The 115343-nt window shown below is 67.3% G+C and carries 107 protein-coding genes and 2 tRNA genes (2 of these 109 cut by a window edge); 54 read left to right on the plus strand and 55 right to left on the minus strand.

Features of this window, described 5'->3' with window-relative positions; translation table 11 throughout:
- The 4 genes in view from OXG79_07925 to OXG79_07940 are tightly spaced (at most 55 nt apart) and all read left to right on the plus strand, a layout consistent with a single transcriptional unit that may run on beyond the window.
- Window positions 1–900, plus strand: the 3' portion of a protein-coding gene (locus OXG79_07925) for a hypothetical protein (GenBank protein ID MCY3783697.1). It extends 912 nt beyond the left edge of the window; 900 of the gene's 1812 nt are visible here — the last part of the coding sequence; its start codon lies off the left edge, out of view; its stop codon occupies window positions 898–900.
- The gene (gene argF, locus OXG79_07930) at window positions 887–1876 is read left to right on the plus strand and encodes an ornithine carbamoyltransferase (GenBank protein ID MCY3783698.1); all 990 of its coding nucleotides are present in this window, start codon (window positions 887–889) and stop codon (window positions 1874–1876) included. Before OXG79_07925 ends, argF begins: the two co-directional genes overlap by 14 nt.
- 55 nt (window positions 1877–1931) lie before the next feature.
- Complete coding sequence (gene cdaA / locus OXG79_07935; protein ID MCY3783699.1) at window positions 1932–2762, plus strand: diadenylate cyclase CdaA; 831 nt, start codon at window positions 1932–1934, stop codon at window positions 2760–2762.
- A complete protein-coding gene (locus tag OXG79_07940; GenBank protein ID MCY3783700.1) occupies window positions 2763–4115 on the plus strand; it encodes a CdaR family protein in 1353 nt (450 codons plus the stop codon).
- Here the strand turns inward: OXG79_07940 and OXG79_07945 are convergent, their stop codons facing one another.
- Genes OXG79_07945 through OXG79_07955 form a run of 3 tightly spaced genes read right to left on the minus strand, consistent with a single transcriptional unit; the run spans window position 4116 to window position 8831 of the window.
- A complete protein-coding gene (locus OXG79_07945) occupies window positions 4116–5312 on the minus strand; it encodes a glycosyltransferase (protein MCY3783701.1) in 1197 nt (398 codons plus the stop codon).
- Window position 5313: 1 nt separating this feature from the next.
- The gene (locus tag OXG79_07950) at window positions 5314–8238 is read right to left on the minus strand and encodes a YfhO family protein (GenBank protein ID MCY3783702.1); all 2925 of its coding nucleotides are present in this window, start codon (window positions 8236–8238) and stop codon (window positions 5314–5316) included.
- Window positions 8239–8258: 20 nt separating this feature from the next.
- Window positions 8259–8831 carry a response regulator gene (locus OXG79_07955; protein ID MCY3783703.1) on the minus strand — a complete coding sequence of 191 codons (573 nt, stop codon included), beginning with the start codon at window positions 8829–8831 and terminating at the stop codon, window positions 8259–8261.
- A 178-nt stretch (window positions 8832–9009) separates the two neighbouring features.
- Between OXG79_07955 and dnaN the strand changes: the two genes are divergently transcribed.
- The 6 genes from dnaN to OXG79_07985 all read left to right on the plus strand — a co-directional run bounded on the left by dnaN (window position 9010) and on the right by OXG79_07985 (window position 17788).
- Complete coding sequence (gene dnaN / locus OXG79_07960; GenBank protein MCY3783704.1) at window positions 9010–10155, plus strand: DNA polymerase III subunit beta; 1146 nt, start codon at window positions 9010–9012, stop codon at window positions 10153–10155.
- A gap of 34 nt (window positions 10156–10189) precedes the next feature.
- Window positions 10190–11806, plus strand: a complete 1617-nt coding sequence (gene ggt / locus OXG79_07965) for a gamma-glutamyltransferase (GenBank protein ID MCY3783705.1) — start codon at window positions 10190–10192, stop codon at window positions 11804–11806.
- A gap of 30 nt (window positions 11807–11836) precedes the next feature.
- Window positions 11837–13471 (plus strand): fused MFS/spermidine synthase, encoded by a 1635-nt coding sequence (locus tag OXG79_07970; GenBank protein ID MCY3783706.1) that lies wholly within the window; start codon window positions 11837–11839, stop codon window positions 13469–13471.
- A 725-nt stretch (window positions 13472–14196) separates the two neighbouring features.
- Window positions 14197–15090: a DUF3048 domain-containing protein gene (locus OXG79_07975; protein MCY3783707.1), complete on the plus strand. Its 894-nt coding sequence runs from the start codon at window positions 14197–14199 to the stop codon at window positions 15088–15090.
- 66 nt (window positions 15091–15156) lie between these two features.
- Window positions 15157–16158 carry a C-terminal binding protein gene (locus OXG79_07980; protein MCY3783708.1) on the plus strand — a complete coding sequence of 334 codons (1002 nt, stop codon included), beginning with the start codon at window positions 15157–15159 and terminating at the stop codon, window positions 16156–16158.
- A gap of 46 nt (window positions 16159–16204) precedes the next feature.
- Window positions 16205–17788, plus strand: a complete 1584-nt coding sequence (locus OXG79_07985; GenBank protein MCY3783709.1) for a hypothetical protein — start codon at window positions 16205–16207, stop codon at window positions 17786–17788.
- A gap of 129 nt (window positions 17789–17917) precedes the next feature.
- On the opposite strand, the gene OXG79_07990 is transcribed toward OXG79_07985, so the two are convergent.
- Both OXG79_07990 and OXG79_07995 read right to left on the minus strand, forming a co-directional pair.
- A complete protein-coding gene (locus OXG79_07990; GenBank protein MCY3783710.1) occupies window positions 17918–18310 on the minus strand; it encodes a HEPN domain-containing protein in 393 nt (130 codons plus the stop codon).
- Window positions 18297–18623: a nucleotidyltransferase domain-containing protein gene (locus OXG79_07995; GenBank protein ID MCY3783711.1), complete on the minus strand. Its 327-nt coding sequence runs from the start codon at window positions 18621–18623 to the stop codon at window positions 18297–18299. Before OXG79_07995 ends, OXG79_07990 begins: the two co-directional genes overlap by 14 nt.
- Window positions 18624–18842: 219 nt before the next feature.
- On the opposite strand from OXG79_07995, the gene OXG79_08000 reads away from it, so the two are divergent.
- Complete coding sequence (locus tag OXG79_08000; protein ID MCY3783712.1) at window positions 18843–19892, plus strand: cyclase family protein; 1050 nt, start codon at window positions 18843–18845, stop codon at window positions 19890–19892.
- Here the strand turns inward: OXG79_08000 and OXG79_08005 are convergent.
- Both OXG79_08005 and OXG79_08010 read right to left on the minus strand, forming a co-directional pair.
- A complete protein-coding gene (locus tag OXG79_08005; GenBank protein MCY3783713.1) occupies window positions 19852–20364 on the minus strand; it encodes a LysM domain-containing protein in 513 nt (170 codons plus the stop codon). The two genes, OXG79_08000 and OXG79_08005, sit on opposite strands and share 41 nt — an antisense overlap.
- A gap of 76 nt (window positions 20365–20440) precedes the next feature.
- A tRNA-His gene (locus tag OXG79_08010) sits at window positions 20441–20518 on the minus strand.
- A gap of 272 nt (window positions 20519–20790) precedes the next feature.
- Between OXG79_08010 and guaB the strand changes: the two genes are divergently transcribed.
- The 7 genes from guaB (at window position 20791) to OXG79_08045 (ending at window position 29576) form a co-directional block, all read left to right on the plus strand.
- The gene (guaB, locus tag OXG79_08015) at window positions 20791–22266 is read left to right on the plus strand and encodes an IMP dehydrogenase (GenBank protein MCY3783714.1); all 1476 of its coding nucleotides are present in this window, start codon (window positions 20791–20793) and stop codon (window positions 22264–22266) included.
- 84 nt (window positions 22267–22350) lie between these two features.
- Window positions 22351–24351 carry a hydantoinase/oxoprolinase family protein gene (locus OXG79_08020; protein MCY3783715.1) on the plus strand — a complete coding sequence of 667 codons (2001 nt, stop codon included), beginning with the start codon at window positions 22351–22353 and terminating at the stop codon, window positions 24349–24351.
- 97 nt (window positions 24352–24448) lie between these two features.
- Window positions 24449–24907, plus strand: coding sequence for a transcription elongation factor GreA (greA, locus tag OXG79_08025; protein MCY3783716.1), 459 nt, complete (start codon window positions 24449–24451; stop codon window positions 24905–24907).
- On the plus strand, window positions 24907–26370 hold the full coding sequence (gene lysS, locus OXG79_08030) for a lysine--tRNA ligase (protein ID MCY3783717.1): 1464 nt from the start codon (window positions 24907–24909) through the stop codon (window positions 26368–26370). Before greA ends, lysS begins: the two co-directional genes overlap by 1 nt.
- A gap of 65 nt (window positions 26371–26435) precedes the next feature.
- The gene (gene serS / locus OXG79_08035; GenBank protein ID MCY3783718.1) at window positions 26436–27722 is read left to right on the plus strand and encodes a serine--tRNA ligase; all 1287 of its coding nucleotides are present in this window, start codon (window positions 26436–26438) and stop codon (window positions 27720–27722) included.
- Window positions 27713–28651 (plus strand): cysteine synthase family protein, encoded by a 939-nt coding sequence (locus tag OXG79_08040; protein MCY3783719.1) that lies wholly within the window; start codon window positions 27713–27715, stop codon window positions 28649–28651. Before serS ends, OXG79_08040 begins: the two co-directional genes overlap by 10 nt.
- 79 nt (window positions 28652–28730) lie before the next feature.
- Entirely contained in the window at window positions 28731–29576 is an 846-nt protein-coding gene (locus OXG79_08045; GenBank protein ID MCY3783720.1) for a hypothetical protein, read from the plus strand.
- Between the two features lie 3 nt (window positions 29577–29579).
- Here the strand turns inward: OXG79_08045 and OXG79_08050 are convergent, their stop codons facing one another.
- The 5 genes from OXG79_08050 to OXG79_08070 all read right to left on the minus strand — a co-directional run bounded on the left by OXG79_08050 (window position 29580) and on the right by OXG79_08070 (window position 38073).
- Entirely contained in the window at window positions 29580–30671 is a 1092-nt protein-coding gene (locus OXG79_08050) for an ABC transporter permease (GenBank protein MCY3783721.1), read from the minus strand.
- On the minus strand, window positions 30668–31582 hold the full coding sequence (locus tag OXG79_08055) for an ABC transporter ATP-binding protein (protein MCY3783722.1): 915 nt from the start codon (window positions 31580–31582) through the stop codon (window positions 30668–30670). The genes OXG79_08050 and OXG79_08055 overlap by 4 nt, the downstream gene beginning before the upstream one ends.
- A gap of 71 nt (window positions 31583–31653) precedes the next feature.
- Window positions 31654–33624 carry a hydantoinase/oxoprolinase family protein gene (locus OXG79_08060; GenBank protein ID MCY3783723.1) on the minus strand — a complete coding sequence of 657 codons (1971 nt, stop codon included), beginning with the start codon at window positions 33622–33624 and terminating at the stop codon, window positions 31654–31656.
- 146 nt (window positions 33625–33770) lie between these two features.
- Window positions 33771–35873 (minus strand): beta-galactosidase, encoded by a 2103-nt coding sequence (locus OXG79_08065; GenBank protein ID MCY3783724.1) that lies wholly within the window; start codon window positions 35871–35873, stop codon window positions 33771–33773.
- Between the two features lie 112 nt (window positions 35874–35985).
- Window positions 35986–38073 (minus strand): beta-galactosidase, encoded by a 2088-nt coding sequence (locus tag OXG79_08070; GenBank protein MCY3783725.1) that lies wholly within the window; start codon window positions 38071–38073, stop codon window positions 35986–35988.
- A 129-nt stretch (window positions 38074–38202) separates the two neighbouring features.
- On the opposite strand from OXG79_08070, the gene OXG79_08075 reads away from it, so the two are divergent.
- The 12 genes from OXG79_08075 to OXG79_08130 all read left to right on the plus strand — a co-directional run bounded on the left by OXG79_08075 (window position 38203) and on the right by OXG79_08130 (window position 50896).
- Window positions 38203–38862 (plus strand): redox-sensing transcriptional repressor Rex, encoded by a 660-nt coding sequence (locus OXG79_08075; protein ID MCY3783726.1) that lies wholly within the window; start codon window positions 38203–38205, stop codon window positions 38860–38862.
- Window positions 38863–39008: 146 nt separating this feature from the next.
- The gene (locus tag OXG79_08080) at window positions 39009–39296 is read left to right on the plus strand and encodes an NADH-quinone oxidoreductase subunit A (protein MCY3783727.1); all 288 of its coding nucleotides are present in this window, start codon (window positions 39009–39011) and stop codon (window positions 39294–39296) included.
- A 3-nt stretch (window positions 39297–39299) separates the two neighbouring features.
- Window positions 39300–39878, plus strand: a complete 579-nt coding sequence (locus tag OXG79_08085; GenBank protein ID MCY3783728.1) for an NADH-quinone oxidoreductase subunit C — start codon at window positions 39300–39302, stop codon at window positions 39876–39878.
- A gap of 59 nt (window positions 39879–39937) precedes the next feature.
- On the plus strand, window positions 39938–41107 hold the full coding sequence (gene nuoD / locus OXG79_08090) for an NADH dehydrogenase (quinone) subunit D (protein ID MCY3783729.1): 1170 nt from the start codon (window positions 39938–39940) through the stop codon (window positions 41105–41107).
- Entirely contained in the window at window positions 41104–43536 is a 2433-nt protein-coding gene (locus OXG79_08095) for a molybdopterin-dependent oxidoreductase (GenBank protein MCY3783730.1), read from the plus strand. The genes nuoD and OXG79_08095 overlap by 4 nt, the downstream gene beginning before the upstream one ends.
- Before the next feature lie 3 nt (window positions 43537–43539).
- Entirely contained in the window at window positions 43540–44541 is a 1002-nt protein-coding gene (gene nuoH, locus OXG79_08100; GenBank protein MCY3783731.1) for an NADH-quinone oxidoreductase subunit NuoH, read from the plus strand.
- 7 nt (window positions 44542–44548) lie between these two features.
- On the plus strand, window positions 44549–45040 hold the full coding sequence (locus OXG79_08105; GenBank protein MCY3783732.1) for an NADH-quinone oxidoreductase subunit I: 492 nt from the start codon (window positions 44549–44551) through the stop codon (window positions 45038–45040).
- Window positions 45033–45623, plus strand: coding sequence for an NADH-quinone oxidoreductase subunit J (locus OXG79_08110; GenBank protein MCY3783733.1), 591 nt, complete (start codon window positions 45033–45035; stop codon window positions 45621–45623). The genes OXG79_08105 and OXG79_08110 overlap by 8 nt, the downstream gene beginning before the upstream one ends.
- Window positions 45620–45922 carry an NADH-quinone oxidoreductase subunit NuoK gene (gene nuoK, locus OXG79_08115; GenBank protein MCY3783734.1) on the plus strand — a complete coding sequence of 101 codons (303 nt, stop codon included), beginning with the start codon at window positions 45620–45622 and terminating at the stop codon, window positions 45920–45922. Before OXG79_08110 ends, nuoK begins: the two co-directional genes overlap by 4 nt.
- 30 nt (window positions 45923–45952) lie before the next feature.
- Complete coding sequence (gene nuoL / locus OXG79_08120; protein MCY3783735.1) at window positions 45953–47884, plus strand: NADH-quinone oxidoreductase subunit L; 1932 nt, start codon at window positions 45953–45955, stop codon at window positions 47882–47884.
- Window positions 47881–49362, plus strand: a complete 1482-nt coding sequence (locus tag OXG79_08125; GenBank protein MCY3783736.1) for an NADH-quinone oxidoreductase subunit M — start codon at window positions 47881–47883, stop codon at window positions 49360–49362. Before nuoL ends, OXG79_08125 begins: the two co-directional genes overlap by 4 nt.
- A 4-nt stretch (window positions 49363–49366) precedes the next feature.
- The gene (locus OXG79_08130) at window positions 49367–50896 is read left to right on the plus strand and encodes an NADH-quinone oxidoreductase subunit N (protein ID MCY3783737.1); all 1530 of its coding nucleotides are present in this window, start codon (window positions 49367–49369) and stop codon (window positions 50894–50896) included.
- A 12-nt stretch (window positions 50897–50908) separates the two neighbouring features.
- Here the strand turns inward: OXG79_08130 and OXG79_08135 are convergent, their stop codons facing one another.
- From OXG79_08135 to fabF, 5 genes are all read right to left on the minus strand, one after another.
- Window positions 50909–52261, minus strand: a complete 1353-nt coding sequence (locus OXG79_08135; protein MCY3783738.1) for an aminotransferase class III-fold pyridoxal phosphate-dependent enzyme — start codon at window positions 52259–52261, stop codon at window positions 50909–50911.
- A gap of 148 nt (window positions 52262–52409) precedes the next feature.
- Entirely contained in the window at window positions 52410–52649 is a 240-nt protein-coding gene (gene acpP / locus OXG79_08140) for an acyl carrier protein (protein ID MCY3783739.1), read from the minus strand.
- 3 nt (window positions 52650–52652) lie between these two features.
- Window positions 52653–53270 carry a biotin transporter BioY gene (locus OXG79_08145; protein ID MCY3783740.1) on the minus strand — a complete coding sequence of 206 codons (618 nt, stop codon included), beginning with the start codon at window positions 53268–53270 and terminating at the stop codon, window positions 52653–52655.
- Window positions 53271–53273: 3 nt separating this feature from the next.
- Window positions 53274–53714: a biotin/lipoyl-binding protein gene (locus OXG79_08150; GenBank protein ID MCY3783741.1), complete on the minus strand. Its 441-nt coding sequence runs from the start codon at window positions 53712–53714 to the stop codon at window positions 53274–53276.
- Between the two features lie 16 nt (window positions 53715–53730).
- Window positions 53731–54972 (minus strand): beta-ketoacyl-ACP synthase II, encoded by a 1242-nt coding sequence (gene fabF / locus OXG79_08155; protein ID MCY3783742.1) that lies wholly within the window; start codon window positions 54970–54972, stop codon window positions 53731–53733.
- A gap of 191 nt (window positions 54973–55163) precedes the next feature.
- Here fabF and OXG79_08160 point away from each other — a divergent pair, with 191 nt between their 5' ends.
- Window positions 55164–56228 carry a ketoacyl-ACP synthase III gene (locus tag OXG79_08160; GenBank protein MCY3783743.1) on the plus strand — a complete coding sequence of 355 codons (1065 nt, stop codon included), beginning with the start codon at window positions 55164–55166 and terminating at the stop codon, window positions 56226–56228.
- Here OXG79_08160 and OXG79_08165 read toward each other — a convergent pair.
- Window positions 56225–57424 carry a PLP-dependent aminotransferase family protein gene (locus tag OXG79_08165; GenBank protein MCY3783744.1) on the minus strand — a complete coding sequence of 400 codons (1200 nt, stop codon included), beginning with the start codon at window positions 57422–57424 and terminating at the stop codon, window positions 56225–56227. The two genes, OXG79_08160 and OXG79_08165, sit on opposite strands and share 4 nt — an antisense overlap.
- A 69-nt stretch (window positions 57425–57493) precedes the next feature.
- Here OXG79_08165 and OXG79_08170 point away from each other — a divergent pair, with 69 nt between their 5' ends.
- Window positions 57494–58024 carry an HIT domain-containing protein gene (locus tag OXG79_08170; protein ID MCY3783745.1) on the plus strand — a complete coding sequence of 177 codons (531 nt, stop codon included), beginning with the start codon at window positions 57494–57496 and terminating at the stop codon, window positions 58022–58024.
- On the opposite strand, the gene lepB is transcribed toward OXG79_08170, so the two are convergent.
- Window positions 58002–58580: a signal peptidase I gene (gene lepB / locus OXG79_08175; protein MCY3783746.1), complete on the minus strand. Its 579-nt coding sequence runs from the start codon at window positions 58578–58580 to the stop codon at window positions 58002–58004. The genes OXG79_08170 and lepB overlap by 23 nt on opposite strands.
- Window positions 58581–58686: 106 nt before the next feature.
- On the opposite strand from lepB, the gene OXG79_08180 reads away from it, so the two are divergent.
- Complete coding sequence (locus OXG79_08180) at window positions 58687–59622, plus strand: RluA family pseudouridine synthase (protein MCY3783747.1); 936 nt, start codon at window positions 58687–58689, stop codon at window positions 59620–59622.
- Between the two features lie 21 nt (window positions 59623–59643).
- Here OXG79_08180 and tatC read toward each other — a convergent pair whose 3' ends face one another.
- Genes tatC through OXG79_08240 form a run of 12 tightly spaced genes read right to left on the minus strand, consistent with a single transcriptional unit; the run spans window position 59644 to window position 70413 of the window.
- The gene (gene tatC, locus OXG79_08185) at window positions 59644–60471 is read right to left on the minus strand and encodes a twin-arginine translocase subunit TatC (protein ID MCY3783748.1); all 828 of its coding nucleotides are present in this window, start codon (window positions 60469–60471) and stop codon (window positions 59644–59646) included.
- Between the two features lie 15 nt (window positions 60472–60486).
- Complete coding sequence (gene nusB / locus OXG79_08190; GenBank protein ID MCY3783749.1) at window positions 60487–60918, minus strand: transcription antitermination factor NusB; 432 nt, start codon at window positions 60916–60918, stop codon at window positions 60487–60489.
- A gap of 2 nt (window positions 60919–60920) precedes the next feature.
- Entirely contained in the window at window positions 60921–62279 is a 1359-nt protein-coding gene (locus OXG79_08195) for an acetyl-CoA carboxylase biotin carboxylase subunit (protein ID MCY3783750.1), read from the minus strand.
- Window positions 62280–62285: 6 nt separating this feature from the next.
- Window positions 62286–63050, minus strand: a complete 765-nt coding sequence (gene fabG / locus OXG79_08200) for a 3-oxoacyl-[acyl-carrier-protein] reductase (protein ID MCY3783751.1) — start codon at window positions 63048–63050, stop codon at window positions 62286–62288.
- A complete protein-coding gene (locus tag OXG79_08205) occupies window positions 63043–64035 on the minus strand; it encodes an ACP S-malonyltransferase (protein MCY3783752.1) in 993 nt (330 codons plus the stop codon). The genes fabG and OXG79_08205 overlap by 8 nt, the downstream gene beginning before the upstream one ends.
- 15 nt (window positions 64036–64050) lie before the next feature.
- Window positions 64051–64251 (minus strand): 50S ribosomal protein L32, encoded by a 201-nt coding sequence (gene rpmF, locus OXG79_08210; protein MCY3783753.1) that lies wholly within the window; start codon window positions 64249–64251, stop codon window positions 64051–64053.
- A 9-nt stretch (window positions 64252–64260) separates the two neighbouring features.
- Complete coding sequence (locus OXG79_08215) at window positions 64261–64782, minus strand: DUF177 domain-containing protein (GenBank protein MCY3783754.1); 522 nt, start codon at window positions 64780–64782, stop codon at window positions 64261–64263.
- 22 nt (window positions 64783–64804) lie between these two features.
- Window positions 64805–65248: a hypothetical protein gene (locus OXG79_08220; protein MCY3783755.1), complete on the minus strand. Its 444-nt coding sequence runs from the start codon at window positions 65246–65248 to the stop codon at window positions 64805–64807.
- A 45-nt stretch (window positions 65249–65293) separates the two neighbouring features.
- A complete protein-coding gene (gene coaD, locus OXG79_08225; GenBank protein ID MCY3783756.1) occupies window positions 65294–65785 on the minus strand; it encodes a pantetheine-phosphate adenylyltransferase in 492 nt (163 codons plus the stop codon).
- Window positions 65786–65815: 30 nt separating this feature from the next.
- Entirely contained in the window at window positions 65816–66406 is a 591-nt protein-coding gene (rsmD, locus tag OXG79_08230) for a 16S rRNA (guanine(966)-N(2))-methyltransferase RsmD (GenBank protein ID MCY3783757.1), read from the minus strand.
- Between the two features lie 35 nt (window positions 66407–66441).
- Complete coding sequence (gene recG, locus OXG79_08235; GenBank protein ID MCY3783758.1) at window positions 66442–68766, minus strand: ATP-dependent DNA helicase RecG; 2325 nt, start codon at window positions 68764–68766, stop codon at window positions 66442–66444.
- 3 nt (window positions 68767–68769) lie between these two features.
- Complete coding sequence (locus OXG79_08240) at window positions 68770–70413, minus strand: DAK2 domain-containing protein (GenBank protein ID MCY3783759.1); 1644 nt, start codon at window positions 70411–70413, stop codon at window positions 68770–68772.
- Window positions 70414–70501: 88 nt separating this feature from the next.
- Here OXG79_08240 and OXG79_08245 point away from each other — a divergent pair, with 88 nt between their 5' ends.
- The gene (locus OXG79_08245) at window positions 70502–70708 is read left to right on the plus strand and encodes a bL28 family ribosomal protein (protein ID MCY3783760.1); all 207 of its coding nucleotides are present in this window, start codon (window positions 70502–70504) and stop codon (window positions 70706–70708) included.
- On the opposite strand, the gene rpe is transcribed toward OXG79_08245, so the two are convergent.
- The 13 genes from rpe to OXG79_08310 form a co-directional block, all read right to left on the minus strand.
- On the minus strand, window positions 70705–71376 hold the full coding sequence (gene rpe, locus OXG79_08250) for a ribulose-phosphate 3-epimerase (GenBank protein ID MCY3783761.1): 672 nt from the start codon (window positions 71374–71376) through the stop codon (window positions 70705–70707). The two genes, OXG79_08245 and rpe, sit on opposite strands and share 4 nt — an antisense overlap.
- Window positions 71366–72469 (minus strand): 23S rRNA (adenine(2503)-C(2))-methyltransferase RlmN, encoded by a 1104-nt coding sequence (gene rlmN / locus OXG79_08255; protein MCY3783762.1) that lies wholly within the window; start codon window positions 72467–72469, stop codon window positions 71366–71368. Before rlmN ends, rpe begins: the two co-directional genes overlap by 11 nt.
- A 75-nt stretch (window positions 72470–72544) precedes the next feature.
- Entirely contained in the window at window positions 72545–73276 is a 732-nt protein-coding gene (locus tag OXG79_08260; protein MCY3783763.1) for a zinc metallopeptidase, read from the minus strand.
- 106 nt (window positions 73277–73382) lie between these two features.
- Window positions 73383–74084: a zinc metallopeptidase gene (locus OXG79_08265; GenBank protein MCY3783764.1), complete on the minus strand. Its 702-nt coding sequence runs from the start codon at window positions 74082–74084 to the stop codon at window positions 73383–73385.
- Window positions 74085–74121: 37 nt separating this feature from the next.
- On the minus strand, window positions 74122–75087 hold the full coding sequence (gene fmt, locus OXG79_08270) for a methionyl-tRNA formyltransferase (GenBank protein ID MCY3783765.1): 966 nt from the start codon (window positions 75085–75087) through the stop codon (window positions 74122–74124).
- Window positions 75088–75126: 39 nt separating this feature from the next.
- Complete coding sequence (gene def / locus OXG79_08275; GenBank protein MCY3783766.1) at window positions 75127–75627, minus strand: peptide deformylase; 501 nt, start codon at window positions 75625–75627, stop codon at window positions 75127–75129.
- A gap of 9 nt (window positions 75628–75636) precedes the next feature.
- A complete protein-coding gene (priA, locus tag OXG79_08280) occupies window positions 75637–78039 on the minus strand; it encodes a primosomal protein N' (protein MCY3783767.1) in 2403 nt (800 codons plus the stop codon).
- On the minus strand, window positions 78036–78692 hold the full coding sequence (locus OXG79_08285; protein MCY3783768.1) for a guanylate kinase: 657 nt from the start codon (window positions 78690–78692) through the stop codon (window positions 78036–78038). The genes priA and OXG79_08285 overlap by 4 nt, the downstream gene beginning before the upstream one ends.
- Window positions 78689–79597 (minus strand): peptide chain release factor N(5)-glutamine methyltransferase, encoded by a 909-nt coding sequence (prmC, locus tag OXG79_08290; protein MCY3783769.1) that lies wholly within the window; start codon window positions 79595–79597, stop codon window positions 78689–78691. The genes OXG79_08285 and prmC overlap by 4 nt, the downstream gene beginning before the upstream one ends.
- Window positions 79545–80612: a peptide chain release factor 1 gene (prfA, locus tag OXG79_08295; GenBank protein ID MCY3783770.1), complete on the minus strand. Its 1068-nt coding sequence runs from the start codon at window positions 80610–80612 to the stop codon at window positions 79545–79547. Before prfA ends, prmC begins: the two co-directional genes overlap by 53 nt.
- The gene (locus OXG79_08300; GenBank protein MCY3783771.1) at window positions 80605–81561 is read right to left on the minus strand and encodes a DUF1385 domain-containing protein; all 957 of its coding nucleotides are present in this window, start codon (window positions 81559–81561) and stop codon (window positions 80605–80607) included. The genes prfA and OXG79_08300 overlap by 8 nt, the downstream gene beginning before the upstream one ends.
- A 57-nt stretch (window positions 81562–81618) precedes the next feature.
- A complete protein-coding gene (gene rpmE / locus OXG79_08305) occupies window positions 81619–81831 on the minus strand; it encodes a 50S ribosomal protein L31 (GenBank protein ID MCY3783772.1) in 213 nt (70 codons plus the stop codon).
- Window positions 81832–81870: 39 nt separating this feature from the next.
- On the minus strand, window positions 81871–82908 hold the full coding sequence (locus OXG79_08310; GenBank protein ID MCY3783773.1) for an MraY family glycosyltransferase: 1038 nt from the start codon (window positions 82906–82908) through the stop codon (window positions 81871–81873).
- Between the two features lie 208 nt (window positions 82909–83116).
- Between OXG79_08310 and rpsU the strand changes: the two genes are divergently transcribed.
- The 13 genes from rpsU (at window position 83117) to OXG79_08375 (ending at window position 94537) form a co-directional block, all read left to right on the plus strand.
- A complete protein-coding gene (gene rpsU, locus OXG79_08315) occupies window positions 83117–83332 on the plus strand; it encodes a 30S ribosomal protein S21 (GenBank protein ID MCY3783774.1) in 216 nt (71 codons plus the stop codon).
- A gap of 40 nt (window positions 83333–83372) precedes the next feature.
- Window positions 83373–83825 carry a GatB/YqeY domain-containing protein gene (locus tag OXG79_08320; protein MCY3783775.1) on the plus strand — a complete coding sequence of 151 codons (453 nt, stop codon included), beginning with the start codon at window positions 83373–83375 and terminating at the stop codon, window positions 83823–83825.
- Window positions 83825–84292, plus strand: a complete 468-nt coding sequence (gene ybeY / locus OXG79_08325; GenBank protein ID MCY3783776.1) for an rRNA maturation RNase YbeY — start codon at window positions 83825–83827, stop codon at window positions 84290–84292. The genes OXG79_08320 and ybeY overlap by 1 nt, the downstream gene beginning before the upstream one ends.
- 3 nt (window positions 84293–84295) lie before the next feature.
- On the plus strand, window positions 84296–85150 hold the full coding sequence (locus tag OXG79_08330; GenBank protein MCY3783777.1) for a 4-(cytidine 5'-diphospho)-2-C-methyl-D-erythritol kinase: 855 nt from the start codon (window positions 84296–84298) through the stop codon (window positions 85148–85150).
- Between the two features lie 58 nt (window positions 85151–85208).
- A tRNA-Gln gene (locus tag OXG79_08335) sits at window positions 85209–85280 on the plus strand.
- Between the two features lie 13 nt (window positions 85281–85293).
- The gene (gene glmU, locus OXG79_08340; GenBank protein ID MCY3783778.1) at window positions 85294–86625 is read left to right on the plus strand and encodes a bifunctional UDP-N-acetylglucosamine diphosphorylase/glucosamine-1-phosphate N-acetyltransferase GlmU; all 1332 of its coding nucleotides are present in this window, start codon (window positions 85294–85296) and stop codon (window positions 86623–86625) included.
- A gap of 19 nt (window positions 86626–86644) precedes the next feature.
- The gene (locus OXG79_08345; GenBank protein MCY3783779.1) at window positions 86645–87586 is read left to right on the plus strand and encodes a ribose-phosphate pyrophosphokinase; all 942 of its coding nucleotides are present in this window, start codon (window positions 86645–86647) and stop codon (window positions 87584–87586) included.
- 107 nt (window positions 87587–87693) lie between these two features.
- Entirely contained in the window at window positions 87694–88971 is a 1278-nt protein-coding gene (locus tag OXG79_08350; protein ID MCY3783780.1) for a hemolysin family protein, read from the plus strand.
- A gap of 132 nt (window positions 88972–89103) precedes the next feature.
- On the plus strand, window positions 89104–90378 hold the full coding sequence (locus tag OXG79_08355; protein MCY3783781.1) for a hemolysin family protein: 1275 nt from the start codon (window positions 89104–89106) through the stop codon (window positions 90376–90378).
- Window positions 90375–91706 carry a hemolysin family protein gene (locus OXG79_08360; protein MCY3783782.1) on the plus strand — a complete coding sequence of 444 codons (1332 nt, stop codon included), beginning with the start codon at window positions 90375–90377 and terminating at the stop codon, window positions 91704–91706. The genes OXG79_08355 and OXG79_08360 overlap by 4 nt, the downstream gene beginning before the upstream one ends.
- A gap of 44 nt (window positions 91707–91750) precedes the next feature.
- Window positions 91751–92533 carry a DNA repair protein RecO gene (gene recO / locus OXG79_08365; GenBank protein ID MCY3783783.1) on the plus strand — a complete coding sequence of 261 codons (783 nt, stop codon included), beginning with the start codon at window positions 91751–91753 and terminating at the stop codon, window positions 92531–92533.
- A 58-nt stretch (window positions 92534–92591) separates the two neighbouring features.
- The gene (locus OXG79_08370; GenBank protein ID MCY3783784.1) at window positions 92592–93896 is read left to right on the plus strand and encodes a glycine--tRNA ligase; all 1305 of its coding nucleotides are present in this window, start codon (window positions 92592–92594) and stop codon (window positions 93894–93896) included.
- Window positions 93897–93898: 2 nt separating this feature from the next.
- Window positions 93899–94537 (plus strand): CDP-alcohol phosphatidyltransferase family protein, encoded by a 639-nt coding sequence (locus OXG79_08375; protein MCY3783785.1) that lies wholly within the window; start codon window positions 93899–93901, stop codon window positions 94535–94537.
- Window positions 94538–94614: 77 nt separating this feature from the next.
- On the opposite strand, the gene OXG79_08380 is transcribed toward OXG79_08375, so the two are convergent.
- Window positions 94615–95451 (minus strand): hypothetical protein, encoded by an 837-nt coding sequence (locus tag OXG79_08380; protein ID MCY3783786.1) that lies wholly within the window; start codon window positions 95449–95451, stop codon window positions 94615–94617.
- Window positions 95452–95513: 62 nt separating this feature from the next.
- Between OXG79_08380 and OXG79_08385 the strand changes: the two genes are divergently transcribed.
- Window positions 95514–96629: a Gfo/Idh/MocA family oxidoreductase gene (locus OXG79_08385; GenBank protein MCY3783787.1), complete on the plus strand. Its 1116-nt coding sequence runs from the start codon at window positions 95514–95516 to the stop codon at window positions 96627–96629.
- Window positions 96630–96653: 24 nt separating this feature from the next.
- On the opposite strand, the gene OXG79_08390 is transcribed toward OXG79_08385, so the two are convergent.
- The 4 genes from OXG79_08390 to OXG79_08405 all read right to left on the minus strand — a co-directional run bounded on the left by OXG79_08390 (window position 96654) and on the right by OXG79_08405 (window position 100886).
- Window positions 96654–97673 (minus strand): histone deacetylase family protein, encoded by a 1020-nt coding sequence (locus OXG79_08390; GenBank protein ID MCY3783788.1) that lies wholly within the window; start codon window positions 97671–97673, stop codon window positions 96654–96656.
- A gap of 3 nt (window positions 97674–97676) precedes the next feature.
- The gene (locus tag OXG79_08395; GenBank protein ID MCY3783789.1) at window positions 97677–98624 is read right to left on the minus strand and encodes a Gfo/Idh/MocA family oxidoreductase; all 948 of its coding nucleotides are present in this window, start codon (window positions 98622–98624) and stop codon (window positions 97677–97679) included.
- Between the two features lie 118 nt (window positions 98625–98742).
- Window positions 98743–100044: an ArsB/NhaD family transporter gene (locus tag OXG79_08400; GenBank protein ID MCY3783790.1), complete on the minus strand. Its 1302-nt coding sequence runs from the start codon at window positions 100042–100044 to the stop codon at window positions 98743–98745.
- Window positions 100045–100163: 119 nt separating this feature from the next.
- Complete coding sequence (locus OXG79_08405) at window positions 100164–100886, minus strand: hypothetical protein (protein ID MCY3783791.1); 723 nt, start codon at window positions 100884–100886, stop codon at window positions 100164–100166.
- A gap of 77 nt (window positions 100887–100963) precedes the next feature.
- On the opposite strand from OXG79_08405, the gene OXG79_08410 reads away from it, so the two are divergent.
- On the plus strand, window positions 100964–102166 hold the full coding sequence (locus OXG79_08410; protein MCY3783792.1) for an alpha-L-fucosidase: 1203 nt from the start codon (window positions 100964–100966) through the stop codon (window positions 102164–102166).
- A gap of 944 nt (window positions 102167–103110) precedes the next feature.
- Complete coding sequence (locus tag OXG79_08415) at window positions 103111–103443, plus strand: hypothetical protein (GenBank protein MCY3783793.1); 333 nt, start codon at window positions 103111–103113, stop codon at window positions 103441–103443.
- A 23-nt stretch (window positions 103444–103466) separates the two neighbouring features.
- On the opposite strand, the gene OXG79_08420 is transcribed toward OXG79_08415, so the two are convergent.
- The 4 genes from OXG79_08420 to OXG79_08435 all read right to left on the minus strand — a co-directional run bounded on the left by OXG79_08420 (window position 103467) and on the right by OXG79_08435 (window position 105793).
- On the minus strand, window positions 103467–103910 hold the full coding sequence (locus OXG79_08420) for a type II toxin-antitoxin system VapC family toxin (GenBank protein MCY3783794.1): 444 nt from the start codon (window positions 103908–103910) through the stop codon (window positions 103467–103469).
- A complete protein-coding gene (locus OXG79_08425) occupies window positions 103907–104209 on the minus strand; it encodes a hypothetical protein (GenBank protein MCY3783795.1) in 303 nt (100 codons plus the stop codon). Before OXG79_08425 ends, OXG79_08420 begins: the two co-directional genes overlap by 4 nt.
- Before the next feature lie 184 nt (window positions 104210–104393).
- Window positions 104394–105140, minus strand: a complete 747-nt coding sequence (locus OXG79_08430) for a metallophosphoesterase (protein MCY3783796.1) — start codon at window positions 105138–105140, stop codon at window positions 104394–104396.
- Between the two features lie 26 nt (window positions 105141–105166).
- Complete coding sequence (locus tag OXG79_08435) at window positions 105167–105793, minus strand: DUF3105 domain-containing protein (GenBank protein ID MCY3783797.1); 627 nt, start codon at window positions 105791–105793, stop codon at window positions 105167–105169.
- Between the two features lie 292 nt (window positions 105794–106085).
- Here OXG79_08435 and gndA point away from each other — a divergent pair, with 292 nt between their 5' ends.
- The gene (gene gndA / locus OXG79_08440; GenBank protein MCY3783798.1) at window positions 106086–107537 is read left to right on the plus strand and encodes an NADP-dependent phosphogluconate dehydrogenase; all 1452 of its coding nucleotides are present in this window, start codon (window positions 106086–106088) and stop codon (window positions 107535–107537) included.
- Between the two features lie 587 nt (window positions 107538–108124).
- On the opposite strand, the gene OXG79_08445 is transcribed toward gndA, so the two are convergent.
- Entirely contained in the window at window positions 108125–109027 is a 903-nt protein-coding gene (locus tag OXG79_08445; protein ID MCY3783799.1) for an acetamidase/formamidase family protein, read from the minus strand.
- Complete coding sequence (gene uvrC / locus OXG79_08450; GenBank protein MCY3783800.1) at window positions 109024–110973, minus strand: excinuclease ABC subunit UvrC; 1950 nt, start codon at window positions 110971–110973, stop codon at window positions 109024–109026. Before uvrC ends, OXG79_08445 begins: the two co-directional genes overlap by 4 nt.
- A 184-nt stretch (window positions 110974–111157) precedes the next feature.
- Between uvrC and OXG79_08455 the strand changes: the two genes are divergently transcribed.
- The 3 genes from OXG79_08455 to OXG79_08465 all read left to right on the plus strand — a co-directional run.
- Window positions 111158–112342, plus strand: a complete 1185-nt coding sequence (locus OXG79_08455) for an AI-2E family transporter (GenBank protein ID MCY3783801.1) — start codon at window positions 111158–111160, stop codon at window positions 112340–112342.
- Between the two features lie 86 nt (window positions 112343–112428).
- Entirely contained in the window at window positions 112429–114111 is a 1683-nt protein-coding gene (locus OXG79_08460; protein ID MCY3783802.1) for an ABC transporter ATP-binding protein, read from the plus strand.
- Between the two features lie 10 nt (window positions 114112–114121).
- Window positions 114122–115343, plus strand: partial view of an ABC transporter ATP-binding protein gene (locus OXG79_08465; GenBank protein ID MCY3783803.1) — the 5' portion only. It continues 617 nt past the right edge of the window; 1222 of the gene's 1839 nt are visible here — the first part of the coding sequence; it begins with the start codon at window positions 114122–114124; the stop codon falls past the right edge of the window.

Genomic DNA, 115343 nt, shown 5'->3' on the forward strand with positions numbered 1-115343 from the left:
GACACGCCCGCGCGACTGGCGGAGCCGGAAATGCGCATCGGCCTGCTCGACATCAGCGATGACAACCCCGGAGTCACTGCCGCCACCGTCACCTCCACCAACGGTCTACGCATCTTCGACGAGGGTGGCGATGAGATGGCGAGTCTCGCCGGCGGTGAGTCAGTGGTGATTCATCGCGACATCGCCGGCGAGCAGCACGTCTTGCAGCTCCCGGACAATGAGCGCGAAACCACCGTCGGTCGCGTCAAGATCTTTCCGCTCGAGGGGTCGATGCTGCGTCTGATGGAGGCGGCCCCATGGACGACCTACCGGGGCTCGTTTGAGTTCATCTGGCTGCCGCGCTATTCCGCCGCCTGGCTGGTCAACATTTTGCCGCTGGACGACTACCTGTCGGGCATTGCCGAGCAAGGCGATCACATTCCCTGGGAGGCCCTGCGGGCTTCCGCCATCGCCTTTCGCAGCTACGCCATGGCGACTCGATCGGAACGCCGGGCCAGCAACCTGGTGTTCGATGCGGCCGGCTCCACGCGTCACACGCCGACCATGTACACGCGGCATCAGGTCTATCACGGCATGGCGCGCGAGTTTTCGGGAACTCGCCTGCGCCAGGCGGTAGCCGATACTCGCGGGCAGGTGATGACCTACGACAGCGAGACGATCATGGCTGTTTACTTTTCACGCGCGGACGGGCATACCCGGAGTTGGCACGAGACGTGGGGTGGCGCCTTCAAGCCTTGGGCCGTCGGCGTGCCCGATCCCTACAGCGTCGGGCAGACGCTCTTGGGACACGGAATCGGCCTGCCGTTGCGCAGCGCGAACGCCATGGCCGAGACTGGCGCCAATGGCGAGCAGATCCTGGCCAGCTACTACTCCGACGTGGACTTCGGTGCCATCTACTAGCGGCGCGCCCGCCGTTCGCGGGCTCCAGGGACGCGACCTGCTTTCCCTGGCGGACCTCGGCAGTGGCGACGTCGCGACCATTCTGGACGCGGCCGCGCGGCTGAAACTCGCCCAAGCCAACGGCGTCCCCCACACGCTGCTCCCCGGCCGAACGCTTGGGATGCTCTTCGAGAAAGCCTCCCTGCGCACCCGCACTACGTTCGTCGTGGGCATGGTTCATCTCGGGGGACAGGCCGTTGACCTGATGGCCGAGCACACGCAGATGGGCGTGAGGGAGTCTGCGCCCGACATCGCGCGAAACCTGGAGCGCTGGGTTGACGGCGTCATGGCGCGGGTCTACGACCAGCACGTGCTCGAAGAGCTGGCCGAACATGCGCGCGTACCCGTGATCAATGGTCTCAGCGACCGCTTTCATCCATGTCAGGTGCTGGCCGACTTGCTGACGCTCCGCGAGCACGTGGGCTCGCTTTCCGGCCGCACCCTGGCGTATGTGGGCGATGGCTTCAATGTGTGTCATTCCCTGCTTCTGGGCGGCGCATTGACCGGGCTGCACGTGCGCGTCGGGACGCCCCGCGGCTATGAGCCCGACCCGGCCATCGTCGAGCAGGCGCGCGGGCTGGCTCGGGCTTCGGGCGCCAGCATCGAAGTCGTCTCAAGCGCCGAGGCGGCCGTGCGGGACGCCGACGCGGTCTATACCGACTCGTGGGTGAGCATGGGCCTGGAGGACGAACGCGCCGAGCGCCTCGCGGCGTTCGGACCGTTTCAAGTGAATGCCGACCTGATGGCCGCCGCGCAGCCGCACGCCGTGTTCATGCACTGCCTGCCGGCCCATCGCGGGCAGGAAGTCACCGACGACGTGATGGACGGTCCACAGTCCGTCGTCTTTGATCAAGCCGAGAATCGACTGCACGCACAGAAGGCGTTGCTCGTGCTGCTCATTGGCGGCGAGGCCGCCCTGGAAGCTCTGCCGCAATAGCCGGGCCTGATTCCGCGCTACACTTGGGCCAGGCGCCACGGTGGCAAAGCGAGCAGTGGAACAGCTCGAGTACCTCGTCAAAGAGTTCAGTTGGGGCGCTGCCGCGCAGATCATCCTCGTCGCGCTCCTCTTTCACGGCGTTCTGACGCTGATTCGCGGCACGCAGGCAGACATCCTGGTTCGCGGCGCCTTGGTAGTCCTGGTGGCGATTCTGGTGATTGGGCGCGTGCTGCAATTGCCGTTGATCAACTGGATCGTGGAAAACGGCCTGATCCTGCTGTCGTTCGCGGTGGTGGTGGTGTTCCAACCGGAAATCCGCCGGTTGCTTGAGCGCGTGGGTCGCACCGGCACGTTGGTGGCGCGACCGTTCGGGACCACGTCTCCCGAAGATACCGAGGTGATGATCGGGGAGGTCGTCACAGCGGTCACGGCACTCTCGGGACGGATATGGGGATCAATCATCGTGATCCAGCGAACGGGCGGGCTCGAGGAGTACGCCGCCACCGGCACTCGCCTCGAAGCTCAGCTTTCGCAAGATCTGTTGCTGACCGCGTTCCATCCGGGCTCGGAGCTGCATGACGGCGCGCTGCTCGTGCGCGGACGCATGGTGACGGCGGCGCACGTCATGCTGCCGCTGAGCGACGCGCTGGGCCCGCAAGACCACGTGGGAACGCGCCATCGCGCGGGCTTGGGCATCACCGAGGTGTCGGACGCGATCGCGGTGATGACCTCGGAAGAAAGCGGCGGCATCTCATTTGCCTCTGATGGCCGGCTCGAGCGGCACCTGACGCCGGACCAACTGCGACGCCGCCTGGAAACGGCCTTCCGCGTGCAGACCCGCGGGGCGGCGCTGCAAAACCTGCCGGCCTGGATTTCACGCCGCTAGGTGCGACGCCTCAGTCCTCAGGCGCTCTGGACAGCCCGCGCCCTGCGATTCGCGCGCCACAGCCTCGGGGTCCGGTTCCTTGTGGCGCTCGCGCTGTCGGCGCTGGTGTGGGTCGGACTCACCATCGAGGAAAACCCCGAGGCGACCGAGCCGTTCCCCGGCCGCTTGATTGTGGAGCCGGTCGGCCTCGATACGCGCAGCCTTGTCCTCGTGGAGGAAATCGCGCCGGTGCGCGTGAGCGTAATGGGACCAAAGGTCAATCTCGCCAGCCTCACCGCCGATCACTTCGTGGCCAGAGTCGATCTCGGCGGGCTTGGCGCCGGACGGCATCAGGTCGACGTGGACGTGGTGGTGTCGGATTCGCAGGTTGAAATCGTGCTCATCACGCCGGCAAACATTGCGGTTGAGCTCGATCCCGTCGTCGAGCGCAACCTGCGAGTCAATGCCCGAATCGAGAGCGACGTTGCCACGGGATATCGGGCGGATCTGTCTGGAATCACCGCCGAACCCGCCGACGCCACCGTCAGCGGCGCCTCGTCGGTCGTTGACCAAGTCGCCCGCGTTCAGGCCGCGCTCAGCCTGGAAGACGCCACGCGCGATGTCCGGGTCGAGGGCATCTTGATCCCCGTGGATCGGCAGGGAATGGAGGTGGAGGACGTGCGCGTCGATCCACCCACCGTGCTGGTGAACGTGCCCGTCAACCGGATTACCAGCCGCAAGCGCGTGCCGGTGGTTCCGCGAATCGAAGGGACGGTGGCGCCATCATTCTTCATTGCGCGGATTGGCGTCGTCCCGACCAGCGTCGAGATCGAAGGCGAGCCCGGGGCGCTCGAACGCGTGGACGCCGTGGAAACATTGCCCATCGACATTGCGGATGCCCGCGGCGACATCGAGCGCGACGTTGGGTTCGAGGCGCCCGAGGGCATCACGATTCGCAGCGATCAGCCATTCGCGCAAGTTGCGGTGGTCGTCGAACCGCTCGACGAAACCACCACCATTCAGGTGGCGGTGGTCCTGACGAATCTCGGCACCGGCCTCCAGGCGATCGCCGACCAACCGTTCCTGCAGATTGTGATGTCGGGTCCCGCCGAGGTACTACAAGGCTTGCGCGGCGGCGACATCCTGGCGGAGGTCGATTTGAGCAATCGCGCGCCGGGCCTCCACCAGATCCGACCGGTGATCACGAATCCCGCGCCGGATACCCTGCGCATGGTGCGGCACACGCCGGCGGTCGTGGACGTGCGCATCTCACCGCTCGATGCCCCAAGCGCCGCACCGGCGACGACCGCCATACCCGGTCCGGGCGGCGCCGTGCCGGCAGCCACGCCAACCCCGACCGGATCGGCCAGCTAGCTAACCGCGAGCCCTCGCCAGGTCCGCCAGCACGCCCTCGTACAACGCACTGAGCGGGGCAGTGAGCCGCTTCCATGCAAGCTCGCCCATCGCATAGGTGCGAGCTTGCTCCGCCACCCGGCCCCGATTGGGATCTTGCAACGCGCTCACAGCCGCGGCCGTGAGAGCCTCCATCGACGCGTCACGCGCCAGATATCCGGTTTCGCCGTCGCGCACGTAGGTCGTGGCTTCCCCGACCGGTGAGGCCACGATCGGCACACCGGCCACCATCAAGTCCATGTATCGCACCGAGCACTTCGAGCGGTTGGCCACGGTGTCCGCCATCGGCATGAGCGCGACATCACAGTCCGCGAAGAACGCTCCAAGCTGCGCGAAGTCGATCCATCCGCAAGGCCGGACGCGGTCGGACAAGCTCTGCGCTTCGAGGACTGGCAGCAGGTGCGGCAGCGGCGAGTGAGGCCCGGCGCCCACAATGGACAATGTGAGATTGGGCACACGTGTCAGCGTGCCGACCACGAGCCGCACCCAATCGTCGGGGGACGCGTCGTAGAAGCGCGTATAGATCACCGCGTGGGGGCGCGGCGGGGTCGACGACGGTTGCGGAGTCTCGCCCCACGCCCGATAGGTGGCGGCCTCATAGCCGTTCACGATGCGCTTGACCGGTTCAGCGCCGCGCCGCCACGCCAGTTCCGCGCTGGCGGCGGTGCGCGCGTCGCAGGCCCCGAGGCCCCAGGTCTCCTGCCGCTCGAATATCTCGCGCTGCCACCAGGAGTAGGGCTCGTTGACGCTCCACCCGGCCTTGCCTTCCCAATCGTCACAGTCCAGCACCAGCCCCGGCCGGTCGCGCTTGCGCCAGAGCAAGGCTTGCACCAGCCCCGACACCGCCTTGGGCTTGAACAGGTGGACGATGTCCGGTCGCCACTGCGCGAGCCGGTGCACGGCGCTTCTGGCCAGCGCCACCTGCGTCCACGGAGCCCCGACCAGCGGCAGGGCCGCGCCGCGCGGTCGGGGGAGTGCGTGGACCTCGACGCCGGCATCGCTCCACCGCCGCCCGTAGCTGGCCGGATCATCGTAGGGAGGAACCACCACCCGCACCTGGTGCCCGCGCGCAGCCATGGCGCGCGCCATCGGCATCACGCGGCGCGCGGTCGTGTTCTTCGGCGCGAACCCAAAGGGCGCGACGTAGACCAGGTTCACGCTAGGCCGCGCGTCGCCAGGCCAGCAGCGCCAGCACCCCCAGCACCCAGAGAGCACCGGCGACGCCGCTGACGATGGCGCCGACGCGCAGCGGGTGCGATGAGAACTCAAACGTGACCGTATGCCGCCCGGCGGAGGGAATCAGCACAGCCCGTTGCGCCAGATTCGCCTGCCAGATCGTGGTGCGTCCGCCGTCGATATATGCCTCCCAACCCGGGTACAACGTGTCGTTGAGCACCAGCATGCGCGGGCCCTCGGAGACGACCTCGATGGTGACGCGCTCCGGGGTGTCCTCGATCATCACGGCCGTCGCCGGGGCGTCGAACCTGATCCAGGCGTCGCGCGTTCCAAACTCACGCCTGAGGCGCGCCACGTCGTCGGGAAGGACGAGACCCACCGGCTCACGGCGTTGCATGATTCCCATGTCCTCCAGGGCACGGCGAATCGGGTTAGAAAGCTCAGGGTCACGTGTCGACGTGGTCAGCCACGCCTCCTCGGTTGGGACAAACCCCGGGTACGACAGCGCCCGGCTGGCGCTGGCAACGGTTCCCGCCAATCCCACGCGCACCGGCATCCAAATGCGCTGGGCCTCCCGCGCGCGCCGCGTGATGGTCACGTCTCCGGCCAGCTCCACGAGCATTCCGCGTCCGGGGCGCAGGAGCACGCCCACCGACGACCCGTCGTCCAGCAGCAGCGAGAGTCCGCGGACGTCGAGCACTCCGCCGAGCGGCTCAATGGTGATGTCCGTGACGTGCATGGAGGTTTCCAATCGCGCGCTCGACAGCACCGTGTGCGGCGGCAAGCCGTCCCGCGACGGCGTAGGCGACGCATTCGCCAGTCCGACAAACGTCGGGTCGCCGGCGTCGCGCTGCAGCGGCCACTCGACCTCACCGCCGCCCGCGTCGGTCAGCACGATGCGGCCGGCCTCGGGGCCGGTGTCGCCAGGAGCCCCAGACGCGAGAATGGCGACGCCCGTCACGCCGGCAACATCGAGGGCGTCGATGTGGAGCGGCTCCCTGAGTCTCGCGACCAGCCGCAGATCGAACGCGGCGACATCGGTCTCGAAGGCGTCGAAGCGATCGTCTATCACCACGTCAACACTCAGCATGTCCAAGGCGTGATTCGACGGCACGGTCTTGAGCTGATTCAGCAACAGCGCGTCGGGATGGGCCGCCGAGCCGGGAATCACCGTCTCGCGCAGCGCCACGTGGGTGGAGAGCGGCAAGAGGCCGCCGTCGTAGCCGTCGGGCGTGTCCAGCCCGTAGGCCATGGTGAGATTCGGATTCAAGATGTCCCGGTTCTTCCAGGCCACCTTGAACTCTCGCCACGGCACCTCGCCGAGCTGATCGAACCACGCGCTGGCAAGCGCCGCACGGTCGGGATCGTTGATCTCGTAGGAGGGATCGGCCATCGAGAGGACCCTTCCCGAACCGGCAATCTCGTTCAAGCGCGGCAGTGACTGGCCCTTTGCTTCGTAGGCGTCAATGGGAATCGCTTCCCTGATGGCCGCGGGGCCGGCCGCTGCGGCAAGCTCCGCGACGACGATGAGGGGCGCCACCCAGGCGACTGCGGGGCGGGGCGCCAGCATGGCGAGCGTCACGAAGACGACCGCGACCGCGGCGACGAGCCCCCACGTCCAGGCAAGACCGTCGCGCAGGGGCGGCTCGGCGATAGCAACTCCGAGCGACAACCCGCCCAATCCCGCGAGCACCGCGAGCCAGGCGCCGAGCCGCCGGAGGCGCTCGCGCCGCGGCCGGTCCGATGCCGCCATCAGCGCGTCGGCGCCGTAGGCCGCCAGCAACGCCAGCGCGAATACGGCGACGAGGAGCCAGCGCGCCGGCACGCGGAAGAGCGCGACACCAGGCACCACCCGATGCGCCAACCCGAACAACGGCGTTGCCGGTCCCAAGGCCAGCAGGATCGCCACCAACGCCGCCAGGACTAGAAAGACAACGCGCGGCTCGCGCCAGCGATGCACCGCGCCAAGCGCCGCCAGCACAACGCCCACGACGCCGACGTAGGCCACGAACTCCGTGCTCGACGGCAGATGCAGAAACGTTGGGAGCAGGCCGGGCAGCGCCTCTCCAGTCGGCAGCGAAAAGGAGACCGCCTCGTGAAACATCAGCCCGCCGGAACGGATGCCCTCACGCGAAAGATCGAGGGCCGGCACGATCTGGGCCGCGGCAAGCCCGGCGCCGCCCACGACGCCGATGAGCCACATTGACAGCCCGATCAGCGCCCCATGCGCTCGCTGCCGCGAGGACGCATTCCCCACACGCCGGAACCCGGCCACGAGCGCCCAGGCCAAACCCAGCATCAAGCCCATATAGGCCGTCTGCGGGTGACCGGCCAGCATCATCAACGCCACGATCAGCGGCGCCACCGCCCACCAGCGCTTGCCCCCCGCCACGCCCAGTTCGATGGCCAGAATCAGCAACGGAATCCATGCAGCCACGCTGACCTGGTTGATGTGCTCCATCTGCCCGGCGAAGAACCCGCTGAACGCGAAGGCCGCGGCTCCGGTCGCAGCGGCTGGCCACCCGAGGCGCAGGCCCACGCGAATAAGGGCCAACATCCCGACGGCTCCCAGCGCCACGTGCAGCATCAACGCCGTCGAGAGAGCACGCGCCGGATCCAGCAGATACAGGGGCCAGTTGGGCGGATAGAGCACCGCCGACTGCGTGTTCGCCAGGAACGGCACGCCCATGAATACGTGCGGATTCCAGAGCGGAAGGCGGCCCTCGCCAAGCGACGCCGCGGCGTAGGCCCAGTAGGGATAGAAATAGGTCTGCGTGTCGTATCCCGAGAGCACCAGGCCCTCGAAGATCAGCCGGCTGTAGATGGTGAGCAGGCCGGCTAATGCCAGACCCGCAGCCGCGATGACGCCCAGGCGCGATCCACGCGGCCGCGCGTCAATCGTCGTCACCGTGCGCGCGCCGCTGCTTGCTAGATCTCTTCCGACAAGATGATGGCTTCGGCGACCTCGCGCATCGGCTTGCGACGGTCCATGCTGAGCTTTTGGATGCGTCTAAACGCCTCGGGCTCATCCAAGCCGAGTTTCGTCATCAGCAGACCTTTGGCGCGCTCGACCGCCTTGCGCGTTTCGAGCTGATCCTTGAGATCGGCCACCTCGTCGCTGATGGCCAGGAACTCGCGGTAGCGCGACATGGCCACTTCCAGCGCCGCCTCGAGCTCGTTGTCGCGCAACGGCTTGAGGACGTAGTTGATGGCGCCGGCTTCGAGCGCCTGGCTGATGAGGTGTCGGTCCGAGTACGAGGTGACCAGCACGACCGGGGCGATGCGCTCGTCGGTGAGGCGGCGCGCGGCCTCGATGCCGTCCATCTCCGGCATGCGGATATCCATGACGACGACGTCGGGCCGCAGCTCGCGCGCCATTTTGACCGCGCTCTCGCCGTCACCGGCCTCACCGACGACCTGATAGCCGGACGCCTGCAGGCGCTCGGTGAGGTCCATCCGGATGATGGTCTCGTCTTCTGCCACGATTACACGCAAGGACACGCCACTATCACCTTCAGCGCGGAGGCCGGGTGGATCGCCCGGCGCAGAGTCAGCCTAGCAGCATCCAGATTCGCGTTGACGCCCTCACCCCACAACCCCTAGTATCCGCTGGCCATGCACACCCTATGGATGGCGTGTGCGGTGATGAAAATCCGCAAATGATTGGGAGGACATGCGGATGCGTGTGACCTGCCTGCAAGAGAACCTGAGCCGCGGCCTGGCGCTCGTGAGCCGCGCCGTCGCCACCCGGAGCACGCTGCCCGTGTTGAGCAACGTGCTATTGCAGTCCGAAGACGGCGGGCTGCGGCTTTCGGGCATGAACCAGCAGCTCGCGATGTCGGTGTGGCTGGGCGCGAGCGTCGAAGACGAGGGCGCCATCACCGTGCCCGCCCGGCTGTTGAGCGATTTCGTCGCCCAGCTTCCCGAGGGGCCGGTGACCGTGGCCACCGACGATGAAACCGACAGCCTCAGCGTCGCGTCCGGTCGGTACCAGGCCAAGATCAAGGGGCTGAGCGCCGAAGATTTTCCGCCCATCCCGACGACGGGCGACGAGCGCGAGGTCGACCTGGCCACCGACCTCCTGGCCGACGTGATCGGTCAGGTGGTGACCGCGGCCGCAACCGACGACAGCCGACCGGTGCTGGCCGGCGTGTCGATCACCATCGGCCCGGACCACATCGAGCTGGCCGCCGCCGACGGCTATCGACTGGCCGTGCGCCGCGAGGACGTGGAAACTGGCCTGGCCGAGCCGGTGCAGATCGTCGTGCCGCGTCCAGCCATGGTCGAGCTGCAGCGAATGCTGGCCGACGATCCGGGCACCGTGACCATCGGGCTCAGCGAAACGCAGTCGCAGGTCTTGTTCCGCACGAGCACAGTTACCTTCATCGCCACGCTCATCGACGGGCAGTTTCCGAATTACCCGCAGCTGATCCCAGGCGAAGTCGACACGCGCGTCGTGGTCGACACGCAAGCCTTTGCGCAGGCCACCCGCATCGCTTCCCTCTTCGCAAGCTCCGGGGCAAATGTCATCAAGCTGCACGTGCAGCCAGGCGCCGAAGGAGAATCCGGCCGCATGGTGCTGACGTCGAACTCGGCCGAGCTTGGCGAAAACTCCGGCGAGCTCGACGCCGAGGTCAGCGGCGACGGCGGGCTCATTGCCTTCAATCCCCGCTTCTTGTCCGAGTGCCTGGGCTCGATCGCCACCGAGCGCATCTCGGTGGGCACCTCCGGCGCCACCAGCCCCGGACGATTTCGTCCCGTGGACGGCGACCAGGAGGTCGAGACCCACAGCCACGTGATCATGCCCATGCACACGGTGAGCTAGGCATCGCGGGCGACCGTCGCCGTCAGGTCGCGGCATGACCGCTGCCGCCGGCTTGGGCAGCCGGGCGTTTGTGAGCACCGGCCGAGGACCGGTGGTGGCGGCGCACACGATGGTGTCGACCGGCCACCCTCTGGCAACGGCCACGGGGATTCGCCTGCTCCTGGACGGCGGCAACGCGTTCGATGCCGCGATTGGGGCCGCCGCCGTCATCGCGGTGGTCGAGCCCAGCTCCAACCAAATCGGCGGCGACGTGTTTGCGCTCTGTCGTCCGGCGGCCACGGGCATCGTCGAAGCCGTCAACGCCAGCGGGCCGGCGCCGACAGCCGCTGATCCATCGGGCTACGCCGAGGGCATTCCCACCCACGGGCTGCGGTCCGCCACGCTGCCGGGCGCCGTCGCCGCCTGGGAGGTGATCAACCGGCGGTATGGGCAGGCGCCGCTGGAGCGCCTGCTGGCGCCCGCCATCGTGTATGCCAGCGGCGGGTTTCCCGTCGACATGGCGCTGGCCGGCGCGATCAGCCAGTCGCTCGAGGCGCTCAAGCAATTCCCCGCCACGGCCGCGGTGCTTTGCCCCAGCGGTCGCGCACCGCGACCCGGCGAGACTCTGGTGCAGCCGGACCTGGCGCGGACTCTCCGCGAGATCGCGGCCAATGGATCCGCCGGGTTCTACCAGGGGCTGTTTGCCGAGCGCTTGCTGCAAGCATCCGAAGCATCCGGGGGAGATTGGTCCGTCGAAGACCTGGCCGCCATGCCGGTTGAAGTCCTCCCGCCGCTGCGCACGGTCTATCGCGGCTATGCGGTGCTCGAGCAGCCGCTGCCGTCGCAGGGCTATCTCGTGCTCGCCGACCTCAACATCGCCGAGGGATTTGACGTGGCGGCGCTGCGATTCGGCACGGCGAACAGCCTCCACATCATGGTCGAGGCGCACAAACTGGCCTTCGCCGACCGCTTGGCGCACCTCGGCGACCCCGCGCACGTGGACGTCCCCGTCGACATGCTCGTGTCCAAGGAGTTCGCCGCCCGGCGGCGGATGATGCTGAACCCAGCGCGGGCATCAGTGCGTCCGGCGTCGAATGACCCGAGCGGTGTGGGACAGGACACCACGGCCGTGTCCGTCGTGGACGAGGACGGCAACGCCATCACACTGATTCAGAGCGTCTTTCAACAATTGGGCTCGGCGTTCATCGTTCCGGGGACCGGCGTGCTGCTCAACAATCGAATGAATGGGTTTTCGCTCGACCCGGCGAGTCCCAACTGCCTCGCCGGAGGCAAACGGCCCATCCATACGCTCAACACCTACATGGTCCAGCGCGAAGGTGCGTTGATGATGCTGGGCGGGTCGCCGGGCGGCCATTTCCAGACCCAGGCAAACTTCCAAGTCTTGACCAACGTCATCGACCACGGGATGCACTGGCAGGCCGCGATGGACGCCCCACGCTGGTATCACGACGCCGACACGGACACGTTGACGCTTGAGTCTCGGTTCGAGTTGGACGTCGCCAGCGCCCTGGAGCGGCGTGGTCACGGCGTCGCCTGGGCGCCCGCGTTCACCCCGCGTGCCCGCAGCCAAGGCATCATGCTCGACCCGGCGAGCGGGGCCCGGTTTGGCGCAACCGACCCACGATGGCACGGACAAGTTCTAGGGTATTGACCCGGCTGGCGATATGCTGACGTTCGCCCCATGGGCCAATCTGCCGCGGAGACCTGGAGAACGCTGATCGACGCCCCAACGTCCGCCGGCGACCACATGCCGCCCGCACCAAGCGACTCGCCGTCCAACTCGTCGCGCATCGCGCTGGTGCTGGTGACCACGTTCTTTTCCGGCATGTCGATCCTGGCCGTCGAGATCACGGCCTCTCGCCTGCTGGCGCCGTTCTTCGGCACCAGCACCATCATTTGGGCCGTCGTCATCGGGCTGACGCTGCTGTATCTCTCCATCGGCTACTGGATCGGCGGCATGGTGGCGGATCGCCGGCCGCGTGAGTCGACCCTGTTCCACATCATCGCCATCGCGGCATTTGGCGTGGGGCTGATTCCTTTTGTCGCCGGCCCGGTGCTCGAAATCTCGTCCGAGGCCATCGCGAGTTTGAGCGGGGGGCTGTTTTTTGGCTCCCTGGTCGGCGTGCTGCTGCTGTTTTCGGTGCCGCTGACCATGCTGGGCATGGTGTCCCCATTTGCGATTCGCCTGGTCACCCGAGACGTGCAGCACGCTGGCCGCCGGGCCGGGCAGGTCTACGCGCTCAGCACCATCGGCAGCATCGTCGGGGCTTTTCTGCCCGTGCTCACCCTTGTGCCGACCTTTGGCACACGCCTGACCTTCTTGATCTTCGCTTGGGTGCTGCTCGGCCTGGCGCTACTCGGCGCGCGAAGCAACGTGCGCCGGGTCATCTACGCCGCCTTTGCCGTCATCATCATCATCCTGTGGCTCGTCATCCGGCCCGGCGCCGTCCGGCCCGTGGACGGCTTGGTGTGGGAGGGCGACTCCGCCATTCAGTTCATCCAGGTCATCGACGATCCGGGGCGGGGGCTGCGCCTGGTGCTCAATGAGGGCATTGGCACTCACTCCATCTACCACCCCGAGCATCTGCTCACCGGCGGGCCGTGGGACTACTTCCTGCTGGCGCCACTGATTGGCGGACAAGCGATGGCCGACGTGGACTCCCTCCTGGTCGTCGGCCTTGGCGCGGGCACGGTCTCCAAGCAGTACACCGCCGTGTACGGCGACGACGTGAAAATCGACGGCGTCGAGCTCGATCCCAAGGTCATCGAGCTCGGCCAGCGCTACTTCGACATGAACGAACCGAATCTGAAAACCATCGCCGCCGATGGCCGCACCTTCCTCCAGCATTCAGACGACCGCTACGACGTCATCGCCGTGGATGCCTACCGCCAGCCCTACATCCCGTTTCACCTAGTGACCCGCGAATTCTTCCAGGAGGCCCGCGACCGCCTGCGGCCAAACGGCGTACTGGCGCTCAATGCCGGGCGCACCGGCCAGGACTTTCGCCTGGTCGAAGTCCTGTCATCCACGATGCGGGCCGTCTTTCCCTACATCTACGTGATCGACCTTCCGACGGGCTACAACAACAGCCTGATCTACGGCGCCTTGCGCCCGATTTCCGACGAAGAGCTCCATGCCGCCGCGCTGGCGACCGACAATCCCGTCATGGAAGTGATCGCGAAGCGCCCGTGGCGGCTGCGACCCGTACCGGAGTCCACGGAGGTCTACACCGACGACTGGGCGCCCGTTGAACGCCTGATCGACGACATCATCGTGCGCGAGGCGCTTGGCGGCGCGCGGGGGCGAGCGCGATAGGGCAACTCGGAGTGATTTCTTGGCGACGGCACGATTCCGGCGTCGTCCGTCACTTCTGACGGCCGGATTGCCTTGACTTCGGCGCACGGGCCGGCACGGACGGCTCCCCAGCCGTGAGCGAAGGCACGCCGTGCAACCCTGTGCAGGGAGGGTTTGAGCAAACTCGAATGTCCCGCACCCAGCGACGGAGTTCACGACGCGCCGTGCTGCGCGCCTCGGTTGGTGTAGCGGCGGCGGCCCTTGCCGCGGCGTGCGGCGAAGGCGTTCCAGACTCGCAAACCACCCCCACGCCAATTGCCCCAGCCCCGGCGGAGCCGACGGCGCCGTCTGCCACCCAGGTGTCAACCCCGGCCTCACCAGAAGCTGCGACTCCGCCGGCGTCCCTCACGTCAGCCACGGACACGCCGGCGCCAACGGTGGCACGGACGACGGTGGGAGCCGCGCCGCCCACGGCCCAGGCGCAACCGGTGACAGCGGCTCCGGCAGCGATTCGCACGGCTGTGCCAACGGGCGCCACCGCGCCCGCGGCAGCTCGATCACCGACATCGCCCACAGCCTCCCCCGCGACGGCACCGCCGGTCACGGCGGCTCCCCGGCCTACGGCCGTCGCCGTCGGGCGGCCAACCGCCGCTCCGACGCCAACGCCGCGCACAACCCCAACGCCTGTTGCGACGCCAGCCCCCGAGGCAACGCCGACGCCCACACCGTCTCCGCACCGTTCGCCGTTGACCGGCCTGCCAATCTCGGCGGAGGCGCTCGACCGTCGCGTGGTCGCGGTCAAGATCGACAACGCCCCGGGGGCCCGTCCCCAGAGCGGTCTGAGCCAGGCGGACATCGTCTACGAGCACGAAACCGAAGGCTCCGTGACCCGCTACACGGCGTTTTTCCTGGATAGCGAGGTCGACCTTGTCGGACCGATTCGCAGTTCGCGATTCGTGGATCGCGACCTCGTCCAGCAATTCGACGCGCTGTTCGCCCACGTCGGCGCCAGCCAGCCGGTGATGCAAGACCTGCGTGCTTCGGCCGCGGCCGACATGGACCAGTTCTACTTCGCCGGGGACCGCCCCTACACGCGTCTCACGAGCCGCCCGTCGCCGTTCAACGTGTACGCGAGCCTGGCTAGCCTGCGCGACTTCGGCGCCCGCCGCTATTCAACCCGACGCTGGATTGAAGGTCTGGAGTTCACGGAGGATCCTCAAGGTCTCGGCGCCGTGCGGTCCATCACCATTCCGCCGGGCCCGCAAACCTATTTTCAAGTGCACTACAGCTATGACCCGGCCATCGGACAGTGGCGACGCTCGCTGGCCGGTGCTCCGGACATCGACGCGGCAAACGATGCCCCCATCACCGTCGCCAACGTGGTGATTCAGCACGTCGATATCCGGGTCACGGCCTTTATCGAGGACTCGCTCGGCAATCTCTCGCTGGCGATCCCCACCACCGGCTCGGGCCCGGTGACCGTGTTTCGCGATGGCTTGCGAATCCAGGGCACGTGGGAACGGCCCAATGCCAAGGCCGTCACGCGTTTCAAGACCGCGCGCGGCACCCCGTTGGAGCTGCGGCCCGGCCATACCTGGGTCCACCTGCTCGACGTCGACCAGCCCGTCGACAGCGGCTGATCTCAACCGCGGCGTTCTTCGCCGGTGGCGTACGCTAGCGGCGCCCATCGCAGGCCGGAGCCCGTCATGACCACCGAGCGCGTTGTCCTACTTCCCGAGCCGCAGCACCAGATGCTCTTGCAGCATCGCCAAGTCGTCGAGGAGGCAGGCGGAACCATTCGGCACGCCGACCTGCACGATGCCGCGGTTCGCCGCGCCGCCCTGCCGGAGGCGACCGTCGTCGTGGTGCAGGGACACGAAATGGTTGACGAGGACTTCGCCGCCGGCGCGAGCTTGCACGCCGTGTGCTGCTGGTCGGACGGCGTGGACACGGTGGACTTGGAAGCGGCCACACGGCACGGCGTGCCGGTTGGCAACGTTCCCGACCTCTGCATCGACGAAGTGGCCGACCACGCGCTGATGCTGCTGCTGGCCTGCTACCGCCGGCTCGGCTTTGCCTACCGGCAGATCCACGAGCGCCTGCCGCTCTCGCGCTACGACATCTGCGACGCTGCGGAGCCGTGGCCCCGGCTGCGCGGGCTCACCCTGGGCCTGCTTGCATTCGGCAACATCGCGCAGGCCATGGCCCTGCGGTGCCAGGTGCTGGGCATGTCGGTCATCGCGCACGATCCCTACATCGACCCCAGCGTCATGCACGACATGAATGTCGAGCCCGTCGAATTCGACGACCTGCTGCGCCGTTCCGACTATCTCTCGATCCACGCACCGCTCAATCCGAACACTCACCACCTGTTCGACGCTGACGCCCTGTCGAAGATGAAGTCGAGCGCGTTTCTGATCAACACCGCGCGGGGGCCGATCGTGGACGAGGCGGCGCTTGTGGCCGCGCTCCGAGCGGGAACAATTGCCGGCGCCGGGCTGGACGTGTTCGAGGTCGAGCCCGCGACCCACGACAACCCGCTGCTCTCGATGCCCAACGTCGTCACCACGCCGCATCACGCCGGCGAGTCCGATGAGATGCACGCCTTCGGTCCCGAGGCGGCCATGAACGACGTGGCCCACGTGTTGCGGGGCAATCCGCCGCGATCCGTTCAGAACCGGGCCGTGCTTGGCGAAGGCGGCGGCTAGCTTCGCGCCATGTGTGGCGCGCGCGTCGGGCGCAAGGCATAGCCCCATGTCCGTACGGGTCACCGGCTGGGGCGGCATCGGCGAGATCGGCGGCAACAAGCTGCTGCTGGAGGACGACGACTGGCAGGTGCTGCTCGACTTTGGCAAGTCGTTCGGCGCCCACGCGCGCTACTTCGAGGAGTTCCTCACCCCGCGCACCACGACCGGCGCGTTCGACTTCCTGCGAACAGGGTTGCTTCCGCCGCTCGAGGGCTTGTATCGGCCGGATCTCGAGCTGCTGCCGGAGGTCAGGACCTTCTGGACCCGCGCAAGGAAACAGGCCGGCTACCGGAATGACGTGCGACCGCGCGCGGTGCTGCTGTCGCACGCGCACCAGGACCATCACGGGCACCTGTCGTTTCTGAATACCGACATACCCATCGTCAGCAGTTCGACCACCGCGCTGATCGTCAAAGGGATGCAGGACTGCGGCCAGCCCGGCCTGGAAAACGAAACCGTCATCGTCCGACCCCGAATCCCCGACGGCACGGTGCTCAAGACCGAGCAGGCGTCCGGCGACCAGCGATCCTGGTCCCTGGTCGATGGGGACGCCTGGACTGACGCGGCCGAAAGCTTCTGGATGACGCCCCACTTCAACAAGCAGACGGCAGGTTGGACGCTGCGCGGCACGGCGCCGTTCAGCGGAGCAATCGACGGTCATCGCGTCCGCGCCTTTCCGGTGGACCATTCGATACCCGGCGGGAATGGATTCGCCATTGAGACGTCGGTCGGCTGGATCGCGTATTCGGGTGACATTCGCATGCACGGTCACGGCGGCGATCTCACCCGGCAGTTCGCCCGCGAACTGCGAGATCTCGACCTGGCGCTGCTGATCTGTGAGGGAACCCAAGCCTCGTCCGAAGGTCCCGCGGCCACCGAAGAAGGGGTTCGACAAAGCGTGCATGAGGCTGTCGGCAAAGCTGAAGGGCTGGTGGTGGGCGATTTCAGCCCGCGCAACTTCGAGCGGCTCGACACGTTTCTCGATGCGGCGCGACACGCCGGACGGCAGCTCGTGGTGCTGGAGAAGGACGCGTTTCTGCTGCACGCGCTCGCCACCGCCGATCCCACAACGCCGCTGCCTGATCCCGCGCGGGGCCCCCTGGTCTATCGCGAGCGGCGCGAGAGTCGCAGGGCCTGGGGGCAGCTGGTGGCCGAGACCTACGGCAACGCCATGGTCGATCCAGACGAAATCGCCCGCTCGCCCGGCGAGTTCGTCTTGGCGTTGAGCTTCTACGACGTGCTGCGGCTGCTAGACGTCGATGCCGGCGGCGGCACCTGGATCTACTCCACCAGCGAGCCGTACAACGAGGAGCAGGTCATGGACATCAACCGGCTGCGGCAGTGGGTGGACCTGTTGCAGATGGAGATGCTGGGCCGACTCGGCGACGATCCCAGCCAGGAGCGCTTTCACGCCTCGGGGCATGCCTCGGGACCCGACCTGCTCGAGTTCATCGAAATCGCCCAGCCGCGCCGCTTGATGCCGATCCACCTGGAATCGGCGGGCTTGGACTTCTACCGCAAGCACGTGCCGGCCCTGGGAATCGAGCTTGCCGAACCGGTGTGGGGGCAGGCGGTTGAGGTTCCGCCCTAGCGACTTCGGCGCCCGAAACAGGCGAGGCGTCGAAGCCTGCCCCGCCGACACTGCCCGCACGCGTCACCGAGCGCGAGACGATTGCAGGCTGGCCCGAGGTCAGGTCCGGAAACCCGCACTCCGTACAGATTAGAGGCAGGCCTCGGCCCAGCGAACTACCGCTTCTGCAATTCCCAGCGCTTCCACATACTCCTGATCAGAAACAGGCTGGGCGATGCTGGGATACCGGGTAGCCGTTGCGAATGGGTTCAGCTTCTCGGCTTGCCGGATCGCTTCCGGCACATCTTCGCCGGCATCCTCGAGCAAGGTCAGCAAGAGACTGATGTCATGCACGTAGGGAAAATCGACGCCCCGCGCGAGTAACAGGGCTTTTACTGCTTTCTCCGCCGCCTGCTGGGCATCGAAGCACAGATCTTCGAGGTAGATGCCCGATGCACTATTCGCGGCTTTGGAGAGATTGCTTCGGGCGCGGTTCAGCCATTCCCGAGGATCGTCGGGCGGGTAACGCCTACGCGGCTTCATAGACCACGGTGCCCTCCCGTAGGGCAGGCTTGATTATCAGCGCATGGCTGTCCTTGTAGCGCTCGACATGCGCCGGCGCGACGACTGTCGCATCAACGGCAACCCGAACTCCGCGCAGGTTTCGGTAGATGCGCGCAGCGAGGTCGCGCTCGTCATCGGCATCCTTGACCACCAGCAAATCCACATCGCTGTTGCGCCCCATCTCACCGCGGGCCGCCGAACCAAACAGAATGACCTTCTCAGGCCGAGCAACCTCGACCACACGCCGCACGATGTCGTCGAGGGTGTCGTGGTCAAGCCTCTGATTGTTCATGCGAATCTCGCTAAGGCTCAGGCCGACACAACTCCGCAAACATCATACGGGCGGCAGACCGGTTGAGTGCTTGGGCCCGAGTCGCCGCATGTCGCCCTCGTTGATCGGCCACCTATCGCTGGGGTGATCGCGGTCCGAGCCGAAGCGAAACGTATTGACGCGGCCAAGACCACCGGCGACCATCAAGCACGCTAGTCGCCCTTCTCAGGCTTGGCATCGATGGCTCGCAGGATCGTCGACCTCACCCAGCCACTGGCTCCCGACGGAGCCGCTGGGTCATTCAGCGTCCGCGAATACGAGCGGCCGCGCAGCGGCCACGGCGTGTTTCATCGGGTTGACATGGAAACCACGGTCGGCACGCACGTCGTCACGTCGCGGCGCTATCTGGCGTCGGGCTATTCGCTGTCCGAGGCCCCGATTGACCGATTCTTCGGCGAGGGCGTGGTGGTGCGGCTGGCGGCGTCGAACGGCGCGACCGAGATCACCCAGATGGACTTGGACGAAGCGGCGGGAGATCGCCTGCGCCGCGACGACATTGCCGTCCTGGCGCTGCCGCCCGAGGCCTCGGGCGGCGCCCGGCTCTCGGTGTTTGCCTCGCAATGGCTCTGGGACAAGGGCGTCAAAATGCTGGTGCTCGATGAGCGCATTGCCATCGGCTCGTCCCCGTCGTGGAACGAAGAGCGCACCGTGCTCACGTCGCTATTCGCCAATGAGATTCCGGTCGTGCGCGGCGCCACGAACACCGATCAGCTCAGCGACGAACGCTTCGCGGTGATGGCGCTGCCCATGCGTATTGAGGGCGTCGAAGCCTGGCCGGTTCGCGTGGTTGCCCTCGATCCGGGCGAGCCGCCGAGCGATGAGCCTCCTCCGGCTCAAGCCGTCACTGACGAAGCGGCCACAGCCGCACCCGACGCCGAGGCTTCCGAAGCGGACACGCAGGATGTATCCGGAACGGCGGCGGCAGCTGCACCCGACGCCGAAGTCTCCGAAGGCGATGGGCCGGCCGTAGAGCCGCCAGCCGCCGCGGCGGAGCCGACGGCCGCAGCAACAGGCGACGCCGAGCCAGAGCAGGATGCGCCGACTGCCGAGAAGCGAACGGCCGAAGCCCCCGACGCCGAGCCCGCGACGACGGAGGCGTCGGCCTCGGATGCCGAAGGCGATGCCGCCGGCGCCGACGATGCCGAAGAAGCGGCGCCCGAAGTGGCCGATGCCAAGGCCGCCGACGACGTCAGCGACGCGGAATCAGAATCGTCTCGCCAATCTGGATAGTCCACGGCTCGTCGATCCCGTTGACCGCGGCAATCTCTTCGAACGAAAACCCGAAGCGACTGGCGATGCCGGCCAGCGTGTCGCCGGGCTCGACGATGTACCCGATATAGCGGGCGGGTCGCTCGGTACGCACCGGCACGACCGTGGGCGTCGGCACCGTGGTCACCCTCAGTTCGGGCAGCGGCAGGTTGATGTTGGCGGCGGGCGGAGTCACCACCGAGAGTCTGGGGCCGGACACGGTCGGCGTGCGCGCCGGCGCCGCAGCGGTTGGCCGTAGAACGTCCGGCATCTCACCGCGAGCGCGAAGCACGTTGTCGGCCACGACGATGAACACCACCGCTGCCACCACCAGGATCGCCGCGACGACAATGACCAGCGTGCCTGCCGCGCTTGGGCCCGGTTCTTCGGCCGGAGACGGCGCGACCGGCCGCCTGCCGTCGCCTACGTCACGATCCGTGTTGGACAGAGACACCTCGGCGGAATCTACCAGCGGGAGGCAGGCGGCGGGCTGAAGCGAGTTCCCGGCGGCATACAGCGGCCGGACAGCCTGGGGTGAGCGAGGGGACTTGAACCCCCAGCCTTCTGGGCCACAACCAGACGCTCTAACCTAATTGAGCTACGCCCACCATGCGATGTCGAATTCTATAACGACCTTCCGGTCCCGAATCCGTTGGGCGCGGCATCGGTGCGATGTACAATGCCTCAATGTTGAGTGGTCTTGTGCCGCGTTGGGATCGAGCGCACGTTTGCCCGTGCGCCTGACGCGGCTGAATGTCGCTGGTACCGCACCCCGATCGGCCGTCGATCGGGGTGCTTTGCGTTCCGGGGAGGCTCCGGACAGGGAGGTTACGGCGTGAGCGTTGAGTCAGATCCGCTGCGGACCGAAGAGCTGCACTCGGTGGGCAACCGGACGATCGTCGAAGGCTTGACCTTTGACGACGTTCTCCTGGTCCCGGGACGATCCGAGGTCCTTCCCACCGATGTGTCGACGCGCACGCGCATCACCCCGCGAATCACGCTCAATGTTCCCTTGGTTTCGGCGGCGATGGACACCGTCACCGAAGCCCGCATGGCCATCACGCTGGCGCGGGCCGGCGGGATTGGCGTGATCCACCGCAACCTGGGACTCGAGGATCAGGCGCTCGAAGTCGACAAGGTCAAGCGCTCGCAGTCCGGAATGATCGTCGACCCCATCACCCTGCCTCCAACGGCCACTGTGGGCGAGGCCAATGAGGTCATGGCGCGATACCGCATTTCGGGCGTGCCGATCACCGACTCCCGCGGGCAGCTGGTCGGCATCCTCACCAACCGCGACCTGCGCTTTTGCCGCGATGACGCGATGCAGGTCGCCGATTTGATGACGACGGAGCGCCTGGTCACCGCACCGGTTGGAACCACGCTCGAGCAGGCCGAGGAGCTGCTGCATCTGCACCGCATCGAGAAGCTCCCGGTTGTGGACGACAGCGGCCAACTGCGCGGCCTCATCACGGTCAAGGACATCGCCAAGCGCGAGGAGTTTCCCGGCGCCGTTTATGACGCGTCAGGACGATTGGTTGTGGCCGGCGCCATTGGCACCCACAACGAAGGGCTGCCACGCGCCCGCGAGCTGGTTTCGGCAGGAGCCGACGCCGTGGTGGTGGACTCCGCCCACGGCCACCACAGCGCGGTTATCGACACGGTTCGCCGCGTCAAGGAGTCGCTCGACGTGGACGTGATCGCCGGCAACGTGGCAACCGCGGCGGGCGCCAGCGCGCTGATCCAAGCGGGCGCCGACTGCGTCAAGGTCGGCATCGGCCCCGCGGCCATCTGCACCACGCGCGTGGTGGCCGGCGTGGGCGTGCCTCAACTCACCGCCATTTCCGACTGCCTCGGTCCGTGCAGCGAGCACGGCGTGCCGCTCATCGCCGATGGCGGCGTGCGCTATTCGGGTGACATCGCCAAGGCGATCGGCGCCGGCGCGGCCGCGGTCATGATCGGCAACATGTTCGCCGGCACGGACAACAGCCCGGGCGAGATCGTCTACCGACAGGGCGAGCGATTCAAGGAATACCGCGGCATGGGCTCGATCGGCGCCATGATGGAGCGCGCGGGCGCTTCACGCGACCGCTACGGTCAGCACCAGGTGCAGGATGCCGCCAAGCTGGTGGCCGAGGGCGTGGAAGCCCAGACGCCCTATCGCGGTCCCACGGTGAACATGATCAGTCAGCTTGTCGGCGGCCTCCGGTCGGCGATGGGATATGTCGGCGCGGCCGACATCCGCGAGCTCCAGACGAAGGGCCGATTCGTTCGTGCTTCCCGTGCCAGCGTCGATGAGGGGCACCCGCACGATGTCGTGCTCATCAAAGAGGCGCCCAACTACCACGCGCCGCGCTAGCCGGCGCGCTCGCGCACCGGAACGACACCTGAAGTACACCGCGCGGGCACGAGGCCGCCGCATGCGCCGCTCCGTCACGCGTCGATGAGCCTGATCCTGGGAGTGGACACGGGCGGCACGTTCACCGACGCCGTCCTGCTCGACGCGGACTCCGGGACGGTCACAGCCGCGCACAAGGCGCTCACCACCCACGAGAATCTGGCCGTCGGCATCGAGGCCGCGCTAGATGGGTTGCCCGCCGATGTCTGGCCGCACGTGCATCGAGCGGCCCTGTCCACCACGCTGGCGACCAATGCCGCCCTGGAGGGGTTGGGAAGCCGCGTCGGCTGCATCCTCATCGGATACGACCCCGGCGTCATGCGGCACTACCGCCTGGACCGCCACGTTCGCGCCTCCGCGGTTGCGCACGTGGGAGGACGCCACGACATCTTCGGCGAGGAGGTGACGCCGCTCGACGAGAATGGGCTGTGCGACGCGGTGAAGCGCCTGGCGCCCGAGGTCGACGCGCTGGCCGTTTCGAGCTACCTCGCGCCGCGCAATCCGGATCATGAGCGGCGCGCGGTGCGTTTGGTCAGCGAGCTCACCAGCCTGCCGGTGGTGGCCGGCGGCGCCCTGAGTTCGCAGATCAACTCCATTCGCCGCGCCACGACGGCCACGCTCAACGCCAAGTTGCTGGCCGTGACCAGCGAGCTGCTCGACACGCTGGAGCATGCAGTCCGGCGGCGCGGCGTGAGCCCGGCGCCAATGGTCGTCCGCGGCGACGCGACGCTGATGGCGCTGGACCTGGCCCGCGAACGGCCCATTGACACCCTGTTCTCGGGACCCGCGGCCAGCGCCGTCGGAGGCGCCAGGCTGGCCGGCATCGACCAGGCGGTCGTGGTCGACATGGGCGGCACGTCCACCGACGTTGGAATTCTCGACGGCGGACGCCCGAACCTGAGCAAGCGGGGCGCATCTCTCGCCGGCTGGCGGACGGCCGTGCGCGCGGCCGCCGTGCGCTCGGCAGCGATCGGCGGTGACAGCCGCGTACGAGCGGACCCACTCGACCTCGTCATCGGACCCGAGCGCGTCGTGCCGCTGTCGCGCGCCGCCCGCGAGTCGCCCGAGATCCGCGACCGCCTGGCCGAGCTTGACGCGCAACGCCTCTCGCATCGGCTGGTCCCGGTATGGGAGTTCTTCGCCCTGGGCCGACCTCGCGCCGACGAAGTGGTATCGACCGGCGAGCAGCGCGTGCTGGAGGCGCTCGAACACGGTCCAATCGACGTGCTCACGCTTGCCAGGCAGGCCGGCGTCGCCGACGCCCGCCTGGTCCCCATCGACGGCCTGGTTGCGCGCCGGCTGGTCACCCGGATCGGGCTCACCCCCACCGACCTGCTGCACGTGCGCGGCGACTACACCGAGTTCGATGTCGACGCAGCGGCCCTCGCCAACCGCATTGCCGCACGCGAGAGCCGCACCGAGTACGACGCGTTTGTGGCGCGCGTCCACGAGGCCGTGATTCGCGCGCTGTGTGTCGCCACCCTGCGCCGCGCCATTGCCGCGGGGCGGCCCGATCTCGCCGAATCGGACGAGAAGCTCGGCGCCTACTTGCTCGATGCGAGCGCGTCGCCGTCCAGCCGCGTCGGGCCGCTGGACGTTGGTTTGGGTCTCACGCTGCCGCTGATTGCCCTCGGCGCCGCGGGGGCGGCATGGTTGCCCCAGGTGGCGAGCCGTCTCCGCACCGAGGTCATCGTTCCCGATCACGCGGCCGTCGCGAGCGCGGTTGGCGCCGCGTCCACCCGCATCGTGCAGGAAATCGAGGTGCTGCTGCGACCGCAATATCTGCGCCGCGGTGGAGTCATCGACTACGCCGTCCACAGCCCTGCGGGTCGCGCGATGTTCGCCTCCGAGTCCCAGGCCCGCGAGCATGCGCTTGCCGTCGGCCCCCGCCTCGCCGCGGAGGCCGCCGCCGAGGCCGGCGCGTCCTGCCCCACCATCGACGTCGATGAACACACCTGGAGCCTCGACCAGGACGACCCCGAAGCGCCGGCCCAACTCATGGAAACCCGCTTCCGTTTTACGGCCACGGAGGCCGGCACCGCCTAGCCAACCTCGATCGGCCCGCTCGCCTATAATCGACACCGTCACCGCGCAGCGCACCATGCCAGCCCGGCTGCGGCTTTGGGGGAGGCGAACGAAGCCTATGGCGACCAAGTTCTTGACCGAGGAAGGGCGTCTGCGCCTCGAGGCCGAGCTTCACGAGCTGAAGACGGTGAAACGCCCGGAGATCATCCGGCGCATCCACGAGGCCAAAGAGTTCGGCGAGCTGAGCGAGGGCAACGAGCCGGACGAGGTCAAGAACGACCAAGCGTTCACCGAAGGCCGCATCATGATGCTCGAGCGGCTGCTGCGCGACGCCATCATCGTCAGCGAGCATTCGTCCGACACCGTCAGCATCGGCGCCACCGTCAGCGTCCGCGACGACGGCGAGAGCCAGCGTGAGTTCACCATTGTCGGGACCGAGGAAATCGACCTCGCCACCGGCAAGATTTCGAACGAATCGCCGCTGGGCCTGGCGCTCGTGGGGCGCAAGGTCGGCGAGCATGTGACCGTGGAGACGCCCGCAGGCACGCGCGCCTACGAGATCACAGGAATCACCTGATCGCGGAGCCAGCGCCGGGCGACCGTCTCTACGAGGCGCGGCTCGCCAAGCTGAACCGCATGGCCGCCGCGGGCGATCCCGTGTTTCCCTCCCGCGTGCCCCGCTCGCACCGGGCGGCAGACGCGCGCTCGCTGGTCGACGATCCGAACGGCCCCGAGGTCGACGTCGCCGGACGCGTGATGTCACTGCGGCGGATGGGCAAGACGAGCTTCGCGGCAGTGCGCGACGGCTCGGGTGAGATCCAACTCTTTCTGAACGCCAGCGAGCTTGGCGCGGATGCCTATCGGCACGTCCTGGACGTGATCGACGTGGGCGACATCGTGTCGGCGGGCGGGCCGGTGTTTCGCACGCGTGCCGGCGAGCCGTCGGTGCGCGTGCAGCGCCTGACGGTGGCCGTGAAAGCCCTCCGGCCCCTGCCTGAGAAGTGGCGCGGCCTGCAGGACCCGGAAGCGCGGTACCGCCAGCGCTATCTCGACGTCATCGCCAATCAAGACGTGCGCGAGCGCTTCGAGGCGCGGACCAGGATCGTCAGCACAATCCGCCGCGTGCTCGACGCGCAGGGGTACATGGAGGTGGAAACCCCCTCGCTGCAGCCCCTCTACGGCGGCGGCAGCGCCGTGCCCTTCACCACCCACTACGAGGCCCTGGGACGCGACTTCTACCTGCGCATCGCCGACGAGCTGTATCTCAAGCGCCTGCTGGTCGCCGGCTACGAACGCGTGTATGAGATCTGCAAGGACTATCGCAACGAGGGCATTGACCGTACCCACTGCCCCGAGTTCACCATGCTCGAGGCCTATCAGGCCTTCGCCGACCTCGGCGACATGCTCCGGCTCACCGAGGCGCTGGTGGTGGAGGCGGCACGGGCAGTCGCGGGGGACACACGCGTCGCCTACGGCGAGACGACGCTCGACTTCACGCCGCCATGGCGGCAGGTGACCTACCGCGACGCGATGCTCGAGGCCGTGGGAATCGACCTCGACGACGAGCAGTTGAGCGATGAGCAAATCCGCGAGGCGGCGGTCGGCCGCGGCGTGGCACTCGAGGCCGGCGCGGCACGCGCCCGCATGCTCGATGAAATCACCAAGACCTGCGTGGAGCCCGCGTTCGTGCAACCGACCTTTCTCACCCGCTACCCGGCCGAGACGACGCCCCTGGCCAAGCGCGCCCCAGACGACCCGCGTTATGTCGAGCGGTTCGAGCCATTCGTGCTGGGCATGGAGTTGGGCAATGGCTATACCGAGCTGAACGATCCCATCGATCAGCGCCGCCGCCTGAGCGAGCAGGCGGACGACGATGCTGAGGCGCATCCGGTTGACGAGGATTTCATTCGCGCGCTGGAGCACGGCATGCCGCCGGCGGGCGGCCTGGGTCTCGGCATCGACCGGTTGACGATGGTGCTCACGGACGCGCCCAACATCCGCGACGTCATCCTGTTCCCCCAACTGCGAACGCCTGCGTAGAATCGGGGACAGAAGAACTCGGCCCGCGGTGCGTCGGCCGTTGCGATTCGATACGTTGCCCCCACATGCTTCCCCTGCGATTCATTCGTGAGAACGCGGACTTGGTGCGCGCCGGGCTGAGCGCCCGGGGCGACGACGCGCCACTGGATGGACTGCTGGAGCTGGACCGGAAACGGCGCGCGCTGCTGGTTGACGTGGAAGGCTGGCGAGCCGAGCGCAAACGCGTCTCCCGAGCCATCGGCACCGCGTCGGATGCTTCCGAGCGTGAGGCGCTGATTGCCCAAACGCGGGCGTTGTCGAAGGACCTCGATGCGTCCGAGCCGAAGTTGGGACAGATCGAAAGTGACCTCGATCGCCTCCTAGGGGAATTCCCCGCGTTGCCGCATGCGTCCGCTCCGGCCGGGCAAGACGCCAACGACAACCCCGTGGTCGCAGAGCACGGCACTCCGCCCGCCTTCGACTTCGAGCCGCGTCCGCACTGGGAGATCGGCGAGACGCTGGGCGTGCTCGACTTTCCGCGGGCGGCAAAGATCGCCGGATCGGGCTTCTGGCTATTTCGGGCCGGCGGGGCGCGCCTGCAGCGCGCCCTGGTCGCCTGGGCCATTGACTTTCAGGTACGCGAGCATGGCTACCTCGAAGTTTTGCCTCCGGCACTTGTCACAAGCCGGGGCATGGCCGACTCGGGCAAGCTGCCGAAGTTCGCCGACGATTCCTATGGGTTGCCCGCCGACGACCTTTGGCTCAATCCGACGGCCGAGGTGCCGCTCACGGCCATGCACCGCGACGAAGTCTTGGACGGCGGCACACTGCCACTCCGCTACGTGGCCTACACGCCGGCGTTTCGCCGCGAGGCGGGCGCCGCGGGCATCGACACGCGGGGCCTCCAACGCTTGCATCAGTTTGACAAGGTCGAGCTGTACGCCTTTTCCCTGGCCGAGCAGTCGTACGAAGAGTTGGAGACGATGCGCCGGCACGCCGAGGCGGCCATCGAGGCGCTGGGACTGCCCTATCGCACGCTGGAACTGTGCACCGGCGATCTTGGATTCACCTCCGCCAAGACCTACGACCTGGAGGCCTGGGCGCCGGGCGTGAACGCCTGGCTGGAGGTCTCGTCGATTTCGAATTGCGAGGCGTTTCAGGCACGTCGCGCCGGCATCCGGACCCGGAAGCCCGGTGGCAGCCACACGGAATTCGTGCATACGCTCAATGGGTCCGGGCTTGGTATGGCCCGTACGATGGTGGCCATTCTGGAGAACTACCAGCAGGCGGACGGCACAGTCCGCGTGCCGGAGGTTCTCCAGCCGTATCTCGGCGGCCAGAAAGTGCTTGAGGTGGAGCCCGGATGGCAGTAGACCCGGTGATCGACCGGCATCCCACTCTGCAGCTCATTGGCCGCACGCCGCTGGTTGAAACCCGCCTCTTCCGGGATCGCTATCCGAGAGCAAGGGTCTTTGCCAAGGTGGAGGCCTTCAATCCGGGCGGGTCGATCAAGGATCGCCCCGTCGCGCGCATGCTGGCCGACGCGCAGGCGCGCGGCGACCTTCGCCCCGGTCAAACCATCCTCGACTCGTCGTCGGGCAACGCGGGCATCGCCTACGCGATGATCGGCGGGCTCCTGGGGCACGACGTCGAGATCGTGATGCCCGACAACGCCAGCCGGGAGCGCGTGCAGCGCATCACGGCGCATGGCGCGCGCATTCGCTTCACCGACGCCATCCTGGGCTACGACGAGGCCATGCGTGAGGTCCAGCGCCGCCATGAAGCGGCCCCCGAGCGCTACTACTTCGCCGACCAGTACAGCAACGAATCGAACTGGCAGGCGCATTACGACGGCACGGCGAGCGAGATCCTGGCCCAGGCCCCGCCCGACATCACGCATTTCGTCGCGGGCGTCGGCACCGGCGGCACGATCACCGGCGTCGCGCGCCGATTCGACGAGGTATCCCCCGACGTGCGGATCGTGTGCGCCACTCCACCGGAGTTTCCGGGTATCGAGGGCTTGAAACCCATGGGGCCCGACCACCTCGTACCGGCAATCCTCGACGCCACGCTGATCGACACCTGGGTCGATATCGACGTGGACAAGGCTCGCGAGTTTTCCGTGCAACTGGCGGCCGAGGGACTCTTCGTCGGGCAATCGGCCGGCGCCTACATGTATGCGGTCGAAACCGTGCTCGCGGACGACCCGGACGCCGTGGTGGTGACGTTGTTTCCCGATGCCGGCGATCGCTACTTCAGCACCGGACTCTGGGACGTGGCGCCGACGCTCGCGAGCCCGTGATCCCGACCGTCGACATAGCGGCAGCGCCATCACGAATGCGACCCGCTCTTATCCGAACTCATCCCAGTGGAGAGCCGGCGTGAAGCCTTTGCGCCTGGGATTCAATCCGCGCATTGCGCCCGAGAGCCGGCGCCGCTTCCATCAACGCTTGCGGCACGTCGTCGAGGTCGCGGTGCACCTGGAGTTCGACGTCGTCGAGCTTGGGCTTTCGACCCACATGCACGATTTGGGCTTGACGACCATCTTCGACCCGCAGGCCATCGAGATCCTCGACGACGCTCCGCTTCGGTTCCATCTCAACCTGTTCGCCGACGCCGCGATGTCGGAGCGCTCGGCCATCACCGACGTGACCAGCTACTCGCGCAGCGTGGCGCTGCGGCAAATCGTGCAGATCGTCGAGTTTTTCGAGCACCGGCACGCCATGGAGATGTACGTGGTGCACCCGGGTCGCCGGGTCACCCACGAGGCCGCGCACCTGGACGCGCTGCGGGAAAGCATGCGCACGCTGCACAACCTGTTCCCGGGACTCCCGATCGCCATCGCGAACGCGAGCGGCGAGGCAGTGCTGGGGCGCATCGACAGCGTGCTCAACGCGCTCGACAGCGCGCGCCACTTTCGCTTCGCCCTGCATACGGGATTCGCGTTCCATTCCGTGGATGCGAACCACCTGGCGTTCGAGGCCCGCATGGACTACCTGCGCCGCTTCGTGGATCAAATCGCGGAGATTCGCTGGCACAACACCGCGCCGGGCACGCGTCCCAGCGTGCCGTTGCACCGCACGCTCGAGGACGGGCTGGATCTCGCCATGCTGATGCGCACCGTGGGTCGCAATCCGGGCACGCTGCACATGATCGAAACGGTCGGCCTGGACCCGCCGGCCCTGGTGCGCGAGGTGCGGACGCTGCACCGCGCCCTTAACGCGTAGGCGCTACTCCCAGCGAAACAGGCGCACCGCCAGCGCCACGAACACGACCAGGTAGGCCGCCATGGCCGCCACGGAGATTCCCATGGGAATGCTGGTCGCGCCGCCGATCATCAACTGGCGCGTGGCCTCGGCCAGATGCGTCAGCGGGAGCACGTTGATCACCGGCCGCAGCCAATCCGGCATGAACTCCAGTGGGAAGAAGACGCCTGAGATGAACATCATCGGAAACGTCACAACCTGCGCCACCGGAAAGAATCCCTGCTCGGTCTTGGTGAACGAACCGAGGAAGAACCCAATGGCGAGGAAGGCGAGGCCTCCAAGCACCACCACGCCCGCCAGCGCAGCCAGCGACCCGGGGTCGCTGTTGAGCCGAATGTCGAACACCAAGCGCCCGACGATGATGAGAATGGCGGACTGCGCCAGCACCAGGACCATGCGCAGGATCAAATCGGCGCTCACAAGCGTGAGCCGGGACACGGGCGTCGCTTGCAGCCGGCGCAGCACGCGCCGCTCGCGCAGCGACACAATATTCACCGCGCCGAACACGCCCGCGTTCATCACGCTGAAAGCCACGATGCCGGGCACGATGAAGTCGATGGTCGACAGCCGCTCGCTCCGAAGGGTCTGAAACGCCGGGCGCACGACCGGCTGGCTCCGCGTGAGCGTGCGATCCACCACCTCGAACGCTTGCAGAATCACCGGCACCACGACCTGCTGGCTGCTCTGCCGCGTCTCGTCATAGTGGATGTCAACCGACATTGGGGAACCGGCGTCAATCGACGCGCCCCATCCACTCGGGATCGCGATCACCGCGCGGCGATCACCGTCCTCCAAGCTGGCAATTTCGTCGGTCAAGCTGCCCCGCGACAAGTCGAACGCGTCCATCGCCCTCAGCGTGTCGACGAGCACGCCGGCCTGCGGCGATTGATCCCCATTGACCAGGCCGATTTCGTATCGCGTGGCGGTGTCGCGGCCGAATACCAGGCCGAAGATCAAGACGAAGAGCAGCGGAAACGCGAACGTCCAGAAGAGGGCGGCCCGATCCCGCGCGAACTCGCGCGTGTTAGCCAGCGTGAGCTGAGCGAGGGCTCTCAATCTCGCAACGTCCGTCCGGTGAGCTTGAGGAACACGTCTTCAAGCGTGGCCCGGCGCAGCCGCAGGTTCTGAATCGGCTCGCCACGCTCCCGACCAAGGTGCAGCAGCGCCGCCATCGACGCCGGCACGTCGTCGCTGAACATGCTCACGCGGTCGCCCTGGATGGACGCGTTCACCACCGCGGGGAGCGACTCGATGTCGGCTTCGGTCAGACCGTCGCGCTGGCTGAACTCGATCGCGTCCTCGGCGAAATGCGTCCGCACGAGAGCTTCGGGCGTTTCCATGGCGATGATGCGGCCGTGGTCCATCACGGCCACGCGATCGCAGAGGCGCTCGGCCTCCTCCATGTAGTGCGTGGTCAGCAGCACCGTGCGGCCTTCGGCCTTGAACTGCTCGATGGTTTCCCACAGGCTCCGCCGGGCCTGTGGGTCCATGCCGGTGGTCGGCTCGTCGAGAAAGATGATCGGCGGGTCGTTGACCATCGCGAGCGCTACCGATAGCCGCTGCTGTTGTCCGCCGGACAGGTCCTTGACGAACGCGCGGCGCCGCTCCTCCAGGCCCAGGAGCGCCAGAAGATGGTCGGCTACGCCCGCCCGTCCGTAGAACGAGGCGAAGAGCTCGATCACCTCGGCCACGCGCAACCGCGGGTAGAGCGACACCTGCTGCAGTTGGACGCCAATCTTGCGCTTGAGGTCGCCGGCATCGCGTCCCGGGTCCAGACCCAGCACCTGCACCGCTCCGGAATCGCGCGGGCGCAGCCCTTCCATGATCTCGACCGTCGTGGTCTTGCCCGCGCCGTTCGGCCCGAGCATGCCGAAGACCTCACCGATCTCGACCGTGAATGAGACGCCGTCGACGGCCTTGACGTCGTCGTAGGCCTTGCGGAGATCTTGGACTTCGATGACGGGCATACCGGAAGTCAACGATATGGGCGCCGCTTGCCCACCAAAGTGACCGATCTCACCAAGCGCCACGTGGCGGGCTACGGCAAACGCCGCAGGATCATCGCCCCCTGTGGGTCCACGGTCGCGCGCCAGCGGGGCGCCACCCAGGTGGTCGCGTCGGACTGGGTGACCACGGCCGGACCTTCAAGCTCGAAGCCGACGCCCAGGTCGTGGCGCGACAGCAGCGGCACATCGCGCACCGCGCCGTCGGCCAGGGTGGCTTGCGTCGTCCCAGTCTTCGGGGCACCGGTTGCCGAGGGCGCCGACGGCGCAATCGACGGCTGCGGCACCGAGGCGACGAGCCGCGCCACCACAATCTCGACCGGCGCGTCCGGCCGGCTGTGGGCATAGCGCTGCTGATGTCGCTTGTGGAACTGGCGCACGGCCTCAGGCACTCCGCCATCCCCCAGCGGCACGCTTAACTCGAAGGACTGCCCCACATACCGAACATCGAGCAGCCGCTGCAGCCGCGGCTCGCGTGCCGGGGCTAGGTCGTCGCGCGCCGTCTGCTCGAGCGGGTCGAAGAGTTCTCGTAACCGATCCGGGGTCAGCGCGTGCGCCTCGTCGAGCACGGTGGCGGTGTACTCGCGCGTGTGGGCGCCGGTGAGGGCGCCGAGCGCGGACAGCACGCCGGGATGCGGCGGCACGAGCACCTGCTCGATCTCGAGCCGTTCCGCCAGCTCGCAGCAGTGCATCGGACCCGCCCCGCCAAACGGAAGCAAGGTGAAGTCGCGTGGGTCGAAGCCGCGCTCCAGCGTGATCACGCGCAGCGCGCGATCCATGTGGGCATTCGCCACCGCGATGACCGCGAGGGCCGCCCGGCGCAGCGCGGCATCGGAATGCTCGTCGTTGGCAACGAGCCGTCCGACCGCGCGGCGGGCCTGCGCGGCGTCGAGGTGAACGCGATCTCCAAGGGCCGCATCCGGGGCAAGCCGGCCCAGGACCAGGTTCGCGTCGGTCACGGTGGGCTCCACGCCGCCCCGGCCATAGGCGGCGGGGCCCGGCATGGCGCCCGAACTCCGAGGACCGACCCGCAGGGCGCCGGCCTCGTCGAGCTGGGCAATCGAGCCGCCGCCGGCGCCGACCGTGTGAATGTCCGTCATGGGAATGGCCACGGGCAGGCCGGCGACTTCGGCATGGGTCGTGCGCAGCGGCTCTCCGGGGCAGACGGCCACGTCGGTCGACGTGCCGCCCATATCGAGCGTGGCGATGTTGCTGATGCCGGAGGCGCGCGCGACGTGCTGCGCGCCCACGACGCCGGCGGCGGGACCGCTGAGCACCGTGCGCACCGGCGCCTCAGCCGCCTCCACCGAGCGCAGCACGCCACCGTTGGACTGGACCACCCACAGGGGGCCGGGCATGGCCGGTTCGAGCCGGCGCAGGTAGCTGGCAACGACCGGCGCCACGTAGGCGTCGACCACCGTCGTGCTGGTGCGCTCGAATTCGCGGTATTCCGGCAGAACGTCGGACGAGAGGGAGACGGCCTCCACGCCCGCCCGGCGCAGCGCCTCACGCACCGCGCGCTCATGGTCGGGCTGCAGAAAGCTGAAGAGCAGGCAAACGGCGGCGGATGCCGGATTCAACCGCCGCACGCGGGCCTCCAACCGGTCGAGTGATGCCTGGTCGATTGGGGTGACGACGCTGCCGTCCGCGCCCACGCGCTCGGTCACCTCGAGCCGGCGGTCCCGCGGAATCAGTGGCGCTGGCCGCTCGGGCTCCAGCTCATAGAGCGCCGGACGATTCTGGCGACCGATCTCGAGCACGTCGCGAAAGCCCTCCGTCGTCACCAACACGGAACGGGCGCCGCGGCGCTCGAGCAAGGCGTTGGTAGCCACGGTCGACCCGTGCACGATGGCGTCGGCCGACCCGATGCCGCCGACGTGCAGGCCGTCCACCACCGCCTGCTCGGGTGCGCTCGGCGTACTGGGGACCTTGAATACGCGCATCGCGCCGTCGGCGATGACGACGAAATCGGTAAACGTGCCGCCCACGTCCACGCCAACCCGCACGCGTCTCCTCCGCAAGTTCTTGGCGCCCTCGGCCACGCAGCTCGATGGTCAGGCTGTCGCCCGGTGCGCATTGTGACCCATGCCGAGGCGTGCCGGAGCAGGGGTATCCCGTCGGCACTAGGTCGTCGGCCGAATCCCGGTCTTGATCACACCGCCGGGCAGTGGACGACGGCAACCTCCCACTGGTCAATGGTGAGCCCGATGGCGTTGTCCTCAACGGCGAGATCGGCCTCGCGGAGAAGGTCGCGTGCCGCGGTGATCGGCCAGCGCGGGCGCAATTGCACCTGCGCCGTGGCCCGCTCCAGGTTGAAGACGAATACCAGCCAACCGCCCTGCCGCGAACGCCGCACCACCGGCACCACCGGGTCGCCCTCGATCACCACGGGCGCCTCGATGCCGGTCTCATCCAGCAGGCCCTGCACCACTTCCGGCTGCCCGATGTCGCCGAAGCCCGCCGAGAGGGTCAATCCGTACCACGTGAAGCGGCCGTCGACTGTCCGCACCCCGACGCTGGCTCCATCGAGGGTGGCGATGGTGCGGGTATCCCCCACCGGCTCCAACACGGCATAGCCGCAGGGGCTGGTGACCTCATGCGCGCCCTGAGGGCTGCTCAGCAGGTTGCGCTTCTCCTCGATGTCGTAGTCGGTCACCGCCGAGAAATCGGCCACCCGCACGCCCAGCCGCTCTGCCAGGCCATCTGGCGGGCCGTAGCTGGACTGCCCGTCGCCCTGGTAGATCCCGAAGCTGCCTTCCGCCACCAGCCGGGTGTCCGGGCAGTGCTCCAGCGTGCGCTCGATGCGCTCGCGCACCTCGTCCGTCATCAGCGTCACGTTGGGCAGGAACAGCAGCCGATAGCCCGACCAGTCCATGCTCGGGGTGACCACGTCGGCCGGGACGCCGTGCGTCCATAGCGTGCGGTACACGCCCCGCACGTCGGCCAGGTAGCGCTCGTCCTCGTTGTTGTAGCCGAACAGCTCCTGCGATTCGGGGTGATAGACGATCCCGACCGCGGCGCGCGGACACTCCAGCGGCAGGTGATCGCTCAGGCCGCCGATTTGCCCAATGGCCCGCGTCACGGCAGTGAATCGCGGCGTGGGCTCCCCGTCCAGCGCCACCAGGTTGTAGCCCGGCGACTCGAAGCTCAGGTATTCCGGCCGGTGCTGCCAGAACATGGCCCCCGAGGCGCCGTGCGCCAGGGTCATCCAGACCAGGGTGGTCAGCTCGCGCGGGTCGGATTGCTTCTTCCACGTCACCCCGCCTCGCGACATGCCCGAGTAGATCTCCTCGTTCCACCAGCGCCCCCGCTTCCCCGCGCTGCGCGACCAGTCGAACCCGAACGCGCGATCCGCGAGCTGGTACGGATCTCTGGAGGTCAGCAGGTTGTTCGAGGGCATGGACATGCCCCAGCTGTCCGCAATGGCCGCGCAACTCTCGTCCCACGGCCGCGGAAACCAAGCGCCGTGGGAGCGGGTTTCGTGGACCGGATCAAGCCGCTTGGTTTCGTCAATCATCCATTGCAGGTGACCGGCCAGGTTCTCGTAGTGGAATCGCCGGTACAGCAGCATCTCCACCACGTTGTCATTCGACCGCGGCGGCTCCACGTCCTCCCAGCGGCGGTAGCGGCGCAACAGGCGCTTGTTCAGCTCTTCCAACGTGAAGCGCTCCCGCAGCCAGGCCTCGTACCGCGCCAGCGTGTGCGGGCAGTAGCAGGGATATCCGTCGCTGTCGCGGCAGAATGCCGACGTGAGGTTGATCCCGTCCCAGATCCCCCAGATCAGCAGGCTCGGCCGCTCCCGGTAGCGCGTCACCACATGGCGCAGCAGCGCGCCCGCGTATTCACGCCAGACCGGGTGGTCGTAGCAGTGCATCTGGGAGCCTTGCGGCGTGGCCGCGCCCGCGGTCGGCGACACCCGTTCCCCGCGGTAGGTGACCACCCGCATGTCGGGATGTTCGCGTGTCAGCCACTCGGGGCAGGCACCGTGCGTAGCCAGAATGATGTCGAGCCAAATCTGGATATCGTGTTCGGCCGCCAGATCGAACAGCCGGTCAATGTCCTCCAGCTCATACTGGCCCGGTCGCGGCTCCATGTGGTTCCAATAGGTGAAGCTGCGGACGATGCGGAAGCCCGCGGCGTTCAAACGCGCGAAGTCGTCGTCCCAGAGTTCGAGCTTGGGCATCGGGGCGCGGTAGTACCCCACCCCAACCGGAAACGGGACGCCGGGAATGCCGAAGAGCTCCTGGTCAGACATCTGGCTCGGTCCCTTCATCCGCGTGCCGGCCTCCGCTCAAGGCCAACGGACTGCCGCCCGCCATGTCTCTCCGATCCAACATGACAAGCCGGATAAGGTTTCCTCGCACCGCTCAAGCCTCTGAGCAGTGGACGACGGCGACTTCCCACTGGTCGATCTCGAGCTGGAACGCGTTGTCCTTCAATGCAAGATCGGCCTGCGCCAGGAGATCGCGCGCCATGGTCGTCCGCCAGCGCGGTCGCAGATTCACCTGCGCCGCGGCCCGCTTCAGATTGAACACGAACACCAGCCATCCCCCCTGCTGCGAACGCCGCACCACCGGCACCACTCGGTCGCCTTCCAGCGCCACCGGCGCTTCGATGCCGGCCTCGCCCACCGCCCCCAGCACCACATCCCGCTGGCCCACATCACCGAAGCCCGCCGACAGGGTCAGCCCATACCACGTGAACCGCCCGTCAGCGGTCTGCACCGCGACGGTGCCCCCATCCAGGGAAGCAATGGCGCGCGTCTCCCCCCGCGGCTCCAGCACGGCATAGCCGCAGGGGCTCGTGATCGCGTGCCGGCCGTGGGGCGTCTGCACCACGTTGCCTCCCTGCTCGATGTCGTATTCAGTCACTGCCGAAAAGTCCGCCACCCGCACCCCCAGCCGCTCGGCAAAGCCCTCTGGCGGACCGTAGCTGGACTGCCCGTCGCCCGTGTAGAGGCCAAAGCTGCCCTCCGCCACTAGCCGCGTCTCCGGGCACTGCTCTAGGGTGCGCTCGATCCGCTCCCGCACGCCGTCGGTCATCAGCGTCACGTTGGGCAGGAACAGCAACCGGTAGCCCGTCCAGTCCATGCTCGGGGTCACCACGTCAGCCGGCACGCCGTGCGCCCACAGCGTGCGGTACACACCCCGCAGGTCGGCCAGGAAGCGGTCGTCCTCGTCGTTGTAGCCGAACAGCTCCTGCGATTCGGGGTGATAGACGATCCCGACCGCGGCGCGCGGACACTCCAACGGCAGGTGCTCGCGCAGGCCGTCGATCTGCCGGATGGCCCTTGTCGCAGCCGCAAATCGCGGCGTGGGCTCCCCGTCCAACGCCACCAGGTTGTAGCCCGGCGATTCGAAGCTGAGGTACTCCGGCCGGTACTGCCAGAACATGGCCCCCGAAGCACCGTGCGCCAAGGTCATCCAGAGCAGCATAGTCAGCTCGCGCGGGTCCGATTGCTTCTTCCACGCCACCCCGCCGCGTGACATGCCGGCGTAGATTTCCTCGTTCCACCAGCGCCCGTACTTCCCCGCGCTGCGCGACCAATCGAACCCGAACGCTCGCCCCGATACCTGGTTCGGGTCTCTGGAGGTCAGCAGGTTGTTCGAGGGCATGGACATGCCCCAACTGTCGGCGATGGCCGCGCAGTCCTCGTCCCAGGGGCGAGGGGACCAACCGCCGTGGGAGCGGGTCTCATGGTCGGGATCGATCTGCTTGGTCTCGTCGACCATCCATTGCAGGTGGCCGGCCAGGTTTTCGTAGTGGAAGCGCCGGTACAGCAGCATCTCCACCACGTTCCCATTCGACCGCGGCGGCTCCACGTCCTCCCAGCGGCGGTAGCGGCGCAGCAGGCGCTCGTTGAGCTCGTCCAGCGTGAAGCGCTCGCGCAGCCAGGCCTCGTACCGCGCCAGCGTGTGCGGGCAGTAGCAGGGATAGCCGCGTGCCGACGCTAGGCCGACACCGTCCCAAAGGCCCCATATCAGCAAGCTGGGCCGCTCCCGGTAACGCGTCACCACGTGGCGAAGCAGCGCGCCCCCGTAGTCGCGCCAGGCCGGGTGGTCGTAGCAGTGAATCTGCGAGCCCTGCGGCGCGGCCGCGCCCGCAGTCGGCGCTACCGGTTCCCCGCTGTTGGTGACGATCCGCATGTCGGGATGCTCGCGGGTCAGCCATTCGGGGCAGGCCCCGTGCGTAGCCAACGTGATGTCGAGCCAGACCTTGAGTTCGTGCTTCGCCGCCAGATCGAACAGCCGGTCAAAGTCCTCCAACTCATACTGGCCCGGTCGCGGCTCCATGTGGTTCCAGTAGGAGAAGCTGCGGACAATGCGGAAACCCGCCGCGCGCAATCGCGCGAAGTCCTCGTCCCAGACGTCAAGCTTGGGGATCGGCGCGCGGTAGTACTCCACCCCAACCGGAAACGGATCTCCTGGAATGCCAAAGTTGTGGTCTGCAGTCATCTCGACAAGCTCCGTTCCCGCGCGTGAGCCGGTCCCATGGTATCCGCCGTGAGCCTGGCAAGATCGAGCATGCTAGATTGCGGCCGTCTCGCGCTCGACGTGCCGACCGCGAAACCCTGGCGCCATTGCATGGCTGATCGCCGTTCATCCCAACGCATTCCCCCAACCACGGTGCGGCGCCTTTCGGCCTACTACCGCGCGCTCGGCGCGCTCGTGGAGCAGGGCGTGCCGCACGTGTCCTCCAAGGTGCTCAGCGATCTCGCCGGGTCCACGGCGCCGCAGGTGCGCCGCGACCTGGCCTATTTCGGATCGTTCGGTACGCGAGGCGTCGGCTACTCCGTCAACGCTCTGCGGAGCCAGCTCGCCCGAATCCTAGGAATCGACCGCTCGTGGCCGCTGGGATTGATTGGGGTGGGCAATCTGGGCCAGGCGTTGCTGGCCTATCGCGGCTTTCGCGGACCCGAATACACAATCGCCGCCGCATTCGACGCCGACCCGGCCAAGATTGGCGTCGTGGTTGAAGGCGTCCAAGTGGTCGACGTGTCCAGCTTCGCGAGCGAGGCGCGTCGGCTCGGACTCGCGATCGCGCTGGTGGCGGTGCCCGCCGAGGCCGCGCAGGCCGTCGTTGACCAAGTCGTGGCCGCGAATGTGCACGCCATTCTCAACTTCGCGCCGGCGCAGTTGCGCGTCCCACCCGGCGTCCGACTCTCGAACGTCGACCTCTCAATGGAAGTGGAGTCCCTCACCCACGCGCTTACCGACGGACGGCATGGCGCGGGCGGGGCGTGATGCGTATCATGAGCGCGGCTTGTGAAGTCCGTCACTAACTGTCAACCGACGAGGGGTAGCAGCGCGTCCTAATGCCGTCCTGGATCGCCGTTGTCATTCTCATCGCGCTCGCGCTTCTCTTCACCATCGGCAGTTTCGTCGGGACGATGGCCCTCAAGCCGCGCCGCAAAGACTCGGTGAAGGGCGAGGCCTACGAGTCCGGCATGCCCCCCATCGGCGACACGCGCGGCCGCCACAACGTCCGCTTCTACATCGTGGCCATGCTGTTCCTGATCTTCGACGTCGAGTTGGCGTTCCTCTATCCGTGGGTGGTGCTCTACAGCAATCTCGACGAACAGCTCTTCTTGTTCATTGAAGCGTTGGTGTTCATCGGCATCCTCGGCGTCGGCTACGTCTACGCGTGGCGCAAGGGCGCCCTGGACTGGAAGAACTAGCCCGTGATCAGCACGGCGCCGACACCGACGATCGAGGCGGCAGGCATCGTGAGCCGCGTGCGCGAGCTTGCCGGAGACGCATCCGAAGGTGGCCGCGTGGTGCGGGGCGACCCCGTCGTCGAGATTTCATCCGATGCCGTCAACACGCTGGCCGAAGCGCTGCGCGATGACGCCGAGTTGGGCTTCGAGCAGCTGATCGACCTGACGGCGGTGCACTGGCCGGCCGATGTCGGGCGCGAGTTCGAGCTGGTCTACCAGTACCGCTCGCTCAGCAACAACCTGTTCCTCCGGGTAAAGACGCGCGTATGCGACGGCGGCTCGGTCGCCACGCTGGCCCACACCTACCAGTCCGCGCGCTGGCTGGAGCGCGAGGTGCACGATCTGTTCGGCGTGCGCTTCGAGGGCCATCCGGACCTGCGCCGCGTGCTCCTGCCCGAGGGCTACGAAGGCCACCCGCTGCGCAAGGACTATCCGGTCGAGGGCCCGACCTTCCCCGAGGACGCCCACCGCAACGATCTGTTCGGACAGCTGGACCCGGATGACTTCTGGGACGAGCCGGAGGCCGGAGCGTCGGGCTCATGAGCGTCGAAACCGGCACCGCCAGCATGTTCGGCGATATCGAACAGGTCAGCGAAAACCAGATGGTGCTCAACATGGGGCCGCAGCATCCCAGCACACACGGCGTGATGCGGTTGCTCATCGAGGTCGACGGCGAAACGGTCACCAAGTGCACGCCGGACGTGGGATTCCTGCACCGCGGCGTGGAGAAGCTCATCGAGACCCACGACTACCGCGGCGGCATCACGCTCACCGACCGCATGGACTACACCGCCGGCCCGTCGAACAACATGGGCTATCTCATGGCCATCGAGAAGCTGATGGGCATGGAGGACGAAATCCCGCTGCGGGCCAAGCTGCTGCGCACGGCGGTGGCCGAACTGTCGCGCCTGGCGTCCCATCACATCTGGATCGGCACGCACGCGCTGGACATCGGCGCCATGTCGGCCTTCCTGTGGTCCCTGCGCGAGCGCGAGAAGATCCTGTATCTCTTCGAGCAGGCCTGCGGCGCGCGCCTCACAACGTCGTTCATGCGCGTGGGCGGCACCGGCCCGCACGACGTCCCCGAGAGTTGGGTGGAGAACGTTGATGCGTTTCTCGACAGCTATACCCTCGACGAGCTCAACAGCCTCCTCACCGGCAACGAGATCTTCCAGAGCCGCACTCGCGGCGTGGGCGTCATTCCCGCCGAGCAAGCCCTGAGCTACGGGCTCACCGGCCCTTCCCTTCGGGGATCGGGCGTGGACTGGGACCTGCGCAAAGCGCGGCCCTACGCCGCCTATGACTTGTGCGACTTCGAGATTCCCGTGTTCCCTGAGGGCGACGTCTACGCGCGCTACCTGGTGCGGCTCAACGAGATGTACCAAGCGACGCGGATCGTGCGGCAGTGCATGGAGCACCTCCGCGATCTGCCGCCGGACGCCCCGTCCAACGCGGACCGTCCCGACCTGGTGCCGCCGGACGTGGGGCGGGTGCCATTCGACATGGAAGCGATGATCAATCACTTCAAGCTGGTCATGCACGGAGTCCAACCCCCGGTCGGCGAGGCCTACTTCGGCATTGAGGGCCCCAAGGGCGAGTTGGGCTACTACTTCGTAAGCGACGGCAGCGGCATGCCCTATCGCTGCCACGTACGCTCGCCGTCGTTCGTCAATCTCGGCGTCATGGAGGATGCGGCGGTCGGCGGCCTGATCGCCGACACCGTGGCGCTGATCGGAAGCATCGACATCGTGTTGGGCGAGGTGGACCGGTGAGCAACGAACTCATCAGCCTTACGGTTGACGGCGTCGAGGTGCAGGTGCCCGCGGGCTCCACGGTCCTGCAAGCCTGTGAGTCGATCGGCGTCGACATTCCAACGCTCTGTACCGATCCGCGTCTCGACCCTTACGGCGCTTGCCGCATGTGCGTGGTGGAGATCCAGCCCGGGCCGCCGCGGCCCATGGCCTCCTGCACCATGCAGGCCGCGCCCGGCATGAACGTGGTCACGGACAGCAAGTCGATCAAGGAAATCCGCAAGCACGTGATCGAGTTGCAGCTCCAGCACCACCCGCTGGACTGCCCCTACTGCGACCAGGCCGGCACGTGCGAGCTGCAAGACGAGACCTTCGATCAGGAGATCTTCCAAAGCCCCTACGAGACGGTGCCCAAGGCCCATCCCGAGGAAATCCTCAACGAGGTGATCCTCATCAACCACAACCGCTGCATCCTGTGCGGCCGCTGCGTGCGGATCTGCGACGAGCAGATCGGCGTCTACGCCCTTGACTTTGTCCATCGGGCCATCGGCACGTTCATCGCGCCGGCGCAACACAAGGAGATGGACTGCGAACGCTGCGGCATGTGCATCGAGACGTGCCCGGTGGGCGCGCTGCTCAGCCGCCCGTTCAAGCATGCGGCACGGAGCTGGCAGACCGACAAGACCGCGTCGACTTGCCCGCACTGCTCGGTGGGCTGCTCATTGCTCGTGGAGTCCCGCCACGGCGACGTGGTGCGCACGCGCACCAACGGCCTGGAGGAACCGGCCAACGGCATCCTCTGCGCCAAGGGATTCTTCGGTCATTCGTTCGTCAACAGCGGCGACCGGCTGACGCAGCCGCTCATCCGCCGTGACGGGCGCCTGGAACCGGCAACCTGGCGTGAGGCCATTTCCCACGTCGGCGGCGCGCTGCGCGGCGTGATCGACCGCGACGGCCCCAGCGCGGTTGGCGCGGTCGGTTCGCCGAACTGCACCAACGAAGACAACTACGCCCTGCAGCGATTTACGCGAGACGTGATCGGCAGCAACAACGTCTACAGCCAGTCCGGCGGCTTCCACGAGACGTTCCACGCGCTCACGTCGGTGCTGGGCGGCCAGGCCGTACTGCGATCACAAAATGAGCTGCTGGAGTCGGACGTGATCCTGGTGATCGGCGCCGACATCGGCCAGACCCACAACGTCATCGGTGCGCACATCAAGCGCGCCGCGCGGCGGAACGGCCGCCAGTTGCTCGTGGCCACGCGGCTGGCCAGCACACTCGACCGATACGCGGCGGCCACCGTGCGCGTGCGACCCGGCGGCGAGGCGGCATTGCTGGCCGCGCTGGCCGGGCGTGACGACCTGCCCGAAGCCGTGACCGGCGCTTCCGACGAATCGCTGCAGGCTATGCGCAAAGCCCTCGCGGCCGCCGGCTCCATTGCCGTCGTGTGGGATACCGGCGTTTGGACGCTGGGCCGCACCACGGAGTTGGCTTCAGCCGCGGCCGGCCTCGCGCAGGCGTTTGCGGACGTCCGCCTGTTTCCGCTGGCGGAACGGGCCAACACGGTGGGCACGCTGCTGACCGGAATGGCGCCCGACACGCTGCCGGGCTTGCGGCCCGTCAGCGATGCCGATGCACGGGCCGAGGTCGAGGGTGCGACCGGCGCGCCGCCGCCACAGGACCCGGGGCCGTCCCTCGACGCCTTCCTGGAGGGCGATGCCAAGGCGCTGTACGTGATGGGCGAGGACCTAGTCGGCAGTGCCGGCGATCCCGACGCCATGCGTGGGCAACTGGAAGGCCTCGATCTTCTGATCGTCCAAGACATCTTCATGAGCCCGACCGCCGAGGTGGCCGACGTGGTGCTTCCGGGCGCCTCGTTCGCGGAAAAGGGCGGCCACTTCACCAACTTCGAGGGTCGGCGCGGCGCGCTCGCTCCGGCCATCATCCCCGTCGGCGATTCCCGCCCGGACTGGGAGATCATCGCGAGGCTCGCCGCCGCGCTCGGCAACGACTTCGGCTGGCGATCGCACGAGCCGATCTCGGCGGAGCTCGAGCGCCTCTGGCGCATGCCCGACATCGAAGGCGGCGAGCCGGTCGCCGACCTCAACGGGGCGTTGGCGCAGACCAACGGTTCGGCGGGCTTCACGCTCGCCACCGAGCAGCACCTCTATACCGCCGGCGTGACCGGTCGGCACGCGCCGAGCCTGTCCCTGATGCTGCCGGAGGCCGTTGCCGAGCTCAATCCCTCGGACGCCCAGGACCTCGGCTTGGTCGACGGCGACCCCATCAGCGTGGCGTCGCACACCGGAGCGCTGAATCTCAAGACCCTGGTGGCGAGCCGGGTGCCGCGCGGCGTCGTCAATCTGCCGGACCGATTCCTCGATGCGCCGCCGCGGCGCCTCGACCCCACGGGCCCGAATGGGATTCCCGTGCAAGTGACGAAGCGTTAGCCGATGGACGGCTGGGAATGGCTGATCGTCGCCATCAAGTGCGTGGTGATCCTGCTGATCTTCCTGGGCGCGCCGCTGATCCTGGTGCTGGTCGAGCGCTGGACGCTCGGGCGCCTGCAATCGCGCATCGGCCCCAACCGCGTGGGGTGGAGCGGAACGCTGCAAACGGCGGCCGACGGGCTGAAGCTGGGCATCAAGGAAGACCTGATTCCACGCGGCGCCGACAAGCTCGTCTTCTGGTTTGGGCCGGTATTCCTGGTGGTGCCGGCGCTGGCCGCGTGGGCCATCGTGCCCGTTGGGCCGAAGGTCGGCCTCGGTCGAGACATCGGTTTGTGGGCCGTCGACCTGAACGTGGGCATCCTGTTCTTCCTCGCCATGGGCTCGCTGGGTGTCTACGGCGTGGTCATGTCGGGATGGTCGTCCAACAGCAAATACGCCCACTTCGGCGCGCTGCGCGCCAGCGCCCAGGTCATCAGCTACGAGCTCATCATGGGGCTGGCGGTGCTGGCCGTGATTCTCTACGCCGGGTCGCTCAGCCTCATCGATATCGTCGAGCAGCAGCGCGGGCTATGGTTCATCGTCCCGCAGTTCGTAGGGTTTCTGCTCTTCGTGATTGCCGGCGTGGCCGAGACCAATCGCGTGCCGTTCGACCTGCCGGAAGCCGAAAGCGAGATCGTCGCCGGCTTCCACGTGGAGTACTCCGGTATGCGATTCGCGATGTTCTTCATCGCCGAGTACGCCAACATCATCCTGATCTCGGCCATCATCACCACGCTCTATCTCGGCGGCTGGCTGGGCTGGACCATTCCGGGCATGGAAGGCCTAACCGGTATCGTCTGGTTCGCGCTGAAGACCGTCGCGTTCATTGCGATGTTCCTGCTGCTGCGGGCCGCCCTGCCCCGGCTGCGCTACGACCAGCTCATGAGCTTCTGCTGGAAGTTCCTCATGCCCATCGGAATCATCAACGTGCTTCTGGCCGCCGGCCTGCGCATGGCATGGAGTTGAGAACGCGATGCCGCTAGGTTCAGGAATTCTCAAAGGCTTCGCCACCGTCTTCAAGGTGGGCGCGCGCAAGCCGGCCACGATCATGTACCCCGAGAACGTGCGCGACATCGCCTATCGCTTCCGGGGTCAGGTCGGCATGCGCCGCGACGAGGTCACGAACGGCCTCACGTGCGTGGGCTGCGGACTCTGCGAGACGGCATGCCCGAACGACGTAATTCGTGTCGACACGAGCGAGGGGGAAGACGGCACCCGCGTGGTGGACCGCTATCTCTTCGACGTGGGTCGCTGCGTCTTCTGCTACTTCTGCATCGAGGCCTGCCCGGTCGACGCGCTCCAGCGAACCCACGACTTTCACCTGGTCACCGAGGATCGCCGCGGTCTGTTGATCGACGGCTTCAAGATGATTGAAATCTACGAGCACGATCTGGAAAACCGGTCGCTCGAAGACCAAAACATCGGTCCGGGAACACGTCCCCGGCTGTGGTTCGGCGATGACTGACAACCTCGCCGAAGTCATCGCCTTTTGGTATCTCGCCTTCATGGCCGTCACGGGCGGCGTGGGGGTGCTGGCGCTTCGCAACCCCGTGCACTCGGCCCTGTCGCTGGTCTACGTGATTTTCCACGTAGCCGGGCTGTTCGTGATCCTGGGCGCCGGATTCCTGGCCGTGGTCCAGATCATCGTCTACGCCGGCGCCATCGTGGTGCTGTTTCTCTTCACGCTGATGATGCTGGATATGCGCGGAATCGCGCACGAGCGGTTCGTCCACCGTCAGCTGTGGCTGGCGCTGCCGTTGGCCGTGCTGCTCGCGATTGAGGCCGTGTTCGTCGGCGTGGGCACGCCCGAGGTCCGCGAGGCGTTTCTGGGGGCATTTCCGCCGCAGACGATCTCGGACCTCGGCGGCAGCACCCAGGCCATCGCCGCGGTCCTGTTTAGCGAGTACCTGCTGCCGTTCGAGGTAGCCAGCGTCCTGCTGCTCGTCGCGGCCATCGGCGCGATCATCCTGGCGCGGCGCTTCGATCGCGAGCTCGAAGCCATGCCGGACGCAGCCGAGGCTGGCGAGTCGGGCGAGGCTGCCTCCTGATGGATCTCAACGCTTACCTGGTCGTCGGCGGCCTGCTCTTCTCGCTCGGAGTGCTGGGCACGCTGCTGCGCCGCAACATCATTGTGATGCTCATTTCGATCGAGCTGATGCTCAACGGCGCCAACCTCACGCTGGCGGCCTTCTCGACCTTCCTCGAGGACATGGCCGGCAACGTGATGGTCATCTTCTCGCTCACCGTCGCGGCGGCCGAGGTCGCCGTCGGTCTGGCGATCCTGGTCGCCCTGAGCCGCGTATTCCCCGTGGTCAACATCGACCAGTTGGACGATCTGCGCGGATGACCCCGCACCTCGCGCAGCAAGGCGGCGGCCGTGTTTGAGGTCGTCTGGCTGATCCCGTTCGCGCCGCTGTTGGGGTTCGTCGTCAACGGCGTCGCCGGGCGGCGCATCCCGCGCGCGACCGGCTGGATTTCCACCGGCGCCATCCTTGGCTCATTTGTGCTCACCGTCGCGCTGTGGATCGGCGGCATCACGGCGGACCAACCTGGCTGGACCTTCTATCCATGGGTCGATTCGGGCACGTTCGCCGTCAACATCGGCTTCCTGCTCGACCCGCTCGCCATCGTCATGCTGCTGGTGGTCACGGGCGTCAGCGCACTGGTGGCGCTCTACTCCGTGGGCTACATGGACCACGACGCGGCGAAGTCCCGGTTCCACACCTGGATTCCGCTCTTCGTGTTCAGCATGGTCATGCTGGTCATGTCGGACAACCTGCTCCAGCTCTTCATCTTCTGGGAAATGGTGGGGCTGTGCTCGTACCTCCTAATCGGCTACTGGCACGACCGACACAGCGCCAACATCGCCGCCACCAAGGCCTTCCTCGTCAATCGCATCGGAGACTTTGGGTTCATCATCGGCATCGTCCTGGCGTTCTTCCACTTCGACACGCTCCGTTATCGCGAGATCTTCGAGGTCATTGGCGACAAAGACCCGGCCATGACCACGGCCATCGCCTTCCTGCTGTTCGTCGGGGCCATGGGCAAGTCCGCCCAGTTCCCGCTCCACGTGTGGCTGCCGGACGCTATGGAAGGCCCTACACCCGTCAGCGCGCTGATCCACGCCGCCACGATGGTCACGGCGGGGGTCTACATCGTGGCGCGGATGAATCCGCTCTACACGGTTTCGCCCGAGGCCCTGATCTTCGTCGCCGCCATCGGGACGGTCACCGCTTTCGTCGCCGCGACCATCGCCCTGGTCCAAACCGACATCAAACGCGTGCTGGCGTATTCAACCGTGAGCCAGCTGGGGCTGATGTTCGTGGCCCTTGGGGCCGGTGCGTATTCCATTGCCATCTTCCACCTGGCGACGCACGCGTTTTTCAAGGCGCTGCTGTTCCTTGGGTCCGGCAGCGTCATCCACGCCCTCAACGACGAGCAGGACATGCGCCAGATGGGCGGGTTGTGGCGCAAGATGCCGCTCACCTACGGCACCTTCCTGCTCGGCGGCCTGGCCCTTGCCGCCGTGTTTCCGCTCGCCGGCTTCTGGAGCAAGGACGAGATCCTGGCCAGCGCGTTTCTGAAGGCCACCGCACCCGCGGGCGCGTCGCTTGCCGCCGACCACGGCGCGGGCATTTTCTGGCTCTTTTTCATCGTCGGCCTGGTGGTGTCGCTCATGACGGCGTTCTACACGCTGCGAATGATCCTGATGACGTTCCACGGCAAGCCGCGGAACCAGGAGCTCCACGACCACGCCCATGAATCGCCCTGGGTGATGACCCTGCCGCTCGGCATCCTGGCGATCGGCGCGGTCGTCGCGGGCGCAGCCCTCGGGATTCCGCCCGAGCACGGCTTTCTCCACGAGTATCTCTACAAGACGGCCGGCATCATCCACTTCGAGGGCGCCGGCGATCCGCCCACGGTGGCGCTCGCCGTCATCTCGACGGTGGTGGCGCTTGCCGGCGTGGCCATCGCCTACCTCGCCTACCGGCGGGGCGTTCCGATCCCGGACGCCGCGCGCCGTCTGGCTCCGGGCGCCGAGAAGCTTTTCCAGCGCAAGTGGTACATGGACCATCTCGGCGACGGCCTGATGGTGATGTTGACTCGCGCCATCGCCGTCGTGTCGTGGGGCTTTGACGCCGGCGTCATCGACGGCCTGGTGAACGCGTCAGGCACAGTCACGCGCCGCCTGAGCGGCGAAGTGCAGCGCTTGCAGACCGGCCAGGCGCAGAACTATGCCCTGCTCATGGTTGTGGGCATCGTGCTGGTTATCGGCGGGCTCATGATCTTCGGGGGGAACGCCTCATGAGCGGCGAAGCCGCACTCAATCTCCCGCTGCTGTCGCTGCTGCTGTGGCTGCCGCTGATCATCGGCATCCCCATGGTGCTGCTCGCGCGCACGCGTGACCTACAGGCGCTGTCGGCCTTCGGCGCCACGCTGGCTCAGCTGATCCTCGCGATCATCATCGTCATCACCTTCAACACCGAGTTCGATCCCGAGCTGGCCTATCAGCACGGCGAGTTCGCCGAGTGGATCCCGGCTCTCGGCATCAACTACAAGCTGGGGGTCGATGGCATCTCGATCCTGATGGTGCTGCTGACGGGCATCCTCGGTCCGGTCGTCGCGGCCACTTCGTGGCTGACGATCAAGACCCGAGCGCGCGAGTTTTTCCTGAATCTGCTGCTGCTGCAGACCGGAATGATGGGCGTGTTCGTCACGCTCGACTTCATCCTGTTCTACGTGTTCTGGGAAATGATGCTGATCCCGATGTACCTGATGATCGGCATCTGGGGCGGCGAGCGCCGCATCTACGCGACGATCAAGTTCTTCCTCTACACCTTCGCCGGCAGCGTGCTGATGCTGGTCGCGATTCTGGCGCTGCGCTTCAACACCGGCACCTTTGACATCGAGGCCATCCCGGCGCACATGCAGGACGCCGCGATCGGACTGCAACGGTGGGTGTTCGTGGCGTTCCTGCTCGCCTTCGCGATCAAGGTCCCCATGTTCCCCTTCCACACGTGGCTGCCCGACGCCCACGTGGAGGCCCCAACGGGCGGCAGCGTGCTGCTGGCGGGCGTGCTGCTAAAGATGGGCGCCTACGGTTTCCTGCGCTTCATGCTGCCGATGACGCCCGACGCCGTGGCCGACCTGCGCGGGCTGCTCATCGTGCTCTCGATCGTTGCCATCATCTACGGTGCCCTCGTCGCCATGGTCCAACCCGATCTCAAGAAGCTCATCGCCTATTCGAGCGTGAGCCATATGGGCTTTGTGACCCTGGGCATCTTCAGCGGCTCGCAGACCGGCATCGACGGCGCCATCATCCTGATGATGAGCCACGGGCTCGTCACCGGCGCGCTGTTTCTCGCCGTCGGCGTGGTCTATGACCGCGCCCACACCCGCCAGATTGCGGAGCTTGGCGGACTGGTGACGCGGATGCCGGCCTATGCCGTCGCGCTTGGATTCTTCACGCTGGCTTCGCTCGGGCTGCCGATGCTGAGCAGCTTCGTCGGCGAATTCCTCGTCCTGGTCGGGGCGTTCGACTACGGCATCGGCGCCGGCGTCACGGCCGCGATCGGCGTGGTGCTCGCGGCGGCCTACATGCTCTGGATGTACCAGCGCGTGGTGCTGGGCCGCCTGCGGAACGACGCGCTCAGCACGATCAGTGACATGAACCGCGTGGAGGCGGCGGCATTCGCCGCGCTGGCCGTGCTGGTGCTGTGGATCGGCATCTATCCGGCGACATTCATTGACATGATTACCGGCGCGACGGCCGGGTTGGTGAGCTAGCGCCATGGGCGAAGTCAACGCTGCCGACCTGACCTGGATTCTGCCGGAGATCATCGTGGCGGGCAGCGCCATGTTGCTGTTGCTGTGGACGGCGATCCTGCGCAACGACGACCGCTGGTGGTCGGTCAGCATCGCCTTGGGCGCCAACGCCATGGCGGGCATCGTGATGGCGTTGCGGCAGCCGATCGACGGCGGCGCGCTCGAAATCTTCAGCGGTCAGTTGGTCATCGACAGCTTCTCAACCTTCTTCCGCGCCCTGTTCCTGGTCGTCGGATCGCTTGCCGTCCTGACCGTCGCCCAACGCTTCGAGCGCGTACCGTTCACCGAGACGGCGGCCACCTTGCAGTTTTCGCTCAGCGGCATGCTGCTCATGGCCGGCGCCGTCGACTGGGTGACGGCGTTCATCGCCCTGGAGTTGATGGCGGTGCCGGTGTACGTGCTCACGGCCATGACGCGGTTCCGGCGAGACTCGGTCGAAGCGGCGATGAAATACCTCGTACTCGGCGCGTTTGCGACCGCGGTGCTGGTCTACGGCATCGCCTGGACCTACGGCCTCACGGGCACGACCTACTTTCCGGAGCTTGCCGAACGCATCATGACCGTCGGCGCTAGCCCGTGGATGCTGTTTGCCATCGGCCTCATCCTCGTCGGCTTTGGGTTCAAAGTCGCCGCGGTCCCATTCCACGCGTGGACGCCCGACGCCTACCAGGGCGCGCCCACGCCGCTGGCCGCATTTATCTCCGTAGGTCCGAAGGTCGCCGCCGTGGCGCTGCTTGCGCGCGTCGTCGGGCTCGGATTCGGATTCCAGGGCGCCGACACGGGCGCCGATCCAGCGGTTGTGCTCAACGTCGCTCTGGCCATCGCCATCATCGCCACCGCGACGATGATCGTCGGCAACCTCGTGGCCATCTCGCAGTCCAACATCAAGCGCATGCTCGGATATTCGAGCATTGCGCACACCGGCTACATGCTGGTCGGACTCGCGGCGGTCACGCGGGTCGAGACCGACACCGGATTCGCGTCATTCGACTTCGTGGGCCTGCCGTCGGTGCTGTTCTACGGCTTCGTCTACGCCTTCATGAACTTCGGCGCGTTCGCCGTTGCGCACGTCGTCGAGTATCAGACCGGAAGCAACGAGATCTCCGCATTCCGGGGCCTGATGCAGCGGTCCCCGGTGCCTGCGGCGGCCATGGCGGTGTTCATGCTTGGATTGACGGGCATCCCGCCGCTGACCGGCTTTTTCGGCAAGCTCTATATCCTTCAGGCCGCGGTTGAGTCGGACTTGGGCTGGCTCGCCATCGTGTTGGTCGTGACGTCGGTCGTTTCGGCGTTCTACTACCTGCGCGTGATCGTGCAGATGTTCATGAGCGATCCCGACGCCGAGGCAGCGTCGGACGGCGAGCCCTCAGCTGAAGTGGCCGACCTGCACACCGCCGTCATCACAGCCACCGCAGGCGCGACGTTGGCGCTTGGCATCGTCGGCGGCGGCATCCTGGCCTGGGCCCAGTCGTCCGTCGCGACGGGCCTCTTCTAGACCGCTACGGCCTCAGTCGGCCATCAGGTCGACGCACGCGGCGTCCACCCGGTCCAGCGTGTCGTCGATGACCGTTGCGTCGTGCGCGGTGCCGAAGCCGTGGTGGCCAACCACCACCTCGTAGACGTGGAAATAGACGCCGCGCGCGTAGCAGGCCCGCGCGAATTGCTTCAGGGTGTCGGAGTCGTGGCCGGCGATGTCCTGATAGGCGCGCGGCTCCACGTCCGGGTCGAGGCCGAAGTAGAGCGCGAATCGCGGGCCGACGCCCTGCACGCGGCAGCGAATGTCCCGGTGCTCGAAGATGTCCCGCAAACCGCTGTACAACCGCTCCGACATCGCCAGCAGGCCCGTTTCACCGTCGAAGACGCCGGGAGCCTCCAGCGCATCGAGCGTGGCCAACGCCGCCTTGACGCCGAAGATGTGGCCGGAATACGTCCCGCTGTGGGCCGACTCGCCCAGCGGCGCCAACTCCGACATCACCTCACGCCGACCCGCGATGACCGCGAGCGGCACGCCGTTCGCCACCGCCTTGCCCAGCAGCGTCACGTCGGGCGTGACGCCGTAGAAGCCCTGCGCGCAGTCGGCGCCGGTGCGGAATCCCGACAAGACCTCGTCGAAGATCAGCACGCTGCCGTGATCGCGCGTGATCTCGCGCACGGCCCGCAGGTAGTCGATGTCCGCCAGCAGGGCGCCGGCGTTGTAGTTGATCGGCTCCATGATGACGGCGGCAATGTCCGTCCCATGACGCTCGAAGGCATGGTTCACGGCCGACAGGTCATTCCAGGGCACGACGATCACGGCGTCGGCAAACGCGGAAGGGATGCCCGCTGAATCCGCGGAGGTCTCCACGATCTCGCCGGGCGTGACCGTGCGAGGCTCCGGATGCGTGTTGTAGAGCACGTGCTCGTGGATGCCGTGGAAATGGCCCTCGAACTTGAGAATCTTCGTCCGTTGGGTATGGGCTCGCGCCAATCGGATCGCCGCCATCGTGGCTTCCGAGCCCGAGTTCGCGAAGCGCACCATCTCGGCCGAGGGCACCAGGTTCACGATGCGCCGCGCGAGCTGCTCCTGGTAGACCGTCTCGGGTCCGTGGATGATTCCCATGTCGAGCGCCTGCTCGATCGCCCCGCGTACGCCGGCGTGGTCATACCCGAGGATGACGGAGCCGAATCCGGAGAAATAGTCTAGATACCGGCGGCCGTCCGGCGCGATGATGTAGGGGCCTTCCCCACGGGCTGCGAGCATCGCCTGCCCCAGCGCCGCGTTTTCACGCGCCGTCCCCGAGATGCCGGCAACCAGGACCTCGCGCGCCGACTCGAAGTGGACGGCGGCTGAATCGGCCCGGGGCGGCCGCTCCACGTTCATTGGCGTGCTTTCAGGGTCACAACGCGTCGTCGCCGCTGCCGATAGTACCCGCGCGCCACGGGCTCATCCGCAGCCAAGGCATCAGTCGAAGGTACCCGGCGCGAACGGCCGACCGAAGCCCTACGACTATGGCCGCTCCGCAGTCGCCCTAACCCGACTCGACGTTCGTGTCGATGTAGTCCAGCGCGTCCTTGACGGAGACGATCTTCTGGGCGTCTTCGTCAGGAATCGTGATGTCGTATTCGTCCTCGAGCGCCATGATCAACTCAACCTGGTCCAGCGAGTCGGCGTTGAGGTCCTCGACAAACTTCGACTCCTCCCCGATGTCCTCGGCGGGGATATCAAGCTTGTCGGCGATTACGGCCACTACCCGTTCAAACGTTGCCACGCATTACCTCTCTCTGTGTAGCCCGGCACTGCTCGCAATGGTCGCCGCGATGGCGGCCTTGATGGCGTCGTACCAGATGAAAATCCCGGCGCCATTGAGCCAGGCCAGCCCCCACGGATTGGACTTGTCAGTGGCGAGCAGATAGTACAGGGCGAGGTGGTTGACGCCAAAGATGTAGATGATCGGAATGCCCGCCAGCGCGGCCGGCAACTCGACCTTGGCGAATCGCTCGATCACTCCCTGGCTGCCGTCCGATCGGGCCTCGTAGCGCCGGCGCAGAAACTGCGCAGTCAGACCCACCACCACCGCCGCGATGACAAATCCGTAGATGTACCCGGCCGACGGCGAGAAGAAGTAGGCCGGTCCGCCGCCGCGAGCGAAAATGGGCGCTCCGGCGAATCCGATGATTGCGTAGAGGCCCATGGAGGCGCCGGCGCGCCAGGGACCGAGCAGCAGGCCGGCCAGCAGCACCATCAACACCTGCAAGGTGTAGGGGACGGGTTCGGCCTCGACTTTGGCGTGCGCCGCCGGCCACATCATCACCGTGAATGCGCCAATGAGCAGGGCGTCGGACACCACAATGGACGGGCGGCGACGTACGGCTGTGATCACGGTCGACATGGGTTAAGGATACCCACCCTGGGCTGTAGCTTCCGCGTCCACGCGCAGCAGCGGCTGGCCCGCGGCCACGCCGTCACCGCTGCGCACCAGAACGCGCGCCACCCGCCCATCAACGTCGGACAGCACTTCGTTGAACACCTTCATGGCCTCGACGAGACCGACCAGGTCACCCTCGCGAATCTGCTGACCCACCTGCACAAACGCGGGATCGCCGGGCTTGGGCGTGGCGAAGAATGTGCCGGCAAGCGGCGCCCGCACCAGGTGGCCGGCCGGCTCCGCCGGCGCGACGGCAGCCGGAGCGCCCGCCGGTTCACGCACGGCCGAGAACCCGGCCCGGCGCAAGCTCACCCGCTCCGAGCCGATGCGGATCTCGAGCTCGGCGAGGTTGAAGTCGCGCATCGCGTTGAGCACGGCGGTCACGCGCTGCCGAACGTTGACGTTCACTCCGCAGCGGCCACCCCTAGCCGGCGTCAGACCCGACGATCAGCGCGGCGTTCTGTCCTCCGAAACCGAAGCTGTTCGACATCACCCGGCGGAGTGGCAACTCGCGAGCCTGGTTGGGCACGTAGTCCAAGTCGCAGGCCGGATCCGGCACCTCGTAGTTGATCGTCGGCGGCGCCACGTTATCCCGCAAGGCTTGCAGACAGAGAATGAGTTCCACGGCCCCCGCGGCGCCGATGAGGTGGCCCATCATCGACTTCGTGGAGCTGACCGGAACATCCGCCGCCCCGTTGTTGAAAATGGCCTTGAGGGCTTGGGTCTCGGCGGCGTCACCCTGTTCGGTGGCGGTGCCATGGGCGTTGACGTAGTCAATGTCGGAGCTGTCGAGCCGGGCGTTCCGCAGGGCGTTCTCCATGGCGAGACGTGCGCCGCGGCCGTCGGCCGGGGGCTGGGTCATGTGGAAGGCGTCGGCGGATGCGCCGTATCCCAGGAGCTCGCCGCAAATCTCAGCCCCTCGCGCCGTCGCATGCGCATGGGACTCGAGAATCAAGACTCCCGCGCCCTCGGCGGCGACGAATCCATCGCGATCCCTATCGAATGGACGCGACGCGCGCTCGGGCTCGTCGTTTCGCGTCGAGAGCGCCCGCCCGGCGCAGAATCCGGCGAGACCAATGGGCGAAATCGCGCCTTCGGTGCCGCCCGCCAGCATGACGTCCGCCTCGCCGCGCCTGATGACCTCGGCCGCCTCACCGATGGAGTGCGCGCCTGTCGCGCAGGCGGAGACCACGGCGAGATTGGGCCCCTCGATCCCGTACTCCATCGAGACCATTCCGGCGGCCATGTTCCCGATGATGAGCGGAATCAGGAAAGGGCTTACCCGGGACGGGCCGCGTTCGCGGAGCACATCGGTTTGGTTCTGCAGGAACACCAGGCCGCCAATTCCGGTGCCTATGTAGACGCCGACACGGTGGCGATTGGCATCGGTGATTTCGAATCCCGAATGCTCGAGCGCCGCCCGCGACGCTTCCAGCGCAAACTGCGTGAACCGATCGGTGCGGCGCGCGTGCTTGGCGCCGAGCTTCGCCTTGGGGTCCCACGGGATGACCTCACCCGCGATCTGCGACGTAAAAGCGGCGGTATCGAAGGCCGTGATCCGCCCAATGCCGCTTCGTCCGCTCAGAACGGCCCGCCACGTCTCGTCGGCGTTGTCCGCGAGTGGGGTCACCGCCCCATAGCCTGTCACGACGACTCGATCGTCCATGGAAATCCGTGCTGATGCCATGAGGGCTGGCGCAAACATGGGATAGGCGCGCCGCAGCGAGTATATCGCGGGATGGGTCTCCGAATGCCATTTGCGTGGCGTCCGCGTCCGGTCGAACAAGAATCGGCTTCGCGCTATTCTGCGATGCGGGCCGCCACGGCGGCCGATTTTCGTCTACACCGAGAGGTTCCATGTCGGCCACGATCGTCGGTTGGGGAATGGCGGTCCCGGAGCAGATTTGGACCAATACCCATCTCGAGTCCATGGTGGACACCACCGATGCCTGGATCGTGTCGCGGACCGGCATCCGGCAGCGCCGAATCGCGGACGACGGCGACACGACCTTCAGCCTGGGACTCGACGCGGCCACGCGGGCGCTGGAGCAGGCGGGACTGACCGCGGCCGACGTCGACATGGTCATCGTGGCCACGCTCACGCCGGAAACGCCCATGCCGGCGACGGCCAACCTGATTCAGGACGCCATTGGAGCCCGCAGCGCCGGCGCGTTCGATCTCAATGCCGCCTGCGCCGGCTTCACCTACGGGCTGGAAATCGGGCGCGCGCTTATCGACGCCGGGTCGGCGCAGACCGTACTGGTGATCGGCTCCGAGACGATGTCACGGGTCGTCGATTGGACCGACCGCTCGACCTGCGTCCTGTTCGGCGACGGCGCGGGCGCCGTCGTCATGCAAGCCAGCGCCGCCGGGGGGATTCGGGGCAACTCGCTCGGCTCCGACGGAAGCGGAGCTCCGCTGCTGCACATTCCCGCCGGCGGCAGCAAGCTGCCCGCGAGCATCGAAACAGTACGGGATCGCCTGCATCTGCTCTCGATGAACGGGCGCGCGGTCTACAAGTTCGCCGTCAAGGCCACGGTCCGCGCGGCGGCCGTGGCCATGGCGCGCGCCGGGTGGCAGCCCAGCGACCTCGATCTCTTCATCCCACATCAAGCGAATCTGCGGATCATCGACGCCGTCGCCAATGAGCTGCGCTTGCCGGAAGAGCGGGTCATCGTCAACGCCGATTTCTACGGCAATACGTCGTCGGCGTCGATCCCAATCGCCCTCTGCGAGGCCATCGCTCAGGGGCGCGTGAATCAAGGTGACCGCCTTGTCCTGGTGGGTTTCGGAGCCGGGCTTTCCTGGGCCGCGGTGGCGGTGGAGTGGACAGCCCCAGTCACGCCGAGCGATGGCCGCGCGTCGGGCATGAGCGCCACCGTGCCGCAAAAGTCCGCATCGGCCGCGAGGCGCCTCCCCTAGTCCGCCAGGACCGCCTCAAGCCCCCGAACCAGTCGCCGCACGCCTTCCCGAATCTGGTCCTCGGGCAGATAGCTATAGGCCAGGCGAATATCGCGGCGCCGCGCGCCGTCGGCGAAGCAGTGGTGGCCGGCGAGATAGGTGACGCCGTGATCCTCAATCGTGGGACGAATCGCCTCGCTATCCACTCCCTCGGGCAGCGTGAGCCACACGAAGAAGCCGCCCACCGGGCGCGTCCAAGTGCATCCCAAGCGGGCCAACGGCTGCAATTCTTCGAGCATGGCGTCACGCCGGGCTCGATAGAGCGTGCGCAGCGCGGGCACGCGTTCGGACAACGCGCCGCCGGCTAGGTATTCCGCCGCTGCCCAAGCCGCAAACGGACTGCTCGCGCTGTCAGCCTTCAAGCTGCACATGGTCGCCACGTCTTCCGGATCGGCCAGGGCCCAGCCCAGCCGCATGCCGCCGGCGACGAGCTTTGAAAACGTGCCCATCTTGATGACCCGCTCGGATCCGGCCAGCGCATACAACGCCTTCGGGCGGCTGCCGTCGAAGATCAAATCGCCGTAGGCGTCATCTTCGAGAAGCGCCAGGTCGAGACGCTGCGCAAGGTCGGCGAGCTCCCGCCGGCGGGTATCCGACGCGTTGGTGCCAATCGGATTGTGGACCGTGGGCATGGTGTAGACGACGTTGGCCTCGGTGCCGGCGGTGCGCAGGCGCTGCACCGTTCCCTCAAGCGCCTCCGGGTCAATCCCCTGCTCATCCGCGGGAACCCCAACAACCTCGAGACCAAGCCCGCGCAAGAACCACAATGCGCCGATGAAGGTGGGCGACTCGACCAGAATGGTCCCGCCGGCCGGCACCAGCAAACGCGCGGTGAGCACAATGGCCTGCGACGCGCCGCTGGTGATGAGCACGTGTTCGGGACCCACCGGAAGGCCCTCGGTGGACCGCACCCAGTCGGCGACAAATGCCCGCAGCGGCTCGGGACCGGAGACGGGGCCGTATTGCAGCGCATCGGCGTTCCGCTGCGCCATGAGATCGCGGGTCACGCGGCCCAGATCGTCATACGGAAAACTCGCGGCGTCTGGAAACCCGAAGGCCAGGCTCAGCACTCCGGGCCGCTGCATCGACCAGTTCGGCCGCAGAGGGTTCTGCTCCATCGCCCGGGCAACCGGACTGTGAAAGCGGCTAAGGCTCATCCGCCGATCGTATCAGCGCGAGCCCGCCGCGCTCGGTACCATCCGCAGACAGGCCCCCGGGACACCCAGATGGTCTCGCAGCGACTTTGGAGCCCGTGGCGATTGGAGTACGTGGCGGCGGCGACCGACGAGACGTCCGATTGCCCGTTTTGCACCGACCACCTGACTGCGGACGGTCTTCCTGAGCTGATCGTCAAAGCCGGGCGGCTGACGTACGCCACCCTCAACCTGTTTCCCTACAACAACGGGCATCTCATGGTGCTGCCCTACCGTCACGTGGCGGACATCGTGGACCTGACGCCCGACGAGGCGGCTGAACTGATGCACCTCTTGACGCAAGGGCGGATGGCGTTGGGCAACGCGCTGGGACCGGATGCCTTCAATGTCGGAATGAACCTCGGCCGCGCCGCCGGCGCCGGCATCCCCGCCCACCTGCACTTTCACCTCGTGCCGCGCTGGGAAGGCGATACCAGCTTCATGGCCGTGACCGCCGACACCAAGGTGCTCCCGGAGTCGCTGGACCAAACAAAGCGCCGGCTGATCGAGGCGTGGCCCAGCGACGACGAAATGCCGCCGGCTACGCCGCCGGGAGCAGGCTGATGCGTTCCGGCGCCGGTTCGAAACCGGGGGAGGCGCCTTGCAGCACGCCAAAGCTGCCCACCGGCCAATACACCAGCCAGACCTTCCCTACGATCGCCGCCTCCGGCACGATGCGGAAGCGCCGCGAATCGATGCTTTGCCCTCGATTGTCGCCGAGCACGAAGTACCCCTGCTCGGGAACGACCAGGCTGCGGTCTCTCCCGGGTGCGGTTACTCCCGGAAAGTACGCGTCTTCATCCAGGCGACGCCCGTCCACATAAACACCGCCGTCGTGGAATTCGATCGTCTCATTTGGCAGCCCGACAATTCGCTTCACCAGGTCTTCCTCGGGATTGGCCGGCGATCGAAACACCACCACGTCGCCACGATCGGGCTTCGCGGCGACGTATGCCAGCTTGTTCACCAGGAGGAATTCCCCGTTTTCGAGAACGGGCACCATGCTGCCGCCGTCCACGCGAAAGTTCTGCACCACCATCCGCGTGCCGAAGAAGATCAGCAATGCCAGGAGCACGGTTTCCGTGATCTCGAGCAAGACATTGCTATTGCGCCGCAGCACCGCCGGAGCCATTCCCCATGAGACGGGCGGCCCGAACCGGGCGCGCCCGGCACGAGTATAGGCAGCGGCCACGCGCGGGCGCGGACGTGACGGCCAGGCCGCGACCGTGAGCGCGGCCGAGCAGAGCCTCGTCGTTCCCGATTCCGCTGCCGGACGCCGGCTGGACCGCTTTGTGGCCGATGCCGCCCCAGCGTTGAGCCGCACGCGCGCGGCCCGGCTGATCCAGGCCCAGCGTGTCCTGGTCAACGACGAGCCCCGAGACCCCGACTATCGCGTGTCTGCCGGCGACCACATCGTGGTTGAAGTCGACGAGATCCGCAGCTCCCTGGCACCCGATTTCCGCCCGCTGCGCGTGCTGCTCGAAACGCCCGATCTCGTCGTCGTTGACAAGCCGCCGGGGGTGGTCATGCACCCGGGAGCCGCCGATGAGCCGGCGACACTTGCCCATCAGCTGGTCGCCCACTATCCCGAGGCGGCCGCCATCGGCAATCCGCGCCGACCGGGCATCGTGCACCGCCTGGATCGCGACACCTCGGGCGTCGTCCTCATCGCGCGGACGGCGGCGGCCTACCATTCGCTCCAGCACGCGTTCGAGCGCCGCGAAGTCCGCAAGCGTTACCTGGCCGGGGTGCACGGCCGCCCTACGGTCGCAACCGCCGAAATCGATGCTCCCGTCGGCCGTCACCCGACCCGCCGCACCCACATGGCCGTCACCCGGTCAGGCCGCCCGGCCCAGACTGCCTACACGGTGCGTGCGACGAGCGCGAGCGCCGCACTGCTCGACGTGCGCCCGCGTACGGGTCGGACGCATCAGATTCGCGTGCACCTGGCGTCCATCGGCCACCCGGTGCTGGGAGATGCGCGCTACGGGCCGCAGCCGCCGGTGGCCACCCGCCAACTGCTGCACGCCTGGATGCTCGAGTTCACGGATCCGGCCGGTGATCGCTGGCGGGTGGCGGCCGCGCCCCCCGCCGACATGCGGCGCGAGCTGCGGGAAGTCGAGCTCGATCCGCCGGCCACGCCGCCCACCCGCAAGCTATGACTGCGGGCTAGACGACTCCGACTAAGTGCTCACCGCCGGTTCGGCGCCGGCCTGGCCGTCGGCCTCCTCCGGTTCATCCTCCGGCGCCGCCACGCGGGCCAGCACCACGCCGATCTCATAGAGCGCGTAGACCGGCACCGCCACCGATAGCTGGGTGAAGGGGTCCGGGGTGGGCGTGATGACGGCAGCCAGGATCACAATCGCGACGATGGCGTAGCGGCGGTATTTCCCCAGGGTGCTGGCCTTCACGACGCCGATCTTTGCCAGTGCAAAGATGAAGAACGGCGTCTCGAAGGCAATGCCAACCGCCAGCAGAATGCGCAAGACGAACGTGACCCAGGTCGCGACTGTGAACTCCGTGGCAATCGATCTCGGCGCGAATCCCGCCAGAAACCCAACCGTGAAACGCAAGACCACGAACCACGCGAACGCCGCCCCGATGAGAAACGCGACCGCGATCGCCGGAATGCTCAAGTACAGCCAGCGCTTTTCGTGCTCATAGAGACCCGGCGCCACGTACGCCAGCACCTGATACAGCACGATCGGACTGGCGATGCCCAACCCGACGATGATTGAAATCATGAAGAACGTGAACAGGGTTTCCGTGGGGGAAATCTGCTGCAAGATGGCGCCGCGCGGCAGCGGATACTGCACGACCTCGAACACGAAGTCCTTGAACGGCCAGACGATCAGGCTGGCCACAATGACGGCCAGCACGGCAATGGTGAGTCGGGTGCGCAGCTCCTGGAGGTGCTCGCGCAGCGTCATCACGCCGCCGAGTTCCGCCTGCGAGTCCTGCGACTCTTCCTCGGGCTCCTGCGGGGGTTGGGCAGGTCGGTCCGCGTCCATAGCCAAGCCTACCGCCTACGACGCCGGCGAGTCCGCCTGTCGCCTCACGTGAGTCCCCAGCGCGCCGTTGACGAGACGCCGCCCGCCCTCCGTGCAGTATTGCTTCGCAAGCTCCACCGCCTCGTTGATCGCCACCGCCGGCGGCACGCGACCGGAGTCGATCTCGGCGATGCCGATTCGCAGAATAGCCACCTCGAGTTGGGCCATCTGGGCGATGGGCCATGCGGGGGCCAACTCGCTGATTGTCGCATCCAGGTCACCCAAACGCGCCGCGACCTCCTGGACAAGAGTCTCAGCGTAGGCCCGCGCGTCAGCCGCCAGGCCCAGTTCATGTTTCCGCGACGCGAAGAGATCCAGCGGATCGCCGCCGCGCATCGACGCTTCGAACAGCAGGCGCATGGCGGCTTCGCGGGCGGCGCGTCGGTCGCGGCGCGGGCGTGCAGCCACCGTTAGGCCGTTACGCCGTCCACCCGGTCGTGCAGGGCTTCGACATATCCCACGTCGTAGGTACCTTCGGCGAACTGCGCGTCATTCAGCACGGCCTGGTGAAAGGCCAGGTTGGTCGCCGGGCCCTCGATCATCGTCTCGGCCAGGGCGCGACGCGACCGATCGACGGCCTCCGCACGCGACTCGCCCCACACGATGAGCTTTGCCAGCAGCGAATCGTAGAACGGCGGCACCTCATAGCCGGCGTACACGTGCGTGTCCACGCGCACCCCGTAGCCACCGGGAAAGTGCAGCCGCGCGATCCGCCCGGAATCCGGGCGGAAGTCGCGCGTCGGATCTTCGGCCGTCAATCGAAACTCGATCGCATGGCCGTTGCGGCCCACGTCCGCCTGGGAAACGCCGAGCGACTCGCCGCCGGCGATACCGAGCTGCGCGGCAACCACATCCAGACCGGTGATCGCTTCGGTGATGGGGTGTTCCACCTGAATGCGCGCGTTGGCTTCCATGAAGAAGAAGTCGCCGCTCGCGTCGACCAGGAATTCGACGGTGCCCGCGCTGTGGTAGTTGAGCGCCTGCATCAGCCGCACCGCGGCCTGTGTGATGTCATCGCTCAGACCGTGCGGCAGATTGGGCGCCGGGGCCTCCTCGATGAGCTTCTGATAGCGGCGTTGAATCGAGCACTCGCGATGCCACGCGTGCAGCACGGTTTGCCCGTCGCCGATCACCTGCACCTCGACGTGACGGGGCGACTCGATCAGTTTTTCGACGTAGAGGTCGCCGCTGCCGAATGAGGCGCGCGCTTCGGCCTGCGCCAGCGAGAAAAGCCCGGTCAACTCATCGGGATCGGCAACCGGTCGGATGCCGCGGCCCCCGCCGCCGGCCGCCGCCTTGAGCACCACCGGGAACCCAATCTCCCGCGCGACTTCACGCGCATGGGTGGCGTCGCGCACCGGCTCCTCGGACCCGGGAACGACCGGCAGGCCTGCCGCCACCGCCGCCGCACGGGCCTGAACCTTGTCGCCCAACGCCCGAATGGTGTCGGGGGCCGGTCCCACGAACGTCAGGTTGTAGCGGGCGCACACCTCGGCGAAGTAGGCATTTTCGGCCAGGAACCCGGCGCCGGGGTGCACCGCGTCGGCACCGGTGTTGAGCGCGGCGCCGATGATGTTAGGGACATTCAGATAGCTCGCGCTCGAGGCCGCGGGACCGATGCACACCGACTCGTCCGCAATTCGCACCGGAAGACTGTCCGCATCGGCCTCCGAGTAGATGGCCACGGTTCCAATCCCGAGGTCATGACACGCCCGAATGACTCGCACCGCCATTTCGCCGCGGTTGGCCACCAGTACTTTTTCAAGCACTCGGCGTCATCCCATGTGGAGGCCGCCGTCGATCGTCATGACCTGCCCGGTGATATAGGAAGCGTCGCTGGATGCGAGAAACGCCACCGCGCCGGCAACGTCGTCAGGCGTGGCGAAGCGCCCCAACGGGATGCGGTCGATGATCCACTTGCGAAGCTCTCCCTCCAGATCATCGGTCAGCGGGGAGATGACGAATCCCGGCGCGACGGCATTCACCGTGATCCCACGAGCGGCCACCTCGCGCGCCAGCGCAAGAGTGAATCCGACCAGCCCGGCCTTAGCGGCGGCGTAGTTCGTTTGACCGGCGTTGCCTCCGGTTCCGGCCACCGAGGAGATGTTGATAATTCGCCCGTCGCGCTGCCGCAGCATGCCCCGCACCGCCCGCCGGGAGCAGGCGAAGGCCGAACGCAGATTCGTACGAATCACGTCGTCCCAGTCCTCGTCCCGCATCCGCATCAGCAGCGAGTCTCGAATGATGCCGGCGTTATTGATCAGCACGTCCAGGCCGCCGAGGACTCGGATTGCCTCGTCCACGACGTGGTTGGCGCCCTCGGTGGTCGACAGCTCACCTCCAACGACCACGGCCGATCCGCCCGCATCCTGGATTGACGCGGCGAGCTCTCGCGCCTTGGCCTCGTTTCGGTTGTAGTGCAGCACCAGACGCGCACCCTCGGCACCCAGGCGACGCGCGTACGCCTCGCCCAGCGCGCCCGAGGCCCCCGTGATCAACGTCCGCCGATCGGTCAGGCGGCCAGCTATGGGGTCAGACATTGCGCAGTTCCTTCGCCGCGGCGTCGGCCGAATCAGCATCGTAGACGTTGAGCAGGGAAACGTCTTGCCTTGCGCGGCGCAGCATGCTCGTCAGCAGGCCCTTGTGCCCGAATTCCACGATGTGGGTCACACCCAACGCACCGAGTGTGCCCACCCCGCGCCACCACTGCAACGGGGCCGCCACGTGCTCGGCGAGTTCCACGCGCAACTCGGCGGCCGTGTGCAGCGGCTGGCCGTCCATGTTGGCGATGACCGGAATCCGGGGATCCGTGAGCGGCGCGGCCAGCAGGCGCTCGCGCATCACATCGCGCGCCGGCAGCATGGCAGCCGTGTGAAACGCCCCGGAGACGTCCAGCGGCACCACTCGCCGCGCACCGGCCGCCTTGGCCGCCTCGGGAAGCTCGTCCAGCGACGCCAGATCTCCGCCAACCACCACCTGGCCCGGCGTGTTGATGTTGGCAACGGAGAGATAGCTCCCCGGCACACGCGCGCGAATCTCGGCCACGACGGTTTCCGTCTGATCCGGATCCAGACCCAGAACAGCGCTCATGCGTCCCGGCCGGTGCGCCGCGGCCTGCTGCATTGCCTCTCCGCGCGCGGCAACCATGGCCATCGCGGTGCGAGTGTCGAGCGACCGGGCGACGGCAACGGCGGCCCACAAGCCCACGCTGTGCCCGGCCAAGGCGCGCACGGGCAGCGTATGGCCGTCGCTGCGCGCGTCCTGGCCCAGAGCTTCGGTGAACGTGGCAAACGCCGCGAGGGCCACGGCCACGACGGCCGGCTGCTGGACGCGGGTAGGGTGTAATGCCTCATCGGGACCGTGGAAGCAAAGCGCGGCCAGATCATCGCCAAAGGCCGAGTTTGCGGCGGCAAATACCTCGCGCGCGGCGCCGGATCGGGCAAAGAGGTCCCCGCCCATCCCGGCCGCTTGGGCGCCCTGGCCCGGAAAGACGAAGGCAATCCCTGGCTTGCCGGCGGTCGTCACCGCCGCCCGCGCCCGCTACCGATACTTGGCAGCCTGCTCGCTCGGCTCAACGACCACGGTGCCGCGCAGATTGCCGCACACCCCGCAGACGTGATGGCTTCGCATCAGCGCGTGACAGGTTGGGCAACGCACCAGGGTCGGGCTGGCAACGCGGATTTGATTGCGGCGACGGCGGCGGCGCGAACGCGTCAGCCGTCGTTTAGGTTGAGCTCCCATAGGCTCCCATTATCCCTTAGTTCCCGGCATATCAGGAAACATTGTGGCGCGAAGCTCGGCCAACCGGCTCCAGCGCGGATCGATCGCCGCCTCGGCGGGCTCTTCGGAGCGTTCCAAGCCGGGACACTCCGGCCGGCAAACCGGCATCAGCGGCAGCGCGGCAATCAGGCCCTCGGCCAGGAACGGCGTGAGATCGAGGTTGTGTTGATCGTCGAGCGGCCATACGGCCTCGAGACCCGATTCCTCGGTCGCAGCCCCGTCCGAGTCGATCAAGAACTCGCCGTCAGCCTCGAAGCGCAAGGTCTGCCGGGCGGGCTCCAGGCAGCGCGCGCACGGTTGCTCGACCGACGCCTCGAATTCGCCGGATGCGTGGATCGCGCCACTCAGGCGCACCAGACGCACCCGGCCCGCCACCGAGGTCGCCAATTCGGTGACGCTGAGCGCCTCGGGCGGCGCCAGGACGTCGTACGACCGGCTGGTCCCGGGCGGCTCGCGCACGAATGCCGCGACGTTGAACACGAAGTCGTTCACGATGACCAGAGGGGTGAGCGGCCTAGACGGTCTCTTCGTCGCCGAGTTCGGTGATACCGGCGGCATCCTCGTCGAGCGCCGAAATTCCGCGGCGAATGCTCGCCAGGTGCGAAATCAGGCGGTGCTCGATATCGCGCAGCATGTTGAGCGCGTAGACGTCCATTTCCTCCCGCGACGCCTCGGTTCGCTCTTCCGCCGCCTCGATGATCTGCTCCGCCCGCGCTTCGGCCTGGCGGACGATCTCCTCGTCGCGCAGCATTTGATCGGCCTGCTCACGCGCTTGCTGGATGATCTGCTCGGCCTCCATCTGCGCCGATTGCGGAATCTGCTCGCGTTCCCGCAGCACCCGCCGCGCCTCCCGGACTTCTTCCGGAATGCGAATGCGCATTTCGTCGACAATCTCCAGCAGCGCGCGCTCGTCCATCACGATGCGACGCATCATCGGCACGCGCTGGGCAGCAGTCACCAGGGCCTCGAGACGTTCGATCAGGTTGATGAGATCGATGGCTAGCTACCTCCTCGGCGACGCATCGCCGTATTTCGCGGCCACGGCCGTGGCAACGTTTGCCGGCACAAACGGCGCCACGCTTCGGCCCAGGGCACCGATCTCCCGCACCAACGACGAACTGACGTAGGCATGCTCGGGCGCTGAGAGGAAGAACACCGTATCCAACTCCGGCGCCAGACGGCGATTCATCGCCGACAGCGCAAATTCATACTCAAAGTCCGAGACCGCTCGCAGCCCGCGCACCAATACGCTCGCTCCAATGTCCCGCGCAAAGTCTACCGTGAGTCCCCGATAGTCGCGCACCGAGACGTTGGGCAAGTGTGCGGTTGCCTCCCGCACCAGCGTGACCCGTTCCTCGGTGGAAAACAGCGTGCGCGATTCCGGCTGTTCGTAAACCCCGGCCACGACTTCGGCATGACATGCCGCGCTGCGCGCGATGATGTCTAAGTGTCCGTTGGTCGCTGGGTCGAATGTGGCAGCAAAAAGCGCCCGCATATGGCAAAGCCGCTGGGGATGCGAGCGCGATTATAGCGACGTTCGCTCGTTGCCGGACTTCCCGTCCCCCGATCGACAATAGATGGCAAAAGCTCCATCACCGTGACGTCGAAACTTCCATAGCTGCCAGGTTGGCGGGGGCTCGGGCGCGGCGCGCCGCGCGCTGAATTCAGCAACAATCAAGCCATCGGAGGCCAGGACGCCCGGCTGAGCCAGCCGGTTCATGAGCGGAATCCACGGGTCATCGGCGTAGGGCGGGTCCGCCAGGATCAACCCGTAGGGCCCCCCTGCCGCCAGGTCGGCGCGAAGCACATCGGCGCGCTCGACGCTGGCGGCATGCTCCAGCTCGAGCCGGCGAAGATTGGCGCGAATAACCGCGCACGCGCGCGAGTCACGCTCGATGAATCGCACATACTCGGCGCCGCGGCTGAGCGCCTCGATTCCAAAGGCGCCCGAGCCCGCGTAGCAATCCAGCACCCGCGGCGGCGGTGGAGCGCCCAGGGAGTCGAAGACGGCGGCCCGGAGACGATCGATCGTCGGCCGCGTGCCGGGCGCGACCTGGATGCCGTGCCCGCGCAGCTCACCGGCCACAACCCGGAGCCCGCGCCCCCTGGATGCCATTCAGATCTCGCGGCGGGAGCCGATGGGCCGGACGCTTAGCTCCATTCGCTCTCCTGCAGCATCGACTGAACGGCAGCCGCCAGCGGGCCGTGCTCCGGGCGCTCGAGCTCCGGGTCGGCCTGGATGAGGGTTTCGGCATCCTCACGGGTTCGCCAGATCATCTCCATGTCGCTCACGCTCGCGAACTGAAAGCTCGTCAACCCATGCTGCCGCGTGCCCAAGATATCGCCGGGGCCGCGCAGCTCCAGGTCGCGCTCGGCGAGCTCGAAGCCGTCGTGAACGTTCTGGAGGATGCGCAGTCGAGCGTTTTCCGTGGCGTCCGTGGTGTCGCTCAGCAGCAGGCAATGGCTCTGCTGCCCGCCGCGTCCGACGCGCCCGCGCAACTGGTGCAGCTGCGACAGCCCGAAGCGCTCCGCGCCCTCGATCATGATCACGCTGGCCTGCGGCACGTCGATGCCGACTTCTACGACCGCCGTGCCGACGAGGATCTTCACCTCGCCGTCCCGAAAGGCCCGCATCACCGCGTCCTTGGCTTTGGCGCTCAGGCGCCCGTGCAAGAGTCCGATGGCGTGCGCGAGATCGGGATAGACCTGCGTGCTGAGACGCTCGAACTCATCCTTGGCGGATCGCACCTGAAGCGACTCCGATTCCTGGATCAGCGGACAGATCACGAAGGCCTGTCCGCCGGCTTCCACCTGCTGGCGCAGGAAGGCGTAGGCGTCGGCCCGGCGCGATTTCGGCACCCAGGCCGTACGCACCGGTTTCCGCCCGCCGGGCATCTCGCGAATCGACGTGACGTCCAGGTCACCGTAAAACGTCAGCGCCAAGGTGCGCGGAATGGGGGTGGCGGTCATGGCCAGCAGATGCGGGTTGTAGCCCTTGGCCCGGATCTCCCCGCGCTGCTGCACGCCAAAGCGATGCTGCTCGTCCACGACGGCGAGATTCAGCCGGGCGAACCGCGCGCTTTGCTGGATGAGCGCCTGCGTACCCACGACCACGCCGATTTCTCCGGCAGCGACCTCGCGCCAGAGTCGTCGCTTGGCCGCGGCCGGAATGCCGCCGCTGATGCGCTCGACGCGCACACCCAACGGCTCCAGCAGGTCGCCGAGCGTCTGCGTATGCTGCTCGGCCAACACCTCGGTTGGCGCCATCATGGCGCCCTGCCAGCCGGCACGGCAGACCGCGAACAGCGCGCCGGCGGCCACGGCGGTCTTGCCCGAACCCACGTCGCCTTGCACGAGCCGGCTCATGGGCGTGTCGCGGCGCAGATCGGTGAGAACCGCCGCCAGCGCCGCGCGCTGATCCTCCGTGAGCTTGAACGGCAGCCTGGCGCCAAAGTCCGCCATTGCGTCGCGGTCGAACTCGATCGGCCGGCCGGGCTGAGAGTCACGCCAGCGCCCGCGGTGCGTGAGGATCGCCAGCTGATAGACCAGCAGCTCGTCGAACGCGAGGCGCGCCTTTGCCGCGTCGGCGCTCGCCGCCGAGTCCGGCCGGTGCATCATCACCACCGCGTCCGCAATCCCAGGCAAATCGCGGCGCTTTCGCAGCGCGTCCGGCAGCGGGTCGTCCAAGAGGTCGGCGTGCGAATCCACGGCGGCGGACACCCACCGGCGCAGCTGGCGCTGCGTGACGCCCGCGGTCAACGGGTAGACCGGGACCAACCGGCCGGCGTGGAGCCGCTCCGCCGCGTCCAGCTCGTACTCCGGACTCGTCAGCTGCAGCCCGTGCTGGCCGTAGTCCACGCGACCGGCAAGCGCCACGTTTGGCCGACCGGAGAGCGTGTTCGCGAGATACGGCTGGTTGAACCAGACCGCGGTGATCTGGCCGGTCTCGTCCTGCAAGACCGCCTCGGTGATGCTGAGGCGTCGGGTCCGCGCGCGTCGCGAGGCGACGTCTACGATCGACCCGACCAGCGTCACGTCTTCGCCGGCGTTGATGTCGGCGATGGGAACCGTGGCGCTGTGGTCGATGTAGCGATGCGGGGCATGTCGCAGCAAATCGCCGACCGTTGAGATTCCCAGGCTGCGCAGCCGCTTGGCCGCCGTGGCCCCGATTCCCCACAGCTCCGTGACCGGATCGTCCAAGTTGCCCTTTGGCTTCGGCGCGACGTCTGTGGCCAGCAGCGGCAGCACGGTTTCGATCAAGTGCTGCCGCGTGGCGGGCTTCAGCGATGAGTATTTCGAGAGGCGGCGCAGCGCAGCGGCAACGTCCGGTGGCAAGTCACCGAGGTCGCGCTCGAGCCAGCGTGAGAGTCCTTCGGTCGCGGCAGTGTCCCGGTGCCCGGAACCCTGCTCCGCGCGCAGGATTTCCGCAATTCGCTCGACCAACCCCTGCGCGGTCGGCGCGCCGGCGCCACTCACGCGCTACTCGACCGAAATGACGTAGTCGTAAAGCTCCTGGCCGCCCGCGATCACTTCGATCTCCAGGTCCGGAAAGCCCGCCTGGAGTTCATCGCTCAGCTGCTCAACGGTGTCCGCCGAAACCTGGCTGCCGTAGTAGATGGTGGCAAGTTCGGGCTCCTCGTCGGCCAGCCCCTCGAGCATTTGCTTGACCAGGTCATTCGGGGCCTGGCCGGTCGTGACCAAGTCGTCGTCCTGGAGGCCGAGGTAGTCGCCCTGCTTGATGGTCAAGCCGCCGATCGTGGCGTCGCGCACGGCCTGGGTGATTTCAAGCGTGGTGATGTCGCCCGCCGCCGCCTCCATCATGCGTTCGTTCACATCCGCCTCGGCCGTCGCGTTGAACGCCACCATCGCGGCCACTCCCTCGGGCACCGTTCGCGTGCCGACCACCCGAACATCCTTGTCGGACTGCTCGGCCGCCTGGCGCGCGGCCATCACGATGTTCTTGTTATTAGGCAGGACCACCGCCCAGTCGCCGTCGAGGCCATCGACGGCCTGCAGGATGTCGCCCGCGCTCGGGTTCATGCTGGCCCCGCCCTCGACCACGCTGGCGCCGAGGCTCTCGAACACTTGCGTCAGGCCTTCGCCGGTGGCCGTGGCCACCACCGGAACGCGCGCTACGGTCGCCGCCGTCGCTTCCGTGGCGGCCGTGGCAAAGTTCTCCGCCTGCTGCATATCCATGTTCTCGGCCTTGACGGCGTCCAGCGGGCCGTAGGACATCGCCGCGGTCAGCGCCTCGCCGGGCGTCTCGGTATGCATGTGCACGCGGATGAGGGTGGGGTCGCCCACCACGAGCAACGAGCCCCCGTATTCGCCCATCGTTTCGCGAACCACGTCTGGATCCATGTCTTCGCCCAGGATCACGAACTCCGTGCAATAGCCGTGCTCGTCGGCGCCATGGGCGACGGCGAACTCCGAAAACACCTCCACGCCGCGATCCTCGGCAACTATTTCCGGAGGCGGGAGACCGCGCAGGTTGCGCAGCAGTCCCTCGTAGATCACCAGCAGGCCCTGGCCGCCCGCATCGACGACGCCGGCTTCCTTGAGCACGGCCAGCTGCTCGGGCGTCCGTCGAACCGAGGTGCGCGCCGCGTCGACGACGGTCGTCCCCAGCTCCTCCAGCGTGTCCACGGTGTTCGACACGGCCGCCTTCGCCGCGTCCCGCGCCACGGTGAGGATGGTGCCCTCGACGGGATTCGTCACCGCCTCGTCGGCGGCGCGTGACGCGTGCTTGATTCCCTGGGCGAGTTCGGCCGGGCTGCACTGCGAGAACTTCGCCAATCCTTCGCTCATTCCACGCAGGATTTGCGAGAGAATCACCCCGGAGTTTCCGCGAGCGCCCAGCAGCGCCCCGCGAGCCAGGCCGCGGCCAACCTCGGCGACCGTGGGCGACTCCAACCGAGCGGCCTGTTCCACCGCCGCCCGCATCGTCAGCACCATGTTGGTGCCGGTGTCTCCATCGGGCACGGGAAAGACGTTGAGCCTGTCGATGCGGGTCGAATTCGCCTCGAGCCATTCCAGGCTCGCCGCCATGGCCCGCTGAAAGGCGGTCCCGGAAACGACGTCAGATGGCGCGGCGTCCGCCCCATTCTCGTCAGATGGCGCCACTGGTTTGCTCGTTTCCCGTGCTAGCCTGTTGCGGGCGATCTTAGGAACGCCTTGAATTCTCCGTCAACGCAAGGAAATGGTGGGCTCGGTGGCGACTTGTCAGGTCTGCGACACGCGGACGCAGTTTGGCCATCACATTCGTCACAAGGCTTCCGGGCGTTGGGAACGGAAAGCCACCAAGAAGCCGCGCCGCTGGCGCGTCAACGTGCAGCGCAAGCGGGTGTTTGTTGGTGGTCGCTACCAGCGCATGAACATCTGCACCGGCTGCATTCGGACGCTCGACAAGGCGGACTAAGCCAGCGCGCGCCTGAGCGCCCGCACCCCGGCGGCCGGGCCGTCCGGATGGCCAAACACCGAAGTTCCGGCGACCAGCACATTCCCGCCCGCCTGCACGACGTTCGGGGCCGTCTCGGCGTTGATGCCGCCGTCAACCACGAGGTCAACCTGTAGGCACCGGGATTCGATGCGTTCGGACAGCGAGGCGATGCGGTCGAGCATTTCGGGGATGAACGCTTGACCGCCGGCTCCAGGCTCCACGCTCATCACCAACGCGATGTCGAGGCTGTCCAGATGGGGCCACAGCAATGACTCGGGCGTCCCGGGCCTGAGCGTGAGCCCGGCACGCACCCCAAGCTCGCGAATCTGACGCAAGGTAGCAGCAGGATTCGCCGCGGCTTCGACGTGGATCGTGATGGCGTCGGCGCCCGCGGCAGCGAAGTCCTCGATGTGCGGCTCGACCGGCTCGATCATCAGATGCACGTCCAGCGGGAGTTTCGTTGCGGCGCGCGCGGCGACGACCGCGGGCGTGCCGAACGAAATGCTCGGCACGAACGCGCCGTCCATCACGTCAATGTGAATCCAGTCCGCGCCGCCGGCGTCAACGGCCTGGATTTCTTGACCCAAGTGGCCGAAATCCGCCGCTAGGATGGACGGGGCGATGCGCGCCGACGCCTCAGGAGGCATTGCGCGTGGTGCCCCCTGCTTGGGACCGTCGTCGCCATGTCGCGCCGTCGGCCCGAAGCTGCCCGCAGGCCCCAGCGATTTCGCGTCCCCGCGTCCGCCGAATCGTCGCCGCCACGCCGTGGCGCCGCAGCTCGTCGCGGAACCGGCGCGTCGTGCCGGCCGCGGGCGCCTCGTATGCCGCGCCCGGATAGGGGTTGAAGGGAATCAGGTTCACGTGACACGTCTGGCCGTCGACGAGCCGCGCCAGATCGCGCGCCTGGGTGACCTGATCGTTGACGTCGCGGAGCATGGTGTACTCGTACGATACCCGCCGTCGCGTCGTCCGCTGGTAGGAAACGCTGGACGCCATCAACGTCGCCAGGTCCACATGCTTGGCAAGCGGCACGAGGGTGGCGCGAATGTCGTCGCTCGCGGCGTGCAGCGAAATCGCCAAGCCAACTTGCCACGGCCAGCGTGTCAGCTCCGCGATTCCGGCCGGCAGACCGACCGTCGAAACCGTGACGTGCCGCGCCCCCAGCCCGCCGCGATCCGGATCGACCAGCGCCTCGATCGCGTCATGCACGTTGGCAGTGTTGGCCAGCGGTTCGCCCATGCCCATGAAGACGATGCGATTCGGCGCCGCGCCCGCCCGGCTCTCGCGCCGCACGTGCAAGAACTGGTCGACGATCTCGCCGGCGCTCAGGTTGCGAGTCAGCCCCAGCGTGCCAGTGGCGCAGAAGGTGCAGCCCATCGCGCATCCGGCCTGGGAGCTGACGCAAACCGTCGTGGTGGAGCCGCGCTCGGACGGCAGTTGCACGGTTTCGAAGATCGTTCCGTCAGCCGTCCGAAAGAGGAAGGCTCGGGTCCCGTCGCCGGCAACGCGGACGCGGTCTGGGCTGATGCTGCTGAAAGCAAGCGCCTCATCAAGGCGTTCGCGGAGCCGTCGCGGCAGCGGCGTGATTAGGTCGAAGCCGCGCGCCGCTCCGTCGTAGATTCCGCGACGGACCTGGTCGCGTCGGTAGCGGGGCTCATCGGGCAGGAGCCGGGCAAGCTCCGTATCGGAAATGGCGCTGGCCGCAAGCCGAGGCCCTCGCGCGCATTCTTGGTCAGCCAAAGCGTTTGTCGTCACGATCTCAGGTGGAGCGCCGCGTGTCATTCCGCGCCCACGACCGCCCGTGACCCGGCCCGTCTAGCGCCGTCCCCCGGTCAGGGCCAGCAAGCGGAGCGCGAAATACAACACCTGCATGAGCGCGATGAACATGGCCGCCACGTAGGTCAAGGCCGCCGCGTCGAGCACCTTTTTGGCGTGCATGCGCTCGGGGCTGCTGACCACGCGCACCGACTCCATGAGCTTGAGCGCTCGTGCGCTGGCATTGAACTCCACCGGCAGCGTGATCAGCGAGAAGACGAACGCGGTGCTGAAGAGCAACAGTCCGATCACGGCAACCGGTATGCCGATCTCGCTCTGCAGGAAGCCCGCCATCAAGAAACCCACGATCAGCAGCACGTAGCCAAACTTCGACCCGAACGTCGTCACCGGCACCATGGCGCTGCGCATCACCAGCCACGGGTAGCGGGTCTGGTCTTGGACGGCGTGCCCGGCCTCGTGCGCTGCGATGGCCACGGCCGCCAGCGAGTTGCTGTCGTAGACCCCCTCCGAAAGCCGCAGCACCTTGTGCCGAGGGTCGTAGTGGTCGGTCAATTCGCCCGGCACCCGCCGAACCTCCACGTTGTAGAGCCCGACCGCGTCCAGAATCCGACGCGCGGCCATGGCCGCCGGCATGCCGGTTGACGAGACGACCTGGGAGTACTTCTGATAGGTGCCCCGCACGCGCGATTGGGCCCACATCGCAAGGATGAACGCTGGCGCCATGAGCACGATGTACCAAATGTCGAAGAAGGGGAAAAACACCGAAGGCATGCCCCGCGCGAACGGTCGTTCGCAGCCTCACAACCAGTCGCTCAAGGTTAGCACCGGGGGGTCTGGCGGCTGGTGCCAAATCTCCCCTAACGGGCGGCATTCGCAGTCACCGAATCCTCCCGAAACCGCGCAGCCCTCCCACGAGGATGCGCGCGAACGTGCCCACCAGCGACGCGAGATAGGTCAAGGCAGCGGCATGCAGCAGCTCACGGACTCGCGGGCCCTCGGCCGCGGTGGTGATGCCCGCGGCTTCGAGCGATCGCTGCGCGCGACGGCTGGCGTCCAGTTCAACCGGAAGCGCCACGGCGGCAAGCAGCAAGGCCAGCAGCAGGCCCACGACGCCCGATGCCGCGATGGCGAAGGCGGTGGGGTGCCGTGTGGCAATGCCGCCGACGAGTCCGGCCACCATGATCAGCGGCGCGATGGCGGCAAAGCCTGACGCTGCCCTGGCTATGAGCATCCGCAGACGCAGCAACGGATGCCCCAGCGCGTCCTGCATGGCGTGGCCGACCTCGTGCGCGGCAATCGCGACGGCGGCAATCGAGTCGTCCGCATAAACGCCTTCAGAAAGGCGCAACTCGCGCCGCGCGGCGTCGTAGTGATCCGTCAGCGTTCCCGGGACGGCAGTCACCCGGACGTCGCGCAGCCCAACCGACGCCAGCAGATAGCGCGCTGCCTGGTGAGCGGGCTGGCCGAAATCGGAAACGATGTCCGCATGCCGCGCGAAGATGTTGCGCACGCGATACTGCGTCCACATCACCGCCAGCATCGCCACCAGCGGCACGGCTCCGGCCAGTATCACTGCCATGGCACCCCTCGGCGGCGCGCGGTATCCCTCTCCGAATCTAGCTCGCGGGACGCGTCAGCGGCGGCCGAGGCGCAGGCGCCGGGTCGCCCCAGGTTGCCCGCAACAGCGCCCCATAGCCGTTGGCAAAGGCGCGCGCCGACATTGCCTTTCGGCCTTCCGGTTGCAACCGGGCAAGCCGCAGCGTGCCGGAGCCGCAACCGACAATGAGTGATTCACCGTCGAGCGACGCTTGGCCGACTGGACTCTCTTGATTCGAGGGCCCGTCAATCTCCGCCACCGCCACGCGCTGCCCGTCAACCATCACGAAGGCTCCCGGCCATGGCTGAAACGCGCGCCACTGGTCGTAGAGGTCTTGCGCCGGGCGCCGCAGGTCCAACTCGGCGTCGGCTCGCTCCAGCGGTCGGGTAAGGGTCGCGGTCTCCGGGTCTTGCGGCTGCGCCGTCAGGCGCCCGGCGACCCACGGGTCGAGCATCTCGTCCAGCAACTCGGCGCCCACCACAGCGAGCCGGTCGTGTAGGGCAGGCGACGTGTCATCCGGACGAATGGACTCCTCGCGCGCGGCGATCACCGGACCCGTGTCCAGCCCGGCGTCCATGCGCATCAGCGTCACCCCGGTGCGCGTTCGCCCATCGTGGATCGCCGCCTGGATCGGGGCTGCGCCTCGATACTCCGGGAGCAACGACGGATGCAGGTTCACCACGCCCGCCGGGGCCGATTCGAGCAGCGACTCACGCAGCAGGCGACCGTAGGCCACGACCACCAAGACATCCGGCCGCGCCGCTCGAATGCGCTCCAGGCTCGGCGCGTCGTTCGGGTTGGCGGGCTGCATGGTCGAAAGACCCAACTCCCGCGCCAGGGCGATGACTGCGGGCGTCCGCTCGACGCCCCGGCGGCCCGCCGGCCGATCCGGCTGCGAGACGACCAGCTGCACGACGCCGCGCGCCTGCAGCCGACGCAGCGCCGGAAGCGCAAACTCCGGTGTTCCCAGGAAGACTGCGCGCACGCTGTCAGCCACTTCGTCCCGCGCGTCGCCGCGGCATGTTCAGGACGCCCGCAGGCGCCGCGCCTCTTCGGAGGCAGGATCCACGAACCGCAGGGCGTCCGGATCCGTCAGCCGGTCCGTGAATACCACGCCGTCCAGGTGGTCGATCTCGTGCTGGATGGCGCGTGCCAGGAGTCCCGAGGCCTCGCGCCGCAGCGGTCGACCGTTCGCATCCAGCGCCCGCACCCGGATGTTCACCGCGCGTTCCACGGGTCCGTACCAGTTGGGCAGGCTCAAACAACCCTCGTCGGCGACCTCGGATCCACTGGACCAGACGATTTCGGGATTCACCAGCGCCAAGCGGTCGTCGTCAACGCCCACCACGACCAATCGCCATGGCCGTCCGACTTGGTTGGCCGCCACGCCCACGGCCTGGTGGTGGTCCATGGTGGCGAACATGTCGTCGATCATGCGGCGAATGCCCGGAGTCACGCTGCGAATGCGGCTGGACTTGCGCCGCAGCATCGGGTGGTCGACCGGGAGCACGGGAAGCGCAGGCATTAGTCTGTGTTATGTCAACTCAATGGGGTCGATGTCAATCGTCCAGCCGCGGTGCAATTCCGGCAAGACCTTTCGGGCGTCCGCGCCAAAGAGCAGTAGTTGCCATACATATTGCCCTCGCCGTCGGTGCAACGCAGCCGGCGCGGGGCCGAGAATCTCTAGATCCAGCGGTTCGGCGGCGCCGGCAAGGGTCTCCAACTCCCGCCGTGCCCGCCGCGCTTCCGCCGCCGCTCGGTCATCGTCGGCATGCGCGTACGTGGCACGGGCGACCGGGCGAAACGGCGGCAGCCCCTCGGCCTGGCGCTCCTCCAGCTCCGCGCGGAAGAAATGCCGGGTATCGCCGGTTTGCAGGGCCTGGGTGACGTGATGGCGCGGCATCAACGTCTGCACCACCATGCGGCTCCCGTCCTGGCCTCCCGTGACGAGCCGCCGCAGCCGCATGAGGTTGATGAACACGCGTTCCGGCGCCAGAAAGTCGGGAAACTTGAGCCCCACGTCGGCCTGCACGATGCCCAGCAACGATGCGCGCAGGGCCTCACCAAACCCCGCCAGCCGCTGCGTGCCAACGAGCACATCCACGCCCGCGCGTCGCTCGAAGGCGCTCGCCGCCGCCTCGACCTCGCGCGCCGAGCGGTCGCTATCCACCCGCTCGACGCGGGCTCTCGGAAACAGGTGGCTCACCGCTTCCGCGACGGCCTCGGTGCCGTATCCCCACAGCCGCAAGCGGCCGCCGTGGCACACGGGGCAAAAGCGCGGAGGGTCTTCGCGCCAGTTACATACGTGGCACTGCAAGCTCGCCGCCTCCCGGTGCTGGACGAGACCGGTGCTGCATCGCGGGCAGCCAAACACATGCCCACAGTCGCGGCAGACGGTGAGCGTCGCCGTGCCCCGGCGATTGACGTAGAGCACCGCGCCTCCGTTGTCGTGCAGCACTTGCCGCAGGGCCTCGAACAGACGGCGCGAGATGACGCCGTGCCTTCCCACCTGAACCGCCCGACGCATGTCCACGACGTCAACGCCGCCGCTTGGCTGAGACGTCACCTCACTCGACTGCGCGCCGACCAAACGCGATCGCTCGACCTCGACGTCATAGAACGACTGCACGCTCGGAGTCTCGGTTCCAAGCACGAGTGGACAGCCGCTCAATTCGGCCAGACGCCTCGCCACGACGCGCGCGTGGTAGCGCGGCGTGTTGCGGTGCTTGTGACCCGCGTCCTCCTCGCGGTCCACGATGACCACGCCCGGAGCCGGCACCGGGGCGTAGACGACCGCGCGCGTTCCGACGAGGACGTCCACCTGTCCGTGGCGCACGGCCATCCACAGCGCGATGCGCTCGGCCGGCGTCCGCGCGCGTCCGACCTCCGCGACCTTCCCCGAAACGCGCGGCGCCAGCCAGTCGGCCAGGCGGGCCGACGTGCGGATGTCGGGGGCGATCACAAGAGCTTGCCGCCCGCCGCCCACCGCACGCTCAATCAACCGCGCGTAGATGGACCAGCGATCGGCCTCGTCACCCTGAACGATGCCCGCGCCCGCGTCGCCGCCTTCGAGTATGGGGTGCATCTCCCGCCAGGCTGCCTCGTCGAGTATTCCGCCGGGCGTCGCTCCAGACCCCGTGCCATCAACGAGATATGGCGTGTTCGCACGTCGCTCGACGCGGGCCAGCCCGCGCATGACCAGCGCGCGCAGTATCGGCTGGCCGACTCCCGCGGCGCGCAGCGCCCGCGGCACGGGCACGGGCGCGCCGGCGGCCTCGAGCACCCGCCACAGATCGCGTTGCTTGGGCGCGCGAGCCAACCGCACGTCGACCGAGCTCGGGTCGTCGACCGCCGCCGCGGACACCATGCGCTCGCCCGCCGGCTGCGGCAGGTGCAGCGAAATGCGCCGGTTGACGAGCCCCATCGCCACGAGCCGGCGAACGCCCGCGCGGGCAGCTGTCTTTCCGACAAGTCGCCGGATCTCGGCCTCGGACGCTTCGCCGCGCTGGCGGATCAACTCCAGGGTCCGAGACTCCGCCGGGGCCAACGCGAACTGCGGCTCGCCGCCTTCGTCCGCCGGCACGTAGGTCGAGCGCAAGTGCCGCGCAAGTCCCGGCGGCGCCGCGAGATTGAATGCGGTCAGGATCGGCGCGGCGTAGCGACGCGCCGTCCACTCCACGAGCTCACGATGCACGGCGTCTAGCACCTCTGCATCCCAGATGATGTCGAAGATGGGGCGAGTCGCCTCGACCGGAGAGACGTCGCCTACCCGCATGACGACGGCATGCGATTGGCGGGTGCCGAAGGGCACAAGCACCAGTTGTCCGGGCCGCACCCGCCCTTCGAGTTTCGCCGGAATCTCGTAGTGAAACGTCTGCGCGCCGCGCACGTCGCCCGCGGCGACGATGACTTCCGCGAAGCTTCGGGCGGCGGTCACGGCTCGACGGGAGGATCGCTCCAGGGACGCAGCGCCGCGGGGTCCACTCGCCGCGGGGGCTCGCGCAGCCGCTCGGCTTCGACGATGGCCCACAACTGGTCCGCCGCGGCCTCGAGCTCGCCCGTGGCGTTGGGCACCCGATAGTCCGCCCGGGAGGCAAAGTCCATTTCAAAACCGAGCATGGCCTGGAGGCGCCGTTCGGACTCGTCGGGCGATTCGGTGCCGCGCGTCTGAAGTCGACGCATCGCCTCCTCGACCGACGGCGGTTCGATGAAAATCACGATGGCCTCCGGCACGAGACGCTGCAACTCGCGCGCGCCCTGCACGTCAAGCCGCAGCACCACGTCCTGGCCGGCCGTCAGCGGTACCTGGACCTGATGCAGCGGCGTGCCGTAGAGCCGCCCGTAGACGCGCGCCGACTCCAGGAACCACCCCGAGCGCAAGCGCGACTCGAATTCGGCAGGCTCAAGAAAGAAATGATCGCGGCCATCGACCTCGCCCTCGCGCGGCGCGCGCGTGACGGCGGTCGTCACCCACGACAGGTCGACGCCTCGGCCTCGCAGCGTGCGCAGCACGCTGTCCTTGCCCGCCGCGGTCGGCGCCGTCACCAGGAAAAGCAGACCCCGTGGCGGTGGGGCGGCGTTGCGGCTCATCCCGCGCCGATCGGGCGGAGGTCGAGCACTCGCGGAAAACCCGCGAGGTCCCGGTGCACCGCATGACAGGTGAAGCCTGCGGCCGCGGCCAATGCGGAGACTCGTACGCGCTGGTCATGGGCCACTTCGAGAATCACGGCAAGGGGTTGGGTTTGGGCGCATTGACGCATGAGGCTGCGGACGGCAGCAAGTCCGTCGGGGCCGCCGTCAAGCGCCTGGCGCGGCTCCCACTGCGACACTTCGGGCTCCAGCGTCGGAATGACGGCGGATGGAATGTAGGGAAGGTTTGCCGTCACCACCGTCTGCCTCGGACACATCGCGCGCAATCCGTCGGCGCGCAGCAAACGAATCCTCGAGGCCACGCCCCAATCCGCGAGGTTGTCGCGGGCGACGCCGAGCGCCGCCCGTGACACGTCGCTCGCAATCACCGGAATCTCGGGCAGCTCCCGGGCCAGCGCCACGGCCACGGCGCCCGATCCGGTGCCCACGTCGATCACGGCTCGCGGCTGCAACTCGAGAGTGACCGCGAGCGTCGCGGACACCAACGTCTCGGTTTCGGGCCGTGGGACCAGGACGTCGGCGGTCGTTTGGACCGAGCCATTGGCGAATGACCGGCGTCCGACGATGTACGCCACCGGTTCGCGCGCCGCGCGCCGCTGAACCATCGCCGCGGCGCGCCGCGATTGGGCCGCCGTCAGCAGCTGGTCGCCGCAGAGCGGGATCCGACCCGGATCTAGGTCGAGCACCTCGCCCAGGAGGACATTGGCATCCAGCAGCGGCGTGTCGACTCCCGCCGCGCGCAATTCGGTCACGGCCTGGCGCCGCCACTCGTCGACGCTCCGCGGGGTGGCCTCAGTGCACCGCAGCCTGAACACGCTCCTCGGCCGCGCGCGACTGCAAGGCATCGACCAGCCGATCCAGGTCCCCGTCCAGGATCCCGTCCAGATTGCGCAGCGTGAGTCCGATCCGGTGATCCGTCACGCGGTCCTGGGGAAAGTTGTAAGTGCGGATTTTCTCGCTGCGGTCGCCCGAGCCGATCTGTCCGCGGCGCAGCTCACCGCGCTCGGCGGCCTGGCGATCGCGCTCCGCTTGCAGCAGTCGAGCGCGCAGAATGGCCATGGCCTTGGCCCGATTCTGGAGCTGCGACTTTTCGTCCTGCATGCTCACCGCCGTGCCGGTGGGCAGGTGAGTGACGCGCACGGCGGAGTCGGTGGTGTTCACGCTCTGCCCGCCGTGGCCGCTCGACCGAAACACGTCCACGCGGATATCGGCGTCCGGAATATTCAATTCAATGGCGTCGGCCTCCGGCAGCACCGCAACGCTCGCGGCCGACGTGTGGATGCGGCCGCTCGCTTCCGTGACAGGGACCCGCTGCACGCGGTGCACGCCGCTCTCGTGTCGAAAGAGGCCATAGGCGCCCTCGCCCAGGATCCGCAGCACGCCTTCCTTGAGACCGCCGATGCCCGTCTCGTTCGTCGACATCACCTCGGTGCGCAAGCGGCGTCGCTCGGCCAGGCGCATGTACATCCGCATCAGCTCTTTGGCGAACAAACCGGCTTCGTCGCCGCCGGTGCCGGCGCGCAGCTCGACGATGGCGTTGCGCTCATCATCAGGGTCGCGGCCCACAAGCCGCTCGCGCACGTCGTCCTCGATCGCGCTCAGCTCCTCCTCGCCTGCCGAGAGCTCGTCCGCGGCCAATTCGGCGAGCTCGGGATCCGGCGAGTCGACGAGCTCGCGCGCTTCCTCGATCCGGCTGACCGCCTCCAGCCACCGCTCGCGCAGCCGAACCAGCGGCGCCGCTCGCGACAGCTCCCGTGACAGCGTCGCAAGCCGCGCCGGATCGCTGGTCACCGCGGGATCGGCCAGCTTGGCCGTGATCTCCTCGGAGCGCGCGTGCAGGGCGTGCAGCCGGTCAAGCATGCGGCACCACCAGCGGCTGGGATTCGGGCCGGAGCGTCGCTAGCTGTCCCTCGTCCTCCAGCACGCGGTCCATGGCGGCAATGGCCACCTCGACCTGGTCGTCGTCGGGCTCGCGTGTCGTCAGACGCTGCACCCACATTCCGGGCGCCGAGACGATCCGCGCCAACAGATTCGATTGATATCGCGCCGTAAGCATGATCAGCTCGAAGCCGACGCCCGCGATCAGCGGCAGCAACGCGATGCGCGACAGCACCCGCAGCACGAACGGCGGCCGTCCGAGAAACGCAAACACGATGATCGAAATCACCACCAGCATCACCAGAAATGCCGTGCCGCAGCGGGGATGGGCCAGGCTCTGCCGCTGCACGTTGGCGGTCGTGAGCTGCTCGCCGGCCTCGAGGGCGTTGATGGTCTTGTGCTCCGCGCCGTGATACATCCAGACGCGCCGGATGTCGGGCATGAGGCCGATGCCGCCGAGATAGGCGATGAACACCGCCAGCCTGACGCCGCCTTCGATGATGTTGCTGACGAGATCCGACTCCACGCTCGCGTCGGCGAACGAGGTAATGACGAGCGGAAGCACGAAGAACAGCGCCACACCCAGCGCCAGCCCAAACACCAGGCTGCCGGTGACGTAGGCCGAGGAATCTTCGCCCTCGGTTTCGGTGCCGTCTTCCTCCGCCATCTGCACGCGCGCCGAAAAGCTGAGCGACCGCATGCCGATGACGAGCATCTCCCACACCGCCACGACCCCGCGCAGGAAATAGGCGCGGCGCAGCCGCTGCGACAGCCTGTCGGGATCGAGCGTTTCCGCCCGCAGCACGATATGTCCGGCGGGATGCCGCACGGCAGTCGCGAGCGCCTTGCGGCCGCGCATCATCACGCCTTCGAGCACGGCCTGGCCGCCGTAGTTGATGCGAAGCTCGTTGCTCTGCGCGTCAGCCGCCATCAAGTCTGCCGTCGATCATTTCGGGGGAAACACGGCGCACCCGCCGCGCATCCGTCGCTAGGCCTTGACGCGCGCTCGCCTGCGGCGTCGCTCGAACCGCTCCACCTGGCCGGCGGTGTCGACCAGTCGCTGCTGTCCCGTGAAGAACGGGTGGCACTCGGCGCACACGTCAACGTTGATGGCGGGAACCGTCGCGCGCGTCGTAAAGCTGTTGCCGCAGGCGCACGTGACGGCGCACTCGACGTAGTCAGGGTGAATATCGGGCTTCATGCAGCGTCTCCCGTGGACACCGTCAAACCTATCACAGGGTTAGCGCTCGGCCATGCGCGGCGGCTCGACCGGGCGGCCGATGAGCCGCCGCCGGGGCAGGCGCGCCAGCACGAACAGCAACAACAACAACAGGCCCATCAGGCCGACGAATGCGTAGACCTTGTTCACGCGTTCCACGAGCAGCGCAATGACCCCAAGCCCCGTCGCCACCACGTAGTAGAAGAGCGCGACCACGGGCTGCGCCAGCCCCGCCTCCCACAGCCGATGGTGCAGGTGGCGCGCGTCACGGGTGCTCATGCTTCCGCCCGCGGCCAGCCGGCGGACGATGGACCAGGCGACCTCCAGGATCGGGACGCCAAGTACGAGCATGGCCGTGGCGATCTTCGCCGGCCCGAGAATGGCGATTACCGCCAGGCTAAAGCCGAGAAAGTGCGACCCGCTGTCCCCCATGATGATGCTCGCGCGATAGAAGTTGAGCGGCAGGAACCCCAGCGACACGGCCGCGAGCGCCAGCGCCAGCGTCGCCACGTCGGGAAGGCCCAGGCGGCTCGAGAGCACCACCAGCACCAGGGCGGCAATGGTCGACACGCCGCCCGCCAGCCCGTCCTGTCCATCCGTGAAGTTGATGGCGTTCATCATGCCGACGATCCAGAACAAGGTGAACGGCACCACGATCACCAGCGGCAGGTCGAGCACGCCGCCGAGCGGGTTGCTCACGGCATCGATGCGAATGCCGCAGGCCAGCGGGATGGCCGCGGCTACAAGCTGGGCGAGGAACTTGTCGCGCGGTCTCAGCCCGCGGATGTCGTCGATGAGCATCACGCCGACGATCACCGTCGCGCCCCCGAGCAGACCGGCCAGCGCCAGGTCGTAGGGCTGGGCCACCACCAGCGCCACGACGACGAAGGCGGCGTACATGGCCACTCCGCCGAGCCGCGGCACGGGCGTGGCGTGAATCCGGCCCGGTCCCGGCTGGTGCATCCACCCGCGCCGACGAGCGAGGGTGCGAATCCCAAACGTCATCAGGAGCACCAGGGGCGCTCCGATGGCCAGCGCGAGCCAGTTGACGTCGATCACGTTTCGAACCCAGGCGGCATCGAAATCTGCATTGACCGATGAATCATCCGGCTCCTAAGATAGCCATGGCTGCTGCGAAGTGGCTGGCAGAACTGGCTGTGAGTCGCCAGGAGGCACCTTTTCCGATACCCCCAGGCGTTGTTCGCGACCGACTGAAGCCCGCCCAAGCGGCGGGTCTTTTATTGGCGGAAACGCCGAGGAGGAGTTCTTGGTTCACATTACCGTAGGCGCCAACGAGAGCTTCGACGCCGCGCTGCGCCGCTTCAACAAGAAGGTGCAGCAGGAAGGCATTATCACGGAGTCTCGACGGCGGAGCGCGTTCGACAAGCCCAGCGTGCTGCGCAAGAAGAAGGCGGCGGCCAAGCGCCGCAAAGCCCGGCGCGCGGCCCTCAAGGCGATGCAGGCGGAGAGCCAGGCGCTCTAGCGCAAGTCCGCGCCGGCTGCGGCGCACCTCAAACCATCGCATGAGCTTGCTCGATCAAATCTCCGGCGACCTCACGTCCGCGCTGCGCGGCGGCGACCAGCCACGCGTACGCCTCTTGCGGACACTTCGGTCGGCCATTGCCTACGAGGCCAAGGACAAGCAGCAGGACGCCGACGACGACCTGGTGCGCGCCGTGCTCGCGCGCGAGGCCCGCCGGCGCGAAGAAGCCATCAAGCTCTACGAATCCGGCGGACGGGCCGACAAGGCCGCTGACGAGCAGACGGAGCTGGCGGTCATTGCCGCCTATCTGCCTCCCGTAATCGACGCCGAAGCCATCGAAGCGGCAGCGCGCGCCGTTATCGACGAGACCGGCGCTTCCGGCCCGGGCGACATGGGCCGTGTGATGGGACCGCTCATGGGCCGCCTACGCGCGCAAGGCACGGTAGACGGCAAGGCCGTGAGCGCGACGGTGCGCGCCCTGCTCACCGACTAGTGACGCGGGCGACGCTGACGCTCGACCTGGTCGACGACCAAGACGTGCCCGAACCATTGCGCGAATTAGCGACGCGAGTCACCAGGTCAGTCGCCGACGCGACCGGATTGCAGGGTGCCGTTGCGCTGAGGATCTGCAGCGATGCGGATATGCAGCGGCTGAACCGGCAGTTCCGCCACGTGGACCAACCGACGGACGTGCTCGCCTTCCCGCCCGGCGCCTCCGGCCCCGGATCCGCCCCCGAGTCCGTTGGTGACGTGGCGCTTTCGTACGCGCGCGTGGTCAGCCAGGGACAGGCGCACGGCCATGGGCTCGAGCGTGAGTTCGCCTATCTCGTCACGCACGCCCTGCTTCATCTCGCCGGCTTCAAGCACGACGACGCGCGGGACTACCAGCGCATGCGTCGCGCCGAGGAGAAGATCCTGGCGTCAATTGGCCTCGCGCGCGACCCAATTCCGGCGAAATAGGCGATGCGCCGCCTCACCCGTGCGGCCCCGGCCAAGATCAACCTCGGCTTGCAGGTCACCGGCCGCCGTCCGGACGGATTTCACGAGCTGGTGACGGTGATGCAGACACTGGAGCTGGCCGACGAGGTCAGCGTGGAGACGGCCCCAACCGTAAGCGGTCGACCGTCGCTCCCGGACCTGGCCGCGGAGGACGACCTGGCGCTGCGGGCCGCGCATCTGCTGCGCCGGACGCTTGGCGTCGCGTCCGGCGCGCACGTCAGCGTCGAAAAACGGATCCCCGCGGCCGCCGGCCTGGGGGGCGGAAGCTCGGACGCAGCCGCGGTGCTCGCGGCGCTGAACCAACTCTGGGAAGTCGGCGTCGATCGCGAGCGTCTCTCGCAGATCGCCGCCGAACTGGGCTCCGATGTGCCGTTCCTGGTGCGCGGCGGCACGGCGCTGGCGACCGGGCGGGGCGAACACCTGAGAGACCTGACGCCCGCCCCATTGCGGCACGTCGTGCTCGTGCGCCCGAACGCTCCACTGGCCACCGTCGACGTCTACGCCGAGCTGCGGCCATCCGAGTGGAGCGACGGCGAGCGAACGCTGGACCTATGCCGCGCGCTGGCTTCCGGCGAGCTGCCCGAAGACTGCATGTGCAACGAACTCACGCCGCCCGCCATCAGGTTGGCGCCGGTCGTCGGCGACATCCTTGATGAACTCCGCGTGGCGGGCGCTCATCCGGCGCTGATGGCCGGCAGCGGCGCTACTTGCTTCGGCCTGTTCACCGAAATTTCAACCGCCGAGCACGCGGTCGAGCGTGGGCGTTCCTTGGGCCACTGGACGCATCTCACCCGATTTCGCCCGGCCGCCGACGCGTAGCGGATGCGCGATGGCATCCGTTGACCCGTTGTTGTCCGATCTCTACGCTGAACCGGGATGGGGAGTAGCCAAGGGGTAAGGCAGCGGACTTTGAATCCGCGATTCGGAGGTTCGAATCCTCCCTCCCCAGCCGTGAGCCGCTCATGACCTGTACCGCAGTAATCCTGGCCGCGGGCCGCGGCGTGCGCATGGCCGCCTCCGGCCCAAAGGTGCTGCATCAAGTCGCCGGCTGGCCGCTTGTCAAGCACGTGGTGGCAACCGCGCGCGAGGCCGGCTGCGATCCGATCGTGGTGGTCGCCTCGCCCGAGGTCGACCTCAGCGATGCCGTGGGCGAGAACGTGCACATCGTCGAGCAGCCGCCTGACGACTATGGAACCGCGGCGGCCGCGCAGGCAGCAAGCGTCCCGCAGAGTCCCGGCACAGCCGTCGTCATGTTCGGCGACTCGCCCCTGCTTACGGCCGAGACCGTGCGCGAGATGGCGTCCCTGCGCGATGAGCAGGACGCGGCAATCGTTGTGGGCTGGACCCAAGCGCCGGCGCCGGGAAGCTACGGCAGGGTCGTGATGGCCGGCGACGGATCGGTGCAAGCCATTGTCGAAGCCGCCGATGCGGACCCGGCGACCTACGCGCTGACCTCGTGCAATTCCGGACTGATGGCGTTCGACGCCGAGTGGATTGGCGCCGCGCTGCCGCGGGTACCCGCCAGCCCGGCGACCGGTGAGCGCTATCTGACGGCCGTGGTCGAGCTTGCGATCGCCGATGGGCGCCAAGTGGCATCTCATCTGATCGCCGATGCCTCGGAAACCATCGGCTGCGACGACCTCTCCCGTCTGGCGGAGGCCGAGCAGGCCATGCAGCACCGTCTGCGCCAGGTCCTGATGGCGCAGGGCGTGCAGCTTCGCGACCCGGGCACCACCTATCTGCACCGCGGCGTGACGGCTGAGGCGGGTACCGTGCTCCTGCCGGGCACATCGCTCGAGGGCGCCACTTCGATCGGCGCCGGATCGACCATTGGCCCGAACAGCCGACTCATCGACGCGATCGTGGGCGACGGTTGCGTCGTCGAGTCGTCGCGCGTGTCGGCGTCGAGCCTCGGCGACGGCGTCGTCGTGGGTCCGTTCGCTCACGTGCGCGACGGCTGCGCCATTGGGCCCGACAGCCACCTTGGGTCACAGACCGAGCTCAAGGCCGCAACGCTGGGAAATGGCGTGCACGTGCACCATTTCGGCTATCTTGGAGACGTGGAGATTGGCGATGGTGCAAACATCGGCGCCGGGACGGTGACGTGCAACTTCGACGGAACGGCCAAGCACCGCACCGTGATCGGCGCTGACGCCTTCATCGGCAGCGACACCATGCTGATCGCCCCAGTGACGGTTGGCGAGAGCGCGCGAACCAGCGCCAGCGCCGTCATCACACGGGATGTGCCGCCGGGCATGCTGGCGGTGGGCATTCCGGCGCGAATCCGTCGCTAGCGGAGTAGGGGAGGCCTCCGTGGACGGCGAGCTGAAGATATTTTCGGGAAGCAGCAATCGGGGCTTGGCTGAGCGCATTGCGACTACGCTCGGGCGTCCCCTGGGCGAGGCCAGGGTCGAGCATTTCCCCGACGGCGAGGCGGACATCCAGATCCTGGAAAACGTTCGCGGCACCGATGTCTTCGTCGTGCAGTCCACCTGCGCCCCGGTCGACCGAAACCTGATGCAGCTGCTGATCATGATCGACGCGCTGCGGCGCGCCTCCGCCGGCCGCGTCACCGCGCTGATCCCGTATTTTGGCTACGCGCGCCAGGAAAAGAAGTCCACCGGGCGCGAACCGATCACGGCCAAGCTTGTCGCCAACATCCTCGAGGCGGCCGGCGTCTCGCGCATCGTCACGCTCGATCTCCATGCGCCCGCGGTTCAGGGGTTCTTTGACATCCCCGTCGATCATCTGCTGGCCGCGCCGCTGCTGGCCGACGCCATCGACCGCATGGGGCTGACGCAGCCGGTCATCGTGTCGCCCGACGCCGGCGGCGTGACCCGGGCGCACGATTTCAGTCAGCGCGTTGCCGGCGCGCCCCTGGCCGTCGTCTTCAAGAACCGCACCGCGGCGGATAAGATCGAGCATCTGCAAATCGTTGGCGATGTCGAAGGACGCGACACGATCGTCGTCGATGACCAGGTTTCCACCGGCCACACGCTGGTTGAGGCCAGCGAGGCCCTTCGTGAACGTGGCGCCCGCAGCGTGTACGCGTGTGCGGTGCACCCGGTGTTTGCCGACGACGCGCTCGAGCGGATTCAAGACGCCCCGATCGAGCGGCTCTTCATCACCGACACGATTCCGATTGAAGACGGACTCATGAACGGCAAAATACAATTGGTCCACACGCACGAATTGTTCGGAGAGGCTGTCCGCCGGATTCACAATGACGAATCCGTCACGGCACTGTTCAAGTGAGAGCCCAACCGTGGGGTATCGAGAGTGGGCGCGCGATCGCGGACCGCGCGGCACCCGAGGGCGTACGCACCCGTCAGTGCGGCGACTGAACGAGGAGCGGATCCTTTTTGGATCCTGTTAGTTGGCTCGGTCTCGTCGGTATTTTCGTTCTGACCGGATTCTCCGCGCTCGCCAGCGCCAGCGAGAGCGCGCTCAATGAGACGGCCCGCACCGATCTCGAGCCGCCGCCGCCGGATGCTCCGGGCGCGGCGCGGCGCCGTCATGAGCTTCTGACGAATCGATTTCGATTCTGGGTCGGTCAGCGCCTCAGCGATACGGTGGTGATTCTCGTATCGGCCACGCTCACGGCCACGCTCATGGCCGACGCCTTGGCGTCCGTGATTCCAAACCGCGCCGGGAGCGTGGTCATTGCCATCGGCGCGCTCGCCGTGCTTCATGCGGGATTGGCTCGGATCCTGCCGCGCATCCTGGCCCAGCGGTATCCCCGGACGTTGGCGGAACGGCTCACCATCGTCCCGTGGGTGATCTATGCGGCATCCCTCCCGGTTACCCGACTCTTCGAAAAGCTGCTGAGCCCAGCCGAGCAGGAAGCGTGGAAGGCGCCCGATCCGGAGGACGCCGCCGTCTTGAATGCGGTGGAAGCCGGCACGCGTGAAGGCACGATCGACGCCTACGACTCGGCGATGATCGCCAACGTCATCGAGCTCGGCGATCGCGTCGCGCGCCAGGTCATGACGCCGCGGCCCGACATCGTGGCCATGCCGCGGACGGAGCCCCTGCGGACAGCGCTCGCGTTGGCGCACGAACACGGCCTGTCGCGGCTTCCCGTGTACGACGACGACCTCGATTCCGTAATCGGCATTCTTCACGTCCGCGAGGCGAGCGCCGCGCTGCTGGACGGGCAGCCGCCATCGGACCTCTCATCCCTGGTTCGTCCGCCGCTATTCGTACCGGAGATGCAGCGCGTCGACCTGCTGTTGCGCGAGCTGCGCGCCCGCAACACCCATATGGCCATCGTGGTCAACGAACACGGCGAAACCGAGGGCCTGGTGACGATCGAGGATCTCCTGGAAGAGATCGTCGGCGAGATCGAGGATGAGTTCGACTCGCCCGAGGTCCAGATTGAGCCCATGGGCGCCGGAGTCATCGAGACCGACGCGAGCGTTCTCATCACCGAGGTCAACGAGGCTCTGGGGCTGGAGCTGGCCGCCGATGACGTCGACACGATCGGCGGCCTGGTCTACAACTCGATGGGAGCGGTACCCAACCCGGGCGATTCCGTGGCCGTCGACGGCGCGGCGCTCGAGGTGCTCACCACAAAAGCCAATCGGATCCTGCGCGTGCGGGTGCGCAAGATTCCCGTGGAGCCGGATCATGGAGGCTGACCAGCCTCCCGATCCGGCGCTCGCCGTTGCCTGCCGCATGCCAGTTGCCTGCCGGCGCCGCCGGTTTTGTCGGCCTAGGGTCACGCAGGGAACGCCGCTATAGAAATCCTGGTCGGCCTCGCGGTGTTCGTGGTGCTCATCGCGATCAACGCGCTATTCGCCGGAGGCCAGTTTGCGCTCATTGCGGTAGACCGCTATCGCATCGACGATTTGGCCAGCCGCAACGTCCGCGGCGCGCGTCTGGTGCAGCGAGCCCTGCGGACGCTTTCATTCCAGCTCTCAGGGGCCCAGCTGGGAATCACCATCAGCTCGCTGATCCTGGGCTGGGTTGTCGACGGCGCACTCTCGCCAATACTTCGGCCACTGTTGGGCTGGCTGCCGCCGGGGTCTATCGGCGCCGCAACCGCGGCAATCGCGCTGGTGCTTGCGACCGCGCTGCAAATGGTCTTCGGCGAGCTGGCGCCCAAGAACCTGGCCATTGCACGGCCCGCCCGCACCGCGGTCGTCTTCGTCCCGCCCGTGGTGCTCATCAACACCTTGGCGGGCCCCCTCATCCGCTTCCTGAACGCGGCGGCCAACTGGTCCATGCAGCGCGTGGGGATTCAGCCGCGCGAGGAGCTCCCCGGCGTCGAGTCGCTCGAGGAGCTCCGGAGCACGCTCCGCTGGGCGGCGCTGGAGGGTGAGATCGAGGGTGTCGAGCACACGCTGCTCGACCGGGCGCTCAGCCTGCGCGACCGCGCCGCGCGCGACGTCCAGGTCCCCCGCTCGTCGGTCGTCTCGCTGGCCGGCGACGCCACCTACGCGGACTTGATCGAGGCGGCGCGGGACACCGGACACTCGCGCTTCCCCATCCAGGATGTCTACGGCTCGGGATTCGCGGCCATCGCGCACGTGAAGGACGCCCTCCGGGTCGCGGCGGAGGATCGCGCGCGAACGGCGCTTGCGCCCAGCGGCCAACCGCTGGTCGTAGTCCCGGAGTCCACCGATTTGCACAGCCTGCTCATCGAGCTGCAACGGCAGGGTCAAACCATGGCCATCGTGCTCGACGAGTTCGGCAACGAATCCGGCATCGTCACCATCGAGGACATCGTGGAAGAGGTGCTGGGCGAAATCGAGGACGAGTACGACCCCCCAGCCGTGCGGCTGGCGACGCCAACCGGTACCGGCGTGTATGAAGCGGACGGACGCATTCGGCAACTGGAGCTGCTCGAAGCCACCGGATTCGAAATGCCCGACGGCCGCTATGACACCTTGGCGGGGCTGTTGATCATGCGCTTCCAGCGAGTGCCCGACGTTGGCGACCGCATTGAAATCGACGGCTGGCGCTTTCAGGTCCTCGAAATGGACGGTCCGCGCATTGCGCAGGTTCTGCTCACGTCGCCGGCTCGCCTGCGGGGTCGCGCATGAACGTCGTGTTTCTCCTCGCGGCGGTGCTGCTGCTCGCCGTGAACGCGTTCATGGTCGGAGCGGAGGTGGCCATCACCGCGGCCGCCGGACGACGCTCAGCCATCGAGGCTGAGGCCGCGCGGGGTGGCTATCGCGCGCGACTGGCCAGCACGTCGCTGCGCGAGCTCGCCTTCATGCTCACCGGCGCGCAGTTTGGGATCACCCTGGCCTCGCTGGGACTTGGATTCGTCGCGGAACCGGCCATCGCTGACTTGATCGTCCACGCGGTGGGCGATCACATCGACATTCCCGAGAACGTGATCCACGTCATTGCGTCGGCCATTGCCCTCACCCTCGTCGTCTTCCTCCACATGGTGCTGGGCGAGATGGCGCCCAAAAACATCGCCATTGCGGAGCCAATCCGAACCATGCTCTGGGTCTCGGTGCCGTACCGGGCCTACGCCAACGCGATTCGACCGGTGCTATGGGTCCTCAACGGCATGGCCAACCTGGTGCTGCGCGCGTTCGGCATTGCCCCGCGCGAAGAGCTGCGGACGCGCTACACGGCGACGCAGATCACCGAGATGCTTTCGGCCTTGCGCCGCATCGAGGCCATCGATGTCTCCGACTTTCGGCTGGTGCAAGGCGCGATCGGGCTCGAATCGCGCAAGGCCCGCGACATCATGCTGCCGCGATCATCGGTCGTGACCGTGCCCGCCACCGCAACCGTTCGCGAGATCGAGGCCCTTGCCGCTGAAACGGGGCATTCCCGACTGCCCGTGCTCGGCAGCCAACCGGACGACTTTCGGGGATTCGTGCACATCAAGGACCTGCTGACGCGCACCGATCTGCGGCCATCGTCGGCGCTGCCGGTCGCCATGATTCGCCCGTTGCCGGTGGTGCCCGAGACCGCCACGCTGGGCGCGCTGCTGCTCGATATGCGACGCCGACGCAGCCATATGGTGCTCGCCATCGACGAGCACGGCAGCCCGGCGGGCGTCGTGGCTCTGGAGGATCTGCTGGAAGAGCTGGTGGGCGAAATCGCCGATGAGTTCGATCGGCAGTCCCATCTGCCGTCAGCCCAGCCCGGACGCTTCGTCGTGGCCGGCAGCCTGCGTCCCGCCGATCTCGAGGACCGGACGGGCCTGCAACTGCCCGAAGGTCCCTATTCCACGGTCGCCGGGTACGTGATGCAGCAGCTCGGCGCCATGCCCCGCGTCGGACAAATGGTGATTCACGACGGGTGGCGACTCCACGTGCGCCGCATGCAGGGTCCGCGCGTGGCCGAAATCGAGCTCGTGCCTCCGGAAACGGCCTCGGAGGCGGACGCTGGCGCTGCTCCCGAGTGACGGCGACCATTGCCCGCGGAACTGCCGCCGCTTAGGCTGAGGCCATGCCGGAAATGGGCCGCTCACAAACCTATCGCGCAGAGGGCATCGTGCTCGGTCGGCGCGACCTGGGCGACGCCGACCGCATCGTCACGCTCTTTACTCGCGAGTTCGGTCGACGCCGCTTGGTTGCGCGCGGCTCGCGGCGGCCCGCCAGCCACCTGGCGCCCAGTATCGAGCTCTTCAACCGCGTCCGCATCCTGGGCGTCGTGGGCTCGTCCCTCGACATCCTTTCGCAGGTCGAGGAGCTGGAGTCGCACCCGCGCCTGCGAACCGACCTGGCGGCCTTCGCCGCGGCGGGGTGGTCCGTCGAGCTACTCGACGGTTTGAGCGAAGACAACGAACCATCGCTCGACGCGTACGACGCGGTACTCACGTTTCTGCGGGGACTCGACCTGAGCAGCGACCCGCCGGAGCTTTGGCTCACGGCGTTGGCGCTCATCCTCCTGCAAGTGCACGGCTACTCACCCGAGCTAAGCCGCTGCACCACGTGCGGACAGCCGCTGCAACCCGGCGACCATCGCTTTGCCAGCGCGGCGGGAGGTGTGGTTTGCCGGACCGACAGCCGCGAACATGAATCACGGCCCCTGAGCGTCTCGGCACTCAAGGTGCTGCGGTATCTCGCCCGCGAGGGGTTTCACGCCGCCTCGCGCTTGCGGGTGGACGCCGACGTGCGCGCCGAGGTTCGAGACATCCTGCGGGCCTACTCGTCAACCATCCTCGAACGCGATGTGAAGTCCGCGCGCATGCTAACTCCGGCGGCGCCTGGGAAGCTGGCGGCACGCTGACCGGCCTCACGCATGGCGCGACCCGCGGCGGGTCGCTGCCGAATCGGAAGGACTAGCAATGGCTGCGCCCGATCTCGACACCCTGGTCGCTCTTGCCAAGCGTCGCGGATTCGTATTCGGGAGCTCCGAGATCTACGGCGGGTTCGCCAGCACCTGGGACTACGGACCGCTGGGCGCCGAGTTGATCCGCAACGTCAAGGAAGCCTGGTGGCGCCGCGTGGTGATGGCCCGCGAGGACGTGGTGGGCCTGAACGCCTCGATCCTCATGCATCCCCGGGTCTGGGAAGCTTCGGGACACGTCGAGAACTTCAACGACCCCCTGGTCGAATGTCCCGAGTGCCGCCGCCGCTTTCGCCAGGATGACGTGCCGGACGGCGCGTGCCCGCATGACGGTGCGGCGCTCACCGATCCGCGCCGCTTCAACACCATGTTCAGCACACAGGTCGGACCGGTCGCGGAGTCGGCGGCCACGGCCTACCTCCGGCCCGAGACGGCTCAAGCGATCTTCGTCAACTTCAAGAACGTCCTCGACTCAACGCGCGTCCGACTGCCGTTCGGAATCGCCCAGATCGGCAAGGCGTTCCGCAACGAGATCACCACGGGAAACTTCATCTTCCGCAGCCGCGAGTTCGAGCAGATGGAGCTGGAATATTTCGTGGAGCCTGGTCAGGACGCGGCCGCCTACCAAGCCTGGGTCGATGAGCGCTTGGCCTGGTGGCAGGAGTTCGGGCTCGACTCCAGTCGTCTTCGGCTGCGCCCGCACGGCGCCGACGAGCTTTCGCACTACTCGAAGGGCACCACCGACATCGAGTACGAGTTCCCCTTCGGCTGGGGTGAGCTGGAAGGCATTGCCAACCGCACCGATTTCGACCTCGCGCGGCACGCCGAGGCCAGCGGGGAGACACTCACGGTGTTCGACGAAGCCTCCAAGTCGCACATCCGGCCCTACGTCGTCGAGCCGGCGAGCGGTGTCGACCGCGCGGCGTTGGCATTCCTGGCCGACGCCTACACCGAGCAGGAAGTGCGCGGCGAGACGCGAGTCTTCCTGAACCTGGACCCGCGCCTGGCGCCAATCAAGGCCGCCATTTTTCCGCTGGCGCGCAACAAGCCCGACTTGGTCAAGCTCGCGCGAGACGTTCGAGCGCGTCTGGCCGCGTCGTGGCCGGTCTTCTACGACGCCGGCGGGTCCATTGGGCGACGCTACGCCCGCCAGGACGAGGCCGGCACGCCATTCGGAATCACCGTGGACTACGACTCGCTGGACGACCACTCCGTGACCGTCCGTCACCGCGACACGATGGACCAGGACCGCGTGGCCGTAGACGACCTTCACGGCTTCCTGGCCGAGCGGCTGGCCTGGTAAGCATGGGCGGCGAGGGCGGTCAGCCGGCGGCCGGATCCTACTCGCGGGCCGAGCGAATCATCCTGGGGCCGTTTCGCCGCGCAATGGCGGTCGTTCTCGCACCGGTGGTGGCTGCGCTGGCCTGGCTCGGCGTGCCGCCGACGGCTGTGTCGTTGAGCCAGATTCCCATCGGATTCGCCGCCGCCGCGCTCATCATGCACGCGCCGCGCGTGGCCCTGGGGCTATTCGTGGGCACGCTGCTGCTGGACGCCATCGACGGGGCGCTGGCGCGAAAAACGGGCCGTGCGTCAGCCTTCGGAGCCCTGGCCGACCAGGTTTCCGACCACATCCGCGAGATCACGTTCGTGGGCGGTCTGGTCGCCGCCGGCGCGATGCGGGGCGAAATCGGCGTGGCCTACGCGCTGTTGTATCCGCTGGTGAACTTCATGCTCTACGCCGCCAATCGCCACGGCGCCGACGTGCCTCTGGCGATCAAGACTTGGATGTCGTTCTACCCGTTTCTGCTCATCTACCTGGCGTTCGAGATCAACTGGCTGGACTATGCCGGCGCGGCGTCCGCCGGATTCATGGCCGCAACGTCGATCACGGCGCTAGTGCTCATGCGGCATCGCATGAATGGCAACAACCTGCCGACCGACTAGTACATCGCCATTCCACCGCGACGCTGACTGAAGCCCGGTGATGTAGGCGGCGTCGTTCCGCCAGTCTGAATCTTGGGTCAGCCCTCGGGCCGTTGCCCTCCGGCGGTGTCAACCACCCACTGCCACGGCCGATAGCGTTGAACCGGCGCGTCCGGGTGGGCGCCGTCCCAAATGATGACCAGCGGCGGACCGACCCGGTCCAGGGGCGGAAACTGAAACCAGCCGCGCTCGACCGCCCCGGATTCCACCCGCCCGCGCGGCGGCGGCACGCCATGTCCGGTCGGGAACACCGCGCGGAACTCGACCTCGCCTCGCTGCACCCGCACTCCCGTACCGATCGCACTGATGGTCTCGTCGCTCCGGTTCTCCACCGCGAACAGGAGCCGGGTTTCCTCCGCCGCGAACTCGATTCGCTCCAGCGTCACGCGAATATCGACCTGGGTGAGCGTCTGTCCAACATCGACTACCCACACCGCCGGACGAATGCCGAGCCGGTCGGTGATCGTGAGCGCCGTCACGCGCACGCGAGGGATGAGCGCCTCGCGACCATCCGGATAGGTGTGCGGCTCGCTGCCCTCCACGACGCCGCGCACGACAACGAACGCGTTCGCCTCGAGCTCCGGCGGCACCCCCTGGATGACAAACGCCGTCGGCAACTCGTCGTTGTCGAAGTCGACCCACACCAGGAACGCCGTCTCGTTGCTCTCCGGGAGATCGGCGACGTCAAACACCCAGCCCCGCAGCTCCACCTCGCGACCGACGACTTCGGCGGCGTCCGAGTGCGCCACCACCCAGTCGCCGTTCGTAAGCCTCGACTGCGTCGCGGGGGCCGTCGCGGCGCCCGACGCCTCCTCGCCAGCCGATCCGCACCCAGCAAGCAGGGCCACGCTGGCGGCGAGCCCCGCCAGAACCATGCACGCCGCGCTCCGGCCGGTCATACTGCGGCGATTGAGCACCGGCATCTCCAGGAGGCGCCATGGCGCGCACACGGGTAGCAGTCATCGGTCTCGGACGTATCGCCAGCACCATCGACGACGAGATTCAGGTCTACGACGGACACTCCCTCCCCTATTCCCACATCGCCTGCTTTCGGGCTGTTCCCGAGGTCGAGATCGTTGGCATGTCCGACACGTGGGAGGAACAACGCGAGGCCGCACGTCAGCGCTGGGGTTTCGACGCCATCTACGCCGACTATCGCGCGATGCTCGACGAAACGCGCCCCGACATCGTGAGCGTGTGCACCTCGGCGGAGCCCCGCGCCTCCATCCTCGTCGACGTTGCCAAGGGAGGGTACGGCGTCAAGGCCATTTGGGCGGAGAAGCCGATCACCATCTCCCTGCAAGAGGCCGACGACGTGGTCAACGCCTGCAACGACGCGGGCATCGCCTTGGCGGTCAACTGCACCCGTCGCTGGATGAATACCTATACCCAGGCCCTGCGCATGGTCAACGACGGCCTGATCGGCGACGTGCAGCACGTCGTGGCCAGGGCGCGATCGGGACTTTCGCACAACGGCAGTCACATGCTCACCACGCTCACCATGTTCACCGGCGGTCGCGCCGAGTGGGTCGTGGGCGAGCTGGGGCCCGACGAGGATCCTATGAGCGACAACGACTTCACGGCCAGCGGATTCCTGGCGTTTCCCAATGGCGTGCGCGGCTATTTTCGCGCGTTGGACAACGGCCCCAACGACCATTCGTACGACATCACCGGCACGACCGGCATGATCCGCATGATGGGCGACGGGCGCCTGAGCGAGTTGTGGACCAGCGAGGCCCCCCTTCCCGGACAGCGGAATCCGCAGGCGGCGCGTCGCTTCTTCCCGCCCGAGCGCCAGGTGCGCGCCGGCGCCGTGAACGTGATCTATGACCTGATCCACTGCATCGAGACGGGCGACACCCCCAAGTGCAGCGGCGAGGACGCGCGCGAAGCGCTGGAAATCGCCATCGCCACCCGCCAATCGCACCGGCGCGGCAACGTGCGCGTGAACCTGCCGGTCGAGGACCGCCGCGAGCGCATCATTTCGGCGGAGGTCGTCAATAGTGGCGGCATTCCACGCGCCATCCAGCGGCAGCGCGACGCCCAAGGCTAAGCCCGCTCGGCAGCATCGCGGGCCTCAGGTGAGCGCGCCGACGTACCACACCGCACTCTCACCCAATCGTGCCAGCGCGTAGCCGCCCTCAAGCACGTGGAGCGTGGGAATCTCCAGGCGGGCGATCGCGGCGCCGACGCGCGAAAAGTCCTCGCTCTGCAGCGTGAATGACGCAATCGGGTCGTCGGCATGGGTGTCGAACCCGAGCGACACGATGAGCCGGGCCGGCGCAAAATCCGCAATCCGATTGCACGCGTCCGCCAGCGTTAAGGCGAAGTCGTCGATTGCGGTACCGGGCCACATCGGAAAGTTGAGGTTGAATCCTTCACCCTCGCCCGACCCGCGTTCCGCGGCAGTTCCGGAGAATCCCGGATAGGCCCAGCGCGGATCGGCATGCAGCGACACGTAGAGAATGTCGCCCCGGTCGTAGGTGAGGTGTTGCGAGCCGTTGCCGTGGTGATAGTCCACGTCCAGGATCGCTACTCGACCGGCTGAAAGCAGCTCATGGGCGGCGATCACCGCGTTGTTGAAATAGCAAAACCCACCCATTCGATCGTGCTCGGCGTGGTGACCCGGTGGACGACACAGGGCGAACGCATGTGGCGCCCCGTTCTTGACGAGGTCGGCGCCGGTCACGACCACATCCACCGCCGATCGCGCCGCCCGGTAGGTCGCGCGCATCAGCGGCGCGTCGGTGCCGAAGGCGAAGTAGCTCGCCCGCACTGCCAGGCTGTCGCTGTCTAGGACGGCGGCGTCCGCCGAAACCCCGGCTGGCGCGAGCTGCTCATCGCCGGTCAGCTCACCGCACGCGTGATCGATGAACTTGCGGTACGCCGGGGCGTGCACGCGATCCACCAGCAGGTCGTCGCAGGGAGCGGCCGGCACCAAGTCGGCAAGGCCCGCGGCATCCAAGGCCTCCCGGATCAGCCGGGGGCGGGAGGGCACCTCGGGATGCGGATGGTCGACGCCGTCGATGGCCTGCAGCGTGGGTGCATGGTCCACGTGAGCGTCGGACCACACCACCGGGATTCGGGCGCCGGACATTCGCTAGGGCGCCGCTTCGAGCGCGCTGCGCTCCAGGCGGTCCAGTGTGCGCCATGACGGCAGCAACTCCGCCACCCCGGTGAGCGGCTCGCGTCCCTCCGTCACCGCGCTCACGAACTCCCGGTTCTGGCGCGGCACGGCCAGCATCTGCTCCTCCTGCGCCACGACCTCCCCGGCATGGTTGACCAGCGCGTCGTGCAGGAAGGTGAATGTGTCTTCCTCGCAGATGAGCACCGTGCGCGTCGTCACCTTGTCCACCATCGCGTTGTAGGAGAGCACCAGCGACGCGAGTCCGCCTCCGGGAAAGGCCATCTGCATCGACAGGTCCAACGGCACCTGGTTGGGTCCGCTCGGCGGGCCGTAGAGCCCGCGGGCGACGTGCGGCTCCTCGCCAAACATCCAGACCGCGTTGTCGACCGCGTGGCCGCCGTGGTGCCACAGGATGTCGTCCACCCAGCTGCGCCGCCGCCCGGTCCAGCCAATGTTTTCGCGGCGGAAGAAATGCCAATCCCGATGCAAGTGCAAGGGGCGCAGGCTGCCGCGAGCGATGCGCTCATGCAACCAAAGGTTGGGCGCGTAGTAACGCTCGGTGTGGCAGATCATCAGCGTGATGCCGGCGGCGCGAGCCGCTCGATCCAGCTCCTCGGCCTGGCCGAGATCCAAGGTCATGGGAATCTCGAGCAGTACGTGCTTGCCCGCCGCGATGGCCGCCATGGCCTGGTCGTAGTGCATCCGATTCGGCGACGTGATGAGCACCGCGTCGACGTTTGGGCGCGCCAGCGCCTCCGCCAGGTCCGTCGTGGCGAAGTCGGCGCGGCAAGTTTCGGCAAACTCCTGCGCCGACGGCAACAGCCGGCTCACGACGCTGTCGATGGCCACGCCTTCCATGTCGAGCAGGGCGTCACGGTGAAACGTCGTAATAGCTCCGGAGCCAACAACACAGAAGCGCATAGGCGGATGATCCTGCGGCGCAAGCGGTTCCCTAAGGTAGCGCGCCGGTCAACGCGTGAGCTACGGACCCGCGAAGCGCTTCAAGCCAGGCGCGGACGCGCCCTCCGTCATGGTGCTGCTAGGCGAACGCGACGTACCGGATCCAGATCCAAGCGGTGGAGATGGCCATGCACACTACCGCGACCGGCACGCCGTACTTCATGAACTGCCCAAAGCCGATCTTGTGGCCTTCGCGCTCGGCGATTCCGGCGAGAATCACGTTGGCCGACGCGCCGATGATCGTGGCGTTGCCGCCAAGGTCGGCACCGAGCGCCAGCGACCACCAGAGGATGTTGTCGGGATTGAGTCCGGCGGCCTCGAGATTCTGCACCACCGGCAGCATCGTGGCGGCAAACGGGATGTTGTCGACAATGGCCGACGCGATGCCGCTCACCCAGATGGTCAGCGCCGCCGTGGCGAACACGTTGCCCTGGGTCAGGTCGCGAATGAAGTTGGCGACGGCGTCCAGCACCCCGAGCTCCACCAGGCCGCCGACCATCACGAACAGGCCGACGAAAAACATCACACTGGGCCACTCGACCGCGGCGAAGGCCTTGTGCGGATTGGCCCGCATCAGCAACATCCCCAGCGCGGCGCCGCCGAGCGCGATAGTGGCGGGCTCCCAGTTCAGCGCGCCGTGAATCAGAAAGCCGACGACCGTGAGGCCAAGCACGGCCAGCCCGATCTTCAGGCCGCGGCGGTCCGTGATGTACTCCGCCGGATCCAGCTTGGCCAGCGCGGCGGCGTGCACAGGATCAACCGCGAGTTGCTTGCCAAACATCCAGCGCAGGCTCACCAGGAACAACGGCAGCATGATCAGAATCGGCGGGGTCATGTGGGCCGCGAACTCCGCGAAGTCGATGTTTCCGGCGCTGCCGATGAGGATGTTGGGCGGATCGCCGATCAGCGTGGCCGCACCGCCGATGTTTGACGCCAAGATTTCGGCGATGAACAGCGGCACCGGATTGATGTGCAGCTGGCGCGCCACCACCAACGTAATCGGCGCGATGAGAATGACCGTCGTGACGTTGTCGAGAAACGCGGAGAGCACGGCGGTGATAACCGACAGCGTCACCGCCAAATGGAATCCATTGCCGCCCGTGCGTTGCGCGGCGACGATCGCGAGGTACTGAAAGGCGCCCGTCTCGCTGATCAATCCCGCCAACACCATCATGCCGACGAGCAAAAAGATCACGTTGAGATCGATGTGCTCGAAGCCGTGGTGCTGATCCATGATGCCGATCATGATCATCAGCACGGCGCCCGCGACGGCTACCGCCGACTTGGGCACGCGGTCGCTGGCAATCGCGGCGTAGGCGAGCACGAAGATCACGATTCCGGCGACGAGGAGCGCGGTGCCGGGCTCAGCGTGTTCGGTCATGGCGTCCGTTCAGGTCGGGAGCGGCGCGTCGAACGCCGCGGGCGGCACAACGCCAGCCGGCATGCCCGCAGGCACAGACCAGGCTGGCCAGCGCCATCGTAGCCTGTCGGGAGGCGCTGTCACCTCGTCAGCACCTCCAGCACTGGGGGCAGCGCGGCTCGAAGGCCGCCAAGGCCGTCGCCCAAGTCGCGTCGAAACCGGGCCGCCTCGCCAAGCTCAAGGGGCAGGCGCCACACGTCGAATGCCTGGGGCCACCAGGCCGCGCCATCGAGCCATGCCAGCGCAGCGACCGAACGGGGCACGCCGCGATCAACCGGATCGGCCACGACGCGCAATGCAGCGGCGGGAACGCTGTGAGCGCTCGCCCGGTCGAGCACGGCAAACGACTCAGTGTCGACCGTCAACGCGCCGTCCGCGCCCAGTCGCCGCTTCGCCGCCGCGTCCGCCACACCGTCCATCGTCCAGCCGTCCCCGCGTCGCGCCTTGACGCCGGCGTTGCCCAGCGCCGAATCCATGGCATCGGCAAGGTTCGAAGCGGCCGCGATGCGGGATTGAAGGGAACACACGGCGTTGAGCACGACGGATGTTCCGGGCGCAACGTCGGGCTGCAGGCCCCCGGCAATTCCCGCGACCAGTACCGCCGCCGGCCGCCACCGGGCAATTGCCGCTTCCGCCGCGCGCGCCGCGTTGACCGGACCGATGCCGCACCGCACGGCAACAACGGGTGGAGGCTCACTCTTCAGCGCTCGGCGCCACCTCGACCCATGCCGAACCGACCCGGGAAGCTGACGCATCTCGGCGCGAAGCGCCATCACCACTAATACCGGGCCCGTCTCGCTCACGCGATCATCGCTTGCGTGGGAACTAGCGCGGGGTCGATGATGCAAACCGTCCCAGACCCTGTGAAAGTCCGGCAGCCATGGCCTCCGCCCACGCTCTCCGCTGGTTCAACGACGCCCGCTTCGGCATGTTCATTCACTGGGGGCTCTACTCCGTGCTCGCCCGCCACGAGTGGACCATGTACCAGGAGGAAATTCCCAACGAGGAGTACGCCCGCCTGGCCGACCGGTTCACCGCCGCCCGCTACTCCCCGGACGATTGGGTCGCGCTCGCCCAGGATACGGGCATGCGCTACATGATCCTGACCTCGCGCCATCACGAAGGCTTCGCGCTCTGGGATTCGAAGGTCTCGAACTTCACGGCGCCCAACTCCGCCGCCGGACGGGACGTATTGGCCGAGTTCGTGGCCGCTTGCCAGAAGCGGCGCATGCCCTATGGCTTCTACTACTCCCTGCTGGACTGGCGCTGGCCGGAATATTTCCGTGGCCCGCAGGCCGACCCCGACGGCTGGGCGCGGTTTCGGGCCTACGTGCACGCGCAGGTCGAAGAGCTGTGCACCGACTATGGCGAGCTTGCCGTGCTTTGGTATGACGGCGGCTGGCCGTACACGCCGGAGGCCTGGGACTCCGCGGCGCTCAACGCCCGCGTCCGCGAGCTGCAGCCGAACATCTTGATCAACGACCGGTCGCTGCTGCCCGAAGATTTCGACACGCCGGAGCAGCACGTCACCGCGTCGCCCCCGGGCCGCCCCTGGGAGAGCTGCATGACCATGAACACCACCTGGGGCTATTCCACCATCGACCACGAGTGGCGCACGCCGCGGCAGCTGATTCATTTTCTCGTCACCGCCGCCGCGGGCGGAGGCAACTACCTGCTCAACGTCGGGCCCGAACCGGACGGGCACATCCCGTTCGAGTCCGTGGAGCGGCTGCGGGCCATGGGCGCTTGGATGCGGGTCAACAGCGAATCGATCTACGGCTCCGAGCGCATGCCCGATCGCCTCATGCGCGTGGGCAGCGTCGGACGGCATCACACCATCAAGGGCAATACGCTCTACCTGCACTGCTGGCGCTGGCCGGGCCGGGAGATGGTGCTGGGCAATTTGGACGGCACCTTGCTCTCAGCGCGGTTCCTGTATGACGGCACCCCCATCGACTTCGACCAGCGCCAGAACCGCATCTGGCTGCGCGACCTGCCGGCATTCGCCCCCGACCCCATCGACACCGTCATCGCCCTGGACTTCGACCGCCGCCCCGGCCTGCGCAATCGGTTCGGAGGGTAGGCACGGGATTCAAGCCCGACCGCCGCCAAGCATCCGGCGCGCCTCCAGGTTCGACCGGACTGGATTCCGGCTCCCCGGCCTCGGAGACCCTTGCGTAACCCTTCGTCATTCCCGCGAAGGCGGGAATCCACCCTTCGTTGAATCTGGGCGCGGAAGCGATGCGCACGGTCATCCCAAAGCCCGGCTGGGTCTTGCAATGGTCTCCCTTCGCGGGGACAGGCTCTGCCGGAATGACGGAGAGATAGCGCAAGGATCTTCCTTCGCGGAATTGACCGACTCAGCGCAGGCCATTACCGGGAGCACCGGGAATTGCTCGTGGTAAGGTATCCGGGCGCGGTCGTCGGAGTGACGGTCGCGCGGCGGGAGGCATGGAGCGTCAGTCCGTGCGCCGTGTCTCCGCGGTTCTGTTGGTCGCATTCGTGGTCGGTGTGGGCGTGCAGAGCGCCTGCGCCGGCGACCGCGTCGAGCAATTCCCGACCGGTCAGACTCTGGTCGTTCCCGCCCCTGGGGCTGCTTGGTTCCGCGTCCCGGAGGCGGCCGCCCTCAGGCCGGCCGTTGAGCCATTCCACATTCCGGCGGCGGTCGTAACCGCGCCGGTGACTCCCGCGCCGATCGCCGGGTGGTCGAGCACGTCCACACCGGCCGTAGCCGCGCCAGCCACTCCAGCGTCGACCGCCGCGCCGGCCCCAGCTCCGCCGCCAGTCGTAACGGCGTCGGCCACTCCCGTAGCGACCGCCGCGCCGACCCGTGCTTCTACGCCAGCCGTCACCGCGTCGACCACTCCCGCACCAACTGCCGCGCCGTCCCCCACTCCCACGCCAGCCGTAGCCGCGTCGGTCACGCCCGCACCGACCGTCGCTCCGACTCGCACCCGCGAGCCGGACACCGGTTCACGGGGCCCTGGCTCGCGGGCACCGCGATCGGAGGTTCCAGGGTTAATTCCAGTGCCGGCGCTTGGCAACCCCGAGGCGGAGTGCGAAGCCCTGGCGGATACCTACACCGCCGCGCACCAGTTCTATCAGGCCGGCACGGTGACGAGCAGCACGGCTTGGAATGACTACCTCACCGCACACAACTCCGGCCAGGTCAGTCAGGCAAGGGTCTCGCGGCTGCAGCAGTCGTATGAACGGCTCTCGGCGAACCTCGATCGCTCGCTCGCGACCATGGCTGCCAGCGAGCAAGCCGCGCACGAATTCGAGGCCCAGCAAAGGGGTCGGTGCGATGTCGATCAGGTCGCAGGCCAGCGCTACCGTGGCTTGCCGCCGCCGCAAGGCTGAGCGCCCGGCCGGTTTCCCGGAAGCTAACCGAGGATGCCCGGCTCTCCGATCCAACGGACATTCCGGGCAGCCTGGCGTGCCGCGCGGTGGAATCTCTCGTCGGCGGTCCACAGCTCGCAATTGAGCGTCTCGGCCAGAGCTAGGTAGTGGGCGTCGTAGACCGCCCCCTGTTGAAGTTCGGTTGCCAACGCTAGGGCTCTTGCGTGTAGCTCTACCGACTGGTGCAACTCAAGCCGCGAGCTAAGCAATTGCGAGATCATGCGAGCGGTGTCTCCGACGCTCAACTGATTGCGAGTCACCCGTCGATGGAGAGCGTTGGCGACCTCGAAGGGCAACAGGTAGGGAGCGGCCGGTGTGACCTCATCGTCATGCCATGCGCTGAGAATCACCAAAGCCCTGTCCGTGTGCTCCTCTCGCACCAACCACTTGACGGCCACGCTCGCATCGACGACGACATATCCGCTCACACCCACCGCTCAATCTCGGTTTCCCTAATCTCACGGGCCTCTCGAATCAGGTCAGCAGAGTTTCCGGGCAAAGTCCTGTCCCCGAGTATCTCGATCTGGAGTTCTGCGAACCGCTCGTGGTCGGGCTTGTCCGACAACAGTCCGCCCAAGCCGTTGGCCTCGTCCCTTGTCAATTCCCGGTCGATTGCGGCCTGGCAGTACCCACGCATGCTGACGCCCTTTATCGCGGCCATGACCTTCAGTCGGCGCTGAAAGCCGGGCTCCAGATCCAGGGTGAGTCGCTTCTTCCGGGCAGCCATTGGCGTCCCCTCCCGACGATTTCGGTCGCCGCCAAGCATAGTGCAAATACGGAAAAGCGTGTTTCCGCAGCAATCCTCGCAAGGGCAGGTACACGACAGCCTCGCCGCTTAGCCCTCACGACCCGCCGGATCACTCAGTCTGAGCAACGAATCTGCTCGAAGCTGCGCGGCTACTTGCCTTAGCTCAGATCGAAACCTCGGTGATATTCAGCCCGTCGTCGTTCACGTCCACTACCAGGAATCCCTGATGGGCGTTTACGCTCAGGTTGGCTCGGTCCGGGCCGAGGGTGATCCAGGTCGATGGCGCCGTCTCGCTGCGGATGCCGCCCACCGTGGCGCTCGTGCGCTGGTGCACGTGCCCCGAGAAGATTCCCAGGACGCGACTGTGATGCTGCAAGACTTCCGCCAACTCGTCGGCATTCCGCAGGCAAACAGCGTCCAGCCACTCGATGCCGATTGGGTGGCAGTGGTGATGGACGAACACCACGGTTGACTCGCGGTTGCGGGCGGCCAGCGTGTCATGGAGCCAATCAAGTTGCTCGGCCCCCAAATGACCCCCGCCTGCACCGCCTCCAGGGTTGGAGTTGAGCACCACCAGCTGCACCCCGCGGCGGACGACGGCGTAGTAGCCATCGGGCGCGCCCGCCGGCTCGACATCACTCGGAAGCGGGAGCGCGTCGGCCAGCATCGCTCGGTCGTCGTGATTTCCCTGCACGAAAAGCTGCGGCATCGGCACGTCACGCGTGATGCGGACGAATTCGGCATAGGCCGCTGGGCTGGGCGTGCTCGTCTGGTCGCCAAGATACACGACGAGCTCCGGCGCCGGACGGATACCGGACAGCCTGCGCACCGCCGCTTCCAGATTGACCCGTGCATCCACCCCGTGCTGCGGCGCCGCGCCGGGCACAAGGATGTGGGCGTCGCTCAGGATGGCGAAGCGCAGGTTGCGCGACTCGTCTATGGCGCGGCCTCGGGCCCGCGGTCCACGTAATCGCGGTAGAACTCGCGCACCCGGTCAGGGTCGAAGCTGTCCATGGGCTCCTGCCAGTGCCAGGCGACGAGCATGTACTTGGGCACGAGGCCTGCATAGGGCAGGGCGATCAGCTTCACCTCGCCAAATGCGGCGTTGGGAAGGTCCGCATAGATATTCTCCAATTCCGGCACTACCTCGTCACAGTCGGTATCACAGCGATACAGCAGCGCGATAGCTCCGTGCTCCAGGTTGTGCACCCACAGACCTTCCTCGACCGGCCGTTCGTAAACCCCATAGGGGGCGGTGATGGGGTAATGGGTTCCAGACGCCGGCGGGACATTGGCGTACTCGATGGGCGTCCCCACGGGAACGTGCAGGCGGCCTTCATCGTCGATCCGAACGCGCCGGGCGGCCACTTCGGCGGACGGCGTGTTCGAAACGATCAAGAGAACGATCAGCGCGGCGACGCCGCCCACCACGAGCAGCACGCCGCCGCTGATCAGCGAGCGGCGAATCCAGCGGCGACGCCGGGCGATTCGCTGCCGCTCCTGACGAGCCTCGCGACGACGTTCGAGTTTGACCGCCGCCCTGGTCCCGCGTCGCCTCGCCACGGCGTCTCCCGTCTGACACTTCGTTCATGCGATTGTGCCACCGGCTGCGTGGCCGGCCGGGGCGCGGAAATATGACCGTCCACCAGAGGCGCCCCTACATCGCCCGCCGGGAGATGAAGCCGTGACCCTCGGATGGCCACATGCGTGGGCGCCGTTCGTGGTGAGCCCTTCGGCGGGCTCAGGACAGGCTCTGTCGAACCATGACCGGCGCCCTTCGACTTCGCTCAGCGCGAGCGGATAATGGCGCCAGGCGCCGCCAGTACACCTAACGCTCTGAGAGGACCACCGCGTCATGCCTGCCACCGCCGCCGCCGGATTGATCGGCTTGGGCGTCATGGGTCGCAACCTCGCCCTGAACATCGCCTCGCGCGGATTCCCGCTCGCGGTCTACAACCGCACCTACAGCCGGACGACGGAATTCCTGGAGCGCGAGGCGTCCGAAACTGACATTCGGGGTGTCGAGCATCTGGACGATTTCGTCGACGCGTTGGAGCGCCCGCGACGGGTGATCTTGATGGTCGATGCGGGACGCGCCGTGGACGCCGTGCTGGATCAGCTGATTCCGCTGCTCGATCCCGGCGACACGGTTGTGGACGGCGGGAATTCCTTTTATGTCGACACCGAGCGCCGCATCGATGTCGTCGAGGGCGCCCGGATGCGCTACCTGGGAACCGGCATCAGCGGCGGCGAGACGGGCGCGCGCTACGGTCCCTCGATCATGCCCGGCGGCGACGAGGATGCTTATGCGCGGCTGGAGCCCATCCTCACCCGGATCGCCGCCCAGGTGGACGACGGCCCATGCGTGACCCATGTGGGGCGCCGAAGCGCCGGGCATTATGTCAAGATGGTCCACAACGGCATCGAATATGGCGACATGCAGCTCATCGCCGAGGCCTACAGCTTTCTGGCCGCGGCGGGCTATCGACCCGACGAACTTGCCGGCATTTTCTCCGCTTGGAACGAGACCGACCTCGAGTCCTATCTGATTGAAATCACGGCGGACATCTTCAGGGTGCGGGACGCCGACGGCGACGGGTTCCTGGTCGACGCCATTCTCGATCAGGCTGGCCAAAAGGGCACCGGCCGCTGGACCTCCCGCGACGCGCTCGACCTGGGCACGCCGATCCCAACCATCGACGCCGCCGTGTGGTCGCGCCACATCTCGGCGCTCAAGGATGAACGCGTCGCGGCGGCGCCGCTGCTCCGGCCCGACGGCGCCCCGCGAATCGAACGCTTCGACGGACTCGTCGAAGCTGTGCGCCTGGCGCTCTATGCGGCCAAGGTGTGCTCCTACGCTCAGGGCATGTCCCTGCTGCGGGCCGCATCCGAGGCCTACGCCTACGAGCTAGAGCCCGCGGAGCTGGCGCGTATCTGGAAGGGCGGCTGCATCATTCGCGCCCGCCTGCTGGGGGACATCCAACGGGCCTTCGCCTCGGACCCATTGCTGGTAAATCTCTTGCTGGACGAGGAGTTTCGGTCGCAGCTTGCCGAGGCTGACGAAAGCTGGCGCCGGGTCGTGACCAGCGCCAAGAACGCCGGGCTGCCGTTCGCCGCCATGAGCGCCTCGCTGGACTACTACGACGCCTACCGCTCGGACCGTCTGCCGATGAACCTCACGCAGGCCCAGCGGGACTACTTCGGCGCGCACACCTACCGGCGCGTCGACCGGCAGGGCGTGTTCCACACGCAATGGGAGCAGGGAGCGGACACCGGCGCGGCCAGCAGCAATCCGGCTGACGCGTGAGGAAGAGGACCGGCGAACCGGCGCCAGCGGTCACCTTCGAGGCCGGCGCCAAGCTGCACAGCATCATGCGGCCTCGTGCTCGCCGTCGCTAACGGTCGCATCGTGGGCGCATTCCGGGTCGCCAGCCAAAGCCAACGGTTCGCTACAATGCCGGACGTGAGCGCCCGCGGGGCGGTGCGGTCCGGCCTGCTAGCGGAGAGTCGCCACCCCGCGGAACGCCCACGCCCAGCCCATTCATCGTAACGGCACCGGTCATGTGCCCAGATTTGGCCCCTGCTGCGCGGTTCGCACGGCCCCGCCCTGAAGGCTCTACTTGCCTGCGCTCGCGTCTCCAATGGCCGACTTCGGAAAGCGCGTGTAGGCGCTAACCGGCACGCCGTAGACCCCGGCTTGGCCAAGCCCGAGCACCGTCTCCAGCGAACGGTGCGTTAGAATACCGAGCGCCCGCGGGGTGGTCTGGTTGTGAAGGACGTACACCCCGCGGAACGCCCACGCCCAGCCCGGTCATCGTAGCGGGACCGGCCTTGTACCCAACGGCTGTGCAGGCCCGCGCTGAACGCCCTTCTAACCGCTGCTCGTGTCTACACCTAGAGAGCCGACTTCGGAAACCGGGCATAGGCGCTCACCGGCACGCCGTATCCGCCGGCCTGGCCAAGCTTCAGGTCCACCGCCGCACCCGACAGCATCCGGGCCTGGGTTGGCGTGATGCCCAGGTCGCGCACCAGCCGCTCCTCCATTGCCGCCGTGGCCAGTCGCAGCGCTTCGGTCAGGTCGTCGGCGACGCCCACGGTCATCACATGCGTCGCCGTCTCGAACCAGGGCCATTCGAGAGACTCAGCGCGCAGCACGTCCAGCGTCACGTCAATCTCGGCAGTGATGTTCACCCCGGAGTGCGCCTCGGCATCGCCCATGGTGGCGTGGACGTCGCCGATGCCGAACAGCGCCCCTGGCGCGCGCACCGGCAGATACACGGTCGTGCCCGCGGTGATCTCGTTGAAGTCCAAATTGCCGCCGTGGTCGCCGAGGCTGAGGGTCATGATGCTGCCCGCGGCCGGCGCTACGCCGATCGTGCCCACCATCGGGCGCGCCGGCAGAGTGACACGACCCGCGAACTGAACGTCGTCGCCTTCCACGTCGAAGGGCTCGATGCCCGGATCCACCGGTTGATTGCCAAGGATGCCGGTACCCGGCAGCGCCGCCACGTATCCCCGTGGTGAGAGCCGAATCGCCTCGATCGCCACCCGCAGCGTGTCGCCGGGCGCCGCATCCGTCACGCCGATCGGTCCCGTGCACGGATTCATGCGACCGGGCGTGCGTCGCCGGGCAAAGGCGTCGACATCGAGATCGTCACAATGCCCGTCGTAGGCGTCGCGGGCCTCGACCGTGAGGCGAGCGTGCGAAGGAACCCAGACGACCGGCGACGCGTCCGCGTCGAATTCGCAGGTCGCATGACGCGCCGAGATGCGCTGGCGCTCGACTTCTGAATTCACAGGGCCTCCTTCAGCGCGCGCGCGGCGCTGGCGGTCATGCCGTCGACGGTGGCGAGTTCCGTCGCCGATGCTTGCCGAATCTGCTCGAGCGAGCCGAAGGCGCGAATCAGGGCCCGCTTGCGCTTCGGGCCGATGCCCGGAATTTCGTCCAGGATCGAGCGCCTTCCCTTCTTGGTGCGCAGCTTGATGTGAAAGCTCACCGCGAACCGATGCGCCTCGTCGCGAATCCGTTGCGCGAGTCGCATGCCGTCGCTGTCGTGGGGGAGTCGAATCGGAGCCGGGCGGCCGGGAACGAACAGCTCCTCGTGCTGTTTGGCGATCGCGGCCAGCGGGATCTCCGCCGGATCGATGGCGAATTCCCGGAACACGTCCAGCGCCGCGCTCAGCTGGCCTTTGCCGCCGTCGATGAGCACCAGGTCCGGTGCCGAGCCCCATTCGCTGCTCGAGCCCGCCGTCACGTTAGTCGGCGCGGGCAACTCCGTGTCGGGGTCCATTTCCTGCAGCGGGACCACGGCCAGCGCGCGCCGTCCCAACGTGCCCTCGGCCGCCTCCCGACCGGCGACGACCTCGGTATAGCGCGTAAAGCGGCGCCGCAGCACTTCCCGCATGGACTCGAAGTCGTCGTTACCCGGCTGGTTTCGGATCTTGAACCGCCGATACTTGCCTTTCTTGGCCACCCCATCCTCGAAGACCACGAGCGAGCCCACGACCAACGACCCCTGGATGTGGGAAATGTCGTAGGCCTCGATGCGCCGCGGCAGCCGTTCGAGCCCCAGCGCCGTGCCGATCTCGAGCAGTGCCTGGCGGAGCTTGCGTCCGGAGTTGAGCCACCGGGCCCGCTCGATCTGCAGCGTGTCACGCACGTTGCGAGCGGCCATGGCCACGAGCTTTCGCTTTTGGCCGCGCTGCGGGGCGCGGACCTCGACCTTCGCGCCTCGCAGGGTGCCCAGCCATGCGGCCAGAGGCTCCGGATCCGAAAGCCGCGCCGATGTCAGCACCAGGAGCGGCACTTCGGGCGCGCGGTCGTAGTACTCACGCACGAAGTCGTCGAGCATTTCGCCGTCCGTCTCCTCACCCGTCACCGCCAGCTCGTAGGTGCCGCGCCCGATCATCTTCCCGCCCCGGATTCGCAGCACGGTTGCCTGCGCCTCGCGTCCCTCGCGGGCCGCGGCGATAACGTCGATCTGACCGCCGCGCAGGTCCGTGATCTTCTGCTCGGCGACGACCTTGTCAATCGCCTTGAGCCGGTCGCGATGCTTGGCGGCCGATTCGTAGTCGTGGGACTCGGCCGCGCTCCACATTTGGGCCGTGAGGCGCTCCACCACGTGGTCATAGTCGCCGCGCATGAATCCGACAGCGCCGTCGACGACCGCCGCATACTCCTCCACGGTGCAGTGGCGCGTGCAGGGCGCGATGCACAGTCCGAGGTGAAACTTCAGGCACGGGCGCGGGATCGGAGTGCCCATGTCGATGGTGCACGTGCGATAAGGAAACAGCCGGTTGAGCAGCTTGAGCGTCTGTCGCACCGACTTGGCGCTGGTAAACGGTCCGAAATAGAGCGCGCCGTCCCGCAGGATGCGACGGGTCGTGCCGACTCGCGGGTAGGTCTCGTTGATCGTGATCTTGACGTAGAGGTATCCCTTATCGTCGCGAAACGTGACGTTGAACGGCGGACGGTGTTCCTTGATGAGGTTGTTCTCCAGCAAGAGGGCCTCGACTTCGGAATCGGTGACGATCACCTCCAGATCAACCACTCGCTGCACAAGGGACACCGTCTTGGTCGAATGGTCGCCGCGCCGGAAATAGCTGCGCACCCGGCTGCGGAGGGAGCGCGCCTTGCCGATGTACAGCACATTGCCCTGCGCACCGCGCATGAGGTAGGCGCCGGGCGCGTCAGGCAGCCCGGCGAGTTTTTCCTCAACTGCGGCGCTGACCGTGGGGGGCAGCTGGAGAATCTCCTTGTTGGGCGCGCGAGTGCCGGCGCTTCCTGGGTCGATTCTAGTGCGATGGCATCGCGACCGGCCTTCGGCTCGACCGAAAATCGGTGGGACGGCACCCGGGAAACGCCAGCCGCGCGGGTAGAATGCCGTCTAGTCGACCACCTTCGCGGGCATCCAAGCCCGCGCGCGCGTGAACTACCTGCGTCTGCGGACGATCCTGCTCGTTCTGGGGATCGTTGTCGCCAGCATTTGGCTCTTGCAGTTCCTGTGGGGTCTTGTCGGGAACTTCGCGGCCCTGGTGGTGACGCTGCTGCTGGCCTGGATCATCAACCTCATCGCGCTGGAGCCCGTGCGGTTCATGCGCCGCTTCCGGATACCGCGATTGCTCGCGGCCACCATCGTCTATCTCGTGATCGCCGGTATCACGGCCCTTTCCGCCTTTTTCATCCTGCCGCCGCTGTTCGCCGAAATCGGACGGGCAGCCGGCAACCTGTCCGCGGGTACCGCGAACGCCACGCAAATCCTTGAGAATCTGCACGCCCAGCTCCTGCAATGGGGCGTGCCGCAGGACACCGTGACCGAGGTGGTCACCGGCTTCAATGCGCAGATCATCACCCTCGGCCAGGACATTGCCGCTGGAATCCTGGCGTCGACGGGAGCGGTTCTCGGCGGGCTTGGTCTGGCCATCCTGACCTTGATCATCTCGTTCTACATCCTGCTGGGATGGGACATGAATTTGCAGCGGCTGCGCCGCGAATTGCCCGCGGAGTGGCGGGCGCGATTCGACCGGGGCATTCGCTCCGCCGAGCGCACGTTCGGCGGCTGGCTGGGCGGCCAGGCGGTGGCGTCGACCATTTGGGGCGGTGCGGTGATCCTGATCTTCTTCATCGCCGACATGCCGTTCGGCCTGCTGGTTGCCGTCGCCACGGGCTTGCTCATGTTCATCCCGTTCGTTGGCCTGGCGGCCGGCATCGGGCTCCCCATCGTGATGGCCCTGACCATTCGCGTCGATCTGGCGATCTGGGTTGGCATCAGCGTGGCGGTGCTCTCGCTCGTCATCGAGAACATCGTCAAGCCGCGGGTCATGGGCACCGCCCTCGGGGTCAATCCGCTGGTCGTGATTTTGAGCGTGATCATCGGTGGAGTAGCGGCGGGTTTCTGGGGCATCGTGTTCGGCATTCCAATCGGCGCCTTGATCTGGACGTTTGTGCGCTGGGGCGCCCTCGAGGTGCTCCACGCGCAAGCCCGCCTGCATGAGCACCCGGACGAGGCGGCGCCGCAGCCGGCTGTAGCGGCGGCGGAGGAAGCCGACGGGGCCAACGGCGCGCCGCTGCCCGAAGAGGCCAAAGAGCCTTCGCAAGGGGTTCGCGCATAAGGCCGCTCGTCCGGATTCTGAAATATGTCCGGCCGCATTGGCGATGGGCGCTGCTGTCGCTCGCCATGTGGGGCGTCGCCACCGCCATGGACCTGCTGATACCCCAGGTCATCGCGCGCGTCATCGACGAGGGCATCGGGGCCGGCGACCGGGCGCGCCTCGCCGCGCTGGTGGGGCTGACCGCCGCGCTCATCTTCGTGCGCGGTGCCGGGTTCTTCTTCACCCGCATGACCATGCGGGTGTACGAAACGCGGGTGGCGTCCCGCATGCGCCTCGACTTCTACGCGCACCTGCAGCGCCTGCCGTTCAGCTACTACGACCGCGTGGACAGCGGCGACATCATCACCCGAGCCGTCAGCGATCTGAACCGCGCCCGAATGTTCGCCGGCGTGGGCGTGACCGAGACGGTGCGCATTCTCGGGCTTTACATCGCAATCATCGTGGGCATGGCTCTCACCAGCGCCACGCTGACGCTGATGATCGTTCCCGTGCTCGTGGTCCTGGCGGGCATGTCGGTGTGGTACGGGAGCGTGGTGCGGCCCATGTGGCAGCGCATTCAGCAGCAGCAGGCCGCCGTGACCCGGGTGCTCTCGGAGAACCTCAACGGCGTGCGGGTGGTGAAGGCATTTGCCAAGGAGAACGCCGAAATCGAGGACTTCGACCGCGCGGCCGGAGGGCTGTTCGACCTTTCCATGCGTCCCGCGCGGCTGCGCGCGCGGCTGATGCCGGCCATGCTGGCCGTCGCCGGCATCGGCACGGTCATCGTCCTCGGCGTCGGCGGACGCCTGGCGCTCGAAGGCACGGTGTCCGTCGGAGTGCTGGTGGCCTTCTACTACTACTTTGCCCGGCTGATTCCACCCACGCAGCAGCTGGGATTCGTGGTGCAGCGCATCGCCATCGCCATCGCCTCGGGCGGTCGCGTGTTCGAGCTGCTGGATGAACCCGTGCGCATTGCCTCGCCGCCGGACGGTCACGCGCCGGACCGGGTGGCCGGCCGGGTTGAGCTCGACGGCGTGAATCTCGCCTACGGACGCCGGGAGCCCGTGCTGCGCGATGTCAGCGCCAAGGTGTCGGCAGGCTCGGTCATCGGGATCGTGGGGCCCACAGGGTCCGGCAAGAGCAGCTTGGTGCAGCTCATTCCGCGTTACTACGACGCGACCACGGGCACGGTGCGCCTCGACGGCGTCGACGTGCGCCAATTCGACCTGGCAACCCTTCGGCGGCAGGTGGCCATCGTCCCGCAGGACGCCATGCTGTTCTCGGACACCGTGCGAAACAACATCGCCTTTGGCGATCCCGCGGCCGACACGGATCGCATCGTCGCCGCCGCGCGCGACGCCCAAGCGCTCGATTTCATCGAAGACTTGCCCGAGGGCTTCGACACCGTCGTCGGGGAGCGCGGCGTGGGACTCAGCGGCGGCCAGCGGCAGCGGGTGACCATCGCCCGCGCGCTGCTCACCGAGGCGCCGGTGTTGATTCTCGACGACGCAACAGCCAGCGTGGACACCGAGACTGAACGCCGCATCCAGGACGCCCTGCGGTCCCGGGCACAGGGGCGCACCACGTTCGTCATTTCCCAGCGAGTCAGCTCCGTCGAAAGCGCCGATCAGATACTCGTCATCGAGGATGGCCGCGTGACCGACCGCGGCACGCACGACGAGCTGGCCGCCCGCCCAGGCTTCTATCGCGGCCTTGTGCAGCGGCAGCGTCGCTCCGCACTCAGTGCCCAAGACTCCCGGCGCGCGGCCGCCGTTACGGACGAGCAGTAGCACGATGGCCATGAGCGGCGCGGACGCCCGGGGAACGTTTGCCGAGGAGTCGGCGGAAGTTCCCGGCCTCGGCGCCCGCGTGGCCCGGCGGCTGCTCGGACTGCTGGCCACCGACCGCCGGCGCATGAGCATCGCGCTCACGGCGCTCCTTGCGGTCGCCGGGTTTGGCGTGCTGCAGCCCATCATCATCGGGCGCGCGATCGACGACGGCGTTCTGGCAAACGATGGGAGCGTGCTTCTATTTGCCGTCGTCGCCTATGCGGCGGTGACGCTCGGCCACGGACTCGCCCTCGGCGTCCAGCGTCAGTTGACTGCGCGCCTGGGGAACCAGCTGCTGCATCGCCTGCGCACGGGGGTCTTTCGACAGTATCAGCGCCTCTCGCTTGGATTCTTCGACCGCCAGATCACCGGACGCCTGATCAGCCGCGTCGTATCGGACATCGAAGCGATCGGCGAGGTGCTCACCGAAGGCGTGCTTGGCGCCGCGGCCGACGTGGCCATGCTGGTCGGCATCCTGGTGGCCATGAGCCTGCTGAGCTGGCAGCTCACCCTGCTGTGCCTGGTAGTCACGCCGCTGCTCTACCTCAGCGCCCGGCTCGTGGCCGCCTTGGCGCGCCGGTGGTACCGAACCATGCGAGCCCGCACGTCCACGCTCAACGGCGTGCTCGCCGAGTCGGTGCTCGGCATGCGCATCACGCAGGCCTTCGCTCGAGAGGCGGTGAATCTCGAGCGCTTCGACGTGGTCAACCAGTCGCAGCTCCAGGCGCAGTTCCGCACCTTCGCCATCTCCTCCGCCACCGTGCCCGTGGTCGAGGTGTTCACCGCCGTCGCCACCGGCCTGGTGCTCTGGTTTGGCGGCAGCTTCGTGATCGACGGAGTTGACGGACTGACGGTGGGTCTGGTCGCCACGTTCGCGCTGTTCATCGAGCGCTTCTTTGCCCCAATCCAGGAGCTCGCCGCACGCTACGAAACGCTGCAGGGCGCCCTGGCCTCGGGTGAGCGCGTCTTCGAGATCCTGGATATCGAACCGGAGATCACCGACGCCCCCGACGCGCGAGACCTCGGGGTCATCAGGGGCGAGATTCGCTTCAGGCAGGTGAACTTTGGTTACGACCCCGAGACACCCGTGCTCCACGATTTCGAGCTGCACGCGCGTCCGGGGGACATGATCGCGCTCGTCGGGGCGACCGGCGCCGGCAAGACCACGGCCATCAACCTACTGTTTCGCCTCT

The organism is Chloroflexota bacterium (assembly GCA_026706485.1).
GTDB lineage: Bacteria > Chloroflexota > UBA11872 > UBA11872 > UBA11872 > JAJECS01.

Bases quoted from the DNA above. Each gene is read 5' to 3' on its own strand.
- dnaN (MCY3783704.1), top strand. From the start codon at position 9,010: ATGCGTGTGACCTGCCTGCAAGAGAACCTGAGCCGCGGCCTGGCGCTC.
- ggt (MCY3783705.1), top strand. From the start codon at position 10,190: ATGACCGCTGCCGCCGGCTTGGGCAGCCGGGCGTTTGTGAGCACCGGC.
- OXG79_07970 (MCY3783706.1), top strand. From the start codon at position 11,837: ATGGGCCAATCTGCCGCGGAGACCTGGAGAACGCTGATCGACGCCCCA.
- OXG79_07980 (MCY3783708.1), top strand. From the start codon at position 15,157: ATGACCACCGAGCGCGTTGTCCTACTTCCCGAGCCGCAGCACCAGATG.
- OXG79_07985 (MCY3783709.1), top strand. From the start codon at position 16,205: ATGTCCGTACGGGTCACCGGCTGGGGCGGCATCGGCGAGATCGGCGGC.
- OXG79_07990 (MCY3783710.1), bottom strand. From the start codon at position 18,310: ATGAAGCCGCGTAGGCGTTACCCGCCCGACGATCCTCGGGAATGGCTG.
- OXG79_07995 (MCY3783711.1), bottom strand. From the start codon at position 18,623: ATGAACAATCAGAGGCTTGACCACGACACCCTCGACGACATCGTGCGG.
- OXG79_08000 (MCY3783712.1), top strand. From the start codon at position 18,843: ATGGCTCGCAGGATCGTCGACCTCACCCAGCCACTGGCTCCCGACGGA.
- OXG79_08020 (MCY3783715.1), top strand. From the start codon at position 22,351: ATGAGCCTGATCCTGGGAGTGGACACGGGCGGCACGTTCACCGACGCC.
- greA (MCY3783716.1), top strand. From the start codon at position 24,449: ATGGCGACCAAGTTCTTGACCGAGGAAGGGCGTCTGCGCCTCGAGGCC.
- serS (MCY3783718.1), top strand. From the start codon at position 26,436: ATGCTTCCCCTGCGATTCATTCGTGAGAACGCGGACTTGGTGCGCGCC.
- OXG79_08040 (MCY3783719.1), top strand. From the start codon at position 27,713: ATGGCAGTAGACCCGGTGATCGACCGGCATCCCACTCTGCAGCTCATT.
- OXG79_08055 (MCY3783722.1), bottom strand. From the start codon at position 31,582: ATGCCCGTCATCGAAGTCCAAGATCTCCGCAAGGCCTACGACGACGTC.
- OXG79_08065 (MCY3783724.1), bottom strand. From the start codon at position 35,873: ATGTCTGACCAGGAGCTCTTCGGCATTCCCGGCGTCCCGTTTCCGGTT.
- OXG79_08070 (MCY3783725.1), bottom strand. From the start codon at position 38,073: ATGACTGCAGACCACAACTTTGGCATTCCAGGAGATCCGTTTCCGGTT.
- OXG79_08075 (MCY3783726.1), top strand. From the start codon at position 38,203: ATGGCTGATCGCCGTTCATCCCAACGCATTCCCCCAACCACGGTGCGG.
- OXG79_08080 (MCY3783727.1), top strand. From the start codon at position 39,009: ATGGCCCTCAAGCCGCGCCGCAAAGACTCGGTGAAGGGCGAGGCCTAC.
- nuoD (MCY3783729.1), top strand. From the start codon at position 39,938: ATGGTGCTCAACATGGGGCCGCAGCATCCCAGCACACACGGCGTGATG.
- nuoH (MCY3783731.1), top strand. From the start codon at position 43,540: ATGGACGGCTGGGAATGGCTGATCGTCGCCATCAAGTGCGTGGTGATC.
- OXG79_08105 (MCY3783732.1), top strand. From the start codon at position 44,549: ATGCCGCTAGGTTCAGGAATTCTCAAAGGCTTCGCCACCGTCTTCAAG.
- OXG79_08110 (MCY3783733.1), top strand. From the start codon at position 45,033: ATGACTGACAACCTCGCCGAAGTCATCGCCTTTTGGTATCTCGCCTTC.
- OXG79_08125 (MCY3783736.1), top strand. From the start codon at position 47,881: ATGAGCGGCGAAGCCGCACTCAATCTCCCGCTGCTGTCGCTGCTGCTG.
- OXG79_08130 (MCY3783737.1), top strand. From the start codon at position 49,367: ATGGGCGAAGTCAACGCTGCCGACCTGACCTGGATTCTGCCGGAGATC.
- OXG79_08135 (MCY3783738.1), bottom strand. From the start codon at position 52,261: ATGAACGTGGAGCGGCCGCCCCGGGCCGATTCAGCCGCCGTCCACTTC.
- OXG79_08145 (MCY3783740.1), bottom strand. From the start codon at position 53,270: ATGTCGACCGTGATCACAGCCGTACGTCGCCGCCCGTCCATTGTGGTG.
- fabF (MCY3783742.1), bottom strand. From the start codon at position 54,972: ATGGACGATCGAGTCGTCGTGACAGGCTATGGGGCGGTGACCCCACTC.
- OXG79_08160 (MCY3783743.1), top strand. From the start codon at position 55,164: ATGTCGGCCACGATCGTCGGTTGGGGAATGGCGGTCCCGGAGCAGATT.
- OXG79_08165 (MCY3783744.1), bottom strand. From the start codon at position 57,424: ATGAGCCTTAGCCGCTTTCACAGTCCGGTTGCCCGGGCGATGGAGCAG.
- OXG79_08170 (MCY3783745.1), top strand. From the start codon at position 57,494: ATGGTCTCGCAGCGACTTTGGAGCCCGTGGCGATTGGAGTACGTGGCG.
- tatC (MCY3783748.1), bottom strand. From the start codon at position 60,471: ATGGACGCGGACCGACCTGCCCAACCCCCGCAGGAGCCCGAGGAAGAG.
- fabG (MCY3783751.1), bottom strand. From the start codon at position 63,050: ATGTCTGACCCCATAGCTGGCCGCCTGACCGATCGGCGGACGTTGATC.
- rpmF (MCY3783753.1), bottom strand. From the start codon at position 64,251: ATGGGAGCTCAACCTAAACGACGGCTGACGCGTTCGCGCCGCCGCCGT.
- coaD (MCY3783756.1), bottom strand. From the start codon at position 65,785: ATGCGGGCGCTTTTTGCTGCCACATTCGACCCAGCGACCAACGGACAC.
- rsmD (MCY3783757.1), bottom strand. From the start codon at position 66,406: ATGGCATCCAGGGGGCGCGGGCTCCGGGTTGTGGCCGGTGAGCTGCGC.
- rpe (MCY3783761.1), bottom strand. From the start codon at position 71,376: ATGCCTCCTGAGGCGTCGGCGCGCATCGCCCCGTCCATCCTAGCGGCG.
- OXG79_08260 (MCY3783763.1), bottom strand. From the start codon at position 73,276: ATGCCTTCGGTGTTTTTCCCCTTCTTCGACATTTGGTACATCGTGCTC.
- OXG79_08265 (MCY3783764.1), bottom strand. From the start codon at position 74,084: ATGGCAGTGATACTGGCCGGAGCCGTGCCGCTGGTGGCGATGCTGGCG.
- def (MCY3783766.1), bottom strand. From the start codon at position 75,627: ATGCCTGCGCTTCCCGTGCTCCCGGTCGACCACCCGATGCTGCGGCGC.
- OXG79_08285 (MCY3783768.1), bottom strand. From the start codon at position 78,692: ATGAGCCGCAACGCCGCCCCACCGCCACGGGGTCTGCTTTTCCTGGTG.
- prmC (MCY3783769.1), bottom strand. From the start codon at position 79,597: ATGCCTTGCAGTCGCGCGCGGCCGAGGAGCGTGTTCAGGCTGCGGTGC.
- prfA (MCY3783770.1), bottom strand. From the start codon at position 80,612: ATGCTTGACCGGCTGCACGCCCTGCACGCGCGCTCCGAGGAGATCACG.
- OXG79_08300 (MCY3783771.1), bottom strand. From the start codon at position 81,561: ATGGCGGCTGACGCGCAGAGCAACGAGCTTCGCATCAACTACGGCGGC.
- rpmE (MCY3783772.1), bottom strand. From the start codon at position 81,831: ATGAAGCCCGATATTCACCCTGACTACGTCGAGTGCGCCGTCACGTGC.
- OXG79_08320 (MCY3783775.1), top strand. From the start codon at position 83,373: ATGAGCTTGCTCGATCAAATCTCCGGCGACCTCACGTCCGCGCTGCGC.
- OXG79_08330 (MCY3783777.1), top strand. From the start codon at position 84,296: ATGCGCCGCCTCACCCGTGCGGCCCCGGCCAAGATCAACCTCGGCTTG.
- glmU (MCY3783778.1), top strand. From the start codon at position 85,294: ATGACCTGTACCGCAGTAATCCTGGCCGCGGGCCGCGGCGTGCGCATG.
- OXG79_08360 (MCY3783782.1), top strand. From the start codon at position 90,375: ATGAACGTCGTGTTTCTCCTCGCGGCGGTGCTGCTGCTCGCCGTGAAC.
- recO (MCY3783783.1), top strand. From the start codon at position 91,751: ATGCCGGAAATGGGCCGCTCACAAACCTATCGCGCAGAGGGCATCGTG.
- OXG79_08370 (MCY3783784.1), top strand. From the start codon at position 92,592: ATGGCTGCGCCCGATCTCGACACCCTGGTCGCTCTTGCCAAGCGTCGC.
- OXG79_08375 (MCY3783785.1), top strand. From the start codon at position 93,899: ATGGGCGGCGAGGGCGGTCAGCCGGCGGCCGGATCCTACTCGCGGGCC.
- OXG79_08380 (MCY3783786.1), bottom strand. From the start codon at position 95,451: ATGGTTCTGGCGGGGCTCGCCGCCAGCGTGGCCCTGCTTGCTGGGTGC.
- OXG79_08385 (MCY3783787.1), top strand. From the start codon at position 95,514: ATGGCGCGCACACGGGTAGCAGTCATCGGTCTCGGACGTATCGCCAGC.
- OXG79_08390 (MCY3783788.1), bottom strand. From the start codon at position 97,673: ATGTCCGGCGCCCGAATCCCGGTGGTGTGGTCCGACGCTCACGTGGAC.
- OXG79_08395 (MCY3783789.1), bottom strand. From the start codon at position 98,624: ATGCGCTTCTGTGTTGTTGGCTCCGGAGCTATTACGACGTTTCACCGT.
- OXG79_08400 (MCY3783790.1), bottom strand. From the start codon at position 100,044: ATGACCGAACACGCTGAGCCCGGCACCGCGCTCCTCGTCGCCGGAATC.
- OXG79_08410 (MCY3783792.1), top strand. From the start codon at position 100,964: ATGGCCTCCGCCCACGCTCTCCGCTGGTTCAACGACGCCCGCTTCGGC.
- OXG79_08425 (MCY3783795.1), bottom strand. From the start codon at position 104,209: ATGGCTGCCCGGAAGAAGCGACTCACCCTGGATCTGGAGCCCGGCTTT.
- gndA (MCY3783798.1), top strand. From the start codon at position 106,086: ATGCCTGCCACCGCCGCCGCCGGATTGATCGGCTTGGGCGTCATGGGT.
- OXG79_08460 (MCY3783802.1), top strand. From the start codon at position 112,429: ATGGACCTGCTGATACCCCAGGTCATCGCGCGCGTCATCGACGAGGGC.